We start from the raw sequence: 93,680 nt of genomic DNA on the forward strand, positions 1-93,680 counted from the left end.
TGGCTTCGTGAAGGGCGGTTCGGGGGGCAACGCCGGGCCTGAGAACAATGGGCCCAAGGATCAAAAGGAGAGCAAATGATGCATCGCTATCTACTTCCCTTATCCTTGCTTCTGGCCCCTCCGGCCTTGGCCCAAAGCGAAACTTGCAGCCTGTATAACCCCTCTGAACCCTGTGTCCGGGTCTTGGCCTGCGTCGGTGGTGACGGCCTTTGGTTCGATGGCCGCGCCTATGGCGCCCGCGAAGGCCGCATCGAAGGCCAGATGAGCGACGGCACCCTTTGCGGCGGGTCTTGGACCGTCCGCAATTTTATGGGCATCGGCCGTTCCGACCTGAACTGCGACGATGGGCGCGAGGCGCGGGTTTATTACACCTACCGCGACCGCCGCACCGGCACCGCCACGGGCAGCGGTCGCTCCAATCTGGGCGAATCGATCAAGGTCTGGGCGGGTGAGGAAGTCTTGGCCTTCCTGCAAGGCGAGGGTGAAACGCCCAGCCTCCCCTGCCGGGGCGGTGCTGTCCCGCTTAACTGACCTCGCCTAAACCTCCCGCTGCATCATCACCCGTCGCGATTCCGACAGGAACTCCCGCCGCACCAGCACGCCCGTTGTGATCACCGCCCCACCGATCAAGGCCAAAGGCCCCAGCAACCAAGCCAAGGCCCCCAAGGCGTAATAGATCGATCGCATCCCCCGGTTGAAACTTTTCGCCGCCGTGATGTTCACCTCGGCCGCCTGTCCCGCCCGGTGAAAGGCCTGCGGATCATTCGGGTCATTCGGCACAGCCGCCATCAGGATCGAACAATAGCCAAACAGCCGATGCGCCCAGACGAATTTCAGCAATGCATTGCCCAGAAACAGGATCACCAGCAGAATCTTCACCTCGATCACCAGTGCGGGCACCGGCAGTGTCAAATCCCGCGCCAACCCCTCCAACCGTTCCGAATTCCCGATCAGCGCTACCCCGCCCCCAATCGCAATCATCGAGGCCGAGACGAAAAACGCCGTCCCCTGCCGCAGGCTGTCGATGATATTGGCATCAAAAATGCGCGGCGTGCGGGTCACGAATTGCGCCATCCAGTCGCGCCGATACTGCGCCATCAGCCGCGACACCGAAGGATGCCCAGCGGGCGGATGCTCGATCATCCAGCCCAGACCATACCAAAGCCCGATCAGCAAGGCGACCGCCAGCATGTCCAGCGCGGTAAACAGCGAAAGGCGTGAAAAGATATCCATGATCCTTGCTAGCGCAGCGCCCTTTGCAAAGGAAGCCTTGGCAGCGCGCCCCGGCTTTGGCACCATACCCCCATGCAGATGCCCGATCCCAACGCCGCCATACTGGCCCGCCGCGCCGCCATTGTCGCAGGCCTGCGCGCCCTGTTGCCCGCCGATGCCGTTCTGGACGATCCCGCCGAAACCCGCGCCTATGAATGCGATGCGCTGACCGCCTATCGCTGCCTGCCGCTGGCCGTCACGCTGCCCCGCACGACCGAGGAAGTCGCCGCCATCTTACGCTTTTGCCATGCCCAAGGCGTGCCCGTCATTCCACGCGGCGCGGGCACCTCGCTGGCGGGCGGTTCCCTGCCCACGCCCGATGCCGTGATCCTGGGCGTCGCCCGCATGACCGGGGTGATCGAAACCAACTACCCCGACCGTTATATCCATGTCCAAACCGGCCGAACCAACCTGTCGGTGACGGGGGCGGTAGAGGCACAGGGCTGGTTCTACGCCCCTGACCCCTCCAGCCAACTGGCCTGTGCCATCGCGGGCAACATCGCCATGAACTCCGGCGGGGCGCATTGCCTGAAATACGGCGTCACCACCAACAACCTGCTGGGTGTGACCTTGGTGCAGATGGACGGCACCGTTGTTCATCTGGGCGGCCCGTTCAGCGAAAGCGAAGGGCTGGACTTGCTGGGCGTCGTCTGCGGCTCCGAGGGCCAGCTTGGCGTCGTGACCGAGGCTTACTTGCGCATCCTGCCGAAACCCGAAGGCGCGCGGCCCGTGCTGATGGGCTTTGACAGCAACGAAGGGGCAGGGGCCTGCGTCGCCGACATCATCAAGGCGGGTGTCCTGCCCGTCGCCATCGAATTCATGGACCGCCCCTGCATCGTGGCGACCGAGGCTTTCGCCCAAGCGGGCTATCCCGATTGTGAGGCCCTGCTGATTGTCGAGGTTGAAGGTTCCGAGGCCGAAATTGCCGAACAACTGGCCCTGATCCGCGCCATTGCCGCGCGCCACAGCCCGGTGGAATTCCGCGAAAGCCGTTCCGCCGAAGAAACCCGCCGCATCTGGCTGGGCCGCAAATCGGCCTTTGGCGCGATGGGGCAGATGGGCGATTACATCTGTCTCGACGGCACCATCCCCGTGTCGGAACTGCCCTTCGTCCTGCGCCGCATTTCCGAACTGACCGAGGCTGCTGGCCTCCGCGTGGCCAATGTCTTTCACGCAGGCGATGGCAACATGCATCCCCTGATCATCTTCAACGCCAACCAACCCGGCGATCTGGAAAAGGCCGAGGCTTTGGGGGCCGACATCCTGCGCCTTTGCGTGCAGGTCGGTGGCTGCCTGACCGGCGAACATGGCGTCGGCGTCGAAAAGCGCGACCTGATGGGGGTGCAGTTCAGCGATCAGGATATGGAGGCGCAGTTGCGGGTCAAGGATGTCTTCGACCCAAACTGGCTGCTGAACCCCGCCAAGGTCTTTCCGCTGTCGGTGACGGCCAGCAGGCGGGGCTAGCTATTCCGCAGGCCCCACCGCCCGCGCCTCGGCTTCGGCAATGGCCTCCGCCGGAATCGCCGCGGCGATGGCCGCCAGCACCGCATTCACCCGCGCCACATCGGCCTTGCGTGGGCTGGATGGCAGATCCACCACCCGGCCCTCCAACATCACCCGCCCACGGGTCAGCCCGCCCCCCACCATCACCTCTTCGGATTCCAGCGCGGGGCGGTCCGCCAAGCCCGAATCCCGCGCCGCCTGCAAAATCGCCTCAACCGTCGCGGCGTCCGCCGTGCCGCTGACACCCACGCAACCCGGCGCTGTTTCTTCATAACCCTTGCAATAGGTCAGATGCCACGCCCCATCCGGCAGAATTTCCGCCCGCCATTCCCAATGATATTCCGGCGGCACGCTGCCATTGTCGGTGGCATAAACCGCCAAGGGCTGCTGCGGGCTTTCCGCCCAAACCGGGCTGCTCCCCATCATCAAAAGCATCAAAAGAAAACGCATCACTGCCCCCGCAATTCCTTGCGAGGGCAGTTTATCAAACGCCGATCAGACTGCCAGAGCCTTGCCGCCTTCGCTCGCCGATTGCTCGGCCCGGTCCAGCAGTCGCTGCAATTCCGCCCCCCGCGCGAAATCGGGGATCGCCACCCCTTCGCCCCGGATCGCCGCGACGAAACGCTGATAGATGTTTGGCACATCCGGGCATTCCACATCCGCCCAGGTCGCCGTTTTCACATCCGCCCCAAGGCAGGCCCGCAACCGGCTGACAGCACCTTCAAAGCTGACCTCCAGCCCCCCCAGATCGCCATAGATCCGCAAGCGCAGGTCGTTGTGATGCCCGCTGGCAAAGCGCGTCGCCGCCACCGTGCCCAAGGCCCCACCGGCCAGCGACAGTTGCATTGTTGCACTGTCATTGGCATCGAGCTTGTATTCGCCGATTTGCCCGCCGGGGGCTTTGTCAAAGGTCTTCAGCAGACAAGACACACTCTCTGCTGCTTCGCCCGCGATAAAGGTGGTGAAGTCCAAGATATGGATCCCCACATCCCCCAGCACGCCTTTGGACCCATGCGATTGCGACAGCCGCCACAGCCATTGCGGCTCGGTCTTCCAGTCGCCCCAGGCGTCCTGCGTCAGCCAGCTTTGCAGATAAGACGCCTCAAAATGCCGCACCGGCCCAATCGCCCCCTCCCGCACCATCTGCGCCGCCTTTTGCAAGGCGGGCACGTTCCGGTAGGACAGGTTCACCATATTCACCACGCCCGCCCGTGCCGCGGCCGCCGCCATCTCTTCGGCATGGCCCGCATTGCTGGCCAAGGGCTTTTCGCACAGCACATGCTTGCCCGCCGCCAGAACCGGCATCGTCGTTGCATAATGCACCGCATCCGGCGTCACGTTCGTCACCGCGTCAAACTGTCCCCAGGCCAAAGCCTCGTCCAGCGTCGCAAAGCGCCCGGCAATCCCATGCTTGTCGCAAAAGGCGTTCAACTGCGCGGGCCGCGTATCGACGCCGCCGACCAGCGAAACGCCCGGAATGGACGCGAATTGTTCGGCATGGTTGTTCGCCATGCCCCCCGTGCCGATGATCAGAATCCGAACAGGTTGCATCACCGATACCCCTCTTCCCCGGCTTCATGCAGCTTCGGCCCACGTTCCGTGATCGGCTCCAAAGCCGTTTCCACCGGCGCATTCGGCGCTTCGGTCACTTTCGCAATCCGCGGCTGCGCGTTGTTCGCCCACAGCACCGCATTGTGAATCACCTTCTGCACATTTGCATCGTGATAGGTCGGATAGGTTTCATGCCCCGGACGGAAATAGAACACATTCCCCGCCCCCCGCTTGTAGGTCAGCCCCGAGCGGAACACTTCCCCCCCCTGGAACCAGCTGATGAACACCGTCTCAAGCGGTTCCGGCACCCCGAAAGGCTCGCCATACATCTCTTCGTTTTCCAGCTCGAAATGATCCGGCAGCCCCGCCGCAATCGGATGGTTCCGGCTCGTCACCCACAGACGCTCCCGCTCCCCCGCTTCCCGCCACGACAGGTTGCAAGGCGTCCCCATCAACCGCTTGAAGGGTTTCGAGAAATGCGCCGAATGCAGGAAGATGATCCCCATCCCCGACCAGACAGCCTCGGCCACCCGTTCCGTCACCGCATCCGACACATCCCCATGCGCCGCATGGCCCCACCAGATCAGCACATCGGTTTCCGCCAGACGTTCCGCCGTCAGCCCATGTTCCGGCTCTTGCAGCGTCGCCGTCGTCGCACTCACCCCGCCCGCCGCATTCAGCGTCTCGGCAATCGTGCCGTGCATGGTTTTCGGGTAAATCCCCGCCACCACCTTGTTCTTCTGTTCATGGACATTCTCGCCCCAGACCACCACGCGGACTGTCATCGAAGCCTCCTCTCCAAAGCGCTTTGGGGCAGAGTGATGCGCCTTTGATTGGGGGAAGGCAAGGGGCCACCCAAGGGCGTCACCGATATTTCATTCAAGGGAAAGTGGCGGACCCAGAGCGATTCGAACGCCCGACCCTCAGATTCGTAGTCTGATGCTCTATCCAGCTGAGCTATGGGTCCGTTAGGCGGCGATGTAGCGTCATGTTCGGGGTGATGCAAGGGGCATCACCGCAGAAAGCGCAAAATCAGGCCAGGGGTTCGGCGGGGGCGGATTTCGGCAGGCGGATCAGGAATTCGCTGCCCTCGCCGTCCGACCGCACCAGTTCCAACGTGCCGCCATGGCCGCGCACCAGTTCGGCGGCAATCGCCAGACCCAGCCCCGTGCCGCCCTTGCGCGCCCCGCCGGTAAAGGCGGTGAACAGATGTTCCCGCGCCTTGGGCGGCAGGCCCGGCCCCGTGTCGCCCAGTCGAATGCACCAATGGCTGTCATCCTCACCGCCCGACAATTCGATGGTGCCGGGTTTGCCCGTCGCCTCAATCGCCTGCCTTGCGTTGCGGATCAGGTTCGACAGCACGCGGAACAACTGGTCCTGATCGGCGCGGATCATCAGGCTGGGGGCCATGTCGATCAGACAGGCGGGCTCGGTCGTGGCCGAAAGCCCCTCGGCCTCCACCACGTCTTCCGCCAGACGGATCAGCGGAAAGCGCGCCAGAATGGGCGGATGTTCCTCGGCCTTGCCAAAGGCCAGCGTCGATTCGGTCAGGCTGACCGCCCGGCGGATCGAGGCGATCAGTTTCGGCGCCGACCGCGCCACCACCGGATCATCGCTGTTTTCCAGCCGATCCGCGAAAAGCTGGGCCGTGGTCAGGATGTTGCGCAGGTCATGGCTGATCTTGGCGACAGCGCCCCCCAATTGCGCCAGCCGCTCCTTTTGCCGCAAGGATCCGGTCAGTTGCGTTTGCAGGGTTTGCAGGCTTTCCTCGGCATCACGCAATTCGGCGACATTGGTCGTGGGGGCAATGATCCGCGTGCCATCCTCGGGCGCATCGGCATAGGCCTGCATATGCCGCACAACCCGGCGGATCGGCACGACCAGCAGGCGCTGCACGGCCAGAAACAGCAATCCCGCCGTAAAGATCGAAATGACCGCCGACAGGATCAGAATGCGGAAACCGTAGTCCAGCATCGCCTTGCGCAAACCATCGGTCTGCAAGGTGATCTCGATCAATTCCCCCGCATTGCGGGTGGGCTGACCGATCACACGGATGACGCGGGTTTCCGGGTCAATCAGCACATCCATCGCATCGCGGATCAACTCATAGGCCCCCGCCATGCGCAGATCATAGGTGCCATAGATCGGCTGGGGCAGGGGAGAGTTCAGCACCAACTGCCGCACCTCATCGCGCCGCAGCACCACGTTGAACACCTCGGCATTGGCCAAAAGTTCCGTGGTCAGTTCCGGGCCGATCATCTCATCTGGGGTGGCGAGCAGGGCGAGTGAGGCGATTTGCGACTTTTCCAGCCGCAGTTGCAGATAGTCTTGGCGAAAGCGGGCAATCGAGGGGACAAAGATCAGAACCTCGGCCAGCATGACAAAGGCAATGGTCAGCAGCAGAAAGCGGCCGGACAGCGTATTCAGGAAACGGCCGCTTCGCATCCTCGGGTCAATTCCTTCTGGCCGGATCAGGGCCACCAACGCTGGACAAGACGGACGACCCGCTTGATCCGGTCATTCTGAAACAGTCTGGGCGAGAAATAGGCCCCCGCCGCGCGTTTGGAAAGCTCTGACAGGGTGGGATATGGCAAGATCGTGCCGGTCAGGGCCGAAAGTTTAAGGTTTTGTTGCAAAAGGATGGCCCAAAGCGCGATCTGCTCGCCCGCTTGGGGGCCAAAGATCGAAACGCCCAAGGGTCGGCCCTTGCGGGCGATCAATTTCAGCAGGCCATGGGTTTCGCCCATCGTGACGGCGCGGTCGTTCTGGGCGAAGGTCAGGCGGATGACCTCGATGCTGTCGCCATGGCGGGCACGCGCTTCGGCTTCCGTCAGGCCGATATGGGCCAGTTCGGGGTCAATATAGGTGACGCGCGGAATGGCGCGGGGGGCAAAGCGGGCGGGCAGGGGGAACAGCGTCTGTTTCAGAATGGTCGCCGCATGGGCCCCCGCCACATGGGTATATTGCGGCCCACCCGCGACATCGCCCACCGCAAAGATGCGGCGGTTCGTCGTGCGCAGGTTCGGCCCCACCGTGATACCCTTGGCGGTGAACGCCACCCCCGCAACCTCCAGCCCCAGCCCGTCGACATTGGCCTTTCGCCCCGTCGCCACCAGCAGATGACTGCCCGCAATCTGCCGCCCATCGTCCAGCGACACAACCACGCTACCGGAAACCCCGGTCACCAAGGCCCCCTCCAGTACCTCCACCCCTTCACTCCGCAGCGCCGCCAAGGCCAGCGCCGCCAATTCCGGATCTTCCCCCGCCAAGGCCTGCGACCGCGCCAGAACCGTCACCCGGCAGCCCAACCGCCGATGCGCCTGCGCCAGCTCCAACCCCACCGGCCCTCCGCCCAGAATGATCAGATGCTCCGGCCTTTCCCGCAGCGCAAAGATTGTCTCGTTCGTCAGATAGGGCACCGCAGCCAGCCCCGGCACATCCGGCACCGCAGGCCGCGACCCCGTCGCAATCACAAACCGCCGCGCGTGGATCACCTGATCCCCCGCCTGAACCCTGTCCCGCCCAATGAACCGCGCCCGCGCCCGGATCACCCGGCAACCCAAGCCCTCAAACCGCGCCTGACTGTCATGCGGCGCAATCGCCGCAATTGCCCCCGCCACATGATCCTTCACCGCCCCGAAATCGACGACCGGCATCCCCCCCCCAATCCCCGCCCCGCCGCGCCCCATCCGATAGGCCTGTTCCCCCGCCGCAATCAGCGCCTTCGACGGCACGCAGCCATAGTTCAGGCAGTCCCCCCCCATCTCTCCCGCTTCGATCAGCACCACCCGCGCGCCCATCTGCACGGCCCCCGCCGCAATCGACAGCCCCCCCGATCCCCCCCCGATCACGCAAAGATCCGTCTCGATCACAGCACCCGCCCCCGCCACAGCCGCAACACCATCGGCAAAGCCGCCAGAACCGCCAACCCCACCAAGGGCAACACCACCCCCGGCGTCTTCAGCGACGCCAAGGTCGGCGCCTCCCCCCGTGCCAGCACCTCGGCCAGCCCCGCCCCGATCCCCGTATAGACCAAAGCCCCCGGCAGAATCCCCAAAGCCGTCGACACCGCAAACCGCCGCATCGACACCCCCATCACCGCCGGCAATAGATTCGCCAGAAAGAACGGCACCACCGGCAAAAGCCGCATCAGGAACAACACCGACCATTCGTTTTCCCGCAACGCCGCCTCCACCCGCGCCACCTTTCCCCCCTTGGCCCGCATCTTTTCCGCCAAGGCCCCCCCGAACCCCATCCGCGCCGCCCCAAAGATCAGCATCGACCCCAAAGTCGCCCCCAGCACATTGAACACCACCCCCGGAAAGACCCCGAACAGCACCCCCCCCGTCAAAGTCGCCACAATCGCCCCCGGAAGGCTAAAGGCCACCATCGCCACATAGGCCACAACGAAAAGCCCCGCCGCCCAGGCAAAATGGCTGTCCCGAAACGCCGTCACCGCCTGAAAATGTTCCGCCAACGTCCCCAGACTGATCTTCTCCCGCCCGAAAAACGCCAAAAGCCCCGCCATCAACAGCAGGGCCAACAGCGGCAAACGACGAAGCAACAGATTTTGCGGCATGGTTTTCCTTTTGCCCGAACATGGCCTGTCCCGGCCAAAGCCGATAGCCCCCTCACGCCGGATTGACCAACCACGCCCCCCTTGTAACAATCCCCGCCCCCCGCCCCCACGCCCCCCCGCGCATCGCCCCGAAAAACCCCCATTCCCCGCGTTGACTTATTCCTGTCCCCCCCTTAAAGGACGGGCTTCAAATTGGGGTGGGGCCGAATCCGGCCGGATTTGCCCTGCCTGTCAAATGGAGAGCCGCGATGAAGCGCACATTTCAACCCTCGAACCTGGTCCGCACCCGTCGGCACGGCTTCCGCGCCCGCATGGCGACCAAAGGCGGCCGTCTGGTTCTGAACGCCCGCCGCGCCCGTGGCCGCAAGAAGCTGTCGGCCTAAGCGCTGCACGGCTTCCCACGGTACGACCGGGGATCGACATGACACCGTCGGAACAGCCAGACCAAGGCACAACAGCCCCGGTCAGCGCTGATCCGGCGGTTTCGTCGTTTGTGCAACCTGTCACCCTGCTGAAACGCGCGGATTTTCTGAAAGCGGCCTCGTCCCGCCGCCAGCCCATGCCGGGTTTCCTTTTGCAGGCTCGCGCCCGCAACGACGATTCCCCTGCCGTCCGCATCGGATTCACCTGTTCCAAAAAGGTCGGCAATTCCGTCATGCGCAACCGCGCCCGTCGCCGCCTGCGCGAAATCGCCCGCGCTGTCTTGCCAAAGACCGCCCGGCCCGGCTGGGACTATGTCCTTGTCGGCCGCCCCGGTGCCACTGCCGAACGCGCCTTTGCCGATCTTCTGGCCGATCTGGCCCTGGCCATGAAGAAAGTCCACGGGGCCCCCAAATGACCCCCCTCGCGCAGGTTCTGGCCCTGCCGGTGCGCGCCTATCGCCTGATTCTGTCGCCTTGGGTCGGCCACGGCTGCCGCTTTCAACCCACCTGTTCCGCCTATGCGCTAGAGGCCCTCGACAAACATGGCGCATTCAAGGGCGGCTATCTGACCGCCCACCGCCTTTGTCGCTGTCATCCTTGGGGCGGTTCCGGCTATGACCCGGTGCCCGGCACCGACCCCGACCATGACGCAAAGGCCTAGCGTTTCTCGAACCAGATCGACACATCCCCCACCCGAACGCCATAACGCGACATATAGGCCCGGTTGAACGCCCGCCCGTCCTCCATCAGCCAGATCCAGTCGTCAAAGGTCACCCGCACCGGCGGCTGCGGCCCCTCGGCCGAAGGAACCGGCAGGTCAATCGTATAGCGCCAGTTGAACCGGTCCCCCTGCTCCACCCCCACCGCCTTGCCGATCACCCCCGGCGCTGTGCCCTCCCAAGTCTCGGGGCCGGTCTTTTTCAGCGTCCAAACGCGCTGTTCCTTGGACCCATCCTCATAGACGAAATCCTCGACCAGCCGCAGCCGCTCCCCGTCCCAATTCCCTCGGATGTCCACCACGAACTGTCGGCGCACCTTGCCGAACACATCCTGAAACTGCCCCTGCGCGACAAGATGACCATCAAAGAATTTCTCGATATCCAGATCGCGTTCGCTCAGCACCGGGTCGTTCTGCGACGGCGCGCCGCCGCAGGCCGAAAGGCTAAGCATCAGTGATAGAATCAGGCCAGACCGCTTGCGCATCGGCGCATTCCCCTTTGTTGTATCCTCGGTTATACGCAGGCATCCGCCGATTGGATTTTTGCCATGCTTGACGACGCTTCAGACGATATTCACCCGCTGTTCCACGGCGCGCCCTCGACGACCGAGTTCAAGAAGCTGCGCAAGCGCCTGGTGCGTGAAGTGCGCGAGGCGATGGATGCCTATGGCATGATCGAACGCGGGGCGCGCTGGCTGGTTTGTCTGTCCGGCGGCAAGGACAGCTATACCCTGCTCGCCGTGCTGCATGAACTGCAATGGCGCGGTCTGTTGCCTGTCGATATTCTGGCCTGCAATCTGGATCAGGGCCAACCCGGCTTTCCGGCGACGGTTCTGCCCGAGTTTCTGAACAAAATGGGCGTGCCGCATCGTATCGAATATGCCGATACCTATTCCATCGTGATGGACAAGGTTCCGGCCGGCCGCACCATGTGCGCCCTGTGTTCGCGGCTGCGGCGGGGCAATCTTTACCGGATTGCGCGGGAAGAGGGCTGTTCGGCGGTCGTGCTGGGCCATCACCGCGACGACATTCTGGAAACATTTTTCATGAATTTGTTCCACGGCGGGCGTCTGGCGACGATGCCCCCGAAACTGGTGAACGAAGACGGCGATCTGATGGTTTTGCGGCCGCTCGCCTTTGTGGCCGAGGCCGATTGCGAGGCTTTTGCCCGTGCGATGAACTATCCGATCATCCCCTGCGATCTTTGCGGTTCGCAGGACGGGCTGCAAAGGCAACAGGTCAAACAATTGCTGGACGGGTGGGAACAGCGCACGCCGGGGCGGCGTCAAGTGATGTTCCGGGCGCTGATGAACGCGCGGCCTAGCCATTTGCTGGATCCGAACCTGTTCGATTTCGCTGGGCTGACGGCGAACTTGATGTCGATGGAACAGAATAAGAACAATTCTAGCGAAATTCCCCGTCTGGATTAACCTCTCACTCACCTTGCCAGCCATAACCTTTCGGTTGTGGGCCTTGTGCCTGTTGGTTCTGGGGATTGTGTCATGGTGGACGGTGGGGAACAGCGGCTTTTGGTTCTGGGGCGGCGTGCGCTGCGCGGGCTTCGGGGGCCAGGCACGCTCATGATGGTTCCGGCTGTGGCGCTTGTGGCTTTCTGGCTGGGCGGCGAGACGGCCTTGCTTCTGGTGGCGCTGGGGGTGCCTTTGGTTTTGGCCCTCGGCTGGCGCGAAATGGCTCCGGCTGGGCTGGTGGAGCCGCCGTTGGGCACTGGCGGACAGGTGGCCATGCCCGCCGTTCTGGCCTTGCTTTCGCGCGCGATGGCAGAGAAAGGGCAAACGGGCCAAGGTTCCTGCTGCCTCGTGGTGCGGATTGACGGTTTCGACCGGCTGCTCGGCCTGCATGGCATGGGTGTTCTGACCGAAGTGTTGGAACAATCGGCGGAAAGATTGGTCGCGGTATTGCGCTTGGGCGACCGCGTGGCCATCCTGCCGGACGGTGGCTTTCTCATTGGCCTGCGGCCCGAACGGCGGATCGATCTGGAAAGCATGATCCAGCTTTCGGCGCGTTTGCAGGCCGCGCTCACCCCCGCGATCAACATAGGCACAGCGACGCATTATGTGACGGGTTCCGTCGGCTTTTGCCTGCTGGACCGCGCCCCCGCCTTGCAGGCGCAGGCCCTGCTTCAAGCGGCCCTTGATGCCGCGCAGGATGCCAGTCTGAACGGCCCCGGCGCGATCCGCGCCTTCACCCCAGACGTCAAGGCCCGCCAACAGGCCCGCAGCACCCTGCGCCAAGATCTAGAGACGGCGCTGGACCTGGGCCAGATCCGCCCGCATTTCCAACCCCAAGTCTCCACCGACACCGGCGAAGTCACGGGATTTGAGGCGTTGGCCCGCTGGTATCACCCCCAGCGCGGCATCCTGCCCCCGGCGCAGTTCCTGCCCATGATCGAACAGATGGGCCTGGCCGAGCGACTGGGCGAGGTGATGCTGTTCCACGCCCTTCAGGCCATTTCGCGCTGGGACCGCGCGGCGCGGCACATCACCTCGGTCGGCGTCAACTTTTCTGCCGAAGAGCTGCGCAATCCGCAACTGGCCGAAAAGGTGCGCTGGGAACTCGACCGTTTCGCCCTGACGCCCGACCGCCTGTCGGTCGAGGTGCTGGAAACCGTGGTCGCCGAACGCGAGAACGACATCATCATCCGCAATGTCCGCGCCCTGGCCGACATGGGTTGCCGCATTGATCTGGATGATTTTGGTACCGGTCATGCCGCCTTTTCCAGCGTCCGCCGCTTTCCCGTCCGCCGCATCAAGATTGACCGCAGCTTTGTCACCCGCGTCGACCGCGAAATGGAACAGCAGCGCATGGTCGCGGCCCTTGTGTCCATGGCCGAACAGCTGGGCCTTGAAACCCTCGCCGAAGGCGTCGAAACCGGGGCCGAACATGCCATGCTCGCGCAACTCGGCTGCGCCCATGTTCAGGGCTTTGGCATCGCCCGCCCCATGCCCTTTGACGAAACGCTCCCCTGGATGGACAGCCTCCGCGCCGCCCCTGTCATAGCCCCCCGCATCACCCGCAAGGTCGCCCGACGCTAGTGCTGCCCTCCCAAAAGGCCCTCCGCCCCAGCCCCCAGCCCCCCATTTCCCCGAAACCGCTTGACCTTTGCCGACCGCTTCTGTTGAAGCAGCGCCAATCAGGGCCTCGGGTGATGCAGAATCGCCCGGGCCTTTCATGTTGTTTGCAGTCAGCACGGGACCAACCCGCTGACCAGATCGACGGCAAGGGGCGCGCGAGACCGCATGGACGACCAAAGCAATACCAAGAACCTCATCCTCGCTGTGGCGCTTAGCTTCATGGTGATCCTCGCCTGGACGCTTATTGTCCCGCAACCCGAAGTCCCGGTGATGCCCACCACCCCCGCCACCACGGCGACGACCGAGGCCAGCACCCCCGCCACGACCGAAACCACCGCCGCGACCGAGGCTGCGGAACCCGTGGCCGAGGCCCCCCGCCTGACCATCGACACGCCCGAACTCGAAGGCTCCATTTCGCTGCGCGGTGGCCGCATCGACGATCTGGCCCTCAAATCCTACCGCGAAACGCTGGACCCCAATTCCCCCATCGTCCGCCTCTTGAACCCCGTGGGTGAGGCCGCCGCCTATTACGCCCTTTACGGCTGGGCCCCCGGCGGGGCGCTGGAATTCACCGATGTTCCCGGCGCCAACACTCTTTGGACCGCCCCCGCCGATGCCAAGCTGGCCCCCGGCCAGCCGCTGACCCTCACCTGGGACAATGGCAAGGGGCTGGCCTTCACCCGCACCATCAGTGTCGATGACAAATACATGTTCACCGTCACCGATGCCGTCCAGAACAACGGCACGGATGCCGCCACCTTGGCCCCCTACGGTGTCATTGCCCGCCACGGCCTGCCCTCTGATCTGCAAAACTTCTTCGTCCTGCACGAAGGCATCGTGGGCCGCACCGATGGCGAACTGGCCGAGATCGGCTATGATGACCTGCGCGAACTGCCCGTCATCCCGGCCGAAGGTGCCTTGGCCCAAGTCACCCCCGGCACCACCGACGGCTGGATCGGCTTTACCGACAAGAACTGGATGACCACGCTGGTTCCGCCGCAAGGCGCGCCCTTTACCAGTGTCATGAAATACACCCCCGCCTCTGACATCTATCAGGCCGAAATCCGCCAGCCCGCCCTGACCGTCGCGCCGGGGGCCAAGGCCGAAACCACCACCCGCCTGTTCGCCGGGGCCAAGGAATGGGCCACCATTCGCGGCTATCAGAACGACAGCGCCGCCCCCATTGCCGGTTTCATCGACAGCATTGACTGGGGTTGGTTCTTCTTCCTGACGAAACCCATCTTCGCCGTTCTGCACTGGCTGAACCAGATCATCGGCAACATGGGGCTGGCCATCATCGCCCTGACCTTCGTCTTGAAACTGCTCGTCCTGCCGCTGGCTTACAAATCCTATGTCTCGATGGCCCGGATGAAAGAACTTCAGCCAGAGATGGAGGCGCTCAAGGAGCGCACAGGCGACGACCGCCAGCGTTACCAGCGCGAAATGATGCAGCTTTACAAAGATAAAAAGGTGAACCCCGCGGCGGGCTGCCTGCCGATCCTTGTGCAGATCCCGATCTTCTTCTCGCTGTATAAGGTGATCTTCGTCACCATCGAATTGCGCCACGCGCCGTTCTTTGGCTGGATCCGCGACCTTTCCGCCCCCGACAGCTCGTCCCTGTTCAACCTGTTCGGCCTGCTGCCTTGGGCCCCGCCCGAAGCGGGCTCGATCCTCGCGCTGATTTTCATCGGTGTGCTGCCGATCCTTCTGGGCATTACCATGTGGTTGCAGCAAAAGCTGAACCCGACGCCGACCGATGCCACGCAGGCCGCTGTCTTTGCTTGGATGCCGTGGATCTTCATGTTCATGCTGGGCGGGTTCGCCAGCGGGCTGGTGGTTTACTGGATCACCAACAACATCATCACCTTTGCGCAGCAATATATCATCATGCGCAGCCACGGGCACAAACCTGATGTCTTTGGCAACATCCGCAAAAGCCTGTCGCGCAAGACGGCCCCGGCGGGCGTGCCCGAACCCGCGAACAAGCCCGGTGCGCCGAAAGGCAAAAAGTGATGCAACTGGCCGCCCTTATCCGCCATCCGATCAAATCGGTGGGCCATGAACGGATCGCGGCGGCCAGCCTGACAGTGGGCCAAGCCCTGCCCTTTGACCGCGAATGGGCCGTGGCGCATGAGGCGGCAAAATTTGGCCCGGATCTGGCCGAATGGGCCGCCAAGATGAACTTTCTGCGCGGCGTGGCCGGGCCGGAACTCATGGCGATCCGCGCCGAAAGCGATGTGGCCGGGCGGCGCGTGACGCTGACCCATCCGCGCGCCGGGGTGTTGACCCTTGCGCCCGACAGCGAGGGCCAAGCCCTGATCGACTGGCTGCGCCCGATCTGGCCCGCCGCACGGCCCGCCCCCGCCTTTGTGGTGCAGGTGCCGGGACAGGCCATGACCGATCTGCGGCAACCCTATCTGTCCATCCTCAATCTGGCGACCAACCGCGCCTTGGGTGAAAAGCTGGGGCAGGATCTGTCGATCCACCGCTGGCGGGGGAACCTCTGGCTCGACGGGATGGAACCCTTCGCCGAATTTGATCTGCTGGGGCGCAGCTTGCGGATTGGCGAGGCTGAACTGCGGGTCGAACAAAGAATCACCCGTTGCCGGGCAACCTGCGTGAACCCCGAAACCGGGGTGGATGATCTGGACACTTTGGCCGCGCTGAATGCGCATTGGGGCCATCAAGATTTTGGCGTCTATGCCTTGGTGACCCAAGCGGGCAGGATTGCCGAAGGCGATAAGGTGACGTTGCTATGAACATGCTGCCCTTTCCCGAAACACCTGCGCCCGAGGATGAGGCGCGCGAAAAAGGCCGCCTGCTGTTTGCTGGCCCCGTGACCTTTGTCAAAGGTGTGGTGGCCATGTCTGGCCTGCCCCCGGCGGATCGGGTCGAGGTTTGCTTTGCGGGCCGGTCGAACGTGGGCAAGTCCAGCCTGATCAATGCCTTGACGGGGCGGAAAACCTTGGCGCGGGCGTCGAACACGCCGGGGCGGACGCAAGAGATCAACTATTTCGCGCTGGGCGAAGAACGCTATATGGTTGACCTTCCGGGCTATGGCTATGCCGAGGCGCCGGTGGCGATCGTGGCGAAATGGCAGGCGCTGCTGAAATCCTATCTGGCGGGGCGGCAGACGCTGCGGCGGGCCTTTGTGCTGATCGACATGCGGCATGGGGTCAAAGCGGTGGATGCCGAGATCTTGGCGCTTCTGGATCGCTCGGCGGTGACCTTTCAGGTGGTGCTGACCAAGGCCGACAAGATCAACCGGGCAGAGCGCGAAGCAACCTTGGCCCAAGTGCGTGGGGCCTTGGCAAAACACCCGGCGGCCTATCCGGAACTGGTGGTGACCAGCTCGGAAAAGGGTGAGGGGATTGTGACGTTGCGGGCGATTATTGCAGGGCTGGAATAACGCATTCTTAAAATACGATGTGATCGTATTTTCAAAGGCTTGCTTGTGTTTTCACGCGTGAAAACCCCAAAGAAAAACCCCCGATCCTTGCGGACGGGGGTTGATTTGACAAAGGGCCTAGGCCCCCAACTTCCGTAAAGCGACGTCTTAAAGACCGCCCTCGCGTTGAAGCTTTTTCCGGGCAAGTTTCCTTGCACGACGTACGGCCTCAGCTTGCTCGCGCGCTTTTTTGACGGACGGTTTCTCGAAATGTTGCTTGAGCTTCATTTCACGGAAAACGCCTTCGCGCTGGAGCTTTTTCTTCAGGGCCCGAAGGGCCTGTTCGACGTTGTTATCGCGGACGCTGACCTGCATGTGGTTGTCACCACCTTCCTAAGCTAGAGTTGCACAATAAGTGCAGGCGCGGGCCTCATAACAAAGGCCGGGGCGTTTGTCTATGAGGGAGGCATTGGATGCGGTGGGGGGCGGTTTTGGCGATGGTTTTGGCAGGAACAGGGGCTTTCGCGGGGCCAGAGGTGGGCACCCTGTCCGGTCCGGTGGTGGGGCAGACCGTGGGGGCCGTCGATTCGTTTCTAGGCATTCCCTACGCCGCGCCCCCAGTCGGCGACCTGCGCTGGATGGCGCCCCAACCCGTAGCTGCGTGGGAAACACCCCGCGCCGCGGTCACCTACGGCCCCGACTGCGCCCAGCTTCCCGACCCCAGCGACGCCGCGCCGACGGGAACAACTCCGTCTGAGGATTGCCTTTACCTGAACATCTGGCGGCCTGTGGGAAACCCCGAAAACCTGCCCGTCCTGCTCTGGATCCACGGCGGCGGCTATGTGAACGGCGGGGCCTCACCCATGGTCTACGATGGGGCGGCGCTGGCCGAACAGGGGATCATCGTGGTCAGCCTGAATTACCGGCTGGGACGGTTCGGGTTCTTTCATCACCCCGAGCTTGCAGCCGAAACCGGGAACTTCGCGCTGCTCGACATGCTGGCCGGGCTGGGATGGGTTCACAGAAACATCGCGGCTTTCGGCGGCGATCCGCAAAGGCTGACGATCTGGGGCGAATCGGCGGGGGGCGATGCCGTCCTGAAACTGATGGCCATGCCGCAGGCGGAGGGGCTGTTCCAGCAAGCGGTGGTCATGTCCGGCGGCGGCCGTGCCCCGCTTTTGGGCGGGCTGACGATCGAACAGGCGCAGGCGGCGGGGGTTCGCTTTGCGGAAGGGCAGGGGATTAGCGGGTCGGATGCGATGGCGGCGGTGCGTGCCCTGCCGGCCGAGGCGCTGATCGGGCAGTTGAATATGTCTGGACTGATGAATGACGCCGAAAGAATGACCTATGCCTTGGGGCCGATCCGCGACGCGTTGGTTCCTGCGGCACCGGGCGATGCTGTCAAGACCATGCGGCCCATTCCGCTGATGATCGGCACGACCGGAGACGATTTGCCCGTGCATCTGCCGCCCCTCGACAACCCTTTTGCCTTGTTTGGCCCCGCGGCGGAAACGGCCAAGGCCGCCTATCTTGAGGACGGTTTCACCGACCCCAAAGCGCTGCTTTTCGCCATCGGCGCGGATCGCACCATGCAGGAACCAGCCCGCCACTTCGCTCGCGCCCTCGCCGCGCGGGGGGCGCCGGTCTGGCTTTATCGTTTCGATCATGTGCCGACGCCGATGGAGGGCACTTGGAACGGTGCGCCCCACGCCAGCGAACTCCCGTATTTCTTTGGCACGCTGGACCGCCGCTTTCCCATGGGCCTGCACCGCGACGATGAAACCGTCATGCGCCGCCAAATGCGCTTTCTGGTGAATTTTGTGCAAAAGGGCGATCCGGGCTGGGCCAAGGTTGACCCGGCCAAGGATGAGATCATGTTGATGGGCCGGCAAGGGACAGCCGAGATGGTCGCAGATCCGCTTGCCCTGCGGTTGAACCTGATCAAGACTGGCGAACATCCTGACGAGTGACCGGAGGTCATTATGGACGAACAAGACCCCAAGGACAGCATCCTGAGCGCCGCACTGGGCCATGTGCCGTTTGAGGGCTGGTCGGCGATCACCCTGAAAGCGGCAATTGCCGAAAGTGGCGTGGCAGAGGGGCTGGCCCATGCGTTGTTTCCGCGCGGGGCGGTCGATCTGGCCATGGCCTATCATCGGCGGGGAGATGCGCAGATGGTCGAGGAATTGGCCAAGGCCGACCTTTCGGCCATGCGCTTTCGGGACCGGATCGCCCATGCCGTGCGGCTGCGGCTGGAACTGGCGGGCGACAAAGAGCTGGTGCGGCGGGGCACGACCTTCTTTTCCCTGCCGACCCATGCCGTCGAGGGCACCAAGGCGATCTGGGGCACGGCGGATGCCATCTGGCGGGCCTTAGGTGACACATCGGATGATGTGAACTGGTATACCAAACGTGCCACCTTGTCGGGTGTGTATGGGGCGACCGTGCTGTTCTGGCTGGGGGATGACAGCCCCGGCCATGAAAACACCTGGGATTTTCTGGATCGGCGGATCGAGGACGTCATGCGGATCGAAACGGCCAAGGCCAAATTCCGCGACAACGCTTTTGTCAAAGCCGTTAACCCTTTGCGCATCTTTGCCGGGATAAGGTCGCCGCGAAAGCCCAGCGATCTGCCCGGCGGTTTCCATTCCCCCCAACCCCCCACCGACGGGATGTAGTGTCATGAGTCTGCCCATCTCTATGCTCGCCATCGAAATCATCGAGCCGGGGGGGCCGGATGTTCTGCACCCTGCCTCGGTCGCCGTGCCGGTGCCGGGGCACGGTCAGATCGTCATCAAACTGGCCCATGCTGGGGTGAACCGGCCCGATGCGCTGCAAAGGGCAGGGAAATACGCGCCGCCCGCCGGGGCCTCGCCCTTGCCGGGGCTGGAAGGGGCGGGGGAGGTGGCGGCGATTGGGCCGGGCGTGACACGGTGGAAGCTGGGTGATCAGGTTTGCGCGCTGCTACCGGGCGGCGGCTATGCCGAATATGCGAAAACGCATGAGGATCATGCCATGACAGTGCCTGCCGGGCTGACTTTGGCCCAAGCGGCGTCTTTGCCCGAGGCTTGCCTGACGGTCTGGTCGAATATGGTGGTGCGCGGCGGGCTGAAAGCGGGGCAGAAGGTGCTGATCCACGGCGGATCGTCGGGCATCGGCGTGACGGCTATCCAGATTGCCACGGCGATGGGGGCGCGGGTTTTCACGACCGCAGGCACCGAACGCAAGGCCGAGGCCTGCCGCGCCTTGGGGGCCGAGGCGTGCTGGAACTATCACGATCAGGATTTTTCCTCCGAAATGGTTAAGCTTGGCGGCGCGGATGTCATTCTTGACATGGTGGGTGGCGGCTATATCCCGCGCAATCTGGCGGCTTTGGCCGATGATGGGCGGCTGGTGCAGATCGCCTTTCTGCAAGGCGCCAAGGTCGAGGTGAATTTTGCCGAACTGATGACCCGCCGATTGACGATCACTGGGTCAACCCTGCGCCCGCAGTCTGATCTGGCCAAGGCCAGCTATGCCCGCGCGGTGGAAAAGCATCTTTGGCCGCTGATCGAAAAGGGCCGTTTCAAGCCGGTGATCGACAGCGAATACCCGTTGGATGAGGCGGCCAAGGCGCATTGGCGGCTGGAAAGCTCGGCCCATATTGGCAAGATCGTGCTGCGTGTTACCTGACCGCCTCCATCACCGCGTCTTTCAGGCGGCAATCGCGGATCACATCATCGCCACAGCGGCGCGGCGAAAGGTCGCGGTCCAGACAAAGGCGCACTTCGTCAATCCTGCCGTCTTCGCAGGTCACGGTGATCATCTCACGCGAAAGGGTGGGATTTACCTCAAGAAAAGCGTCTTCGACCACGCTGGCGGGCAATTCGATGTCTTTCGACAGGCCTTGCAGGATTTCTGGCAACGTCACCGCCCCATAGGCCTGCCGCGACAGGGCATAGTAGTCGGGGGCTGACAATCCGCTGCAACGCCCGTGTTTCTTCCATTCATGAAAGGCCAGCCCCGCCCCGCCCATGATATCGGCCATCGCCGCCGTCTCGCCCCGCGTCGGGTCGCGCTCGACGGTGCGGCAATAGGCGGGCCAGCCTGTTTCATACTGCGGCCAAAGCCCATGCAGCGTGAAACCGAATCCCCTGCCCGCATCACATTGCGGATCGCGCCGCCCGTCGCCCGTCAGCGCGCACCAGGTCGGCGACCAGCCCAGCGACAGCACGTAATAGTCGAATTCGCCGGGCTTTTCCCCATCGGCCCAGACGGGCGAGGCCAGCACGGTCAGCAAGGCAAACAAGCGCATTTTCTCTTTCCTCTGGCCCCGAACCGGACTATATAGCCGCCGACTTCCCGAAAACGAGAAGACGCGGACGACCGGTCCGCAGCCGTTTTCCCGGCTTGGGCAAGATTTGTAAAGGAGCGTCCGGATGACCTCGAAACCACTCATGGCCAAGGCCACCGCCGTCTGGCTGATCGACAACACCACCCTGACCTTTCGTCAGGTGGCCGATTTCTGTGGCCTGCACGAATTGGAAGTGCAGGGCATTGCCGATGGCGACGTGGCGACCGGGGTCAAGGGCTTTGATCCGGTGGCGAACAACCAGTTGGACCCGGTGGAGATTGAGCGGGGTGAGAAGAACCCGCTTCATGTGCTGAAGCTGAAGTTCAACCCGGCCTCTGTGGGTGAGGAAAAGCGTCGCGGGCCGCGCTATACGCCGCTGTCGAAACGCCAGGACCGTCCGGCCGCCATTCTGTGGCTGGTGAAATTCCACCCGGAACTGTCGGACGGGGCGATTGGCAAGCTGGTCGGCACGACCAAGCCGACCATTCAGGCGATCCGCGAACGGACGCATTGGAACATCCAGAATATCCAGCCGATTGACCCGGTGGCGCTGGGCCTTTGCCGTCAGTCGGAACTGGACACGATCGTTCAGGCCGCCGCCCGCAAGAAAGCCGCGGAAGGCAGCGTTATGAGCGATGATGAACGGCGCAAGCTGGTGTCAACGGAACAGTCGCTGGGCATGTCGACCGATCCGAAACTGCCGTCGTCGATGGCCGGTCTGGAACAGTTCACACTGAGCGAGAAAGAAGAAAAGCCCGCCGATTATTCGGATGCGGAAAGCTTTTTCAGCCTGCCGCAGGGTGATGATGATGAGGATGACGACGAGGAATGATCGTTGCGGTAGGGTGACACCCTACATCGGTAACATATCCTCACGCTGGCCGCTGAGCTCATCGGCCAGCCAAGCGCGGAAGGCGCGCAGCGGTGGGTGGTCGGCTGCGGTTTCGGGCCAGACCAGATAATAACTGCCTGACCCCGCCACAGGCTCTCCCCAGACGCTGATCAACCGGCCATCGGCCAGCTCTCCCTCGGCCAGAAATTCCGGCAGCAGGGCGACGCCCATCCCATAGATGGCCGCCTGAATCATCGGGCCGAACTGGTCGAACAACATCCCCTGCGGTGCGGGCCTTGTGACGCCATGCTGGCGGAACCAATCGACCCAGGCGCTGGGCCGGGTTTCCAGTTGCAGCAGGGGTTGACCCAGAAGATCAGCAGCCTCGCGCACCGGATGGCTGGCCGCCCAAGCGGGGGCACAGCAGGCCACGACCCGTTCATCGAACAGCTTTTGATAGCCCGCATTGGGCCAGGTCTGGGTGCCGAAATGGATAGCGGCATCAAAGCCTTCTTCGGCGAAATCAAATGGCCTTAGCCTTGTGCCCAGATTGATGGTGATCCCCGGATGGGCCGCCAGAAAGCGCGGCAGGCGGGGGGCCAGCCAGCGGGTGCCAAAGGTTGGCAGGATCGCCAGCGCCAAGGTGCCCCCGCCCGGTGGTGTCCGCAGCCGCATCGCGCCGCGGCTGATCAGGTCCATGGCGCGGGCCACATCGCGGGCATAGGCGCGGGCGGCCTCGGTCGGCACCAAGCGGCGGCCTTGGCGCAGGAATAGGGGGACACCCAATTGCTGTTCCAGCGATTGCACCAGACGGCTGACAGCCCCCTGCGACAGGGACAGGTCACGCGCGGCAGCAAGGGTGGAGCCCGTGCGACAGACCGCCTCGAACGCGGTCAGCAGGGAAAGCGAGGGGAGAAGGCGGCGGGGTGTCGGCATATATGTATAATACGCATATTAAATGGCCGATAAAGGGTTATTCAGCGGGTTTCATCGGCGCTATAGGCATAGCGAACAAAGGGGGCACCCATGACCAAACCCGCATTGAAAGCCAAAGACGCGCCCGATCTGGGCCGTTTTGATTGGGAAGACCCTTTCCGCCTGAACGATCAGCTTTCCGAAGACGAACGGATGCTGCGCGACGCCGCCCGCGCCTATGCGCAGGACAAGCTGCAGCCGCGTGTCACCGCCGCTTACCGCGACGAATCGACCGACCCCGCCATTTTCCGTGAGATGGGCGAAATGGGGCTGCTGGGCGTGACGGTGCCCGAGGAATACGGCGGGCTGGGGGCCAGCTATGTGGCCTATGGCCTGATCGCCCGCGAAGTGGAGCGGGTCGACAGCGGCTATCGCAGCATGATGTCGGTGCAATCCTCGCTGGTGATGTATCCGATCTATGCCTATGGCACCGAAGAACAGCGCCAGAAGTATCTGCCGAAACTGGCGACGGGCGAATGGATTGGCTGTTTCGGTCTGACCGAACCCGATGCCGGTTCCGACCCTGCCGGGATGAAAACGGTGGCCCGCAAAACCGCCAATGGCTATGTGCTGAACGGCGCGAAAATGTGGATCTCGAACGCGCCGATTGCCGATGTTTTCGTCGTCTGGGCGAAATCCGAAGCGCATGGCGGCAAGATCAAGGGTTTCGTGCTGGACAAGGGCGCCAAGGGGCTTTCCGCGCCCAAGATTGGCGGCAAACTCTCGCTGCGCGCCTCCATCACCGGGGAAATCGTGTTGCGGGATGTTGAGGTTGGGGAAGACGCGCTTTTGCCCAACGTCGAAGGCCTGAAAGGCCCTTTCGGCTGTCTGAACCGGGCGCGCTATGGCATTTCCTGGGGCGTGATGGGCGCGGCTGAGGCTTGTCTGCATGCAGCGCGGCAGTATGGACTGGACCGCAAGCAATTCGGCAAGCCCATCGCCCAGACCCAGCTTTTCCAGTTGAAGCTGGCGAATATGATGACGGAAATCGCCTTGGGCACGCAGGCCAGCCTGCAAGTCGGTCGCCTGATGGATCAGGCCCAAGCGGCCCCCGAAATGATCAGCCTGATCAAGCGGAACAACTGCGGCAAAGCGCTGGACGCCGCACGGATGGCGCGGGACATGCATGGCGGCAACGGCATTTCCGAAAGCTTCCCCGTGATGCGCCATATGGTGAACCTTGAAACGGTGAACACCTATGAAGGCACACATGACATCCACGCGCTGATCCTGGGGCGGGCGGTCACCGGGTTACAGGCGTTCTTCTGATGGACCGCGCCGAGATTGTGCATGACAATTTCCTGCGCCGCGTCCCGGCGCGGGATTTTCCCATGGGGGCCGCGCCCTCCGGGCCGATGACTTCGGAACAGGCCACGGCCTGCTTTCGCGCGGCCTGCCTATCTCGCGCCTTGGACCTGCAAGCACGGGCCATGCAGCGGGCGGGGCAGGGGTTCTACACCATCGGCTCGTCAGGCCATGAAGGCATGGCGGCGGTGGCCTTGGCGCTGCGGCCCGACGACATGGCCTTTCTGCACTACCGCGACGCCGCCTTTCAGATCGCCCGCGCGGGGCAAGTGCCGGGCCAGACGCCGCTTTGGGATATGCTTCTGTCTTTTGCCGCCAGCGCCGAAGACCCCATTTCCGGCGGGCGGCACAAGGTGCTGGGCTCTCGTGCGCTGATGATCCCACCGCAGACATCCACCATCGCCAGCCATTTGCCCAAAGCGGTCGGCGCGGCCTATTCCATCGGCATGCTGCGCCGCCATAGGCCGGAACATGCCATTCTGGCCGAGGATGGGTTGGTCGTCTGCTCCTTCGGCGATGCCTCTGCGAACCATTCGACGGCGCAGGGCGCGTTCAACACGGCGGGCTGGACCTCGGTGCAATCCGTGCCTTTGCCGTTGCTTTTCGTCTGCGAAGACAATGGCATAGGCATTTCGACGAAAACCCCGAACGGCTGGATCAAGGCCAGTTTTCAGCACCGTCCCGGCTTGCGGTATTTTGAGGCTGATGGGTTGGATATGTTCGAAACCTTTCGCGTCGCTTCCGAGGCGGCGGATTATGTCCGCACCCGCCGCAAGCCCGCCTTCCTGCACCTGCGCACCGTCCGCCTGTATGGCCACGCCGGGGCCGACCTGCCGACAACCTATCTGAGTCGCGAGGAGGTCGAGGCGGATGAGGCGAACGATCCCCTGCTGCACATGGCGCGGCAATTGCCCGATGTGGATGCGCTGGCGATCTATCAGGAAACCCGCGAACGTGTGGCCCGTGTGGCCGCGCAGGCGGTGACGCGCCCCCGGCTGAAAACGGCCTCGGATGTAATGGCCAGCCTGATCCCGCCCCGCCGCAAAAACCGCCCGACGAACGGCGGCCCGCGCGAGGCGGTTTTCGGGGCCGAGTTGAAAGCGATGGCCGAGCCCCAGCCGATGGGCAAGCTGATCAACTGGGCGCTGACCGATCTGATGCTGGCCCACCCCGAAATCGTGATGATGGGCGAAGATGTGGGCCGCAAAGGCGGCGTCTATGGCGTGACGCAAAAGCTGCAAGCGCGGTTCGGCGCGCATCGGATGATCGACACTTTGCTCGACGAACAGGCGATCCTTGGGCTGGCCTTGGGCATGGCGCAGAATGGGTTTCTGCCAATGCCGGAAATCCAGTTTCTGGCCTATCTGCACAACGCTGAAGACCAGTTGCGCGGTGAAGGCGCGACCCTGCCGTTCTTTTCCAACGGATCGTTCACGAATCCGATGGTGCTACGGATTGCGGGGCTGGGCTATCAAAAAGGCTTTGGCGGGCACTTCCACAACGACAACTCTCTGGCCGTTCTGCACGACATTCCGGGGCTCATTTTGGCCGTGCCCTCCGACGGCGCCGAGGCCGCGCTGATCCTGCGCGAAGCGGTGCGTCTGGCGCGGGAGGAACAGCGGTTGGTGGTGGTTGTGGAACCGATTGCTTTGTATCCGATGCGGGACTTGCATGGGGAAAAAGATGGCGGCTGGCTGCGTCGCTATCCGGGTCTGGATCAACGGGCGGAATTCGGGCAAGTGGGGGTGACGGGAACGGGGCAAGATCTGGCGATTGTGACCTTTGGGAACGGGGTTTATCTTTCCAATCAAGCCCTTCCGCAGATCACCAAGTCTGGCATCAAGGCCCGTATCGTCGATTTGCGCTGGCTATCGCCGCTGCCTGTTGAATCCCTGTTGCAGGCCGTTCAAGGTTGCAAAGACGTGTTGATCGTCGATGAAACCCGCCATTCCGGCGGCGTCGCCGAAGGGCTGATGGCGGCGCTGATGGAAGGCGGGCATCAGCCGCGCCGCTTGACGGCGCAGGACAGTTTCATCGCCACCGGCCCGGCCTATGCAGCCACGATGCCTTCGGCTGCGCAGATCGTGGAAAAGGCGTTGCAGCGATGAAAACAGCAGTCTTCATCTGTCCCGGCCGGGGCACATATAACGCGGCCGAACTGGGGTCTTTGGGGCGAACTTTCCCCGACGCCGGACTGCTGGCGCAATTTGAAAACGAACGTGCATTCGGAAATCAGGAAAGCCTGATGGCGTTGGACAGCGCCACCAGCTTTTCGATCAGCCGCCATGGCCGTGGCGACAATGCTAGTGCCCTGATCTATGCCTGCGGTTTGGGCGATTTTCTATCGCTCACCGATGTAAAGGTCGTCGCCGTCACCGGCAATTCGATGGGTTGGTATACGGCGCTGGCGTGCGCCGGCGCGCTGTCGCCGTTGAATGGGTTTCGCGTGGCGAACACCATGGGCCGCCTCATGCAAGAGGCGCTGATTGGTGGTCAACTGGTCTATCCGGTTGTCGGAGACGACTGGCGCGATGATCCGGCGCGTCGGGCAAAGCTGCTGGAGTTGGTTGCAGAAATTGCCGCCCGTCCGGGGCTCCAGCTGGCCCTGTCCATCGATCTGGGTGGGATGTTGGTACTGGCGGGAAACGAGCCGGGTCTGGCGGCCTTTGAAGCTGCCACCCCGCGCGAGGGTCGCTTTCCCCTACGCCTGACCAACCACGCAGCTTTTCACACCGCTCTGCAAGAACCCGTCGCTGCACGCGGGCGCGCAGCGCTTTCTGCGGATTTGTTCACGCAGCCCAAGATCCCGATGATCGATGGCAGGGGCCATATCTGGTGGCCAGGATCGACCGATGCCCAATCCCTATGGGACTACACCCTCGGCCATCAGGTCACCGAAGCGTATGATTTCACCCGCGCCGTGACCCATGCCGCCCGTGAATTCGCCCCCGATCTGTTCATCATCCCCGGCCCCGGCAACACACTGGGCGGCGCTGTTGCACAGGTGCTGATCCGCGCAAACTGGCGCGACATGACCTGCAAAGAAGACTTTCAAAAACTCCAATCCGAAACCCCGCTGCTGGTATCCATGGGCTTGGCCCCCCAGCGCGCGACCGTCACCGAAGGGACCAGAACATGAGCCATGCCGAGATTCTTGCCGCCTGCGGTCTGACCGCCGCCGACCTTTCGGGCGGCACTATGAACGTTCGTTCGCCCATTGATGGCACGACGCTCGCCCAGTTGAAAGAGACCCCTGTCAGCGACATGGCGGCGATCATCGCGCGGTCGCAGGCGGCGTTTAAAGCCTGGCGGAATGTCCCTGCCCCCCGTCGCGGGGAACTCGTCCGTCTCCTGGGCGAAGAACTGCGCGCGTCAAAAGACGCTTTGGGGGCCCTGGTCACGCTTGAAGCGGGCAAGATCACCAGCGAGGGCCTGGGCGAAGTGCAGGAAATGATCGACATCTGCGATTTCGCAGTCGGTCTTTCGCGGCAGATCTATGGTCTGACCATCGCCAGCGAACGCCCCGGCCATCGGATGATGGAAACCTGGCATCCGATGGGGCCGGTGGGCATCATTTCGGCCTTCAACTTCCCTGTCGCGGTCTGGTCTTGGAATGCGGCGCTCGCTCTGGTTTGTGGCGATCCGGTGCTCTGGAAACCTTCGGAAAAGACACCGCTGACGGCGCTGGCCTGCCAAAAGATTTTTGACCGTGCCCTTGCCCGTTTTGGCGATGCACCCGAAGGGCTGTCGCAAGTCGTCATCGGCGGCGCGGCTTTGGGTGAGGCACTGGTCGCGTCGCGTGATGTTCCGATCATTTCCGCCACGGGTTCCACCCGCATGGGTTCTATCGTCGGGCCAAAAGTCGCAGCGCGGTTTGGACGTTCGATTCTGGAGCTGGGCGGCAACAATGCGATGATCGTGGCCCCTTCGGCCGATCTGGATATGGCCGTCCGTGCGATTGCCTTTTCGGCGGTGGGCACGGCAGGGCAACGCTGCACCAGCCTTCGCCGCGTGATCGTTCATGAATCCATCCGCGCGGAACTGGTGGCGCGTCTTGCCAAGGTTTATGCCAGCTTGCCGGTCGGCGATCCGCGCGTCGCAGGCACGCTGGTGGGCCCTTTGGTGGACAATGCGGCGGTCGAAAAGATGCAATCCGCTTTGGCGCAGGCCAAGGCACAGGGCGGCAGGGTCCACGGGGGTGAAGTCGTGACCCAAGGGGTTCCGGGCGGGGCCTATGTGCGGCCCGCTTTGGTGGAAATGCCGGGCCAAACCGCGGTGGTGCGGGATGAGACCTTTGCCCCCATCCTGTATGTGCTGTCCTATACTGATCTGGCGCAAGCCATTGAAATTCAAAACGATGTGCCGCAGGGCCTGTCCTCTTGCATCTTTACGCTGAACCTGCGGGAAGCGGAAGCATTTCTGTCGGCGGCAGGCTCGGATTGCGGCATTGCCAATGTGAACATCGGGCCCTCTGGTGCTGAAATCGGCGGGGCTTTCGGCGGTGAAAAGGAAACTGGTGGCGGGCGCGAAAGCGGGTCCGATGCCTGGAAAGGCTATATGCGCCGTCAGACCAACACGGTGAACTACTCCACCGCTCTGCCGCTGGCGCAGGGCGTGAAATTTGATGTGTGAGGTGGGCCATGTTTGAACGCATCGCAGTTCTGGGGCTGGGCAAGGTGGGCCATCTGGCCGCCGAAATGCTGGCCGAGGCGGGTTTCAAGGTGACGGGGTTGGACGCCCGCAAGGTCAGCGCGCCTTTTCCAACGCAGGCCGTCGATGTCGGTGATCCGGTGGCACTGGCCGAGGCTCTTCAGGGCCAGCAGGCGGTCTTGTCCTGCCTGCCCTACCACCTGAACATCGGCGTTTCGACCGTGGCCCACGGCCTTGGCCTGCACTATTTTGACCTGACCGAAGACGTGCCGACCACCCGACACATCCGTAAATTGGCCGAAACCGCCAAGGGGTTGATGGCCCCGCAATGTGGGCTGGCACCGGGATTCATCGGCATCGTGGGCGCTGATCTGGCGGCACAATTTGACCATGTCCGCGCCCTGCGCCTGCGGGTCGGGGCCTTGCCGCAGAACCCGACCGGATTGCTCGGCTATGCTTTCAATTGGTCGCCCGAAGGGGTGGTGAACGAATATCTGAACGACTGTGAGGTTATTGAGGAAGGCGTGCTGAAATCGGTGTCGGCTATGGAATGGACCGAAACGATCCACATCGACGGAATGCCCTTGGAAGCCTTTACGACGAGCGGTGGTTTGGGGACGATGTGCGAGACCTATCTGGGGCGGATCGACAATCTGGATTACAAGACGATGCGCTATCCGGGCCATGTCCGGTTGATGAACTTTTTCTTCCATGAATTGCTGATGCGCGAAAACCGGGCCGAGGCGGGGCGGATCCTGACCAACGCGAAGCCTCCGGTGGAGGATGACGTGGTCTATGTCCATGCGGCGGCAGAAGGCATGACCGATCAGGGCCTGCGTCGGCGCGAATTCGTAAAGGCTTATTACCCCATTGAAATCGCAGGAAAGATGCGCACAGCGATTGCCTGGACGACCTCGGCCAGCGTTGTGGCGGTGATTGAAATGGTGCGCAAGGGCGACTTGCCGGGGCAGGGGTTCTTGAAACAGGAAGACATTCCGTTGGCCCCCTATTTGGCAACGCGAACCGGCAGCTATTATGCCAAGGGCGCGCGGTAAGGTTCGACCGAACCAATCAGCGCCGCTTGACCGTGGCGCTGACCGTCACGGTCGGTCACATTCCAAAGCACGGTCTGCGCGATGCGAAAGCGCTGACCATTGGCGGAAATGCGGATGCCAGAATAATCGCTCACAAAGCCTTGTTGCAGGGCCTTTTGCAACAGGGCTTGCCGATCACCCTGAATGTCAGGTTCGGCCTCGGCCGAAAGACGCGAGGGCAGGGCGGTGAAACTGGCCCAATCCATACCCCACAAATCCAAAGCGGCGCGGTTGGCATAGCGAAAGATCGGGTCGGCCTGCGTGCCATGCGACACAAGCGGCAGGGCGTATTCGAACAACTGTTCAGCATCCGCCGGAATGGCACGCCCGGTCAGCCGAAACAGGCTTTCTGACAGCAGCGCCGCATAGGCGCGTGCCGCGTCCGAAAACCATTCCATCAGAACTGCCGCCGCGCCCGCAGCGCGGCCCCGATGGTGCCGTCGTCCAGATAGTCCAGCTCGCCCCCCACCGGCACACCTTGGGCCAGGGTTGTGACCTGCACGCCGGAACCTTCCAGCGCCTCGGCAATATAATGCGCGGTGGTCTGGCCTTCGACTGTCGCATTCAGCGCCAAGATGACCTCACGCGCGCCGGCGGCTCGCCGCACCAAGGCGGGGATGCGCAGGTCATCCGGGCTGACGCCATCCAGCGCCGATAAGGTCCCGCCCAGCACATGATAGCGCCCTTTGAAGGCCCCGCCGCGTTCCATCGCCCAAAGGTCGGCCACGTCTTCGACCACGCAAATCTCACCCGTATCGCGGGCCGGGTTGGCGCAGATTGCACAAGTGTCAGCGGTGCCCACATTCCCGCAGGTCAGGCAATCGCGCGCCGTCAGCGCCACATGCGCCATCGCCTGCGCCAAGGGGGCCATCAGCGGCCCCCGCTTTTTCAAAAGCGCCAGCACCGCGCGACGGGCAGACCGTGGCCCAAGCCCCGGCAGGCGGGCCATCAGGTCGATCAGATCCTCGATGTCGCGCGCTTCTCCCATCAGAAGGGCAACTTGAACCCGGCGGGAAGGCCAAGGCTTTCCTGCATCTTTTCCAGCTCTTGCCGCGAACGGGCGGCGGCGCGGCTTTGCGCATCCTTGATCGCGGCCAGGATCAGATCCTCGACCACCGGCTTTTCACTGGCGACCAGAATAGACGGGTCGATCTCCAGCGCCGTCAATTCGCCCTTGGCCGTGGCCGTCACCCGCACCAGACCCGCGCCGCTTTCGCCTGTCACGGTGATGCGTTCCAGATCGGTCTGCATCTGGGCCATCTTGTCCTGCATTTCGGTGGCGGCCTTCATCATCTTGGCCATATCGCCCATGCCCTTGAACATGTCTTATCCTTCCTCAAACGGATCCCAGTCATCCGTCAGATCGTCAATCGCCTCAAGCGTTTCAAGGGGTTGCGGGTCGCGGATCGCACTGACCTTTGCCCCCGGAAAGACCGCCATCACAGCCTGCACCAGGGGGTTTGTCGCCTCAAGTTCGGCCTCGGCCTGCGCCTTTTCGGCCTCACGCGCAAAGGCAATCGTCGGCGCCCCGCCTTCGTTCACCACCGACACCGCCCAACGCCCACCCGTCCAGCCTTGCAGCCGCGCCGAAAGCCGGGCCGCCAGATCGCGGGGGGCGTCGGGCGTGGGTTCAAATTCGATCCGGCCGGGGGAATAGCGCGCCAGTTTCAGCGTCGTTTCCACCTCGACCAACAGCTTCATGTCGCGCTTTTCGCGGATCAGTTCTACCACACTGTCAAAGGTCGCATAAACCTGCGCCACCTGATCCAGCGCCGGGGCGGCCGCAGCCATCACGGGCCCCATCGAAGGCCCGCGCGGCACGGACATGACGGCCCCATGCACCGGCCCGCGCCCCGGCAACGGCCCGCCGCCTGGCTGCGGGGCAGGGGCGTTGCGCAGTTGGCGGATCAGGGTTTCCGGGTCGGGCAGGTCGGCCACATGCGTCATGCGGATGACGGCCATTTCGGCGGCCATCATCGCATTCGGCGCAAGGCCCACTTCTTCGACCGCTTTCAGCAGCATCTGCCACAGCCGCGACAGGGACCGCATCGGCAGCCGTGCCGCCATATCGCGGCCCCGCTCGCGTTCATCGGGGGGCGTTGTCGGGTCATCGGCGGCATCGGGTGTGATCTTGATCACCGAGACCCAATGCGTGATTTCCGCCAGATCGCGCAGAACGGCCATCGGGTCGGCTCCATCGGAATATTGCGCCGACAGTTCCGCCAAAGCCGCCGGCGTATCGCCCCGCATGACCATATCGAACAGATCGAGCGTCCGGCCCCTATCAGCCAGCCCCAGCATGGCGCGCACCTGATCGGCGGTGGTTTCCCCCGCCCCATGCGCAATCGCCTGATCCATCAGGCTCATCGCGTCGCGGACCGACCCTTCCGCCGCCCGCGTGATCAAGGCCATCGCGTCTTGGGCAAGGCTCGCGTTTTCCAAAGCGGCCACGCGGGACAGATGGGCCATCATCACCTCGGGTTCGATCCGTTTCAGGTCGAACCTTTGGCAACGCGACAGCACTGTCACGGGCACTTTGCGGATTTCGGTCGTGGCGAAGATGAATTTCACATGCGCCGGGGGTTCTTCCAGCGTCTTCAACAGCGCGTTGAAGGCGCTGGTTGAAAGCATATGCACTTCGTCGATGATATAGATTTTATACCGCGCCGAAGCCGCCCGATAATGCACCGAATCAATGATTTCGCGGATGTCGCCCACGCCCGTCCGGCTGGCGGCGTCCATTTCCAACACGTCCACATGCCGCCCTTCGGCAATGGCCTTGCACTGATCGCAAACGCCGCAAGGCTCCGTCGTTGGCCCCCCCTGACCATCGGGCCCCACGCAGTTCAGCCCCTTGGCAATGATCCGCGCGGTTGTCGTCTTGCCCACCCCCCGAACCCCCGTCATCACAAAGGCATGGGCAATCCGGTCGGCGGCAAAGGCGTTCTTCAGGGTGCGCACCATCGCCTCTTGCCCGATCAGATCGGCAAAGGTCTGGGGCCGGTATTTGCGGGCCAGAACCTGATAGGTCTTTTCTTCGGTCATCATCCACCCTTGTATCGCGGCCAGACTAGGGGTTTCGGCCCCCGCTTGCAATCAGGGGCCAAGGGGTTCAGCATGGGCTTGCAACAGGAGGTGGCGATGCTGGAAATCAGCCCCGAGAAAGTGGTGCATATCATCTTTCAATCGCGCGAAGGCGGCTGGGGCGATGAGGAGCTTCGGGCCTTTATCGGTGGTCTGAACGAAGACGAACAGGCGCATCTGGTGGCTTTGGCCTGGGTCGGACGCGGGGCGTTCGAGGCGGAAGAATTTGCCGAGGCTGTGCTGACCGCGCGGCGCGAAAAGACGACGCCGACCGAAGATTACCTGATGGGTATGCCGCATTTGCCCGAAAATCTTGAGGCCGGGCTAGACGCGATGGGCATTGATGTCAGCGACGTGGAAGAGGATTTTCTGGACGGTGATCACTAGGGGCTGATGGGTTCCCAAAGGTAAATCCCTGCATCGGCCTGCAAGGCCATCGCCAGTTTGCCATCGACCAGAACAAAAGACCGGATGAATTCTAGGTCGCGGGCAATCTGGCTGTCTAAGGCTCCTTCGCCACAAAACGCGCGGGACATGGGGCCGCCCGTCAGCGTCAGGCTGCTGCCATCGGCGGCCCAACCTGCTGAAAGCCGATTGCAATCCAATTGCAGGGCCAACTTGCCATCGGTCAAGAATTGCGCGGTGTAATTTTCGACACGCGGCGGAATGATGGTGCCAATGGCATCATCCATCGACTGGAAATGCACCAACCGCCAGGATGTGCCCTCAAGCGTCATGACAGGTGGTTGAATTTGCGGCTCCAGCATCGCCTGCGCCTCATCATTGCAATGATGTTCGACACCATTGATGTCGGTAAAGTTCGCTTCGGCACCCTTTCCGCGGAGGCTTATGATATCACCGCTGTATTGATATCCTGAGGCTGTCACCTGTTGAACCAGAACATGCGTCCCATGGTCTTGGGTAAGCCGAGCCGTTTTGTCGTGAAAGGTGACGGACAGTTCCAATCCATCCGAGCAAAGAAAACGGGTCACACTGTCCTTGGCGGCGACCGACATGGGGGCCAGCACAAACAGCAAGACGGCCAAAGCCTGCGGCATGGAATTCATCGACATCGCTCTTACGAAAGACCCAACACTATTCTTGCGCGAGTTTCGCCTTTTGGCAAGCCAAAGGGTTGTGGGGCATGAGCAATAATTCATAGGCGGTACAATGCTTTGACGGTCTGCACGATCCGAAAACGATAATGGAATAAAAATTCTTAATATTAACGATAATGGCATTATGATTCCATATTGAGCCATTTTGTCGACGCCGCTAGGGCTGGAACACCGTCGTGATTCCATGACGGGCAAGCCTTTCTGATGGTCCATTCAAACCTTGGGGTGTCTCATGCTGCTTCGTGCTAGTGCCGTGCTTTTCGTGACCGCGAACTTTGGTCAACCCGTCTTGGCCACCGAATTGGAAGTCACCCATTGGTGGACCTCGGGCGGCGAGGCGGCGGCGGTGGCCGAGTTCAAAAAGGCCTTTGATGCCACCGGCGATGTCTGGGTGGATGAAGAAATCTATGGCAACGGCGTGGTGGCCCGCCCGATCATCGTCAGCCGCATTCTGGGCGGCGATCCGATGGCGGCGACGCAGTTGAACCATGGGCGGCAGGCCGAAGAACTGATCAAGGCCGGTCTGATCATGGACCTGACTGATGTGGCCGAGGCGAACAACTGGCGGCAAGTGATCCGGCCCACCAGCCTTTTGGATGCTTGCACGGTGGATGGCCGCATCTATTGCGCGCCGGTGAACATCCATTCCTGGCAATGGCTCTGGCTGTCGAATGCGGCCTTTGCCAAGGCGGGGGTGCCGGTGCCCAAGGACTGGAACGAATTTGTGGCCGCGGGGCCTGCACTGCGAGCGGCGGGGCTGCAACCCTTGGCCTTGGGGCAAGAGGCGTGGCAATCGGCGGGGGCCTTTGCCGTGCTGAACCTGTCCATCGCAGGGCCGGAACTGTGGCTCAGGGTTCACAAGGACCGCGACATGGCGGCGGCGCAAAGCCCCGAGATGCTGAAAGCCTTCGAGGCGGCGGTGCAGGCGCGCGATATGTCACGCTGCAATACGGTCGAGGCTTGGAATCTGGCCACCGAAATGGTCATCGGGGGGCAGGCCGGGGGCCAGATCGTGGGCGACTGGGCGCAGGGCGAGTTTACCTTGGTGGGGCAGGTCTCGGGCAAGGACTTCACCTGCCTGCCGGGCCTCGGCGTGGCGGATGTGATCCAGACCGGCGGCGATGCCTTTTACTTCCCGATCATCGAAGACCCTGAAATCACCGCCGCCCAGAAACGGCTGGCAGCACTTTTGGTGACACCCGAGGTTCAGGTTCAGTTCAACCTAAAAAAGGGCTCGATGCCGATCCGCGACGACATCGACCTGAACGCCGCCAGCGAATGTATGCGCAAGGGGCTCGACATCCTGCAAACGGGCGCGATCCTGCCCACCATCGACCAGTTGCTGGCGCCGATCAGCGTCACCGAACTGGATGATCTGATCCAAGAATTCTGGAATTCCGACACCATGACCGCCACCGAATTCCAGACCCGCTATGCCGAGGTTCTCGCCCGCGCCGAATGATCCACCGAAACGGGGCGAATCCGAAAATCCGTCCCGTTTCCATACACCTCAGGCCGCAAAGTCAAACTCTTGCCCCAGCGGCAGGCTGCGGCCCCGCCTTCCCGTCAGATCGAACAGCGCATTGGCCAAGGCCGGGGCCGCCGGTGGCGTGCCGGGTTCGCCCACCCCGCCCATATGCCCGAATTTGCCGTTGTTTTGCAGGATCGCCACCTCAAAGCTGGGGGTATTTTGCATCCGCAGCGGTTCATAGTCGTAGAAATTCGTCTCGACCACCTGCTGGTCGGCGAAAGTGATGGCCCCCTGCACCGCCGCCGAAAGCCCGTAGACCATCGCCCCTGTCATCTGCGCCTCGATGATCGACGGGTCCAGCGCCAGACCCGGATCGCAAGCAATCCAGGCGCGCGTCATGCGGATACCGTCGGCTGTCTCCTGCACCTCCAGCACCTGTGCCGTCGGCGTGCCGAAGGAATAGCAAAAGGCCACCCCCCGCCCAAAACCGGGGCGTTTCAAGGCGTCCCAACCCGACATGTCCCGCACCTTGGCCAGAACCGCAGCCGAGGGCGCATGGGTCGCCTCCATCAACTCCAGCCGGAATGCCAAAGGGTCAGCCCCGGCAGCATGGGCCATTTCATCAATAAAGCTTTCCAGAAAGAACGCATTCATCGAATTTCCGACCGACCGCCAGAATCCCAAAGGCACCGACAGATCCGAGATATGCCCGTCATAGCGATAGTTCGGAATGCCATAGGGCTGGTCAAAACCCCCTTCGACCGAACCCCGGTCCGGGCCGGGCGGTGCAAAGCCCAGCATCCGGTTCAGCGCATTCCGCGCCGCCGATGGCACCGCCGTCTTGCCCCACAAAGCTGTCGCCTTTTGCCCATCCAACCGCCCTGTCAGCCGCGCGATGGCCGCAGGCCGGTAATAATCCTGCGTCATGTCCTCTTCCCGGCTCCATGTCACCTTGACCGGCGTGCCGCGCAGTTCCAGCGCCACCTTGGCCGCCAGAACCGCCGGGACCGTATCGGTCCGCCCGCCAAAGCCCCCACCCATCACCGGCGTGTGCAATGTCACCTTGTCCGCCTCCAGCCCCACCGCCGCCGCACAGGCATCGCGCGTCATGATCGGCGCCTGATTGCCGCACCAGATTTCCAGCGTGCCATCGGCTTTCAGCCAAGCCACCGCGTTCAGCGGCTCCATCGCGGCATGGGCCAGAAAGGGGATGCGATATTCCGCCTCGATCAGCCCGCCCTTGGCCAGTTCGGTCTGCACGTCACCATCATCCCGCAGGCGGGAATCGGCTTCCTCCAGAAACGCCCTTTCGATCCGCACCATCATCTTTTCGCTGTCGGTGGGATAGTCGGCATGGCCCCAGTCAATCTCGACCAAAGCCGCCGCCTGAATGGCCGACCAAGTGTTGCTGGCCACCACGGCAATGCCCGTGCCCAGATCAATGACCTTTTCCACGCCCGCAATGTCCATCGCTGGCGCCGGATCAAAGCCCTTCATGGCCCCACCGCGTTTCGGGTTCATCCGCACCGTGGCGAATTTCATCCCCGGCAACCATGTGTCGATCCCGAACTGTGCCGTTCCGGTGGATTTCGCCTCCATGTCCAGACGCGGCATCGGCTTGCCCAGATAGCGCCAGCTTGACGGATCGCGCAAAGGCACGTCCGACGGGACAAGCGCCACCGCCTCCTCTGCCAATTCGGCATAGGTAAAGGACTGGCTGCCGATCACCATACCCGCTTCGGTCTTCAACTGGTCCGCCGAAACACCCAGCCGCTGCGCTGCCGCCGCCTTCAGTGCCTCGCGCGCCGTGGCCCCAGCCAGCCGCATCTGTTCGAATCCGCCGATGGCCCCGGTCGACCCACCCGTCAACTGCATCGAGAAAATTTTCGGCACGGCCGCCATGATCGCATTATGCGACTTGGGTGCGCTGGCATTGATGAAATCCGGCACATTCGACATCCGGTCGACAAAGCCTGCGTTGAAATAGGCTTGCGCTGGTGGGCCGTGCAGAACCCGCACCTGTGCCCAATCCACGTCCAGCTCTTCGGCGACCAGCGCCGCCAGCGTCGTCGAAATGCCCTGACCCATTTCCGCGCGTGGCGCGATGACGGTGACGCCGTCAGCATTGATGATGACCCAAGGGTTCAGCGGAACGGCCCCCGCCGCGGCTTGCAGCGGATTGGGTGGCACTTCGGTCACCTTATAGACCCCAAACGCCGCCCCACCTGCGACAGCGGCCCCCAGCACCATAAAGGAACGGCGGGTGATCTTTTTCCAATTCGCCATCTTAGCCTGCCTTCATCATTTGGGCCGCTTCGTGAATTGCGGCGCGGATACGCGGATAGGTCCCGCAGCGACAAAGATTGCCCTGCATCGCCGCATCAATGTCGCTGTCAGAGGGGGCAGGGTTCTCCGCCAAAAGTGCTGTTGCCTGCATGATCTGGCCGGACTGGCAATAGCCGCATTGCGCCACCTGATGCTTGATCCAAGCCTGCTGGATCAGCGCCAGATTTCCCGGCTGTCCCAGACCTTCAATTGTCGTGATCTGGCCCGTGACCTCGCCGATCGGCATCTGGCAGGACCGCACCGCCGCACCGTCCACCAGCACAGTGCAGGCACCGCAGGCGGCCACGCCACAGCCGAATTTGGTGCCGGTCATCCCCAAGCCATCACGCAGCGCCCACAGCAACGGCACATCGCCCGGCAGATCGACCGTCAGTGCGGCCCCGTTCACGGTAAGCTGGATCGTCATCTCTGGCCTCCTTGTTTCTGACATTTTCGACTCATAGTGTCAATATGTCAATGGCCGGTTTGACGCTGTGCCGCAGGTCTGCAATATGGGCCTATGATGGCCGAGGATGAACCGCCCGAAGACCCCAAGGATGCAGCGATCCTGCGTTCCGCCTTTGTGGCCTTCGCCCGCTATGGGCTGCGGCGGACCTCGATGGCGGATATTGCCAAGGGCGCGGGCATGTCGCGTCCGGCGCTTTATCTGCGCTATGCGGGCAAGGACGATATCTTTACGGCACTGGTCCGGCATCATTTCACCCGCGCCGAAAGGACGGTGGCCCGTGTGCTGGCCAACCCCGGCGAGCCTGCCGCAACCTTGCTGGCGGTGTTTCACGCCATCGACGGCGATGCGGTCGAGGCGATGCTGAATTCGCCCCATGCCGACGAAATCCTCTCGGCGGATACCCCGTTCAGTCAGACCGAGGTTCAGCAGGCCTATGGGCGGATCGCAGGGCACATCGCCCGCTGGATTGCCGAGGGGGTGGCCGCTGGACGGCTGAATCTGGACGGGCTGGACGCTTCGCCCGAACAGGTCGTTTCAACGATTCTAGCCGCCAAGTTCGGCATCAAGTCGTTCAGCAAGGATTTCGCCGCCTATCGCGCCGCCGAGGCGCGGGTTGCAAGGATATTTGGCAAGGCGCTGGGCGGCGAGGGACCGGGGTCATAAGGCGCGCGCTGCGAGGGCCAAGCCGTCCACCACGGCGGTGAACGCGTCGGCGCTGCGGAGCTGGGCCCGCGGGAACTGTTGTTGAATCTCGTCGCGCACGAGGCGCATAAGGCTGGAACCACCCACAAGAATCACTTCACCCACTTCGTGAGGGGCGCGGTCTGCCAGCGCCAGCGTTTCGTGTGCGGCCTCACGCAATGCCGCTCGGTGACGCGCCAAAGCCGCATCCAGACTTTCGGCGGTCACCGCAACAAAGAGTTCACTTTCGATATTCGCCATGTCGATCCGGCCGACAGGCACCTCACCATTCGCCTCGATCTTGCCGCGTTCCACCGCAAAGGCCAGACTATGGCCCAGCTCGTGATCCAACACCTTGCAAAAGCGTCCGATAGCCCGTGGATCAATAGCCACTTTCAGCATATCGGCTGCCATGCGGCGGGTTTCCGGATTGTATAGAAAAGGGATCTTTGCCCAGGTCGCCAGTTCCAAATAGGGCGCGCGCGGCACGGGCAGAACTTCAGTCCCCAGTTGTCGCCGCAATTGTCCCTCCAGCCCCAGCAAAGGCATCGCATGGGTCATCGAGACTGCCTGATCAAAATCTGTTCCACCCAACCTTATGCCGTGGCTGGCCAATATTTCCGGGTGACCACCCTGGCTCTGAAACAGCGAAAAGTCAGATGTTCCGCCCCCGATATCGACGATCAGACCCAGGGTTCGGCCCGGCTGGTGACTGGCTAGGGCAGCGGCTTCCGGTTCGGCCAGAAAACGGACATCTTCGAACCCTGCGGCGTGATAGCAGGCCCGCAAATCTGCCTCGGCCTGCGCATCCTTGGCCGGATCGGCGGTATGAAAATGCACCGGGCGGCCCGAAAGCGCCTGCCGCAAGACAAGGCCAGTGTGCAGCTCGGCCCTTTCGCGCAATGCGGCCAGAAAGGCCGCAACGATATCAGCGAGGCTCTGTCGGCGTCCGCCGATAAACCGTTTTTCATGCAAGAGTGGCAGGCCAAGCACGCTTTTCAGCGCCCGCATATAGCGTCCCTCGTCCCCAGCAATCAGGGATGCCGTGGCGGCGGCACCGATCCGCATCGGGCCACCCTCAACAGGAAAGAACACCGCAGTGGGCAGTGTGTCGGCGTGACCCTCAATCGGGATGCGATAGATGCCCCCTTCATGGGCCAGGGCGGCAGCCGAATTCGAAGTGCCAAAATCGATCGCCAGCCGGTGCATGCCTATCCCCATTTTCGCGAAAGAGTGCCACTAATCGCGCGCATTGGCCAATGCAAGCGGCATCTGGAAGAGCGAGCTTCGGGAAAGGGTGAGAGGCTGGACAACGACCCAAGTGGGGCTCGTTACGGCTGCTTCCTTCCGGACCTGACCGGGTTGGCGAGGCACCTGCCCGCGCCAACCTCTCAACCGGTCATATAAGGCGACAAGGGCGCGGTTGCAAGCGGTCAGATCAGCCCGGCATGACGGGCACCTGATAGAAGATCGGGGGCGACGTGATGGGCAAACTGGCCGGTCGCCGGAACAAAGTCAGGCACCTGAATGACATACATGCCCGCCGCCATCGCGGCTTGTGATCCGATTTCGCTGTCCTCAAAGGCCAGGCAGCGGGACGGATCGACTCCTAGAAGTTCGGCGGCGTGCAGGAACGGATCGGGGGCGGGCTTGGGGCTGACGACATCGTCGCGCGACACGACATGCGGGAAATGGGGGGCAAGCCCCGCCCGCCCGATTTTATAGAGGGCTGATCTGCGGTCGGACGAGGTTGCCACGGCCTTTGGCAGGATCAGAGCGGGCAAAAGTTCGGCCACGCCGGGCTTCAGTTGCAGGTCGTTTTCGATACCGCGGTCGAAACCTTCGCGCCAGAATTTGTGCAGCCGCTCGAAATCCAGCGCCGGAAAGCGGGCCATGATGCGGGCGTTGGCGGTAGGATTGTCGACGCCGACAAGGCCGTGCATGAAGGATTCGTCAACCGGATTGCCGACACGTTCAAAGGCGGCCATGCCGGTGGCGAGCGCCAAGCTTTCAGTATCAATCAGCGTGCCGTCCAGATCGAAAATCACGGCTTCAAATTGCAGGTTCATGGGGCTTTCCGTCTTTTGCGCGACGGCTCTAGCAGATCAAAGCCGCAGGCGAAAGCGGGCAAAGCCCTGTGCCGTGGTTTGAACCAATTGCAGATCAAGACCATGTGCGTCGTCCAGACGCTGTCGCGCCGCACCGGAGGTTTCAAAGAGGGCCGAAGTTCCGGCCAGGGGTCGAAAGCGCCAACTGGGCGTTTTGATGCCCTTCACGATGCCAAGGTTCTGAACGTGGTCAATCAACAGGTCACGCACCGTCGCCTGACTTTGCCAAAGGGGTGGGCCACAGTTGGCGAGGCCGGGGAAATTTCCGCCGCCGCCCGCCCGGTAATTGTTGGTCGCCATGATCAAAGGCTGATCGCTGGCCAGGGGGCGACCGTTCAGACAAAGATCGCTAATCCGTCGCGACTGTGGATCAATACAGCGCCCATCGTCAGCAAAGCGTCGCGGTTGACTTAGGTCGATCTGATAGGTCAGCCCGATGATCGTATCGAAATTATAGCAGGGAAATTCGGGGCGGATCAGTTGCTGGTCTGGTTCGCCGGGTCGCAGTTGGCAAAACATGTTTGCGGCATGCTCCAGCCAATCGGCCACTTGGGCCCCAGTGATGCGAATGGCCTGCAAGCTGTTTGGATAGGGATAAAGGTCCGCCATATGCCGCAGCGCCAAGGCACCGGGCGGGATATCGGTGAAATATGACGGGCCGGACCGGCCGCCAGCCTTGAATGGTGCTGTGGCGGACAGGATCGGCAAGTCAGCCTCTGGCGTGCCGCGCATAGCCCGCGCAACAGCGGCGGCTTGGGCTTCGGCAACCAGTCGTGTGGCGGAGGTTTCGGTGACCAGCGCGAAATAGCTGTTCAAAGGCACGGCACTTAGGCCGATAGGCCGGCGGATTTCCAATAAGGTCGCGGCATGTTCAGCATAGGTGGCGTCCAGCACGGTGGACAGGCTGTGAACCAAGGGCCGGGTCGTTCGACCGCGTTCGGGGTGCAGGATTGGCCAGACGGCGCTGGCCTGATGTTGGAACCGCCAGCGACTTTCGTCATGCCACAAGTCAAGATCAACGACACCCAGATGGGAACCCCAAAGTCCCGCCATAACCGCAGGCTTTCCCGCCAGCTGACCGCGAATAGGGTCAACGCCCTCGGATGGGGGATAAGCTGGATCGGGAAAGACCAGATGGCTGTGACCTGCAATGATCACGTCAACCCCCGGCAGCGCCGCGATCGCGGTGGCCATATGCTCTGACCCGGTTCTGGGACAAAGCGCGCCGATGCCGCTGTGCGCCAAAACCACGATCAGATCGGCCCCCTCGGCCCGCAGATTTCCGACATTTCTTTGGGTTGCGGCAACCATATCCTGCAACTGCACATGCCCCGCGATCTGCGCCGGAGCCCATTGGTGAACTTGTGGCGGGACGGCCCCTGTGATGCCCACTCGCAGGGGATTTATTCTGCCATCGGGCATCTGGATGTTCCGCGACAAGATGACCCAACGGGGCACCCGTTGCGCCAGTCTTTGCCCGATCAAAGATTGCGGCATGGCGGAAAAATTGCCGCAAACCACTGGAAAGCGGGCTGCTTCGGCGGCATGGCAGATCAGGCCCAGCCCGTGATCAAAATCATGGTTGCCCAAAGTGCCCGCATCATAGCCCAAGACGTTCATCGCACGAACCATGGGGTGAGGCTTCTCGACGACTTTCAGATTCTGGGCGACGTGGTCGCCAAGCGGGTTGCCATTCAGAAAATCACCATTGTCGAGCAGAAGCCCCTGCGCGACCTCGGCCCGCGCCCGTGTGATCAGACTGGCGGTGCGGGCAAGGCCAACTTCGTCCGTTGGACGGTCCGCGTAATAGTCATAGGGAAAGAGATGTGCGTGCAAATCAGTCGTCGCCAGAATGCGGAATCGGGCCGGTTCCGGCAACTTGTCCCTCGGTTTCAGCGGCAAAGTCGGCTCCGCCCAGCTTTGCTTTGAACCTGTCGTGACGGCACTGCCTTTTCCCCTCTTGGGCCGTGGATCAGATGAGGTTAGGTGTAACTTTAAATTGCGTAAATGAATATGATGCAATCATTGCGCGAAGGTCGCAAATCTTGTCCCTAAATTTCCCCGGTTGCAGACGTCCCCCCACTGCGGCACCTAAGAAGGGAAACAAAGGATGCGCTTGATGCAGGAATTTGAAGGTTTGGCCTTTGCCGGGGGCGGATTGCTGCGCGCCGCTGAACATCGGGGTGATCCACAGACATTAAAAGCCCTGTCCGAAAAGGGGCGGGTTATGCCGATTTGGCGCGGCAAGCCTTTGTTCCGGAACCCAGATCATCTGGCCTTTGTCGCGATCAGCAGCCCGGTTCTGGCACAGGGCGGGCCGTTGATCTTTCTGGGCTTGGATCCGAACCTATCCGCGGACGCCGCCGCGGTATTTGCCTGCGACATCAGCGACTGGTCGCCCGAGGCTGGGGCCGAAGGGACCGAGGCGGGATTTCTGGACCCAATGGTGCAAGGCCATCCGGCCCTGCCGGAAGGGCAGGGATTTTCCGATCTGCGCAATGCTTTGCAAGGGTTGAGCCCGCTGGAATCAGAAATGGCCGCGACGGCCAAGGCTTTGGTCCATTGGCATCGCAGCCACAGGTTCTGCGCGACCTGCGGTGCCGAAAGTGCGCCCGCGATGGGCGGCTGGCAACGCAATTGCCCAGATTGTGGGGCGCAGCACTTTCCACGCACGGATCCCGTCGTGATCATGTTGGTCACCAGGGGCGACCGGCTTTTGATGGGCCGTTCCCCCGGCTGGCCGGAGGGAATGTATTCCTGTCTTGCCGGCTTTATGGAGCCCGGAGAGACGATCCAAAGCGCTGTGCGCCGCGAAGTGGCCGAGGAAACGGGTGTGCAGGTGGGCCGGGTGCGCGTGCTTGCCAATCAACCATGGCCGTTTCCGGCGTCCTTGATGCTGGGTTGTTTGGCCGAGGCCGAAAGCGAGGCAATCGCCATTGATCCTGCGGAAATCGAAGATGCCCTTTGGATCGACCGAGCGGCGATGGTTGAGGTGCTGGATGGTCGCCACCCTTGGATAAAGGCGCCGCGGCGCGGGGCCATTGCGCAAAGCCTGATCGAGTGCTGGGTTGCAGATCGATTGGAATAAGGCGAACCTTGGCCATCGAAGGGAATTGATCCGGCATGAAACTGAAGGCTCATCACGATCTGGATATCGGAAATCATGCGCTTTTTGCGGCCTTGACCGATGCCACACGCTGGGAACGGGCGGCGATGCGCAAAGGGGTGGAAGTGCTGCGCATTGACGGGGGGGACGAATTGGCCGCAGGGGCGGTTTGGCAAGTGACCGGCCTGGTGCGGGGCAAGCTCCGCTCCGGTCAACTCAAGTTGCGGATGGTCGAAGAGCCATCGCATTTGCTGTTCGATTTCGAATCGCCGATGTTTACGGGGGTTTTCGTCACGCGGTTGTTTGAAATGTCGGCGCGGCGGACCCGCGTCGCATTAGAGGTCGAGGTGCGGCCCCGCACTTTGGCGGCGCGGATCGTCTTGCAAGGGGCGCGCTTGGGGCGGCAAAAGCTGGAGGGGCGCTTTCACGCCCGCGCTGGCGTCGTGCTGCGCGATCTGGTGGGACAATTGCGCGGCGGCTAAGCTTTTTGGCTGCGCCGCAATTCATCCGCCGGATAAACGCCCATGATCTGGCAATGGCTGGTAAAGAAACGCAGTTCTTCCAGCGCGCGCGCGACGCCGGGGTCTTCGGGATGGCCTTCGATGTCGGCATAAAATTCGGTGGCCGTGAAACTGCCGCCAACCATATAGCTTTCCAGCTTGGTCATGTTCACACCATTGGTGGCAAAGCCGCCCATCGCCTTGTACAGCGCCGCTGGAATGTTCCGCACCCGGAAGATAAAGGTCGTCATCATCGGCCCCCCGCCCCGACGGCTGCGATCGGGCTCGCGTGACATCACCAGAAAGCGGGTTGTGTTGTTCGCCTGATCCTCGATATGCCGCGCCAGAACGTCCAAGCCATAGATGCTGGCTGCCAATTCGCTGGCCAAGGCGCCCCGGGTCTTGTCCCCCGCTTCGGCCACTTCGCGCGCTGCGCGGGCATTGTCGGAACTCACACGGCCCCGAATCTCATGTTGGCGCAAAAAGCCTGCACATTGCGGCAGGATCACGACATGGCCGTATGCTTCGGTCACGTCGGAGAGTTGGGCACCGCGAACCCCCAGCAAGTTCACATGCACGCGAACAAACGATTCATCGACGATGTGCAGGCCGGCTCTTGGTAACAGCGAATGCACATCGGCCACTCGGCCATAGGTCGAGTTTTCAACCGCCAGCATAGCCAGATCGGCAGCACCGCTCTGGCAGGCATCGATGACGTCCTGAAAGGTTGGGCAGGGCAGGGGCTCCATGTCTGGGCGGGCCTGTTGGCAGGCCTGATGGCCATAGGCCCCCAACTCTCCCTGAAACGCGATACGGCCTGCCATGATCAATTCCTGTCAATCTGCCCGTTTTCGGGCCTTTCGGGGCGCTACTACACCTTGCAGAGACCATGGGGAAGCGGGTAGATACCGGCGCAGCCACCGGCCACGATAGGACGCGACATGTTCGACACGATGACGATCACCAAAGCGCTTGGCGCCCTTTGTGGTGCGTTTCTGATCTTTCTGATGGGGTCTTGGGCCGCGTCTGCGCTCTATGACACCAAAGCAGGTGGTGGTCATGGCGCCGGGCATGGCGAAGAAGGTGCCGAACTGACCCAAGCCTACACGATCGAAGTGGCCGAGGCTGGGACTGGCGATGCCGCCGCCGCAGGCCCGACCTTTGAAGAAATCTTTGCAACGGCGGATGCCACCAAAGGCGAAAAAGTCTTTGGCAAATGCGCGGCCTGCCACAAACTGGATGGTAGCGATGGCGTCGGCCCGCACTTGAACGGTGTTGTGGATCGCGCGAAAGCCGCCAGTGCCGGCTTTGCCTACTCCGACGCGCTGAAAGCCATGGCATCCGACACTTGGACCCCGGCCAATCTGAACGCGTTCCTGACCAACCCGAAATCCTATGCGAAAGGCACCAAGATGTCCTTCGCCGGTCTGCCCAAGGCCGAAGACCGCGCCAACTTGATTGCTTGGCTCGCAACCCAGCAATAACGGTGCGAAACCGCGCAGGAACTTGTAAAAGGCCGCCCAAAGGGTGGCCTTTTTGCTGGCTCACGCCAATGTCACGCATTCGCGGCTTGAGAGTGCCCCGCCTTGCCGCGTAGCATGGCTTCGTCAACCGTCGGACAGGCGGAGCAAAGAAAGGTTGGGGGAATGATGCAGGATCACCGTTTTGGCGGCTTGGTGGCTGTGGCGCTGTTGGGTTGGGCCGGTTTGGCCCAAGCACAAGAGATCATCGTCAGCCACGGAATCTCGACCTTTGGCGATCTGAAGTACCCTGCCGATTTTGCGCATCTGGATTATGTGAACCCCAATGCCCCGAAGGGCGGAGAGGTCTCGCAATCCGCCCCTGGCGGGTTCGATTCGCTGAACCCCTATTCGATCAAAGGCGTTGGCGCGGCCCTGTCGACGGTCATGCACGAATCCATTCTGGCGGGTACCGCCGACGAAATCGGGGCGTCCTACTGCCTCATGTGCACGACCATCGAATATCCACAGGATCGGTCCTGGGTGATCTTTAACCTGCGGGACGATGTGAAATTCTCGGACGGAAGCGCCATGACCGCCGAGGATGTGATTTTTTCCTATGAGCTGCTCCGCGACAAGGGCCTGTCCGACTTTCGCACAATCCTGGGCCAACAGATCGAAAAGGCCGAGATTCTTGAACCTTTGAAGGTAAAATTCACCTTCAAAGCCGGGTTCCCAACCCGCGACCTGCCTGAACTGGCCGGTGGGCTGCCGATTTTTTCCAAAGCCCAGTACGAACGCGATGGCCTTGATCTCGAAGAGCAGACATTGAAGCCCTACATGGGCACCGGCCCCTATATGTTCGACAGCATGGATGTGGGTCGCACCGTGATCTATCGCCGCAATCCCGACTATTGGGGCAAAGATTTGCCAATCAACATTGGGCGGCACAATCTGGACAGGATCCGCATCGAATATTTTGCCGACAGCAATGCCGCATTCGAAGCATTCAAGGCGGGCGAATTCACTTTCCGGCAAGAGAACAGTTCAAAGTTCTGGGCCGAGGGCTATAAATTCCCTGCGGTCCAAAGCGGTGTTGTTCAGAAAAAACAACTGCGTTCTGGCGTCAAGGCCAGCAATCAAGGGTTTTTGTTCAATCTTCGCAAAGAGAAGTTTCAGGATCCCAAGGTTCGGCAGGCCATTGAACTGATGTTCAATTTTGAATGGACGAACCGAACATTGTTCTTTGGGCTTTACTCCCGCGTCAATTCATTTTGGGAAAACTCTTGGCTGGCCGCGACGGGCCTGCCTTCCGAGGCCGAGGTAGCGCTTTTGAAGCCCCTGGTCGATGAAGGTTTGCTGGATGCCACGATCCTGACAGAAGAGCCGGTGCTCCCCAATCTGGGTGGCGAGCGGCAATTGGATCGGGCCAGCCTGCGCAAGGCCAGCGCCTTGTTGGATGAGGCGGGCTGGGAAGTCGGGACGGACGGGTTGCGCCGCAATGCCAAGGGTGAAACCTTGGATGTCGAATTCCTGAACGACGACCCACAGTTTGATCGGATCATCAATCCTTTCGTCGAAAACCTAGCGGCGCTGGGCGTCAATGCCAAAGTGACAAAGGTCGATGATGCACAGATGGAACTGCGCACCCGTCCGCCACGGATGGATTTCGATATCGTCACCGGCCACACACCCACAGACTATTTTCCCGGGTCGGGCCTGATGCAGTATTTCGGTTCTGAAACGGCGGATGACTCGGCCTTCAACATCATGGGATTGAAAAACCCAGCAGTCGACCGGCTGATCCGGGTGGTGATGGAGGCAAAAACCAAAGACGAACTGACCACCGCGACGATGGCCTTGGATAGGGTGATGCGTCAGGCGCGCTTTGTGGTGCCGCAGTGGTACAACAATCAGTACTGGGTCGCCTACTACGACATGTATGAATACCCATCCGAGGACAAAATGCCACCCTATGCGCTGGGCGTCATGGATTTCTGGTGGGTCAATGCGGAAAAGGCGGCGGCGCTCAAAGCATCGGGCGCGCTGAAATAGCATGGCATCCTATATTCTGCGCCGCCTGCTTTTGGTGATCCCGACCCTGTTTGGGATCATGGTGGTCAATTTCACCCTGACCCAGTTTGTGCCCGGCGGCCCGATCCAGCAGGTTCTGGCCCGGATCGACGGGGGCGGCGATGCTTTTCAGGCGATTTCCGGTGGTGGTGATGCCGGCGTGACCGAGCCTGGCAGCGAAGGCACAGGTGGCAATGGCGGCTACATCGGCGCCAAAGGGCTGCCGCCAGAATTCATTGATCGGCTGGAGGTGCAGTTCGGCTTTGCCCGTTTTGTTTGCGCCAAAGATTTTGCTGGCGAACCTTCGGCAAAGGCAGCGGAATGCCAAAAAGAGATGATTCCGATGGTGGAGCGTTTCTTCATCATGATGGGCAAATATGTGACCTTTGATTTTGGCGAAAGCTATTTCCGATCTATCGGGGTGCTGGACCTGGTCTGGGAAAAGATGCCTGTTTCCATTTCGCTGGGGCTGTGGTCGACGCTGATCGCCTATCTGATCTCGATCCCGCTGGGTATTCGCAAGGCGCTGCGGGATGGCTCGCGGTTTGACACGTGGACAAGCGGCATCATCATCGCTGCCTATGCCATCCCCGGCCTGTTGTTCGCCATCATGCTGCTGGTTTTGTTCGCGGGTGGGTCGTATTTTCAATGGTTCCCGCTGCGTGGCCTCACCTCTTCCAACTGGGAAAGCCTAAGCCTTTTTGGCAAGATCACCGATTATTTTTGGCATATGACTCTGCCAATCATCGCCTCGACGATTTCCAGCTTTGCCACCATGACCCTGCTCACCAAGAACAGTTTTCTTGACGAAATCAAGAAACAGTATGTGTTGACCGCCCGTGCCAAGGGGCTGTCCGAGGCCCGGGTGCTTTATGGTCATGTCTTCCGCAATGCGATGCTGATTGTGATCGCGGGATTTCCCGGTCTGTTTTTGGGCGTGCTGTTCGGTGGTAGCCTGATCATTGAAACCATCTTCTCGCTCGATGGCTTGGGGCGGATGGGCTACGAGGCAACGGTGGCGCGTGACTATCCGATCATGTTCGGCAACCTTTTCTTTTTTGGGTTGATCGGCCTTGTGGTCGGTATCTTGTCAGACCTGACCTATGCGCTGGTTGATCCGCGCATCGATTTTGAAAAGCGGGGTTAGGTGATGGCGCTTTCTCCGCTGAACCAGCGCCGCTGGCGAAATTTCAAGGCCAATCGCCGGGCGTTCTGGTCGCTTTGGATTTTTGCCATTCTGTTCGGCCTGTCATTGATGGCCGAACTTCTGGCGAATGACCGACCGCTCCTGGTCAAGCATCAAGGGGAGTACTACACCCCCTTTCTAAATTTTTATCCCTCGACCGCCTTTGGCGACGATTTCAGGACCGAGGCCGAGTATCACGACCCGGTTCTGCAATGCCTGATCGTGACGGGGCGGAATGAACTGTGCTTTGACGCGCCAGAGGCGACCAAGGCCGAGGCCGAGGAAGCGGGGACTGTTGATGGCCAGCCCATCGACAGGGGTTGGATTCTTTGGGCATTGGTGCCTTACAGTTTCAACACGATCGTCGACAAGCCGGGCTTTGCCCCCGGTCCGCCCGATGCGCAAAACTGGCTGGGCACCGATGATACCTCGCGTGATGTGTTGGCCCGCGTGATCTATGGCTTCCGAATATCCGTGGTCTTTGCCCTGATTGTGACAGCCTGCACGTCGATCATTGGCATCGCGGCCGGTGCCGCACAGGGTTATTTTGGAGGGTTGGTGGACCTGATCTTTCAGCGAATTCTTGAAATCTGGTCCGGCGTGCCGACGCTGTATGTGATCATCATCATGGCGGCGATTGTCCCGATGAACTTTTGGCTGCTGACGGGCTTGATGGTGCTTTTTGGTTGGACCGCGCTTGTCGGCGTGGTTCGGGCCGAGTTCCTGCGGGCGCGCAATTTTGAATATGTCCGTGCGGCCAAAGCTTTGGGGGTGGGCGACAGCAAGATTATGTTCCGGCATGTTTTGCCAAATGCAATGGTGGCGACCCTGACCATGCTGCCCTTCATGATTACAGGGGCTATCGGCACTTTGGCCGTGCTGGACTTTCTGGGCTATGGCCTACCCTCGAGCCTGCCGTCGCTGGGCGAATTGACCCAGCAGGCCAAGCAGAACCTTCAGGCCCCGTGGCTTGCCTTCACGGCGTTTTTCACCTTTGCGATCATGCTGTCGCTTTTGGTGTTCATCTTTGAAGGCGTGCGCGATGCCTTTGATCCGCGAAAGACCTTTCGATGAATGATGTGATCCTTTCGGTGCAGGATCTCGCCGTTGATTTTCGGCAGGATGGGCGCCTTGTCCATGCCGTGCGCGGGGTCAGCTTTGATGTGGGGCGCGGCGAAACCGTGGCCTTGGTCGGCGAAAGCGGGTCAGGCAAATCGGTGACGGCCCTTTCGACGGTCAGCCTTTTGGCCGATAATGCGACAGTCTCCGGCCATGTGCGATGGAAGGGCGAAGAGCTGATCGCGGCCAGCGAAAAGGCGCTGCAAAAAATTCGGGGCAATGACATCAGTTTCATCTTTCAGGAACCGATGACCAGCCTGAACCCGCTGCACACCATCGAAAAGCAGCTGGCCGAAAGCCTGTCGCTGCATCAGGGCCTGCGCGGCAACGCCGCCCGTGCCCGCGTGATTGAACTTTTGCAAAAGGTTGGCATTGCCGAGGCTGAAAGCCGCCTTTCCGCCTATCCGCATGAATTGTCGGGCGGCCAGCGCCAGCGCGTGATGATCGCCATGGCCTTGGCCAATGGCCCGGAACTGCTGATCGCCGATGAACCGACCACGGCGCTGGATGTGACCATTCAGGCCCAGATCCTTGACCTGCTCGCCGATCTGAAAGCGCGCGAAGGGCTTTCCCTGCTGTTCATCACCCATGATCTCGGCATCGTCCGCCGCATCGCCGACCGTGTCTGCGTCATGCAGGGCGGCGAGATTGTCGAACAGGGCTGCACAGCCGAGATTTTTGCCAACCCACAGCACCCCTATACGCAAAAGCTGCTTGCCGCGGATCCCACCGGCAAGGCCGATTCGATCCCAGCCGATGCGCCGCAAATCATCCAGACCGACAATCTGCGCGTCTGGTTCCCCATCCAGAAGGGCCTCTTGCGCCGCACCGTCGATCACGTCCGCGCCGTCAATGCGGCCAGCCTGCGCATCCATGCCGGCGAAACCTTGGGCATCGTCGGTGAAAGCGGCTCGGGCAAGACCACGCTCGCCATGGCCATCATGCGCCTGACCCCATCGACCGGCCCGATCTTGTTCATGGGGCGCGACATTCAGGGCCTCAAGGGCAATGCCCTGCGCCCCCTGCGCCGCGACATGCAGATTGTCTTTCAGGATCCCTACGGCAGCCTCTCCCCCCGCCTTTCGGTCGAACAGATCATCGCCGAAGGCTTGGGTGTGCATTTCCCCGGCCTTTCACCCGCCGAGACCCGCGCCAAAGTCTCGGCCATCATGACCGAGGTGGGCTTGGACCCCGCCATGATGGAACGCTATCCCCACGAGTTTTCCGGTGGCCAGCGTCAGCGCATCGCCATTGCCCGCGCCATGGTGCTGGAGCCCAAACTGGTGGTGCTGGATGAACCCACCAGCGCCTTGGACAAGACAGTCCAGGTGCAGATCGTCGAACTTTTGCGCCGTTTGCAGCAAAAGTCGGGTCTGGCTTATCTCTTCATCAGCCATGACCTCCGCGTCGTCCGCGCCCTCTCGCACCGGATCGTCGTGATGAAGAATGGCGACATCGTCGAACAGGGCGATACGGAACAGGTTTTCAGCGCGCCGCAGACCGCCTATACCCAGCAGTTGATGGCAGCAGCATTCGGTTCGCCCGATCACAAAGGTTAAGACGTGAAGATTTTATTTGTTCATCAGAATTTTCCCGGTCAATTCCTGCATCTGGCCCCCGAAATGCAACGCCGTGGCCATGAATGTCTGGCGCTGACCGATTTTTCCAACAACCGGACGGGGCCGATCCCGATCCTGAAATACAAACATGAATCCCCGCAGCCCGATCCGGCGGCAACCCGGCTCGGACGGAACTATACGCTGATGTCCGACAGGGGCGTAACTGTGGCCCGCGCGGCGCTGCAATTGCGCGAAAAGCGCGGCTATGTGCCCGACGTGATTTTTGGCCATTCCGGCTGGGGCGAAACCCTCTTCCTGAAAGAGGTCTGGCCCGAGGCCAAGCTGATCGTCTATGCCGAGTTTTATTACAAAGGCCGCGGCGCCGATGTTGGCTTTGACCCCGAATTCGACAAGCCCAGCTTTGATCAGGTGATGATCGCCCAGGGCCGAACCACCCATCTGGGGCAGGCCATGCTCCATGCCGATGGCGGCCTGTCGCCCACAAAATGGCAGGCCAGCACCTATCCGGCGTTCCTGCGCGAAAAGATCAAGGTGATCTTTGACGGCGTCGATACCGAGGTGATGAAACCCGATGCCACCGCCTCGGTCGAATTGCCGGATGGCCGCGTGATCAAGGCGGGGGATGAGGTTCTGACCTTCATCAACCGCAACCTCGAACCCTATCGCGGCTACCACACCTTCATGCGTGCCCTGCCGCAGGTGATGGCCGCCCGGCCCGAGGCGCAGGTCGTGATCATCGGCGGCGATGATGTCAGCTATGGCCGCCCCGCCCCCCAAGGCACCACATGGAAAAAGCACTTCCTGGCCGAGGTTGAGGATCGGCTTGATATGAGCCGCGTGCATTTCATGGGCAAGGTGCCCTATCCGACCTTTGTCAAACTGATGCAGATCACACGCGCCCACGCCTATCTGACCTATCCCTTCGTCCTGTCCTGGTCGATGCTCGAGGCGATGTCGGCGGGCGCGCTGATCATCGGGTCGCGCACCCCCCCGGTGCAGGAATTGATCGAGGATGGGGTGAATGGCCGTCTCGTCGATTTCTTCGATGTCGAAGGCTGGGCTGCGATGCTGACCAAAGCCTTGGCCCATCCCAGCCGCTTTGACGACATGCGCCGTGCGGCCCGCCAGACGATTCTGGACGGCTACGACCTGAAACGCATCTGCCTGCCACAGATGGTGGATTTCGTCGAAAGTTTTGCACCCTCGGCGGCCTAGGGCGAGGCCAAAGCGATCCTTGCTTGATCCGCCCCGTCCCCGACGCTAAACCCCGCCTATGCAAAAAACGCTTCACATCATTGGCGGCGGCATGGCGGGGTCCGAGGCGGCCTGGCAGGCGGCCGAGGCAGGCCAGCCCGTTGTCATCCATGAAATGCGCCCCGCTGTGGGCACATTTGCCCATCGCACCGGCGATTTTGCGGAAATGGTCTGTTCCAACTCCTTTCGGTCAGACGACGACGAGCGCAATGCCGTGGGCCTGCTGCATTGGGAAATGGCGGCAGCCAAGGGCCTGATCATGGAAATGGCCCGCGCGCACCGCCTGCCCGCAGGGGGGGCTTTGGCGGTGGATCGTGATCCGTTCGCGGCGGCAGTCACGGCGCGGCTGAAGGCGCATCCCCTGATCAGCACCTCTTACGAGGAGATTACCGAACTGCCGGACCAAGGTCATTGGATCATTGCGACCGGTCCCTTGACGAGCGGTGCCTTGGCGAAATCCATCCAGACGGCAACCGGGGCCGATCATCTGGCCTTTTTCGACGCCATCGCCCCCATCGTCTATGCGGAATCGGTGGATATGTCGGTCGCTTGGATGCAGTCGCGCTATGACAAGGGCGAGACGGTCGAGGAACAGACCGCCTATATGAACTGCCCGATGACCAAAGACCAATACGAGGCTTTCATCGACGCCCTGCTGGCGGCGGAAAAGACTGAGTTTCACGAAGGCGAAACGGCGGGCTATTTCGATGGCTGCCTGCCGATTGAGGTGATGGCGGAACGCGGCCGCGAAACCCTGCGCTTTGGGCCAATGAAGCCGGTGGGGCTGACCAATGCGCACCAGTCGGATGTGAAGGCCCATGCCGTGGTCCAGTTGCGGCGGGACAATAAGCTGGGGACGCTTTACAACATCGTCGGTTTCCAGACGAAAATGAAATACGGTGCGCAGACCGAGGTTTTGCGGATGATTCCGGGTCTGGAAAACGCCAGTTTCGCGCGGTTGGGCGGCATTCACCGGAACACCTTTATCAACTCGCCCACGCTCCTGGACGATCAGATGCGGTTGAAATCGCACCCGCATATCCGCTTTGCCGGGCAGATCACCGGGGTTGAAGGCTATGTCGAAAGCGCCGCGATGGGGCTTTTGGCGGGGCGGATGGCGGCGGCTGAAATGCGGGGCGACGTGCTGCCCCCACCCCCGGCAGATACGGCGATGGGGGCCTTGATCACGCATATTACCGGGGGGGCTGAGGCGAAAACCTTCCAGCCGATGAACGTGAATTTCGGGCTGTTCCCGCCGATTGACGCGAAAGGCGGGCGTAAGGGCCGGAAGGATCGGTATAAGGCCTATACCGACCGGGCGAAGGAATCCTTCACCGCATGGCTGTCGTAACCCGCTTTGCCCCCAGCCCAACCGGCCCTTTGCATCTGGGCCATGCCTATGCCGCCTTTGTCGCCCATGATCTGGCCCGCGCCCATGGCGGCCAGTTCCTGCTGCGGATTGAAGATATTGACCGGGCCAGATCACGGCCCGAATGGGAAGCGGCGATCTTGGACGATCTGGCATGGTTGGGAATGCTGCCAGATGGCGTCATGCGGCAGTCGGATCGGCTGGCCGAATACGACCGGGCGCTGGACCATCTTTGGGCGCGGGGTTTGCTGTATCCCTGCCGTTGCACAAGACGCGACATCGAAGAAGCTTTGAATGCGCCACAGGAAGGCATCAACTACGGCCCAGATGGGCCAATATATCCGGGCACATGCAGGGACAAGGATTGGAACGGAATCCAGCATCATAGCTTCTCCAATTTCGCTCGACCTTGTGATGTGCCACTTCGGCTTGATATGGCCCATGCCGCTGCCATCGCATGCGAGCATCATATCAGAGAGACCGGAGGCGTTTGGGACACCGAATTTATGGAAACTGGGGGGGGGCGCTCGGGTCGTTTTGTTCAAACATCCCGTGATGTCTATAGCCACAGTATCGGCGACATCGTTCTGGCTCGCCGCGATATGGGCACATCCTATCATCTGTCGGTCGTCATCGACGACGCAGCCCAAGGCGTGACCCATGTCACGCGCGGCGAGGATTTGTTTGAAGCGACGCGTATTCACGTTTTGCTCCAACGCTTGCTGAACCTGCCCACGCCCGTCTACCACCACCACCGCCTGATCCGGGATGATCAGGGCAAGCGCCTGGCGAAGCGCGATGATGCGCGGGCTTTGGCGAAGTATCGGGCCGAGGGCGCGACCCCGGGGGATATTCGGCGGATGATCGGCCTATAGGGCAAAAAACACCCTCTTTCTGATTTCAACTATAAAACAATATGTTGCAGGAATTTCACGCGTGAAATCTCAATTTTCGGGTGCCATAATCTCCACCTCAACCCCATCCCGGATCGCCGTGTAAAAACACGACCGCCGGTTCGTGTGGCAGGCCGGACCGGTCTGTTTCGCCAGCACCAGCAGGCAATCGCGGTCGCAATCGACCCGCATCTCCACCAGTTCCTGCACATGGCCCGAGGTTTCGCCCTTGATCCAAAAGGCCTGCCGCGAGCGGGACCAGTAGGTCACGGCCCCGGTTTCCAAAGTCCGCGCCACGGCCTCGGCGTTCATCCAGGCGAACATCAGGATTTCGCCGGAAAGATGATCCTGCGTGATCACCGGGATCAGGCCGCGTTCGTCATAGGTCAGGGTTTTCGCATCAAAGACCATGGTCCGGCTTTCCTTGGGCGGGGTTCAAGCCTATCTAAGGGGCAACGCATGCAGGGGAAAGCCCGGATGTCCGACAGCGCGATGATTGCCCTTTATTCCCAGCGGATTTTGGCGCTGGCCGCCGATATTCCGCATTTGGGGCGGTTGAAGGAACCCACAGGCACCTCCCGCCGCCGCTCGCCGCTTTGTGGATCGACGGTGACGGTGGACGTGGTTGTGACGGACGGTCGGGTGACGGATTTCGCGCAGGATGTGAAGGCTTGCGCCTTGGGGCAGGCCTCGGCCTCGATCCTTGGAAGGGTGGCCGTGGGGCGGACACTGCCGGAAGTGACCAAAGCCCGCGATCAGTTGCTGGCCATGCTGCGCGAGGATGGTCCGGTGCCCGATGCGCCGTTTGAGGGTTACGAGGTGCTGATCCCCGCGCGGGAACATCGCAACCGCCATGCTTCTATTTTGCTCGCACTAGAGGCTTTGGCCGAGGCGATGGGGGGTTAGACCTTCCACCCTGGATTGGCCGCCGCTTGCCGGATCCAATCGGCCAGTTGATCCTGATCGATGCCCGCTTCGGTGATGTGGACATAGCGGGCGTTGGGGTCTTTTGATCCCACCGGGGGCAAGGGGGTCAGTTGCTGGCCGAAAAAGAAGTTGATTTTGAGGTAATTCTTGAACCCATGCAGGCCCATGAACCAGCCCTGCCCTTCGACGCCGTAAAGCGGCGAGTTCCATTTCACCGCCTTTTTCACCCCCGGTACCACCTGTTCGACCAGCCGGTCCAACTGGGCCGCGGCGGGGCTTTTCCAACCGGGAATGGCGGCGATCCAGGCCTGAACGGGGGCATCGCCATCGGCTTTGGCGATCTGGGGGTTGTCGCCGGAAAGGAGTTTTACCTGTGTCATAGGTCCATCTTAACCGAAGTGCGGAATAAAAAAAGCCGCCACTCTTTGGGAGAGCGGCGGCAGGGAGCGTGTCATGCGGGGGCGGGCGGGACAGCCCGGGGCATCAGAGGCAGACGCCGTTTGCACAAATGGGGAACCGTGCAACCCCGAATTCAGACCGCAGGCAGAAACCGTCAGATCAGACCGGGCAAGGACAGCCCGGCAAAGAGCAGAACAAACAGGCAGGCGGCACCCAAAGCATCCTCAATCATCGTGTCGCCCGAGCGGGTGATGACGGCTTTCACTTCGTTCAGCATGGTCGCCTCCTCTGTTCCGTGTTGCTATCTTGTTCTCATATCCTTAACGCTTCGTCAAGAACTTTATGAGAACATTTGTGAACATTCGTGAACCCACGGAAAGGGAACGCATCAAAGTTGACTTGGCTCCGCCAAGGCCCGAAAAGGCCGCCATGCGCACGCTTGAACATGCCCGGATTCCCGAATTGCCGAACCCCTATTTCGGCAAGGTGCGGGATTGCTATGATCTGCCCGACGGGCGGCGGATCCTGATTTCATCCGACCGGATCAGCGCTTTTGACCGGATTTTGGCGGCCATTCCCTATAAGGGTCAGGTTCTGACGCAGACAGCGCGCTATTGGTTTGACCAGACGGCGGATATCGCGGCGAACCATGTGCTGGCCTATCCGGACCCGAATGTCGTCATCGGCCAGCGTTTGACCATTCTGCCGGTGGAAATGATCGTGCGGGGCTATCTGGCCGGCACGACGGGGACGTCGATCTTGACGCTGTACAAGCAAGGCCAGCGTCAGATGTATGGCCATACCATGCCCGACGGGTTGCGCGACAACCAGCCGCTGGATCAGGCGATCCTGACGCCGACATCCAAGGCCTTTGACGGCGGGCATGATGAGCCGCTGACCGCCAAGGACATCGTGGCGCAGGGTCTGGTGACACAGGCGCAATGGGATGAGATGGCGGCCAAATCGCTGTCGCTGTTCGCGCGGGGGCAAAAGATTGCCGCCGAGCGGGGGTTGATTCTGGCGGATACGAAATACGAATTCGGGGTGGATGCAGCGGGGAACATTCTACTGGCCGATGAAATCCACACGCCGGACAGTTCACGCTATTGGCTGGTCGATGGCTATGAGGCCGCCTTGCGCGATGGCACGCGGCCACCGTCCTTCGACAAGGATGTGATCCGGGCTTGGGTGGCGGCTCGCTGCGATCCCTATCACGATCCGATCCCGGAAATTCCGGCGGAGATGATCGAACAAACCGCGCAGGTCTATATCAAGGCCTATGAGGCGATCACCGGGCAGGTCTTTGTGCCGGACCAGACAGGGGCGACGCCGCTGGACCGGATCCGGGCCAATCTGACACCGTTCTTTACCGCCTAAGCAAAGCCCATTGCGCGATGCGGGGTCAGGCCCTATTCCCTTGAAAAAGACCAAGGGGGATGGGATGATTTTAAGCTGTGGTGAAGCCCTGATCGACATGTTGCCGCGCCTGACGACGGCGAATGAACCGGCCTTTGCGCCCTATGCCGGGGGGGCCGTGTTCAACACCGCCATCGCTTTGGGCCGGTTGGGGGCACTTTCCAGCTTTTTCAGCGGGCTTTCGACCGATCTTATGGGCGAGATCCTGATCGAGACCTTGGCGGCATCGCGCGTGGACACCAAATTCGCGGCCCGTTCCGGCAGACCCACGACGCTGGCCTTTGTGAAACTGGTGAATGGTCAGGCGACTTATGCCTTTTACGATGAAAACACGGCGGGGCGTCTGCTGGCGGTGGGGGATCTGCCGGTGCTGCCGCCCTCGGTCAATGCGCTGTTCTTTGGGGGGATTTCGCTGGTGAACGATCCGGCGGCCAGCACCTATGAGGCGCTGCAAGAGCGGGAGTGCAAGACGCGGGTGACGATGATCGACCCGAATGTGCGCCCCGGCTTCATCACGGATCGTGAGGATTATGTGGCGCGGATCGACCGGATGATGAGCCGGGCCGACATCGTGAAAATGTCGGACGAAGACCTGCGCTGGCTGATGGAAAAGGGCGAGGTGGAAATCGAGGCGCTGGCTGCGCAGGTGCTGGAACTGGGGCCGAAGGTGGTTTTCATCACCGAAGGATCGAAAGGCGCGCGGGCCTTTACCAAGACGATGACGCGGGAATATGCGGCAACGCCGGTGAAGGTGGCCGATACCGTTGGGGCGGGTGATACCTTCAACGCGGGTGTGTTGGCGGCGCTGCATGAACGCGGAGCGCTGACGAAAAAGGGGCTTGAGACGCTGGATGCGGCGACGCTGGATGCGGCCCTTTCGCTGGGCACGCGGGCGGCGGCAGTGACGGTCAGCCGTCCGGGGGCCAACCCGCCTTGGGCGCATGAACTGTGAGGGCTTTGCTGCAACGGGTGACGGGGGCGCAGGTCCGTGTCGCGGGTGAGGTGGTGGGAAAGGTGGGCGCGGGCCTGCTGATCTTGGTCTGTGCTATGCCGGGGGATGATCTGGGCACGGTGGAAAAGCTGGCCGACAAGATCATCAAGCTGCGTATTTTCCGCGACGAAGCTGGCAAGATGAACCTGTCGCTGAAAGACAGTGGCGGGGGCGCTTTGGTTGTCAGCCAGTTCACCTTGGCGGCCGACACATCACGCGGCAATCGTCCCGGCTTTTCAGGGGCGGCCGGCCCTGCCGAGGGGGAGCGGCTGTATCTGGCCTTTGCGCAGGCCCTGCGCGACCGGGGGATTGCGGTGGAATGCGGGCGTTTCGGGGCCGATATGGATGTGGAACTGACCAATCAAGGGCCAGTGACAATCTGGCTGGACAGCAACGACTAGCGGATCACGACGCGGGCAGGTTCCAGCCCGTCAATCTGCACAACACAATCATCGCCTGCAACCAACGGTCCTACTCCGGCGGGGGTGCCCGTCATGATCAGATCGCCCGCCGCCAGCCGCACCAGCCGCGACAGATAGGACAACAGCGCAGGCACCGGCCAGATCATCTGCTCCAGTGCCGATTCCTGTTTCACCAAGCCATTGACTGTTAGCCGGATGGTCCCGCCCATATCCAGCGGCCCTGGACGGATCGGCCCGATCACCGCCGATTGGTCAAAGCCCTTGGCCATGTCCCAGGGCCTGCGCGCCGCCTTGGCCTCGGCCTGAACGTCCCGCCGCGTCAGATCATTTCCCGCCGCATAGCCCCAGATCAAGGCGCTGGCCTGCGCCTCATCCAGATCAAAGCCACCGGACCCCAAGGCCACCACCAGCTCCGCCTCGAAATGGAAATCCTGCGTCGCGGGCGGGTAGGGGATCACCGCCCCACTGTCCACCACCGCATCCGCAGGCTTGCTGAAAAAGAAGGGCGGTTCGGCATTCGGATCATGCCCCATCTCGCGGGCATGGTCGGCATAGTTGCGCCCAACGCAAAAGATCCGCCGCACCGGAAAACGTTGGGCGCTGCCCTGCACAGCTACGGACGGCAGCCCGGGCGCAGGGATTGCAAATTCAGTCATTTGTTACGGTCCAATCGTGAAACATTGCGTGCCACGGGCCTGCAACCGGCGGCAGGCCAGATCGGCCTGATCCTGCGTCAGTCCCATGAAATTGGCGTCATAGCCGCCGCTTTTTGACACGATCTTGCGCAGGCTTTCCGACAGCGTGCTGCTTTCCGACAGCATCGTTTTCATCAGCGCCCGTTCCGCCGTCGATTGGCTGTCAAACCGCCCGATGTTCACGCCCCAATGCCGCCCGCCCGAGGTGGAAATCCGGGTCACAACCTCGGTTTCCTGGGCTTGCGGTTCCATCGTGTTCGCCGCCATTAGCACCACGTCGCCCGTTACTTCCGGCTCGGCAGGGGTCACCGTATGGATGATCTGCGCCGGTTGCGGTTGCGCCGGGGCCTCGGCCACCACCACGGGGGCCACCTCTTCCAGCGTGTTCGGATCGACCAGCGCAAAGGGCAAGGCTTCGGCCGCCACAGGTTCCGCCATGACAGGCTCGGCCACCACAGGCTCTGCCGCCGCCACAACGGTTTCGGCCGGCACGGCCTCCACCACTTCCGGCGCTGCGGCCACTTCGACTTCGGCCACAGTCTCCACCGGCAGTGCCGCCACTTCGGTCACAGGGGCAGTCGCTTCGCCCACCCCCGCCTCGGCCAAGGCCCCGGCGATCCCGTCCTGCATCGCGTCCACCGCAGCCGCCGTCGCCTGCGGATCGGCCTCAATGGCCCCGCTCGCATCCGCCACCGCAAAGGGCAGGGGTTCCGTCACCTTGCCAGGCCGGCCCTTCGGGCGCTGCGAGGTGGCGGGCGCAATCGCCACCCGCAAAGTCTTGGCCGGCGCGCTCACATTCTCGCCCATCGCCTCAACCTCGGCAACCAAAGCCTCATCCGGCACCGGCTCATAATTCGGCGCGGCAGGCGGTTGTTCCGCCGCACGCGGATTCGCGCGCTTAAAGCCCAGATCCAGCAGTTCCGCCATCTTGGCATTGCGATTCGCGGTCGAGGTGCCGCCAAAGACCGTCCCGATCAGGCGCACACCATCGCGCTCTGCCGAAGCCGTCAGGTTGAAACCCGCCGCATTGGTGAAACCCGTCTTGATCCCATCCGCGCCCTTATAGGCGTCCAGGAAACGACGGTTGGTGTTCGCCACCTCGGCCAGACCGGCATCGGTCGAACGGCGCGAGAACAGGTTATAGTATTGTGGGAAATCATAGAACAGATGCCGCCCCAGAATCGTCATGTCGCGCGCCGTCGAAAGGTGCCCCTTCGCGGTCAGCCCATTGGCGTTCTTGAACGTCGAACCCGTCATCCCCAGCGCCTTCGCCGTCCGGTTCATCCGCGCCGCGAATTTCTCTTCCGAACCGCTGATTGCCTCACCAATCGCCGTTGCTGCGTCATTCGCCGATTTGATCGCCGCCGCCCGCAGCAGATAGCGCATCGCGATCTTCTGCCCCGACTTCAGCCCCAACCGCGATGGCGGCTGCGAGGCCGCGTGCGGTGTCACCGTCACCATCGTATCCAGCGAAATCTCGCCCCGCTCCAGCGCGTCGAACGCGATGTAAAGTGTCAGCATCTTGGTCAGCGAGGCGGGGTGCAGACGCGCCGTGGCATTGTCCTCATAAAGAACCTCACCCGACTTGGCGTCGATCACAAAGGCCGCGAACGGGGCAGCCCCTGCCGGTTCCGGCCTAGCCGCGCAGGCCGCCAGAACACCCATGAATCCCAAAATCGTGAAACTGCGGATGAACCGCGAAAACAGTGCGCGCACGTCGCCTGCCCCTTTTCCTGCCTCGGTTTTGCCCCGCGTTTGTTTGTGCGGGTGCTTTACTGCCAAGCTCAGGCTAACACGCGATCGCTTTCCCGAAAACCCATGTTTTTCCAAGGGCCTGCATCAAGTTCTTCACAATGCCTTTTCCGCAACAGCAGAATATCTAGCGTTCCGCGCTTGGCCAAACCCCAAGATGCTGGGGGTCAGGTCAGCGAATCAATCAGTGCGGGCAGGGCACCAAGGTCGGAAATCCGCCGAAAGCGGGGATGATCCTCGGGCGCATTGGCTCGCTCAAACGCCCATTCCAGCTCATGCGGCACAAAGACACCCCAGCCCCCGGCCTCCAGCATCGGCAGTACATCGGATTTCATCGAATTGCCGATCATCATCGCCTGATCCGCCTGCAAACCATGGCGCGCAAAGGCCCGCACATAGACCTCTGGCGTCTTGTCCGAGACGATTTCCACGCCGTGAAACAGCTCACCCAGGCCCGATTGCGCCAGTTTGCGTTCCTGATGCAGCAGGTCGCCTTTGGTGATCAGCAACACACGAAAGCCCGCCTCATGCGCATGGCGCACCGCTGATTCGGCATGCGGCAAAAGGTCCACCGAATGCGCCAGCATGTCGCGGCCCATACCCAGAATCTGCCCGATCACCCCCGCGGGCACCCGCCCCTCGGTCACTTCAATCGCGGTTTCGATCATCGACAGGGTGAACCCCTTCACCCCAAAACCATAGGCCCCGATATTGCGCCGCTCTGCCGCCACCAGCCTTGTTTCCAGATTCGCGGCATCCGCATGCGGGGCCAGCAATTCCAGAAAACGCGCCTGTGTCATGCGAAAAAACGCCTCATTTTGCCAAAGCGTGTCATCGGCATCAAAGGCAATGGCGGTCAGTTGCGACATGGCTTCCCCTTTGGGCGCAGTCCCCCTTTCGCGCCTAGCAGAATCGACTATATTGGAAAAGCGTTGACGGGCCGCGAATCCGGCCCGCCCCCATCCGGAGAATGTCGTGGATAGCCGTCCGCTTCACATGTCAGGCGATGATCCCGCGGGCAATGGCCCCGAGGATGACGCACGGGTGATGACCAAAACGCGGGTGCGCACCGAGCGCCCGCCGATGTATAAGGTCATGCTTTTGAACGATGATTACACGCCGATGGAATTCGTCGTGCATGTGCTGGAACGGTTCTTTGGGCTGAACCATGCGCAGGCGTTCGAAATCATGCTGGCGGTGCATAAAAAGGGGCTGGCCGTCGTGGGCGTGTTCAGCTTTGAGGTGGCAGAGACAAAGGTGGCGCAGGTGATGGATTTCGCCCGCCGTCACCAGCATCCGCTGCAATGCACCATGGAAAAGGAATAGGCCGCAGCGTCGGCCGCCCATGCGCAGCACCCGCCTGAACCTTGCCCTTGAAAGCGGCCTTGTCGCTGTGCCGGATGGCGTGATCGCCGTCTATGGCCCAGACGGCAGCGAAGACCTGCACGCCTTTCCGCGCGATCAGGTGGTGGCCGTCACCTCCGACTATCTGCTGACGCAAAGCCTGACGGCCCAAGGATTCAAAGTGGCCCGTTCCGCGCCCGATGCGGCGCTTGCCGTGGTCTGCCTGCCCCGCGCGAAGGCCCATGCCCATGCCATGCTGGCCGAGGCGGCAAAGGCTCCGATGGTTCTGGTCGATGGGGCCAAGACCGATGGCATCGAACCGCTCTACAAAGACCTGTCAAAGCGCGTGGATGTGACCGAAGCCCTGTCCAAAGCCCATGGTCGCGTCTTTGCCTTTCCCGGCACCGAGGCGCTGACCGAATGGGCTGCCCAAGACATCACGCTGCCCGATGGCTTCACCACCCGCCCCGGCGTCTTTTCGGCGGATGGGCCAGACCCCGCCTCGGTCCTTTTGGCCCAAGCCCTGCCTGAAAGGATGCCCGGCTACGGCGTCGATCTGGGCGCTGGCTGGGGCTATCTCGCCCGCGCCGTGCTTTCCCGCAAATCGGTGAAACGCCTCGATCTGGTGGAAACCGATGCCAATGCGCTGGACTGCGCCCGCCTCAACATCCAAGACGAACGTGCCCGTTTCATCTGGGGCGACGCCACAAAGCACCGCAGCGATGGCTATGCCGATTTCGTCGTCTGCAACCCGCCCTTCCACCGCGGCCGTCAGGCAGACCCTGCCCTCGGCATCGCCTTCATCGCCGCCGCCGCCGGGATGCTTGCCCGCGAAGGCGAGGCTTGGTTCGTCGCCAACCGCACCCTGCCTTACGGCGATGCCTTCCGCAGCCATTTCAGCACGGTGACGGAACTGCCCGGCACCAACGCCTATCGCCTGATCCGGGCGACCCATCCCCTTCGTGCCCGCAAGGCAGGAGCCTAAACCATGTCCTTTGCCCTGACCGGAAAAACCGCCATCGTCACCGGGGCCGCCAATGGCATCGGTCTGGCCGTCGCCCGCCATTTCGTCGACAAGGGCGCGAATGTCGTCTTTGCTGATATGGACGAAGACCGGCTTGAGGCCGAGGTGGGCGACGATTCGCGCAGCGAGGGTCGCATCCGCATGTTCGCGGGCGACCTGCGGCAAAAACTGAACATCGTGAACCTGCTGTCGGCCACCGTCGATGCCTTTGAACGGGTGGACATTCTGGTCAACGCCAGCCGTCAGATAGCCCTGTCCGAACCCCTGCACATTGAAAACGATGGGGTCGAGGCCCTGTTGCAGCAGAACCTGATCACCAGTCTGCGCATGTCGCAACTGACCGCCAAACGCATGATCGCCGAAGCGGCGCGTCTTGGCGAGGAAAAGGCCAATGGCACAATCATCAACCTGTCCTCCATCGCCGCTGTGCGGACTCAGGCCGAACTGATGGGCTATTCCATCGCCTGCGCGGCGGTGGATCAGATGACGCGTTCCCTGGCCGTGGCTTTGGCCCCCAAAGGCATCCGGGTGAATGCCTTGGCCTTTGGGTCGGTGATGAGCGCCAGCTTGCAGCACGGGCTGAAAGAAAACCCCGGCTATCGTGACATCATCACCGAATGCACGCCGCTTGGCCGCATCGCCTCGGCGCAGGAACTGGTGGAAACCTGCCAGTATCTGGCCTCCGATGCCTCCAGCTTCATGACGGGGCAAGTCTTGACCATCGACGGCGGCCGCAGCCTGATCGACCCCGTCGCCGCCCCGGCGCACTAAGAAGCCCCGCCCCGGCGCACTAAGAAGCCCCGCCCCGGCGCACTATTCCGGATATTGCGCCCGGCAGGCCTTCACCATTGCCTCGGCTTGCCCCGCCAGCTTCTGCCGCTGTTCCTGCAACCCGGCCAGCTTGCGCCGCTCGGCCCCCGGATCAATCGCCTCGGGTTTCGTCACGGTTGTCGTTTCATCCTCAAGGCACAGCGTTTCCACCACCACCGGCTTGCCCTTCTTGTTGGTCGTCTGGCGCAGGCAGCTTTCCCAACTGGGCCGCGTCACGGTCGTTTCCCGCAAGGCATAGCCCCGCGCCAGATTGCCCTGAACCTCGGCAATCAGCTTGTCCACCGTGCGCAGATCGCGGGTGTTCCGCGCAACGCACTGTTCTTGCGGTGTCCCACAGGCGGCCAGAAAGGCCAAGGCGACAAGCGGCAAAAGGCGCGGCGTGATCATGGCACGATCCCTTCTCTTCGGCTAAAGCCAAGTCTGAGACGCCGACGCAAACCGCGCAAGGGCAAAGACAGGGGCAGCTGCGATGGACCATGATTTCGACGACCGCAAAGCGCAGGCCAGCGCATGGTTCCGTGCCCTGCGCGACCAGATCGTCGCCGCCTTTGAAGGGTTAGAGGATACAACCGACAGCCCCCACCCCGCCGGACGGTTCGACGTGACCCCAACCACCCGCCCCGATGGCGGCGGCGGCTTGATGTCCGTCCTGCGTGGCGGGCGGCTCTTTGAAAAGGTCGGCGTCAATGTCTCCACCGTCCACGGTTCCTTGGGCGAACGCGCGCAAAAGGCCATGGCCGCGCGCGGTGTGCCGGGTATGGATCAGGATCCGCGTTTTTGGGCCAGCGGCATTTCCCTCGTCGCCCATATGCAAAACCCGCATTGCCCCGCCGTCCACATGAACACCCGCATGTTTTGGACCCCCCATGCCTGGTGGTTCGGCGGCGGAGCCGACCTTAACCCCTGTATCGAATATGCTCAGGATACCGCCCATTTCCACGCCGAAATGGCCAAGGCCTGCGCGGCAGAATCAGGGCTTTATGATCGGCTGAAAGCCTGGGCCGACGACTATTTCTTCATCCCCCACCGTGGCCGCGCCCGTGGCGTTGGCGGCATCTTTTATGACGACCGGAATACCGGCGACTGGCAGGCCGACTTTGCCTTCACCCAAAAGGTCGGCCAAGCCTTCCTTCCCGCCTTCGCCCCCTTGGTCGAACGCCGCCGCAGCATGGCTTGGGGCGATACGGAAAAAGACACACAGTTGATCCACCGCGGTCTCTATGCCGAATACAACCTCGTCTATGACCGGGGCACGAAATTCGGGCTGGAAACTGGTCATGACGCCAATGCGGTGCTGATGAGCCTGCCGCCGCTGGCAAAATGGGTATAATGCAACTAAATAGTTGCGTATCTTTGGGTGATGCGTAATATGCATCCATATGGTTGCATATGAGGGATGCCATGCAGAACAAGATCACCCGCTCGACCGACATCAGCGCCACGCCCGAACAGGTTTGGGCCGCTTTGACCGATCACCGCCGCTTTAGCCAATGGTTTGGGGTGCAGTTGCAGCAGCCGTTTGAGCCGGGTCAGCAGACCCAAGGCCCGATGCAGCTTGTGGCCTGTTTGGGGCTTATCCTGAAAATCGACGTTCTGGCCATGGACGCGCCGCACCGCTTCGCTTGGCGCTGGCCCGCCTTTGACGCCGAGGCCCATGCCTATAGCTATGATCAGCCTTGGACCGAAGTGGTTTTTGACCTTAACCCTATCGCCGGTGGCACGCGGTTGACGGTGACCGAGACCGGCTTCGCGGCTTTGGGTGGCGGGCTGGCGGCGCGGGCCTTGGCCGGGAATACAGACGGTTGGGCGTTTCAGTTCGACCGGCTGGAACGGTTCTGCACGGAAAGGCAGGCGGCCGAATGACGCCGGACCGCATCACCCAGCAAATCACGATCAAGGCCAGTGCGCGGCGGGTCTGGGCCGCCCTGACCGACAGCCAGCAATTCGGCCACTGGTTTGGCGCAAGAATCGACGGGGCCTTTGCGCCGGGCAAAACGGTGCAGGCGGAAATGACGATGGAAGGCGTCGAAGGGCTGGCCTTCGGCATACGCGTTTCAGTGATGGACGCGCCGCAGGACTTTGCCTTCTTCTGGCCCGCCTATGACTTTGCCGAAAAGCGTGACCGCAGCGATTTGCCTTGGACAAAGGTGGAATTTCATCTTGAAGCCACACCCACGGGCACGACCGTCACCGTCACCGAAAGCGGCTTTGACGCCTTGGGTGGTACCTTTGGCGCGCGGGTGCGGGCCGAGAACAATGACGGTTGGGCGGTGCAGTTGCAGCGACTGGCCGATTTCAGCGGGGCGCAGAATGCTTGATTTCAATCTAGATCACGCCGCCCGGGGCTTTGCTGCCTTGGGCGATGCCACCCGCCTGACCCTGTTCCTGCGGCTGGGGCAGGGGGAGGGAGCGACCATCACAGAACTCAGCGCGGGTTTGCCCGTCACCCGACAGGCGGTCACCAAACATCTGACCGTGCTGCACGAGGCGGGGTTGATTGACTGGCAGAAACAGGGTCGGGCGGCGCGTCTTCGGGCACGGCCAGAAAGTGTCGCCGAAATGCAGAAATGGCTCGATCAGATCGGTCGCGAATGGCAGGGCACCCTTGCGCGGTTCAAAGCGCATGTCGAAGCCGGGCTTCCCCCGACCAAGGACCAAGGCTAGGCTGCCGCAAAAAGGGGGCCCTATGTCCGCCGTTGCCAGCTTTGCCCTAACCGCCCTGATCGTCGAACTGACCCCCGGCCCCAACATGGCTTGGCTCGCACTGGTGTCCGCCAGCGAGGGGCGCAGGCCCGGCTATGCGGCGGTCGTGGGCGTGGCTTTGGGCTTGGCGGTGGTTGGCCTGCTGTCCGGCTTGGGGCTCGCGGCGCTGATCGCAGGCTATCCCCCGGCCTATCAGGCCCTGCGCTGGGGCGGCGTCGCCTATCTGCTTTACCTCGCATGGGACGGTTGGCGCGACGCAGGGGCCGATGACAATGGTCCCGCGCCGGGTTCGCCCCTTGGTGTCTGGTTCCGCCGGGGTTTGATCACCAATCTTCTGAATCCCAAGGCTGCGGTCTTCTACATCGCCGTCCTGCCCGAATTCCTGCCGCCCGAGGCCAGCACCCCCGATGTGCTGACCCTTTCCGCCCTCTATGTCGCCGTCGCCACCGCGATCCACGCCCTGATCGTCACCGCCGCCGGATCGGCCCATGCCCTGCTGGCCGACCCCGCGCGCGAAAGGCTGATCCGCCGCGTGCTCTCACTCGCCTTGGCGGCAGTCGCCTTCTGGCTATTTCTCAAGACGTGACCGCATCACCCGCCCCAATCGCGCCATGCCTTCGTCAATCTGTGAAGGGCTCGCGCAAGAAAACGACAGCCTCAGCGTGTTGCGGTTCGATCCATCCGCAAAGAACGCCCCACCCGGCACAAAGGCCACCTTTTCGGTGGCAATCGCCCGCGCCAGCAAGGCCGCCCCGTCCATCGCTTCGGGCAGCGTCAGCCAGATGAACATGCCCCCCTCCGGCCGCGTCCAGCTTACCCCTTCCGGCATCTCCCGCGCCAAGGCCGCCAGCAGCGCATCGCGCCGGGCGGAATAGGTCGCGTGCAGCCCCGCCACATGGCGATCAAACAGCTTTTCCGCCACCTGATGCGTCACGATCTGGTTCAGCGTCGCCGAATGCAAATCCGCTGCCTGTTTCATCAAGACCAGCCGCTGGATCACCGGCTTCGCCGCACAGACCCAGCCCACCCGCAACCCCGGTGCCAGCGTTTTGGAGAACGATCCGCAATAGATCGTCCGCGTGTTCTCAATCCCCCCCGACCGCGCCACGTCCAACGCTAGGATCGGCGGCACCGCCTCGCCGTCATAGCGCAGCGCCTGATAGGCACTGTCCTCGATCACTGCGATCCCCATCGCCTCGGCCCGGTCCAGCAGCGCGTGGCGCTGGGCCAAGGGCAGTGTCTCCCCCGTCGGATTGGCAAAATCCGGCGTCAGATAGGCAAACTTCACCGCGCCCGGTGCCGCCGCATCCACCAGTTCCCCCGCAGGCCGATTGTCCAACGGGTCCAGCCGTTCATAACGTGGCTCATAGGCGTTGAACGCCCCCAAGGCCCCCAAATAGGTCGGCCAACCCACCATCGCCGTATCCCCCGGCGACAGCAGCAGCTTGCCCAGATAATCCAAGGCCTGCTGCGACCCCGACGTAATCAGAATGTTCTCTGCCCCGCAGGGCACCCCCAAAGCCGCCATCCGCGCGGCCAGCCATTCCCGCAGCGGCAGATAGCCCTCACTTACCGAGTATTGCAGCGCACTATTCGCCAAAGGCCCCGCCATCACGCTGGCGAAGGTCTCGGCAAAAGCCTGCGCCGGAAAAAGTGTCGGATCCGGAATTCCGCCCGCAAAGGAAATGATGTCCGGCTGATCCAACAGCTTCAAAAGCTCGCGAATCTCGGACGCTTTCATCCGCGCCCCCCGGCTTGCCAGCAAAGTGTTCCAGTCCATTCCATCCTCCCCTTCGCCCGACGATGCTGGCGGGGTGAGGATGGAATGTCAATATTGCTGACCTATGATCACCCCATCAAAAGCAGCAAAGCCACCCCCGCCATCAGCACCGCAATCCCGGTCAACTGGCGCGGCGTTACGCTTTGCCCGAAATGCCAGCGCGCCACGATCAGCGCAAAGATCACCTCGGTCAGCGCCAGCGTCCGAACATGGGCCGCCGACGCCAAGGCAAAGGCCACGAACCAGCAGGCCGAGGCCGCCGCCCCCAGAAACCCCGCCGTCAGTGAGGGTCGCCAAGCCGCCAGACTGCCCAGCAGGGCAGGGCGGCTGAACAGCCCCATCCAGACCGCCAGCAGCCCGCTTTGCAGCACCAGCGCCAGAACCAGCACCGTCAGCGCCCGGATCAGAAAATCCCCGCTCTCCAGCCCCGTGATCGCGCCCCGAAAACCAATCGCCGAAAGCCCGAACAAAGCCCCCGCCAGCAGACCCAGCGCCGCAGGCTGCAACTCGGCCAGACGCGCCCCCGTCTCGGGCCGTAGCGACAGGATCAACACCCCCGCCACAGCGAGGCCAATCGCCCCCAGCATCGGCAGGGTTAACGGATCACCCAGAACCGCCCAGCCGATCAGCGCGACAATCACCGGCTCGCCCTTCAACCAAGCGGTCGAAATGCCAAAGCCATTCGTCTTCATCACAAACAGCATCAGCGCCGTCGCCCCGATCTGCGCCACCCCGCCCATCGCCGCAAAGCCCAGCACCTTGGGCGAAGGCCAAGGCACCGCTTGCCCCGTTACCCAAGCCCCCAGACCAAGGAAAGCCACGGCAAAGGGCAGGCCAAACAGGAACCGCACCTGCGTCGCGCCAATCGTCCCGATCCGCGCCGTCAAACCGCTCTGCATCGCATTGCGCAGCGTTTGCAAGGCGGCGGCGGTCAGGCTGACAAGGGCCCAGATCATGGGAAAACGGTCCTCAAACTCAAAGGAAATGCCGCGCCAGATAGTCTTCGAAAAGCGGGACGGTAAAGGCAATATCGCCATGCGCTGGGCTATAGATCATCCCCTTGCGGATGATGCTGGCGCGAATCGGGCCAAGGCTGGTGGGCTTGGCTTTCAACACCTCGGCCACTTCGGCCGACCGATAGGGGCCTTTGCCCAAACGCGCCATCGCGATGACATAGTCACGTTCCTTGGGCGTCAGCCGCTCGATACGCACCTTAAAGAAGCCTTCATCCAAACGCTGTAATGCGCGAAGGCTGGCCTTGTCGATATCCTTTGCCGTGATGGGTGAGGCTTCGGTCAGGTTCCACGCCTGAAAACCCCATTCCTGCAAATAATAGGGATAGCCGTTGGTCTCTGCCACGATCAAGGCAAGGGCCGCCTCGTCGATCTCTTCTCCTTCTTCCAAGATGGGTGCAAGAATGGCTTGGCGGGCCGCGTCGGGCGGCAGGGGGCCGATGTCAGGATACTGAAACAACCGTTCGGCATAGGATTTCGCATCCCCCGCCAAGGCCGCGGTTTGCGGCAGCCCCGCTCCGAAAAACAAGACCGGCAGTCCCTTTTGCGCCGACTTGTGCAGCGCCACGATCAGGGCGGCCAGTTCCACCTCATTCAGATACTGCACCTCGTCCAACAGCAGGGTCCAGCCGCGCCCGGCGGCTTGGGCCGCTTCACCGACCCTCAGAAAAAGATCGGTCAGATCGAATTCCAGATTGCCGCTGTCCGCCACGCCCGGCTCGGCATCGACCGCGATTTCCAATTCGGCAATCTTCAGTTTGAACGCCGCAGCAAAGGCGCGCAGCGCACGCAACGCGGCATGGGATTTGGCCTTTGCAGCTTCGATCAATGACAGGCGACGCAAGGTCTGATGGATTTTAGGAAAGATGAGCTCGGCAAGGCTGCGGTCTTCCGGCGCTTCGATGAAAGAGGTTTCATGGCCAAAGCCCTGCGCTTCCTGTTCAATCTTGTTCAAAAGCACGGTCTTGCCGACGCCGCGCAGGCCAAGCAACATTTGCGAACGTGCTGAGCGGCCAAGAATGGCCCTTTGCAGCGCAATCCTCGCGTCTTCGACAATCTGCCCCCGCCCGGCCAGTTCGGGCGGCTGGTTGCCGGCGCCGGGGGCAAAGGGGTTTCTGACGGGATCCATGGGCAATCTCTAGGTGATTTATAGATGTATAGCCATCATAAGCTATACATGTCTATAAATCCTTAAACTCACCCGCCCCTGACCACCTCGACCATCCGCGCCACATTGTCCGGGTTCGCGTCCGGCGTGATCCCATGGCCAAGGTTAAAGATATGCGGCCCCTGCGAAAACGCCTGCACCACCCGCCGCGTCTCGCGCACCAGATCCTCCCCGCCCGTCACCATATGCCCCGGCGCAAGGTTGCCCTGCACGCAGCCATCGACCTGCACATGGTTCGCCGCCCAGACCGGGCTGATCCCATCATCCAGCGCCACGCAATCGGCCCGGGTGGCCTTGGCAAAGCCGATGTAACCCTCACCCGCCTGACGCGGAAAGGCGATGATCGGTGTGGTCGGATGCCTTGCCTTCAGCGCCGCGATGATCGCCCGTGCCGGGGCCACCGCGAAATCCTCAAAATCCTGACCCTTCAGGCTGCCCGCCCAACTGTCAAACAACTTCACCACTTCGGCCCCTGCCGTGATCTGCGCCGAAAGATATTCCACCGTCGCCAGAACCAGCACATCGATCAGCGCCTGAAACGCTGCCCGGTCGGTGTTCTTCAACAGATGCGCAGGCCCCTGATCCGGCGTGCCGCGCCCTGCAATCATATAGGTCGCGACTGTCCAAGGGGCCCCCGCAAACCCGATCAGCGTCGTTTCGCGCGGCAAGGCCTGCGACAGGATCCGAACCGTTTCATAGACCGGGGCCAGCGTTTCGTGAATGTCCCCCACCGGCCGCAGCGCCGAAACCCCCGCCTTATCGCCAATCGTCGAAAGCCTTGGCCCCTCGCCGGTCTCAAACCAAAGATCCGCCCCCAAGGCCTGCGGCAACAGCAGAATATCCGCGAACAGGATCGCCGCATCGAACCCATAGCGCCGGATCGGCTGCAGGGTCACTTCCGCCGCCAGTTCCGAGTTATAGCACAAGGACAGGAAATCTCCCGCCTTGGCCCTTGTCGCCCGGTATTCCGGCAGATAGCGCCCCGCCTGCCGCATCATCCAGATCGGCGGCACCGGCTGCGTTTCGCCCTTCAGGGCACGAAGAATGGTTTTCTGGGTCATGGCCCGGATGGGCCATGCGCACCCCCCAATGTCAAGCCAAAGGTTGCCCTTCCGCCCGCCCCCGGTTAATCAGTTCCCATGCAATTGCCTGACTCCTTCAATCCGCTCAAGATCGGAACCCGAGGCTCTCCCCTTGCGCTAGCGCAGGCCCATGAGACCCGTGCCCGACTGATGGCGGCCTTTGATTTGATGGAGGATGCTTTCGAGATTGTGGTGATCAAGACCACAGGTGATCGCATTCAGGATCGTCCTCTTAGCCAGATTGGCGGCAAGGGGCTTTTTACCCGCGAGATCGAAGAGGCACTTCTAGACCGGTACATTGATATTGCCGTTCATTCGATGAAGGATATGCCGACCCGTCAGCCCAAGGGGCTGACCATTGGTTGCTATCTGCCACGCGAAGATGTCCGCGACGCCTTTGTCTCGCCCCATGCGCTGCGACTGGCTGACCTGCCCAACGGGGCGATTGTTGGCACCTCAAGCCTTCGCCGTCGGGCGCAGTTGGCAAACCGCCGACCCGACCTAAAAATCGTCGAATTCCGCGGCAATGTGCAAACTCGCATGGAAAAACTGGCCAACGGTGTGGCCCATGCCACCTTTCTGGCGATGGCAGGGTTGAATCGGCTGGGGCTGGCTGATGTCGCCAATACGATGATCGAACCCGAGATCATGCTTCCCGCAGTGGCCCAAGGGGCCATCGGTATCGAACGCCGTGTCGGTGACAAGCGTGTGGTCAAGATGCTGCAAGCCATCAACCACAAGCCCACCGCCCAACGCCTTGCCGCCGAACGCGCCTTCTTGAAAAAACTCGACGGCTCCTGCCAGACCCCCATTGCCGGCCTTGCCCTGATCGAAGGCAACCAACTTTGGCTGCGCGGCGAAATCCTGCGCCCGGATGGATCGGAGGTCATTCGCGGTGAAATCCGCGGCTCAATCAAAGATGGCGCCAGCCTAGGCCGTGACCTTGCCGAAGTCCTGCTCATGCAGGCCCCCAAAGACTTTTTCAGCTGGAAATGACCACCGGCCGCCCCCGGTCGGCCAGATGCAGCCCATAGGTGCCCCCCACGCTGACCACAGCGCCCAGCACCAAGGCCAGCCCATAGCCCGACAGCCCCGTCCCGACGGCAAAAACCGCCGCTGCCATCACGCTGGCCGCCAGCCATTGCAGGCTCATCAGCGCCGCAGCCGTTCCCGGTCGGCCTGACAGCAGATCCTGCAAATAGCCAATCGGCAAGGTCAGCGTGAAAGCCCCGCCCAAGGCCGCAGGCAGGGTCAAAAGCCACATCGCCGGGCTGTCGATCATCAAGGGCAACAGCAGCATGTGAATGGCATAAATCGCTGCCCCCGCCAGCATCTGCACCGTCCGCGCCACCTTCAGCCGCAGCATCGGCAGCGCCAGCATGAACGGCACCTCCAGCCCCGCCACGATCCCGATATACAGCGCCGCATCCGCCTCATCCCGCCCCGGCGTCTGTCCCATCAACAGCCCGATCACCGCGATATAAAGCGTGCTGCCCATAGACACCGACCCCAAGGCCAGCACCCGCAAAGCCACCGGCCCATGCGCCAGTTCCGCCAAAGCCGCCCGCAGCGACAGGCCCGAAGGCTTGTCTTCCCAAGCGGTCTTTCCATCCCTTGGCCAGAACGCCAGCGTCAGCAGATAGATCCCCAGACACAGGCCCAGCGACACCGGATAAATCGTCAGGACATCCGCCCCCGCCTGAAAGGCCACGGCCCAGATCGGCAGGATCACCACAAAGGGCAGGGCAAAGCCCGCCCGCAGCGTTGCCATGATCGCATCGCGTTCTTCGGCGGGATGCACGCTCGCCGCCAACCGCGCCAGCGCAAAGGTCTGTCCCATCAGGCTCCCGCCCAGCGGAAACAGCAGCACATGCGCCAGCAGAAAAGTCAGGCTGCCGGGGGCCACCGACATCATCAACTGCGCCAAAACCCAGACCAGCCCGCAGATCAGGGCAATGCCCCGCCGGTTCGCCGTCTGATCGGTCCGAATGCCAATGGCGATGGCAAAAGCGACCGATGCCACCGTCGAAAGCGCCAGCATCACCGCAAAGCCCGCATCCCCCAGCGCAAAAGTATGCACCGCCAGAACCGAGACATGCGGCGCAAAACTGGCGCCCACTGCGCCCACAAGAAAGGTCAGAAAGGCTGCCAGCCGCAGCACCGGATCGGTCAAATAGGGTTGGAAAGCGCGCATCATTGCATGATCGTTAATACGGTGTGATCGTGCCGACAAGTCTTGTCGTGCTAAATGGAAAGAGGGGTTGCCGATAATACAGACCATCAGGTATGTATGGCCTATGCCAAGACCCACCAAACAAGACCCCGAAAGGGGGGCTGCACGAACCCGGCTGCTCGAGGCTGCGCGGGATGTGATCCGGCGTCAGGGTTTTGCGGCGACCTCGGTCGACCAGCTTTGCGCGGCGGCGGGGGTGACGAAGGGGGCTTTCTTCCATCATTTCAAGGACAAGGCGGCGCTGGGCGTGGCGGCGGCGGATTTCTGGGGGGAAACGACGGGGGCCTTTTTTGAAGGGGCACCCTACCATCGGCCTGCCGACCCGTTAGAGCGGGTTCTGGCCTATATCGCCTTTCGTCGGTCGATCATCGGGGATGAGCTGTTCGAATTCACCTGTCTGGCGGGGACTTTGGCGCAGGAAACCTATGAGAGCGCGCCCGAGATCGGGGCGGCGGCGGGGCGGGCGATCTTTGGTCATGCCGCAACGCTGGAAGCCGACATTGCCGCCGCGATGGCGGCGCGGGGCATCAGCGGCGGCTGGACGGCGGCCAGCCTTGCCCGGCACACGCAAACCGTGTTGCAGGGGGGCTTTGTGCTGGCGAAGGCTGGGCAGGATCCGCAGATGGTGCATGAAAGCCTGGACCATCTGGAGCGGTATATTCGCTTGCTGTTTCAGGCGGCATAGACCGCGCCGCTGGCGGTGACTTTGCCGATGACCCACAGGGGGGACAGGTCGGACAGTTCCTCTAATGCGTCGGGCGGAATTGCGGCCAGCAGGCCGCCGCAGGTTTGCGGATCATGGCATAGATCGGCACGGGCGTTGGCGGGCAGATGGCAGCGGACAGCACTCGCGGCTTGGTTCGCAGGGGTGAGGGTCGATTGAACCCCAAGCGATGCCAAGGATTCCGCCCCCGGCAGCAGCGGCAGGGCGGCAAGGTCCAGCTCGGCCCCCTGATCATCGCCCAGCATTTCCAGCAGATGCCCCGCCAGACCAAAGCCGGTGACATCGGTCATCGCATGGGCAAAGCGGGCCAAGGCACGGGATTCCGCGCCCATCGGGCGGGTCATGCTGGCCAAAGCCTGTTCCACCGCCTCACCCAGCAGCAGACCTTGGGGCTGTGCCCCCGCCATCAGCGCCGCCATAATGACGCCCGACCCCAAGGGCTTGGTCAGCACCAGCAAATCCCCAACCCTTGCGCCGCGTTTGGGGGTCACGCGGTCGTAGGCAAGGCCCGTCACCGTAAAGCCGATGGTCAACTCGGCCCCGAAACTGGAATGGCCGCCGACCACATCGGCCCCCTCGGCGCGAAAGATTTGCCCGGCGGCCTGCATGATTTCGGCCAGTGAACGGCCTGCCAGCCGGGCATTGGCGCGGGGCAGGGTGATCTGGGCCAGCGCCGCCTGTGGCTCCGCCCCCATCGCCCAGACATCGCCCAAGGCATGAACAGCGGCGATGCGGGCCATCATTACCGGATCATCGACCATCGCCCGCAGATGGTCGGTGGTGATCACCTGAGTCTCGCCGCCGATCTGCAAGACGGCAGCATCATCGCCGGGGCCGGATCGCACATCGCCCCGCTGCGGGACCGGCAGGGCGGCCAGCGCCGCCGTCAGGGCCGCCCCGTCGATCTTGGCCCCGCAGCCGCCGCAGGCGGGTTTGGCGCCCAAGGCCTGCTCCAACCCCTCGGCCCCAACCTCGGGCGGTTTCAAGGTTGCCATGGTGGGCAAATCGCCCAATTGTTTCATAAAGGTCCGGTCGATCCGGTCTTTCCAGCGCCAAAGCGCGTGGCCAGAGAAAGCCAGCCCCCATTTCTCGGCCAAGGCCCGTTTTTCGCCCAACGAGATGAGTTTCAGGTAATCCCGTTGCGGTTTGTAGGGTTGCAGCGCCCAGAACCCGGCCAAGGCGGATTGCAGGTTGTGGTGCAGGATGGGCGCTTGCCGCACGGCAAAGACGCCGGCCTTGGGGCGCGGGTCGGGCAGGGCGGCGCAATCGCCTGCGGCAAAGACATGCGGCGCGCTGGTTTGCAACTGCGCGTTCACCTTTAGAAACCCATTTTCGCAGTCCAGCCCGCTTGTCGCCAGCCATGCAGGCGGTTCCGATCCGGCGGCGGACAGGGTAAAGTCGGAGCGGATCACCTCGCCCGAGCGCAGCCGCAGACTGTCGGGCAGGATTTCAGCGGGTTCGGCGTTCAGCATCACCGTCACCCCCGCCCGTGCCAGATGGCCTGCCAAGCCTCGCCGTGCGCGTGCGCCCAGCAAGGGCAGCAGAACCGCGCCCCTATCCAGCAGGATGACCCCAGCCTTAGGCCCCAGACGGTGCCGCGCGGCCAAGGCGAGTTCCAGCCCCGCCACGCCGCCGCCGATGACCACCACCTGCGCATGGGCCGGGGCATGGGCCGCGAAATAGGCCCATTGCACGGCAAATTCCCCCAAGGGTTTTGCCGCATGGCCATGGTCGGCAAAGCCCGGCAGGCCGGGTAAGTCCGAGGTGATGCCGACGTTGATCGAGGCGAGGTCAAAGCCGATCTGCCGTCCGCCTTCCAGCGTGACCTGCCGTGTCTGCGCATCCAGCATGGTGACACGCCCCGAAACAAACCGCGCCCCGGCGGCGCGCGCCAAGGGCCAAAGGTCAATCATGATCTGGTCGCGTGGATAATGGCCCGCGACAAAGCCGGGCAACATGCCCGAATAGGCGGCCAAGGGGCCGGGGTTGATCAGCGTCAGCCTTGCGCCTGGCAAAGGGTCCATCGCCCACATTTTCAGGATCAGCGCATGGGTGTGACCCCCGCCGATCAGGCACAGATCCTGCACATCGGGCATGTTTAGTTGCATGATCAGGCCTTTCCTGTCGTCTTGCCACCCTTTGCTGCCGCAATGGGGATGACCGGGCCCCAGCCTTTCGCTATCTGGAAGGCCAAGGCAAGGGGATCACATGAGCTATCTTCTGGGCGTCGATACCGGCGGAACCTATACCGATGCTGTCCTTTTGGACAGCGAGGCCACGCAGGTCATCGCCAAGGCCAAGGCGCTGACCACGCGCGACGATCTGTCGCGCGGCATCGGCGGGGCGGTTGATGCGGCCTTGGCCAAGGCCGGGGTTGCGGCTGGGGACATCCGCCTTGTCTCGCTTTCCACCACGCTGGCGACGAATGCTTTGGTCGAGGGGCAGGGCGGGCGCATTGCGCTGATCTTTATCGGCTTTGCCGAAGCGGATCTTGCCCGCGCCGGTCTGGCCGAGGCTTTGGGGGGCGATCCGGTGATTGCCTTGGCAGGGGGCCATAGCCATGCGGGGAATGAAGTCTCGCCCTTGGACCTTGCCGCTTTGGAACAGGCCGTGGCTCCTTTGGCGGGGCATGTCGCGGGCTTTGCCGTCGCGGCGCAGTTTGCGACGCGGAACCCGGCGCATGAGGTGGCGGCGCGCGATCTGATCCGGCGAGTGACGGGGCGGCCTGTGACATGTTCGCATGAACTCTCCTCGGGCCTGAACGGGCCGAAACGGGCGCTGACGGCGGTGCTGAATGCGCGGCTTATCGGGATGATCGACGGGCTGATTGCGGCCTGCACGGGGCATCTGGGCCGGGTGGGGATTACGGCGCCCTTGATGGTGGTGCGGGGGGACGGGGCGCTGATTTCGGCGGAAATGGCGCGGGAAAGGCCCATCGAGACGATCCTTTCCGGCCCCGCCGCCAGCATCGTGGGCGCGCGTTGGCTGACGGGGGAGGCTGAGGCCTTGGTCAGCGACATTGGCGGGACGACGACCGATGTGGCGATCCTGCGGGGCGGTCTGCCCGAGATTGACCCCGAGGGCGCACAGGTCGGCGGCTGGCGGACGATGGTGCAAGCCGTGGCGATGCGCACCACGGGGTTGGGCGGGGATAGCGAGTTGCATCTGTTGGAGGGTTTGGAGGGTGGTTTGCGTCTGGGGCCACGTCGTCTGGTGCCGGTGTCGCTGCTGGCGGTCGATCATGGGCCGATGGTTCATGCCGCCTTGGACCGGGCCCTGCAAAGCTTTGCGGTGGGGGAACATGACGGGCGGTTCGTGCTGCCCATGGGTTTGGGCCAGCCGGATGGTTTGGCGGCGCGCGAACGCGCTTTGCTGGAACGGATCACGGGGGCGATGCCTTTGGCGCAGGTGATCGGCACAAGGCTGGACTATGCCGCGCTGGACCGGCTGGTGGCGCGGGGGCTGGTGATGATTTCTGGCGTCACCCCTTCGGATGCGGCGCATGTTCTGGGCCTGCAATCGGGCTGGGATGGCTCGGCCGCCGAAAAGGCGCTGATGCTGTTCGCCCGCCGCCGCAACGGGCGGGGGGAACGCTTTGCGCCGGATGCGGCTGTTCTGGCGCAAAGGGTGGTGGATCAATTGACCCGCCAGACAGCGACCTGCCTGCTGGAAGCTGCTTTTGCGGAAGATGCGGGCTTTGTAGGGCAAGATGCGGCGGCCTTGGCGGGGCATGCGTTGACCTTGGCAGGGCTGTCGGGGGGGCATCGGGGGGTTCTGGCGATGGAAACGCGGCTGGCCCTGCCGGTGATCGGTCTGGGCGCTTCGGCCCGCGCCTATTACCCGCCGGTGGGGGATATGTTGGGCTGCAAGGTCATTTTGCCGGACCATGCCGACGTGGCCAATGCCGTGGGGGCGGTGGTGGGGCAGGTCAGCCAGCAGGTTACGGCCCATGTCAGCACACCGGGTGAAGGGCGATTCGTGGCGCATCTGGCGGATGGGGCGCAGGTCTTTCCGACAGCCGAGGCAGCCATGCAGGCGACAGAACAGGCGCTGGGATTGCTGGTGCAGGCGCGGGCCTTGGAGGCCGGGGCAGAAGAGGTGACCTTGCACACCGCCCGCGCTGTGAAACAGGCGCAGATCGAAGGGCAGATGATGTTCATCGAGGCGGAAGTGACCGTGACCGCCAGCGGCAGGCCGCGGGTCGCCCATCCTGCGTTTTCGGCTTGACGGCCCCCGCAACAGGCCATATTCCGCCCGGCAGTGGCTAGGTAGCTCAGCTGGTTAGAGCACGCGACTCATAATCGCGGGGTCGGGGGTTCGAGTCCCCCCCTCGCCACCACTTCTCCTAATTCCGCTTCTCGGCCAATCAGGCTTTGCAGTTTGTTTTGCACGTCGATGGCTTCGTCTTGGCCCGTGGCGGGGGCTGAACGACTTTGTTGCCAAGGCCTGTAGAGTTCGGCCCCATTTCCCCTGCCCGGCCTTGCTGTGTCATTGGCAATCTCGTTCAATCTTTTGTAGAATGCGCGATCCAAGGATGGATCATCATCGGAGGCCCATCCCCCAAGAATCTGGCCTTGCCACGGGTTAGTCCGCCGCTTGCCGTGCCGCCTTGTCTTGACCAGACATAAAGTCGCGGATGGTTCCGACAATCTCTGCGAATACGTCCCGCGCGCGTTGGCTGCCGTGACGCGCCCTTAGCCAGCCATGCACAAGCTGCGCTGAATTGTGTATTTCGGCGCGCACACCCGCCGCTTTCAGGGCCTGCGCGTAAAGCGGGCCATCGTCGCGCAAAGGATCGACGTCTGCCGTAAAGATCACCGCAGGGGGCATGCCTGACAGGTCGTGGGCGGAAAGTGGGCATTGTTCGGGGTCAAGCCGCGCTTCTGGCGAGGACAGCGACCGATAAAAGGCGACCTCTGCCGTTGAAAGCAGGGGGGCCTCGGCGTTTTCAACATAGGACAGGGCCCCGATATCGCCGCCCAGATCGGGATAGATCAGCACCTGACCCAAAGGCATAGTCCCGCCCAATCGCCGAATGCGGTGGCACAGCCCGGCGGCAAGATTGCCCCCGGCGCTGTCACCGACAACCACCGCCCTTTTGTCCAACGCCCGCCAGACCGCATAGGCATCTTCCAACTGGGCGGGGGCTGGATGTTCGGGGCGCAGGCGATAATCGACGGCCACCACCTGACAACCTGTCGCCACGGCGATTTCGGCACAGACATCGTCGTGACTGTCCAACCCCCCCAGCACAAAACCCCCGCCATGCAGGTAGAGAACAATTTCCGCGGCCGTGTCAGGCCCATAAAGACGACAGCGCACTCCGCCCAAAAACGCATCTGTCACCCGCAACCCCGCCGGGCGGGGCGCACGAAAGACGGCGCACATGGCATCGTAATAGGCGCGGTTTTGTTGGACCGAGGCATCGGCGGCATCCGCTGGATAAGAGGCCAGCGTTTTCTCGATAAAACGCAGGATTTCGGGGTCGGTGATCGGGCGGTGGCGGGTCATCCCCGCCCTCTTTGCGCCAAGGTTCGCGTCAGCCAGTCTGTGTCAGTCTCTGGCACGGAATCCAGCAGGCGGCGGGTATAGGGATGGGTCGATTGCTGAAAGATGTGATCGCGGCTGCCCTGATCCACCACAGCGCCTTTTTGCATCACCACAACGGAATCTGCGATGGCGCGCACTGTTGAAAGGTCGTGGGTGATGAACATATAGGTCACCCCCGTCTGTTCCTGCAAACGCATCAGCAGTTTCAGGATCCCCTCGGCCACCAGTTGATCGAGGGCCGAAGTCACCTCATCGCAGATGATGAATTCCGGGTCGGCGGCCAAAGCGCGGGCAATGCCCACCCGCTGTTTCTGGCCGCCCGATAGTTCACCGGGACGGCGGTCGATGAACTGCCCCGGTTCCAGCTCGATCGCTGCCAAAAGCTCGCGCACGCGCGCGTCAAGTGCAGCCCCACGCAGGCCGCCATAAAAGGCGGCTGGTCGGCCGATGATCTCGCGCAGGGTCTGGCGCGGGTTCAGGGCTGTGTCGGCCATCTGATAGATCATCTGAATGGATCGCAATTCCGCCTTGGTCCGATCCCGCAAGGCGGCGGGCAGCGCACGACCGCGCAATTCGATGTCGCCCGACAGGGGTTTCAACAAGCCGGTGATGGCCCTGGCCGTGGTTGATTTCCCTGAACCGGATTCACCGACCACCGCAATCGTCCGCCCTGCGGCAAAGTCGATGGACACATCCCGCAACACGGCCATCTTGCGACCGTAACTTGCCGTGACCCCTTTCAGCCGCAAGGCCGGATGATTAGTTTCCGCCGGTTTGGGCCGGGCCGGGCGCGTCAGGTTCCGCACCGCCCAAAGGGATCGCGTGTATTCTTTTTGGGGCGCGCTGATCAGCCGACCTGTCGGGGCCTCTTCGACCTCTTCCCCGTGGCGCAGAACCTTGATCCGGTCGGCCATCTGCGCGACCACAGCCAGATCATGGGTGATGTAAAGCGCTGCGGAATTCAGATCGCGCACCACCGACCGGATCGCCGCCAGAACCTCGATCTGCGTTGTCACATCCAGCGCCGTTGTGGGTTCGTCGAAAACGATGAGATCCGGGCGGCAGGCCATCGCCATGGCCGTCATCGCCCGCTGCAATTGCCCGCCCGAAACCTGATGGGGAAAGCGCAGGCCGAAATCGGCGGGGTCGGGCAGCCCCATACGGCCATAAAGATCATGCGCATCCGCCTCAGACTCCGCACGCCGGGCATGGCCATGCAACCGTGGCGCTTCGGTGAATTGGTCGATCAGACGCCAAGCGGGATTGAAACTGGCCGCCGCCGATTGGGCGACATAGGCAATACGCGCCCCGCGAAATAGGCGGCGCTGCTTTTCCGGCAGGGCCAGCAGATCCTGACCGTCGAAATGCACAGCACCGCCGTTGATCCGGCAGCCCTCTTGCACATAACCCATCGCGGCAAGGCCCAGCGTCGATTTTCCTGCACCGCTTTCGCCGATCAGACCCATCACCTCACCCCGATGCAGCGACAGGTCGATCCCCCGCAGAATGGGTGCGCCTAGGCGCGTTGCCACCTGAAGATTGCGGATGTCGAGCAGAAGATCGGTCATTCCTTCAACCCCGAGGCTAGATGCAACAGATGGTCAACCACGAAATTGACGGCCACTGTCAGCAGCGCGATGGCCAGCGCGGGTAGTAGCGGCGTGATGTCCCCAAAGGTGATCAGCGCAGCGTTTTCTTTGACCATCGCGCCCCAGTCTGCTGTTGGCGGCGGCAGCCCCAGCCCCAGAAAGGACAGCGCCGAAATCGTCAGGAAGACAAAGCAGAACCGCAATCCGAATTCGGCGATCAGCGGGGCCGAGATGTTCGGCAGCACCTCACGCCACAGGATGCTCACCATACCTTCACCCCGCAGACGCGCGGCCTCGACATAGTCCAGCACGATGACATTCATCGTCGTGGCCCGGGCGAGCCGATAGACCCGGGTTGAATCCAGCAGGGCGATGATCAGGATCAGATTCAGCACACCGGGCCCAAAGACCGAAAGCGCCAGCAGCGTTAGCAGCAGCGAGGGAACGGCCATCAGAACATCCACCAGACGCGACAGCACCTGATCGATCAGCCCGGTGTTCGCGGCGGCGGCCATCCCCAGAATGGCCCCCAGCGCAAAGGATAAAAGCGTCGTCGCCAAGGCGATGCCGATGGTGTTGCGCGCGCCCCAGATCAAGCGGGACAAAAGGTCGCGCCCCAGGTTGTCGGTGCCCAGCAGATGGTCGCCGCCCCAAAGCTCGAAGGCCCCCCCCAGAATTTCGGCCTCGCCATAAGGGGCGATCCACGGTGCGAAAATGGCCAGCAGCGCATAAAGCCCGATCACAACGGCCCCAAACCGCGCTGTCCAGGGCATAGGGTGCCAGAACCGCATCGTCTAGCCCGCCCTGTGCATCAGCCGCGGGTTGGTGGCAATCGCCAGTACATCCGCAAGCAGATTCAAAAGGATATAGACCGCCGCAAAGATCAGGCAGCAGGCTTGGACCACCGGAATATCCCGGTTCGAAACGGAATCGACCATCAACTGCCCCAGGCCGGGATAGACAAAGACCACCTCGACAATGACCACGCCGGAAACAAGCCAAGCGATGTTCACCGCCACCACGTTGATGATCGGGGCCAAGGCATTCGGCAGGGCATGAACAAGGATCACCCGCAGCGGCCCGATGCCCTTAAGCCGGGCCATGCCGATATAGGGCTGCGCCATCAGATTGATGATCGCGGCCCGTGTCATCCGCATCATATGCGCCGTCACAACCAGAACCAGCGCCATCGCGGGCAGGAAAGTCCGATGCAGCATTTCGATCAGCCCGGCATCACTGCCGTAATCGGCAATCGTCGGGAAAAACGGCAGGCGCACGGCCAGAAACAGCATCAAGACATAGGCGATGAAGAATTCGGGAAACGAGATCATGGTCAAAGTCAGACCCGTGACGGCCCGGTCAAACAGGCTGCCGCGCCGATAGGCCGACAAGATCCCCAGAAAAAGCGCCAGCGGAACGGCGATGGCCGCGGCATAGGCCGCCAGAAACAGGGTCTTGCCCATCCGCGCCGCCAAAAGATCGGCGACCGGGCGGCCATTCGACAGGCTGTTGCCAAAGTCCCCCGCCAGCAGCGTGCCCATCCAGTCGAGATAGCGTTGCAGCAAGGGTTGATCCAAACCCAGTTCCCGCCGCAGCGCTGCCACGGTTTCCGGGGTCGCACTTTGCCCCAGAATCTGCTGCGCAATATCCCCCGGCAACAGGCTGACCGCCAGAAAGATCAGGACCGAGATCAGCCAAAGCGTCAGCAGCCCCAGAACCAGACGGCCCAAGATCATCCGCAAAAGGCGCGCTTTGCCTGTCACGATGGGCCACCTTCCTTGCGGGGAACTTGGTTCATGCCGACACCACGTCGCGGATTCCGCGCCCGGCAAAGTTTGGCGGGCTGTCGGGCCGCATCTCGGCCAGACGCTGGGGCAGGGGGGCCTCCATCAGGCTGGCCTTGCCAAGCGCGGTATCGACATGCAGCAGCATATGTTCCGAGGTGGCCACCACTTTCCCGTCCCCATCGCGCATCTCATGCAGAAGGCGGATCCGCTTGGCATCATGCCCCAAAAGCATGGTCGTCACCGTCACCCTTGCGCCCACCGACAGGTCGCCCAGATGCCGCAGATGGCTTTCCACAGTATAGACCGACCGTCCGCCTGCCCGATAGGCCGCATCCATGCCAATGCGCACCAGAAAGGCATCGGTCGCATCGCCGAAAACCTGCGCATAGCGGTATTCGGTCATATGGCCATTATAGTCGGTCCATTCCGGCCGCACTTGCACCTGCCAGCCTTGGCCTGACACCCCATGCGCCTTGGCCAGAAACCGCGCTTCCATGGCGGACAGAACCTCGCCCGCGCCCCAGTTCCGATCCCGCAAAACCTGCATAAAGCCGATCAGATTGTCGTCTCTGATCTGTTCCAGCTCTCGGATGCCATACTGCCCAGACTGGGCATCGGACTGGGACGAGATTTGTTCCACCAGGCCCTCGTCCAAGTCGGGCACATCCATGAGCTTGGTCCAGGGCCATTTCAGGGCCGGGCCGAATTGTGCCAGAAAATGCCGCATCCCCGCCTCGCCGCCCGCAATCCGATAGGTCTCGAACAGCCCCATCTGTGCCCAACGCAGGCCAAAACCGAAACGGATCACATCGTCGATCTCGCCCGTTGTGGCGATTCCATCCTTGACCAGCCAAAGCGCCTCACGCCAGACGGCCTCTAACAGCCGATCCCCGATATGCGCATCAATCTCGCGCCGCAGCACGATGGGTTTCATCCCGATTTCTGTCAGCAGCTTTTCTATCTGTGACAGGGCCAAAGGGTCTGCCCCCTCTTGCCCCACAATCTCGACCAGCGGCAGCAGGTAGACCGGATTGAACGGATGGGCGACAAAGATACGCCCCGGATGTTTTGCCCCCTCACGCAGTTCCGTCGCCCGAAAGCCCGAGGTGGATGAGCCGATCAACGCATCCGGCCGCGCCGCCGCTTCGATCTCGGCCAGCACCCGATGTTTCAGGTCCAGCCGTTCCGGCACGCTTTCCTGAATGTAATCCGCTTCCCGAACCGCCTCGGCCACCGACCCCGCCCAGATCACTTTGCCGATCTCGCCCAAAGGGGCCGACAGCATCTTTTGATAGGCCCGCGTCGCGTTGCTGATCACTGCATCCAGAATGCGCGCCGCCTCGGGATGAGGGTCGAACACCGCCACATCGTGCCCATGCAGGATGAACCTTGCGATCCAGCCTCCACCGATCACGCCACCGCCGATTGCCGCAATTCGTGCCATTCGGGTCTTCCGTCCTGTTTGGATATTCGTTTGTTCTGGCAGGCGGCCCGCGCCGCCTGCCAAGGGCTGCGCGATCAGGCAGCACTCCACCAGCGTTCGACGATCTTCCAGCCGTCAAAGAAGCGGTTCGACGCGACGGTCCATGCGCCACCTTTTCGTTCCGCACGTCGATGTAGTTCACGAAACACGGAATGATCGTGCCGCCATCATCCGACACAAGCTGCTGCATTTCCCGGTACATTTCCCGGCGCAGATCGTCGTTCAATTCGGCCCGCGCCTGCATCAGCAAGGCGTTGAAACGTTCATTGCCCCAATGGCTTTCGTTCCATTCCGCGCCCTTGGCATAGACCAGACCAAACATGTCGTCTTCTGTCGGTCGGCCATTCCAATAGCTTAGGCAGAAGGGCTTTTTCAGCCAGACATTCGACCAATAGCCATCATCCGCCTCGCGCAGGATGTTGATGTCGATGCCGCCCGCCGCCGCACTTTGCTGGAACAGGGTCGCCATGTTGATGGCCCCCGAAAAAGCGGCATCGGCGGCGGACAGATCAATGGCCAACCGATCCAGCCCCGCTTTCTTCAGGTGGAATTTGGACCGTTCGGGATCATAGCTGCGCTGTTCCAGATCGCCCGCATAGAAACGGTTTGCTGGCGCAATCGGAGAGTCGTTGGCCACAGCCCCATGCCCAAACAGGATCTTTTCGACGATCTCGTCCCGGTTCACCGCATATTTCATCGCCAGTCGCACATCGACATTGTCGAAAGGGGCCACATCCGTGAACATCGGCATGGTGTAATGCGCCGTGCCCGGCACCTCGACCAGATGCAGGCCCGGCTGGCGCTGCAACAGATGCAGGGTCGAAAGGTCCGGCCCGTTGATCACATCCACCTCGCCGGTGATCAAGGCATTCTGCCGCGCCGTCGCATCATTGATGGTGCGCAGTTCCACCGTATCAAACCAGGCGCGGCCCTGTTTCCAATAATCGTCCCGCCGCGTCAGCGTGATCCGCACGCCCGGCTCGTGTTCGGTCAGGACATAGCCCCCTGTCCCCAGACCGCTTTCCCAGTCCAGCGTGCCATCAGCACGCCCCGGCATGATGACAAAGTGATAATCCGTCAGCAGCATCGCAAAGTCGGCATTGCCGCTTTCCAGATCAAAGATGACGGCATTCGTCCCATCGGCCTTGATGTCCACAACCTGCGCCAGCGACCCCTTGGCCCCCGAGGTGGTGTTTTCGCCCCGATGATGGTTGAAGGAGGCGATCACATCTGCCGCGGTGCAGGCCCGTCCATCCGAAAAGCGCGCATCGCCCCGCAGGCGGAAGGTCCAGCTTTTGGCGTCCGACGTGGTTTCCCAGCTTTCCGCCAGTTCCGGCTGGGGGTTCCCAGCCGCGTCAATCTCGACCAGATTGTTGCAGACCGCCAGCATCGCCGTCACCACCGGCCCCGCCGCATAAGTCGCGGGATCGATGGAATCCGAGGTGGCACCGCCAAGATGCCCGATCCGCATCGTGCCCCCGCGCTTGGGTTCTGCTGCCTGCGCCCAGACAGGCCCCGCCCCAAGCATCAGCCCCGACGCGGCCGTCGTGGCAAGGAATTGTCGTCTGTTCAGACCATTCATTCGCATGTCTTCCTCATCTGTTGGGACGCAGCCGCTTCTATGGCGATCTTGCGCAGGTTGGTTGGATCGTCGGCCCTTTGGCCTTTTGCAAAATCAGCCTCTTTTCGTCAGTTTCAGTTTCTGGCGCACTTCGTCCGGCCCCAAAATCCGGCCACCCATCGCCGTCAGGATCGTCACCGCCCGTTCGACCAAATCGCCATTGCTGGCCAACTGCCCCCGCGACAGCCAGATGTTGTCTTCCAGCCCGACACGGACATTCCCCCCCGCAAGCGCCGCCTGCGCCACATAGGGCAGTTGCATCCGCCCGATGGAGAACATCGAATAGACCCAGCCCGCCGGGATATGGTTCACCAGCGCCATCAACGAGGTCGGATCCGCCGGAATGCCATAGGGAATGCCCATGCAAAGCTGCACCAGCACCGGATCGTCAATCAGCCCTTCCTCCACCAGCGTCTTGGCCAGCCAAAGATGGCCTGTGTCGAAAATCTCGATCTCGGGGCGCACGCCTGCCGCCTGTATCCGCCGCGCCATCGCCCGCAAGGTGCCGGGCGTGTTCGTCATCACATAATCCGCCTCGGCAAAGTTCATCGTGCCGCAGTCCAGCGTGCAGATCTCGGGCAACAACTCCTCGACATGCACCAACCGCGCGCTGGCCCCCACCAGATCGGTGCCCGGCCCTAGGGGCAGCGGATCTTCGGCGGAACCCAGAACAATGTCCCCGCCCATCCCCGCCGTCAGGTTCAGCACCACATCCGTATCGGCGCTGCGCACCCGGTCGACCACCTCCCGATACAGCGCCGGATCGCGCGAGGGGGCCCCCGTCGCCGGATCGCGCACATGCACATGCGCAATGGCGGCCCCCGCCTTGGCCGCCTCGATACAGGCCGCCGCGATTTCCGCAGGCGTCACCGGCACCTTGTTGCTTTTCAGATGGCTTTGCCCGGAACCCGTCACGGCACATGTGATGAAGATGTCAAAGTTCATGCTGTCTCCATTCTTCTTCGTTCAAGGTGAACAGAAACGAGGTGACAAGATTTGCACTTTTCGCCAATCTCTTTTCTTATGTCGCCAGTTTTTCCCTTTCGCCTCTGCTTCCTTCTGTTCGATGGCTATTCGAACATGGTTCTAGCCAGCGCCATTGAACCGCTCCGCGCGGCCAACAACCTTTCCGGCAAAGCCCAGTTCAGTTGGCGACTGGTCACGATGGATGCCGCCCCCGCTGTTTCCTCCAGCGGCCTTTCCCTTTTGCCGGATGGCACACTGGCCAAGATCGACGATTTCGATGCCTTGGTTGTCGTGGCAGGCTACCGCGTGCGCGAATACGCCAACCGGCGCGTGCTGGGAGCGATCCGCCGCGCCACGCGCGGCGTCACGCTTTTGGCGGGTCACGATACAGGGGCCTGGATACTGGCCGAGGCGGGCCTTTTGGACGGCTATCAGGCAACTCTTCACTGGATGGAGCAGACTAGCTTTCAAGAGGAATTTCCGCAGGTCGAAATGATGCCCCGGCTTTATGTTCAGGACGGCAATCGCGTCACAACCGGAACCGCCGAGGGCACGATGGCCTTTTCGCTGGATCTTATCAGCCAACGCGGTGGCGAGGCCTTGAGTCTGGATGTCCGCAACATGTTTGACGATGTCATGCGCGGCGATATGGTCGAACCGGCCGAGACGCGCCCCGGCACATTTGCGGGCCCCTTGGGGCGCGCTGTCCTGTTGATGCATCAGAACATGGAAAATCCCCTGAGCATTCCGCAGGTTGCCCGGCAATCGGCCATGTCGCAGCGCACTCTGGAACGCATGTTCCAGCACCTTCTTGGCACTTCTGCTGGGGATTACTATCGCAACCTGCGTCTGGCGCGGGCCCAGTTTCTTGCCTCGACAGGCGCATTGCGATTGGCCGAAATCGCCATTCGCACAGGTTTCTCATCCGCCGCCACATTGGCCCGGGCCTTTCAAAGGCAATATGGCATGTCGCTGGGAGAAGCGCGAAAGCTAACCAATCGTCCAAAGGCGCCTTCGCAGGGCGGTCGAACGGGCCGCGATGTCATGGCACCGCCCATCTTCAGGCCCGAGGTTTAGTTTCAAGCCGGTATCCATACAGAATACCGGCTTGAATCAGGTTCATTGCCGCATCGGAATGTGGGTTGTCAGGAAACCCTTACAACCCGCGCCAACTATTGCGTCATGTTGTTGTATTCGGCCAAGCCGGTCGCCACGACATCATACCATTCGCCCGACTCCCGCATCTCGATCAGGCCCTTGTTTAGCATCGCAATATAAATACGGCCGCGAGGATTTTTCTTAGATGCGATGAAATGATAGGTCAGGAAGTGGATCAAAGAAGGATTTGTTACCACTTTGTCCGCAGCGCCCAATTCGGCAAAAACATCGGTCGCCGTTTCCAATTCGATGGCCATGACGTCCACTTCGCCATTCAACACGGCTTCGGCGCAGTCTTTCGGTGTGGCCAGACGAACATGGGTCACAAGCGGCTCGACAAGGCCAACCTCCTCCAAGGGAAAGCTGCTCCAATCGGCAGGCTTACAGATTTTTGCGCCGGCCAGATCTTCAAACTTGGTGACGTTGACGTATTTGCTGTCCAACAAGGTCGTGAACGTCTCGGCCACCTCGTAAACGGGCAAAGTTGCATCAAGATCGGTGCAGCGTTTGACACCGTCCTCGCCAAGAAGATCAATCTTAGTGCAGTCGGGCATGCCCCAAGCGATGGAAATGTCAAATGCCCCAGTCGGCAGAAGCACTTCGGTGTGCGAACCCCAATCGTTCACCCAGCTTACACTACCCTCGCGGTCGTTGCCGCCACGCTGCAATGCCGTCGTGGCAAGGCGCACCAGAATGCCACCGCCAGCAAGGCTTTCATCGGTAAAGGGTTTCCAGCCATTGCCGGTCACGAACTTCAGCGGTGGTTCATAGATGTTGCTGGTGGAGCGGGTGGTTTCCTGCTTTTCCTCTTCGGCCGCGATGACGCCGCTCAACTCAGAGTCTGCCGTCAGACGTCCGTCCTCGCAGGGCAGGATCAATTCCATGCCCACCGGCAGGTCATTGATGTTCGAGGCCAGCTGGTCGCGGTTGGCGTTAAAGATCATCTGGAAGTCATAGGTGCCGTAGGCCGCCTGAGAGATGTTGCCAAGCGTATCCCCTTCTTTCACGACATAGGTCGTGCAGGCTTCTTGGGCTGAAACCGCAAGAGGAGCGGCAATTGCAAACGCCGAAAGCGCCAGCAATCGAAAGGTGGCGGATTTGAGCTTCATATTGTTCGTGTCCTTCTGCTTTTTGGGTGTGGTGTCCAAGGCATACATTCCTGAGTAAATCGTAAGGCCAGTGCAGGGCGTTTGGGCCCCCGTGGCGATTAAAACCGGGTTCGCTATTTTTCCATGTTTGACGCCAAGGCTGTCGAAACGATGTCATACCATTCCCCGGATTCGTACATCTCGACGACACCGCCATCCAGCTTGGCAATCAATTCAACGGCCTCTGGGTTCGATTTGTGTGCGATGACATGCAGGCTTTGCAGCGTCGTCAGGTAAGGGTTGCTGTCCACATCGGCGGCGATGCCCAGATTTGCAATCGCCGTATCCCCCACCTCGGCGTCGATGGACACAAGATCAACTTTCCCGGCCATCAAAGCTTCAAAGCAATCTTCGGTGTCTGCCGGGCGCATCAGTTCGATCTTTGGCACGCTGAGGCCAACCGCATCCAGAACGCCGGTGGTATAGCCCTCGGGTCGGCAAATCCGTTTGCCTTCCAGATCGGCATAGTTGGTAGCAAGGGCAAGACCGCTTCCCCTCGTGGCAAAGAAGCCATCGACAATCTCGTAAAGCGGGGCCGAGAAGACAAAGTTGTCGCAGCGGGCCTGATCCCCCGCCGACAGCATCGCGCCCGCCTCGCAATCCGGGCGGACCCACGGAAAGCTCAGATCATAGGCGCCGGACGGAAGCAGGGCGTCGATATGGGCCTGCCAGTCGTTGATGAAGGTCAGGTTGTAGGGAATAGCCGGGTCGGCACGGAAGATTCCCATTTCAACCAACTGCGTCACCATCCCCCCTCCGGGCAGCGTCTCGTCGGTAAAGGGCGCATAGCCGTTGCCTGTCACGATGCCGAAAGTTTTCACTTCCGCAGGTATGGCTGCGGCCGATGGTTCGGATTCGGCGTCCTTTGGGGGCTCGGCCTTAACCTCGGCTGCGGCGGTCGTGATCATCACGGGTTCGGTGACCGGCTCTTTCGCCGGATCAATGACCTCGGCAGCCACAGCGCTCGGGTCGCAGGGGATGCTTAGAACGGTCCCAATCTCGATAAGGTCGGCCTTTTTGCCGATCGCCAAGATATTGGCTTCGAAGATCGCGCGATACATGTCGGCGTCGCCATAGGCGCTGCGAGCGATCAAACGCAGGTTGTCCCCGGCCGCCACGACATAAGTGCCGCAGGCTTCTTGGGCGAGGGCGGAAACCCCCGAAAGCAGCAGTGCTGCACAGCCGATGCCAAAGGTCTTGGCAGATTGCGTCATGAATGAACTCCTTTGGTCAATCGACCGTCTGGCGCCTGTCGGCATGCTGATCGTCAATAACAATGGGTAAACCCCGCAAGATTCAGGTGGCGAAACAGGGGCATCGATTGCCATCGCGAAGAAGATGACTCATGATCATATCCCGACCTCACTCCCCAGCCGTGGTTGCAAGCTGCATTCCGGCGGTCTCAACCTTGCTGGCGCGGATGATCGAGAATTCGGTGACCGAAACCGCGGCGTCCACCAGACCCGTCAGGATGCTTTCAAGCGAATCTGCGCCATCCAAGGCTGTGCCTGACGTCTTGTCGCGGAACAGGACATCCCCCACCTGAAGGCCCGAGACATCGGGATCGGCAATGGCCGTGACCACGGTTTTCCAACCATCGTCCCCCAGAGTGATCTCGACGCTGATCCCATTGCTTAGGCTGACCAGACGGTGCGCCTTGACGGTCATAAGGCCCGTTTCGTGCGCGGCATCGGCCCCGTCGGCATATTCCACGACGACGCGCGCCTTGCCATCCGGGTCCACCTTCATCGCATTCAAAACCGCACTGGCCGACCCGGCGCCCTGCTGAAGCGGCACACCGTTGACCGCAAAGATAAAGATACCCGGCGCAATCCAACGGCCTGCTTCCGACAGGTCGCTGCCGGGCAGGACGCGAGTGACGACTGCCACTGGGGTGGTGCCCACGATTCGCTTGTCATCCATGAACGGCATCTCGACATCCCAGGCCGCAAAGCTGATCTGGTTCGTCAGCAACGCCCCGTCCGGGGCCGCTATAGCGGCAGTTTCTTCTGCAACAGGCTCAACAGCTTCGCTCTCAACCTCTGTTGCCGCAACCGCCGCAGTTTCCACCTGCGCGGCCTCTGCGGCAGAAGGATCCTTCAGAGCCGTTTCGACAACCGGCGTTTCTGCCGTCGCCTCTGGGGCTGGACCCGCCGGTGCTGCATCCGTGGCGGTTTCGACGGGCACCTCTGCTGTTTCGGTCACTTGCGGCTCGGCAGCTGGTTCTTCGGGAGCGGAGGCCTCGGTTTCGACGGTTTCCGCCGCAGCCACTTCGGCCGTCGGTTCTTGGGCCGCCGCCGTTTCTGTGGCCGCCTCGGCAGGGGCTGGCGTTTCTTCGCTGCCGCCCATGAACATCACCCCGGC

Annotated in this window: 92 protein-coding genes, 2 tRNA genes, 1 other RNA gene and 2 pseudogenes (1 of these 97 cut by a window edge); 50 read left to right on the forward strand and 47 right to left on the reverse strand. The window is 62.1% G+C overall.

All coding sequences use genetic code 11. The annotated features are described in order from the left end of the window. Together IE095_RS14920 and IE095_RS14925 are read left to right on the forward strand one after the other, a co-directional pair. Window positions 1-42 carry the final stretch of a glutamine amidotransferase gene (locus IE095_RS14920; protein ID WP_229804833.1) on the forward strand. 2,040 nt of this gene lie to the left of the window's left edge, so the window shows 42 of its 2,082 coding nt (coding positions 2,041-2,082); the start codon falls outside the window, past its left edge; the stop codon is at window positions 40-42. Window positions 43-75: 33 nt separating this feature from the next. Then, window positions 76-531, forward strand: coding sequence for a hypothetical protein (locus IE095_RS14925; protein ID WP_189412511.1), 456 nt, complete (start codon window positions 76-78; stop codon window positions 529-531). Window positions 532-537: 6 nt separating this feature from the next. On the opposite strand, the gene IE095_RS14930 is transcribed toward IE095_RS14925, so the two are convergent. Continuing rightward, the gene (locus tag IE095_RS14930; protein WP_189412513.1) at window positions 538-1,233 is read right to left on the reverse strand and encodes a DUF599 domain-containing protein; all 696 of its coding nucleotides are present in this window, start codon (window positions 1,231-1,233) and stop codon (window positions 538-540) included. A 72-nt stretch (window positions 1,234-1,305) separates the two neighbouring features. Between IE095_RS14930 and IE095_RS14935 the strand changes: the two genes are divergently transcribed. After that, window positions 1,306-2,736 carry an FAD-linked oxidase C-terminal domain-containing protein gene (locus tag IE095_RS14935; RefSeq protein ID WP_189412514.1) on the forward strand — a complete coding sequence of 477 codons (1,431 nt, stop codon included), beginning with the start codon at window positions 1,306-1,308 and terminating at the stop codon, window positions 2,734-2,736. Here IE095_RS14935 and IE095_RS14940 read toward each other — a convergent pair whose 3' ends face one another. The 7 genes from IE095_RS14940 to IE095_RS18440 form a co-directional block, all read right to left on the reverse strand. After that, a complete protein-coding gene (locus IE095_RS14940; protein WP_189412515.1) occupies window positions 2,737-3,225 on the reverse strand; it encodes a hypothetical protein in 489 nt (162 codons plus the stop codon). Between the two features lie 45 nt (window positions 3,226-3,270). Beyond that, complete coding sequence (locus tag IE095_RS14945) at window positions 3,271-4,326, reverse strand: Gfo/Idh/MocA family protein (RefSeq protein ID WP_189412658.1); 1,056 nt, start codon at window positions 4,324-4,326, stop codon at window positions 3,271-3,273. Next, a complete protein-coding gene (locus IE095_RS14950; protein ID WP_189412516.1) occupies window positions 4,326-5,111 on the reverse strand; it encodes a ThuA domain-containing protein in 786 nt (261 codons plus the stop codon). The genes IE095_RS14945 and IE095_RS14950 overlap by 1 nt, the downstream gene beginning before the upstream one ends. Window positions 5,112-5,216: 105 nt before the next feature. Further along, window positions 5,217-5,293, reverse strand: a tRNA-Arg gene (locus IE095_RS14955). Window positions 5,294-5,358: 65 nt separating this feature from the next. After that, window positions 5,359-6,771 carry a sensor histidine kinase gene (locus tag IE095_RS14960; RefSeq protein WP_189412517.1) on the reverse strand — a complete coding sequence of 471 codons (1,413 nt, stop codon included), beginning with the start codon at window positions 6,769-6,771 and terminating at the stop codon, window positions 5,359-5,361. Window positions 6,772-6,797: 26 nt separating this feature from the next. Continuing rightward, window positions 6,798-8,198: a dihydrolipoyl dehydrogenase family protein gene (locus tag IE095_RS14965; protein WP_229804834.1), complete on the reverse strand. Its 1,401-nt coding sequence runs from the start codon at window positions 8,196-8,198 to the stop codon at window positions 6,798-6,800. After that, on the reverse strand, window positions 8,195-8,905 hold the full coding sequence (locus IE095_RS18440) for a TVP38/TMEM64 family protein (RefSeq protein WP_229804835.1): 711 nt from the start codon (window positions 8,903-8,905) through the stop codon (window positions 8,195-8,197). The genes IE095_RS14965 and IE095_RS18440 overlap by 4 nt, the downstream gene beginning before the upstream one ends. A 248-nt stretch (window positions 8,906-9,153) precedes the next feature. On the opposite strand from IE095_RS18440, the gene rpmH reads away from it, so the two are divergent. From rpmH to yidD, 3 genes are read left to right on the forward strand one after another with little or no spacing between them, the layout of a single operon-like run. After that, complete coding sequence (gene rpmH, locus IE095_RS14970) at window positions 9,154-9,288, forward strand: 50S ribosomal protein L34 (RefSeq protein WP_189412519.1); 135 nt, start codon at window positions 9,154-9,156, stop codon at window positions 9,286-9,288. Between the two features lie 38 nt (window positions 9,289-9,326). Next, window positions 9,327-9,743 carry a ribonuclease P protein component gene (gene rnpA, locus IE095_RS14975; protein ID WP_189412520.1) on the forward strand — a complete coding sequence of 139 codons (417 nt, stop codon included), beginning with the start codon at window positions 9,327-9,329 and terminating at the stop codon, window positions 9,741-9,743. Continuing rightward, window positions 9,740-9,988, forward strand: a complete 249-nt coding sequence (yidD, locus tag IE095_RS14980) for a membrane protein insertion efficiency factor YidD (protein WP_189412521.1) — start codon at window positions 9,740-9,742, stop codon at window positions 9,986-9,988. Before rnpA ends, yidD begins: the two co-directional genes overlap by 4 nt. On the opposite strand, the gene IE095_RS14985 is transcribed toward yidD, so the two are convergent. Further along, the gene (locus IE095_RS14985; RefSeq protein WP_189412523.1) at window positions 9,985-10,530 is read right to left on the reverse strand and encodes a DUF3833 domain-containing protein; all 546 of its coding nucleotides are present in this window, start codon (window positions 10,528-10,530) and stop codon (window positions 9,985-9,987) included. The two genes, yidD and IE095_RS14985, sit on opposite strands and share 4 nt — an antisense overlap. Before the next feature lie 63 nt (window positions 10,531-10,593). Here IE095_RS14985 and ttcA point away from each other — a divergent pair, with 63 nt between their 5' ends. From ttcA to yihA, 5 genes are all read left to right on the forward strand, one after another. After that, a complete protein-coding gene (gene ttcA / locus IE095_RS14990; RefSeq protein WP_189412525.1) occupies window positions 10,594-11,475 on the forward strand; it encodes a tRNA 2-thiocytidine(32) synthetase TtcA in 882 nt (293 codons plus the stop codon). A gap of 72 nt (window positions 11,476-11,547) precedes the next feature. Beyond that, complete coding sequence (locus IE095_RS14995) at window positions 11,548-13,098, forward strand: GGDEF domain-containing phosphodiesterase (RefSeq protein WP_189412527.1); 1,551 nt, start codon at window positions 11,548-11,550, stop codon at window positions 13,096-13,098. 204 nt (window positions 13,099-13,302) lie between these two features. Next, the gene (yidC, locus tag IE095_RS15000) at window positions 13,303-15,150 is read left to right on the forward strand and encodes a membrane protein insertase YidC (protein ID WP_189412529.1); all 1,848 of its coding nucleotides are present in this window, start codon (window positions 13,303-13,305) and stop codon (window positions 15,148-15,150) included. Then, window positions 15,150-15,896, forward strand: a complete 747-nt coding sequence (locus tag IE095_RS15005) for an MOSC domain-containing protein (protein ID WP_189412531.1) — start codon at window positions 15,150-15,152, stop codon at window positions 15,894-15,896. Before yidC ends, IE095_RS15005 begins: the two co-directional genes overlap by 1 nt. Next, window positions 15,893-16,546 (forward strand): ribosome biogenesis GTP-binding protein YihA/YsxC, encoded by a 654-nt coding sequence (gene yihA / locus IE095_RS15010; protein WP_189412534.1) that lies wholly within the window; start codon window positions 15,893-15,895, stop codon window positions 16,544-16,546. Before IE095_RS15005 ends, yihA begins: the two co-directional genes overlap by 4 nt. A 147-nt stretch (window positions 16,547-16,693) precedes the next feature. Here yihA and rpsU read toward each other — a convergent pair whose 3' ends face one another. Continuing rightward, window positions 16,694-16,900, reverse strand: a complete 207-nt coding sequence (gene rpsU / locus IE095_RS15015; RefSeq protein WP_008027119.1) for a 30S ribosomal protein S21 — start codon at window positions 16,898-16,900, stop codon at window positions 16,694-16,696. A 98-nt stretch (window positions 16,901-16,998) separates the two neighbouring features. Here rpsU and IE095_RS15020 point away from each other — a divergent pair, with 98 nt between their 5' ends. Genes IE095_RS15020 through IE095_RS15030 form a run of 3 tightly spaced genes read left to right on the forward strand, consistent with a single transcriptional unit; the run spans window position 16,999 to window position 20,197 of the window. After that, the gene (locus IE095_RS15020; RefSeq protein WP_189412536.1) at window positions 16,999-18,495 is read left to right on the forward strand and encodes a carboxylesterase/lipase family protein; all 1,497 of its coding nucleotides are present in this window, start codon (window positions 16,999-17,001) and stop codon (window positions 18,493-18,495) included. 12 nt (window positions 18,496-18,507) lie between these two features. Continuing rightward, entirely contained in the window at window positions 18,508-19,203 is a 696-nt protein-coding gene (locus tag IE095_RS15025) for a COQ9 family protein (protein ID WP_189412538.1), read from the forward strand. Between the two features lie 4 nt (window positions 19,204-19,207). Beyond that, the gene (locus IE095_RS15030) at window positions 19,208-20,197 is read left to right on the forward strand and encodes an NAD(P)H-quinone oxidoreductase (RefSeq protein WP_189412540.1); all 990 of its coding nucleotides are present in this window, start codon (window positions 19,208-19,210) and stop codon (window positions 20,195-20,197) included. Here the strand turns inward: IE095_RS15030 and IE095_RS15035 are convergent. Then, window positions 20,190-20,819, reverse strand: coding sequence for a ribonuclease T2 family protein (locus IE095_RS15035; protein ID WP_189412542.1), 630 nt, complete (start codon window positions 20,817-20,819; stop codon window positions 20,190-20,192). The two genes, IE095_RS15030 and IE095_RS15035, sit on opposite strands and share 8 nt — an antisense overlap. 124 nt (window positions 20,820-20,943) lie before the next feature. Between IE095_RS15035 and IE095_RS15040 the strand changes: the two genes are divergently transcribed. Then, entirely contained in the window at window positions 20,944-21,690 is a 747-nt protein-coding gene (locus tag IE095_RS15040; protein ID WP_189412545.1) for a DUF1013 domain-containing protein, read from the forward strand. 21 nt (window positions 21,691-21,711) lie between these two features. Here the strand turns inward: IE095_RS15040 and IE095_RS15045 are convergent, their stop codons facing one another. After that, window positions 21,712-22,626 (reverse strand): LysR family transcriptional regulator, encoded by a 915-nt coding sequence (locus IE095_RS15045; protein ID WP_189412547.1) that lies wholly within the window; start codon window positions 22,624-22,626, stop codon window positions 21,712-21,714. Window positions 22,627-22,716: 90 nt separating this feature from the next. Between IE095_RS15045 and IE095_RS15050 the strand changes: the two genes are divergently transcribed. Genes IE095_RS15050 through IE095_RS15070 form a run of 5 tightly spaced genes read left to right on the forward strand, consistent with a single transcriptional unit; the run spans window position 22,717 to window position 29,675 of the window. Further along, on the forward strand, window positions 22,717-23,934 hold the full coding sequence (locus IE095_RS15050) for an acyl-CoA dehydrogenase (protein ID WP_189412549.1): 1,218 nt from the start codon (window positions 22,717-22,719) through the stop codon (window positions 23,932-23,934). Next, entirely contained in the window at window positions 23,934-26,078 is a 2,145-nt protein-coding gene (locus IE095_RS15055) for a dehydrogenase E1 component subunit alpha/beta (RefSeq protein ID WP_189412551.1), read from the forward strand. The genes IE095_RS15050 and IE095_RS15055 overlap by 1 nt, the downstream gene beginning before the upstream one ends. After that, a complete protein-coding gene (locus IE095_RS15060) occupies window positions 26,075-27,109 on the forward strand; it encodes an ACP S-malonyltransferase (protein WP_189412553.1) in 1,035 nt (344 codons plus the stop codon). Before IE095_RS15055 ends, IE095_RS15060 begins: the two co-directional genes overlap by 4 nt. Next, entirely contained in the window at window positions 27,106-28,602 is a 1,497-nt protein-coding gene (amaB, locus tag IE095_RS15065; protein WP_189412555.1) for an L-piperidine-6-carboxylate dehydrogenase, read from the forward strand. The genes IE095_RS15060 and amaB overlap by 4 nt, the downstream gene beginning before the upstream one ends. A gap of 8 nt (window positions 28,603-28,610) precedes the next feature. Continuing rightward, on the forward strand, window positions 28,611-29,675 hold the full coding sequence (locus IE095_RS15070) for a saccharopine dehydrogenase C-terminal domain-containing protein (protein WP_189412557.1): 1,065 nt from the start codon (window positions 28,611-28,613) through the stop codon (window positions 29,673-29,675). Here the strand turns inward: IE095_RS15070 and IE095_RS15075 are convergent. From IE095_RS15075 to IE095_RS15090, 4 genes are read right to left on the reverse strand one after another with little or no spacing between them, the layout of a single operon-like run. Continuing rightward, on the reverse strand, window positions 29,654-30,112 hold the full coding sequence (locus IE095_RS15075; protein WP_189412559.1) for an MEKHLA domain-containing protein: 459 nt from the start codon (window positions 30,110-30,112) through the stop codon (window positions 29,654-29,656). The genes IE095_RS15070 and IE095_RS15075 overlap by 22 nt on opposite strands. After that, the gene (recR, locus tag IE095_RS15080) at window positions 30,112-30,702 is read right to left on the reverse strand and encodes a recombination mediator RecR (protein ID WP_189412561.1); all 591 of its coding nucleotides are present in this window, start codon (window positions 30,700-30,702) and stop codon (window positions 30,112-30,114) included. The genes IE095_RS15075 and recR overlap by 1 nt, the downstream gene beginning before the upstream one ends. After that, on the reverse strand, window positions 30,702-31,037 hold the full coding sequence (locus IE095_RS15085; protein ID WP_189412563.1) for a YbaB/EbfC family nucleoid-associated protein: 336 nt from the start codon (window positions 31,035-31,037) through the stop codon (window positions 30,702-30,704). The genes recR and IE095_RS15085 overlap by 1 nt, the downstream gene beginning before the upstream one ends. A gap of 3 nt (window positions 31,038-31,040) precedes the next feature. Beyond that, on the reverse strand, window positions 31,041-32,759 hold the full coding sequence (locus IE095_RS15090) for a DNA polymerase III subunit gamma/tau (RefSeq protein WP_189412566.1): 1,719 nt from the start codon (window positions 32,757-32,759) through the stop codon (window positions 31,041-31,043). A gap of 96 nt (window positions 32,760-32,855) precedes the next feature. Between IE095_RS15090 and IE095_RS15095 the strand changes: the two genes are divergently transcribed. Next, window positions 32,856-33,185 (forward strand): DUF3775 domain-containing protein, encoded by a 330-nt coding sequence (locus tag IE095_RS15095; protein WP_189412660.1) that lies wholly within the window; start codon window positions 32,856-32,858, stop codon window positions 33,183-33,185. Here the strand turns inward: IE095_RS15095 and IE095_RS15100 are convergent. Next, window positions 33,182-33,871, reverse strand: coding sequence for an MliC family protein (locus IE095_RS15100; protein ID WP_189412568.1), 690 nt, complete (start codon window positions 33,869-33,871; stop codon window positions 33,182-33,184). The genes IE095_RS15095 and IE095_RS15100 overlap by 4 nt on opposite strands. 277 nt (window positions 33,872-34,148) lie before the next feature. On the opposite strand from IE095_RS15100, the gene IE095_RS15105 reads away from it, so the two are divergent. Continuing rightward, window positions 34,149-35,378 (forward strand): ABC transporter substrate-binding protein, encoded by a 1,230-nt coding sequence (locus tag IE095_RS15105; RefSeq protein ID WP_189412571.1) that lies wholly within the window; start codon window positions 34,149-34,151, stop codon window positions 35,376-35,378. 48 nt (window positions 35,379-35,426) lie between these two features. Here IE095_RS15105 and IE095_RS15110 read toward each other — a convergent pair whose 3' ends face one another. Both IE095_RS15110 and IE095_RS15115 read right to left on the reverse strand, forming a co-directional pair. Then, a complete protein-coding gene (locus IE095_RS15110) occupies window positions 35,427-37,673 on the reverse strand; it encodes a xanthine dehydrogenase family protein molybdopterin-binding subunit (RefSeq protein ID WP_189412573.1) in 2,247 nt (748 codons plus the stop codon). A 1-nt stretch (window position 37,674) separates the two neighbouring features. Further along, the gene (locus IE095_RS15115; protein WP_189412575.1) at window positions 37,675-38,139 is read right to left on the reverse strand and encodes a (2Fe-2S)-binding protein; all 465 of its coding nucleotides are present in this window, start codon (window positions 38,137-38,139) and stop codon (window positions 37,675-37,677) included. A gap of 96 nt (window positions 38,140-38,235) precedes the next feature. Between IE095_RS15115 and IE095_RS15120 the strand changes: the two genes are divergently transcribed. Next, window positions 38,236-38,844: a TetR family transcriptional regulator gene (locus IE095_RS15120; RefSeq protein WP_189412577.1), complete on the forward strand. Its 609-nt coding sequence runs from the start codon at window positions 38,236-38,238 to the stop codon at window positions 38,842-38,844. Here the strand turns inward: IE095_RS15120 and IE095_RS15125 are convergent. The 4 genes from IE095_RS15125 to IE095_RS15140 all read right to left on the reverse strand — a co-directional run bounded on the left by IE095_RS15125 (window position 38,839) and on the right by IE095_RS15140 (window position 42,872). Continuing rightward, window positions 38,839-40,071 (reverse strand): Hsp70 family protein, encoded by a 1,233-nt coding sequence (locus IE095_RS15125; RefSeq protein ID WP_189412579.1) that lies wholly within the window; start codon window positions 40,069-40,071, stop codon window positions 38,839-38,841. The two genes, IE095_RS15120 and IE095_RS15125, sit on opposite strands and share 6 nt — an antisense overlap. An 87-nt stretch (window positions 40,072-40,158) precedes the next feature. Then, an RNA gene (ffs, locus tag IE095_RS15130) (signal recognition particle sRNA small type) lies at window positions 40,159-40,255 on the reverse strand. A 40-nt stretch (window positions 40,256-40,295) separates the two neighbouring features. Next, on the reverse strand, window positions 40,296-40,931 hold the full coding sequence (locus IE095_RS15135) for an HAD family hydrolase (protein WP_189412581.1): 636 nt from the start codon (window positions 40,929-40,931) through the stop codon (window positions 40,296-40,298). A gap of 36 nt (window positions 40,932-40,967) precedes the next feature. Further along, window positions 40,968-42,872: a bifunctional 2',3'-cyclic-nucleotide 2'-phosphodiesterase/3'-nucleotidase gene (locus IE095_RS15140; protein ID WP_189412583.1), complete on the reverse strand. Its 1,905-nt coding sequence runs from the start codon at window positions 42,870-42,872 to the stop codon at window positions 40,968-40,970. Between the two features lie 217 nt (window positions 42,873-43,089). On the opposite strand from IE095_RS15140, the gene nudC reads away from it, so the two are divergent. Both nudC and IE095_RS15150 read left to right on the forward strand, forming a co-directional pair. Beyond that, the gene (gene nudC / locus IE095_RS15145) at window positions 43,090-44,058 is read left to right on the forward strand and encodes an NAD(+) diphosphatase (RefSeq protein WP_189412585.1); all 969 of its coding nucleotides are present in this window, start codon (window positions 43,090-43,092) and stop codon (window positions 44,056-44,058) included. A 35-nt stretch (window positions 44,059-44,093) separates the two neighbouring features. Further along, window positions 44,094-44,558 (forward strand): hypothetical protein, encoded by a 465-nt coding sequence (locus IE095_RS15150; protein WP_189412587.1) that lies wholly within the window; start codon window positions 44,094-44,096, stop codon window positions 44,556-44,558. On the opposite strand, the gene IE095_RS15155 is transcribed toward IE095_RS15150, so the two are convergent. Continuing rightward, complete coding sequence (locus tag IE095_RS15155) at window positions 44,555-45,400, reverse strand: prephenate dehydratase (RefSeq protein ID WP_189412588.1); 846 nt, start codon at window positions 45,398-45,400, stop codon at window positions 44,555-44,557. The two genes, IE095_RS15150 and IE095_RS15155, sit on opposite strands and share 4 nt — an antisense overlap. 117 nt (window positions 45,401-45,517) lie before the next feature. Here IE095_RS15155 and IE095_RS15160 point away from each other — a divergent pair, with 117 nt between their 5' ends. From IE095_RS15160 to gluQRS, 8 genes are all read left to right on the forward strand, one after another. Next, the gene (locus IE095_RS15160; RefSeq protein WP_189412589.1) at window positions 45,518-46,060 is read left to right on the forward strand and encodes a c-type cytochrome; all 543 of its coding nucleotides are present in this window, start codon (window positions 45,518-45,520) and stop codon (window positions 46,058-46,060) included. Window positions 46,061-46,174: 114 nt separating this feature from the next. After that, window positions 46,175-48,091: an extracellular solute-binding protein gene (locus tag IE095_RS15165; RefSeq protein ID WP_189412590.1), complete on the forward strand. Its 1,917-nt coding sequence runs from the start codon at window positions 46,175-46,177 to the stop codon at window positions 48,089-48,091. Between the two features lies 1 nt (window position 48,092). After that, complete coding sequence (locus tag IE095_RS15170; RefSeq protein ID WP_189412591.1) at window positions 48,093-49,256, forward strand: microcin C ABC transporter permease YejB; 1,164 nt, start codon at window positions 48,093-48,095, stop codon at window positions 49,254-49,256. 3 nt (window positions 49,257-49,259) lie between these two features. After that, window positions 49,260-50,369, forward strand: coding sequence for an ABC transporter permease (locus IE095_RS15175; protein ID WP_189412662.1), 1,110 nt, complete (start codon window positions 49,260-49,262; stop codon window positions 50,367-50,369). After that, the gene (locus IE095_RS15180; protein WP_189412592.1) at window positions 50,366-51,973 is read left to right on the forward strand and encodes an ABC transporter ATP-binding protein; all 1,608 of its coding nucleotides are present in this window, start codon (window positions 50,366-50,368) and stop codon (window positions 51,971-51,973) included. The genes IE095_RS15175 and IE095_RS15180 overlap by 4 nt, the downstream gene beginning before the upstream one ends. Before the next feature lie 3 nt (window positions 51,974-51,976). Continuing rightward, window positions 51,977-53,209, forward strand: coding sequence for a glycosyltransferase family 4 protein (locus IE095_RS15185; RefSeq protein ID WP_189412593.1), 1,233 nt, complete (start codon window positions 51,977-51,979; stop codon window positions 53,207-53,209). A gap of 58 nt (window positions 53,210-53,267) precedes the next feature. Next, on the forward strand, window positions 53,268-54,599 hold the full coding sequence (gene trmFO / locus IE095_RS15190; RefSeq protein WP_189412594.1) for a methylenetetrahydrofolate--tRNA-(uracil(54)-C(5))-methyltransferase (FADH(2)-oxidizing) TrmFO: 1,332 nt from the start codon (window positions 53,268-53,270) through the stop codon (window positions 54,597-54,599). Next, window positions 54,587-55,492, forward strand: a complete 906-nt coding sequence (gene gluQRS, locus IE095_RS15195) for a tRNA glutamyl-Q(34) synthetase GluQRS (protein ID WP_189412595.1) — start codon at window positions 54,587-54,589, stop codon at window positions 55,490-55,492. The genes trmFO and gluQRS overlap by 13 nt, the downstream gene beginning before the upstream one ends. Window positions 55,493-55,561: 69 nt before the next feature. On the opposite strand, the gene hisI is transcribed toward gluQRS, so the two are convergent. Continuing rightward, a complete protein-coding gene (gene hisI / locus IE095_RS15200; protein ID WP_189412597.1) occupies window positions 55,562-55,921 on the reverse strand; it encodes a phosphoribosyl-AMP cyclohydrolase in 360 nt (119 codons plus the stop codon). Between the two features lie 66 nt (window positions 55,922-55,987). Between hisI and IE095_RS15205 the strand changes: the two genes are divergently transcribed. Continuing rightward, window positions 55,988-56,416, forward strand: a complete 429-nt coding sequence (locus IE095_RS15205; RefSeq protein WP_189412664.1) for an iron-sulfur cluster assembly scaffold protein — start codon at window positions 55,988-55,990, stop codon at window positions 56,414-56,416. Here the strand turns inward: IE095_RS15205 and IE095_RS15210 are convergent. Both IE095_RS15210 and IE095_RS18645 read right to left on the reverse strand, forming a co-directional pair. Continuing rightward, window positions 56,413-56,817, reverse strand: coding sequence for a DUF1801 domain-containing protein (locus tag IE095_RS15210; protein WP_189412599.1), 405 nt, complete (start codon window positions 56,815-56,817; stop codon window positions 56,413-56,415). The genes IE095_RS15205 and IE095_RS15210 overlap by 4 nt on opposite strands. Before the next feature lie 173 nt (window positions 56,818-56,990). Beyond that, window positions 56,991-57,113 carry a hypothetical protein gene (locus IE095_RS18645; protein ID WP_268247726.1) on the reverse strand — a complete coding sequence of 41 codons (123 nt, stop codon included), beginning with the start codon at window positions 57,111-57,113 and terminating at the stop codon, window positions 56,991-56,993. 152 nt (window positions 57,114-57,265) lie between these two features. Here IE095_RS18645 and IE095_RS15215 point away from each other — a divergent pair, with 152 nt between their 5' ends. From IE095_RS15215 to dtd, 3 genes are all read left to right on the forward strand, one after another. Further along, entirely contained in the window at window positions 57,266-58,213 is a 948-nt protein-coding gene (locus tag IE095_RS15215; protein WP_189412601.1) for a phosphoribosylaminoimidazolesuccinocarboxamide synthase, read from the forward strand. Between the two features lie 64 nt (window positions 58,214-58,277). Further along, window positions 58,278-59,204 (forward strand): carbohydrate kinase family protein, encoded by a 927-nt coding sequence (locus IE095_RS15220; RefSeq protein WP_189412603.1) that lies wholly within the window; start codon window positions 58,278-58,280, stop codon window positions 59,202-59,204. Then, window positions 59,201-59,644, forward strand: coding sequence for a D-aminoacyl-tRNA deacylase (gene dtd, locus IE095_RS15225; protein WP_189412605.1), 444 nt, complete (start codon window positions 59,201-59,203; stop codon window positions 59,642-59,644). Before IE095_RS15220 ends, dtd begins: the two co-directional genes overlap by 4 nt. Here dtd and IE095_RS15230 read toward each other — a convergent pair. The 3 genes from IE095_RS15230 to IE095_RS15240 form a co-directional block, all read right to left on the reverse strand. After that, entirely contained in the window at window positions 59,641-60,321 is a 681-nt protein-coding gene (locus IE095_RS15230) for a fumarylacetoacetate hydrolase family protein (RefSeq protein ID WP_189412607.1), read from the reverse strand. The two genes, dtd and IE095_RS15230, sit on opposite strands and share 4 nt — an antisense overlap. 3 nt (window positions 60,322-60,324) lie before the next feature. Then, on the reverse strand, window positions 60,325-62,025 hold the full coding sequence (locus IE095_RS15235) for a D-alanyl-D-alanine carboxypeptidase family protein (RefSeq protein WP_189412666.1): 1,701 nt from the start codon (window positions 62,023-62,025) through the stop codon (window positions 60,325-60,327). A 254-nt stretch (window positions 62,026-62,279) separates the two neighbouring features. Next, entirely contained in the window at window positions 62,280-62,981 is a 702-nt protein-coding gene (locus IE095_RS15240; protein WP_189412609.1) for an HAD family hydrolase, read from the reverse strand. 127 nt (window positions 62,982-63,108) lie between these two features. On the opposite strand from IE095_RS15240, the gene clpS reads away from it, so the two are divergent. The 3 genes from clpS to IE095_RS15255 are packed head-to-tail and all read left to right on the forward strand — an operon-like array spanning window position 63,109 to window position 65,251. Continuing rightward, window positions 63,109-63,438 (forward strand): ATP-dependent Clp protease adapter ClpS, encoded by a 330-nt coding sequence (gene clpS, locus IE095_RS15245; protein WP_189412668.1) that lies wholly within the window; start codon window positions 63,109-63,111, stop codon window positions 63,436-63,438. A gap of 19 nt (window positions 63,439-63,457) precedes the next feature. Beyond that, entirely contained in the window at window positions 63,458-64,441 is a 984-nt protein-coding gene (locus IE095_RS15250) for a class I SAM-dependent methyltransferase (RefSeq protein ID WP_189412611.1), read from the forward strand. Between the two features lie 3 nt (window positions 64,442-64,444). Then, window positions 64,445-65,251 (forward strand): SDR family NAD(P)-dependent oxidoreductase, encoded by an 807-nt coding sequence (locus IE095_RS15255; protein WP_189412613.1) that lies wholly within the window; start codon window positions 64,445-64,447, stop codon window positions 65,249-65,251. 42 nt (window positions 65,252-65,293) lie between these two features. Here the strand turns inward: IE095_RS15255 and IE095_RS15260 are convergent, their stop codons facing one another. Continuing rightward, window positions 65,294-65,698, reverse strand: a complete 405-nt coding sequence (locus tag IE095_RS15260; RefSeq protein WP_189412614.1) for a hypothetical protein — start codon at window positions 65,696-65,698, stop codon at window positions 65,294-65,296. A gap of 82 nt (window positions 65,699-65,780) precedes the next feature. Here IE095_RS15260 and hemF point away from each other — a divergent pair, with 82 nt between their 5' ends. The 5 genes from hemF (at window position 65,781) to IE095_RS15285 (ending at window position 68,600) form a co-directional block, all read left to right on the forward strand. Further along, window positions 65,781-66,641: an oxygen-dependent coproporphyrinogen oxidase gene (gene hemF, locus IE095_RS15265; protein ID WP_189412617.1), complete on the forward strand. Its 861-nt coding sequence runs from the start codon at window positions 65,781-65,783 to the stop codon at window positions 66,639-66,641. A gap of 71 nt (window positions 66,642-66,712) precedes the next feature. Continuing rightward, window positions 66,713-67,174: an SRPBCC family protein gene (locus IE095_RS15270; protein ID WP_189412619.1), complete on the forward strand. Its 462-nt coding sequence runs from the start codon at window positions 66,713-66,715 to the stop codon at window positions 67,172-67,174. Next, window positions 67,171-67,629: an SRPBCC domain-containing protein gene (locus IE095_RS15275; protein WP_189412621.1), complete on the forward strand. Its 459-nt coding sequence runs from the start codon at window positions 67,171-67,173 to the stop codon at window positions 67,627-67,629. The genes IE095_RS15270 and IE095_RS15275 overlap by 4 nt, the downstream gene beginning before the upstream one ends. After that, window positions 67,622-67,975 carry an ArsR/SmtB family transcription factor gene (locus tag IE095_RS15280; protein WP_189412623.1) on the forward strand — a complete coding sequence of 118 codons (354 nt, stop codon included), beginning with the start codon at window positions 67,622-67,624 and terminating at the stop codon, window positions 67,973-67,975. The genes IE095_RS15275 and IE095_RS15280 overlap by 8 nt, the downstream gene beginning before the upstream one ends. A 22-nt stretch (window positions 67,976-67,997) precedes the next feature. Further along, a complete protein-coding gene (locus tag IE095_RS15285) occupies window positions 67,998-68,600 on the forward strand; it encodes a LysE family translocator (protein WP_189412625.1) in 603 nt (200 codons plus the stop codon). Here IE095_RS15285 and IE095_RS15290 read toward each other — a convergent pair. The 4 genes from IE095_RS15290 to hemE all read right to left on the reverse strand — a co-directional run bounded on the left by IE095_RS15290 (window position 68,583) and on the right by hemE (window position 73,036). Beyond that, a complete protein-coding gene (locus IE095_RS15290; RefSeq protein WP_189412626.1) occupies window positions 68,583-69,794 on the reverse strand; it encodes an aminotransferase-like domain-containing protein in 1,212 nt (403 codons plus the stop codon). The genes IE095_RS15285 and IE095_RS15290 overlap by 18 nt on opposite strands. 68 nt (window positions 69,795-69,862) lie before the next feature. After that, a complete protein-coding gene (locus IE095_RS15295; RefSeq protein WP_189412627.1) occupies window positions 69,863-70,750 on the reverse strand; it encodes an EamA family transporter in 888 nt (295 codons plus the stop codon). A 19-nt stretch (window positions 70,751-70,769) separates the two neighbouring features. Continuing rightward, window positions 70,770-71,936 (reverse strand): DUF8462 domain-containing protein, encoded by a 1,167-nt coding sequence (locus IE095_RS15300; RefSeq protein WP_189412628.1) that lies wholly within the window; start codon window positions 71,934-71,936, stop codon window positions 70,770-70,772. A 68-nt stretch (window positions 71,937-72,004) separates the two neighbouring features. Further along, the gene (hemE, locus tag IE095_RS15305; protein ID WP_189412629.1) at window positions 72,005-73,036 is read right to left on the reverse strand and encodes a uroporphyrinogen decarboxylase; all 1,032 of its coding nucleotides are present in this window, start codon (window positions 73,034-73,036) and stop codon (window positions 72,005-72,007) included. A gap of 78 nt (window positions 73,037-73,114) precedes the next feature. Here hemE and hemC point away from each other — a divergent pair, with 78 nt between their 5' ends. Then, window positions 73,115-74,053 carry a hydroxymethylbilane synthase gene (gene hemC, locus IE095_RS15310; protein WP_189412630.1) on the forward strand — a complete coding sequence of 313 codons (939 nt, stop codon included), beginning with the start codon at window positions 73,115-73,117 and terminating at the stop codon, window positions 74,051-74,053. Here hemC and IE095_RS15315 read toward each other — a convergent pair. Then, a complete protein-coding gene (locus tag IE095_RS15315) occupies window positions 74,040-75,254 on the reverse strand; it encodes an MFS transporter (RefSeq protein ID WP_189412631.1) in 1,215 nt (404 codons plus the stop codon). The two genes, hemC and IE095_RS15315, sit on opposite strands and share 14 nt — an antisense overlap. A 100-nt stretch (window positions 75,255-75,354) precedes the next feature. Here IE095_RS15315 and IE095_RS15320 point away from each other — a divergent pair, with 100 nt between their 5' ends. Then, window positions 75,355-75,975, forward strand: a complete 621-nt coding sequence (locus IE095_RS15320) for a TetR/AcrR family transcriptional regulator (RefSeq protein WP_189412633.1) — start codon at window positions 75,355-75,357, stop codon at window positions 75,973-75,975. Here IE095_RS15320 and IE095_RS15325 read toward each other — a convergent pair. Then, window positions 75,963-78,122, reverse strand: a complete 2,160-nt coding sequence (locus IE095_RS15325) for a selenide, water dikinase SelD (protein WP_189412634.1) — start codon at window positions 78,120-78,122, stop codon at window positions 75,963-75,965. The genes IE095_RS15320 and IE095_RS15325 overlap by 13 nt on opposite strands. 100 nt (window positions 78,123-78,222) lie before the next feature. Here IE095_RS15325 and IE095_RS15330 point away from each other — a divergent pair, with 100 nt between their 5' ends. After that, window positions 78,223-80,241: a hydantoinase/oxoprolinase N-terminal domain-containing protein gene (locus IE095_RS15330; protein ID WP_189412635.1), complete on the forward strand. Its 2,019-nt coding sequence runs from the start codon at window positions 78,223-78,225 to the stop codon at window positions 80,239-80,241. Between the two features lie 35 nt (window positions 80,242-80,276). Then, window positions 80,277-80,353, forward strand: a tRNA-Met gene (locus IE095_RS15335). A 245-nt stretch (window positions 80,354-80,598) separates the two neighbouring features. Here IE095_RS15335 and IE095_RS15340 read toward each other — a convergent pair. The 7 genes and pseudogenes from IE095_RS15340 to IE095_RS15370 all read right to left on the reverse strand — a co-directional run bounded on the left by IE095_RS15340 (window position 80,599) and on the right by IE095_RS15370 (window position 88,989). Then, window positions 80,599-81,525 carry an alpha/beta hydrolase gene (locus tag IE095_RS15340; protein ID WP_189412636.1) on the reverse strand — a complete coding sequence of 309 codons (927 nt, stop codon included), beginning with the start codon at window positions 81,523-81,525 and terminating at the stop codon, window positions 80,599-80,601. Then, window positions 81,522-83,132 (reverse strand): ABC transporter ATP-binding protein, encoded by a 1,611-nt coding sequence (locus IE095_RS15345; protein ID WP_189412637.1) that lies wholly within the window; start codon window positions 83,130-83,132, stop codon window positions 81,522-81,524. The genes IE095_RS15340 and IE095_RS15345 overlap by 4 nt, the downstream gene beginning before the upstream one ends. After that, window positions 83,129-83,926 carry an ABC transporter permease gene (locus IE095_RS15350; RefSeq protein WP_189412669.1) on the reverse strand — a complete coding sequence of 266 codons (798 nt, stop codon included), beginning with the start codon at window positions 83,924-83,926 and terminating at the stop codon, window positions 83,129-83,131. Before IE095_RS15350 ends, IE095_RS15345 begins: the two co-directional genes overlap by 4 nt. A gap of 21 nt (window positions 83,927-83,947) precedes the next feature. Then, complete coding sequence (locus IE095_RS15355; RefSeq protein WP_189412670.1) at window positions 83,948-84,889, reverse strand: ABC transporter permease; 942 nt, start codon at window positions 84,887-84,889, stop codon at window positions 83,948-83,950. 58 nt (window positions 84,890-84,947) lie between these two features. Then, window positions 84,948-86,384, reverse strand: a complete 1,437-nt coding sequence (locus tag IE095_RS15360; protein ID WP_189412638.1) for a carnitine 3-dehydrogenase — start codon at window positions 86,382-86,384, stop codon at window positions 84,948-84,950. Window positions 86,385-86,775: 391 nt separating this feature from the next. Further along, a pseudogene (locus tag IE095_RS15365) lies at window positions 86,776-88,011 on the reverse strand (ABC transporter substrate-binding protein); the annotation flags it as partial. A gap of 87 nt (window positions 88,012-88,098) precedes the next feature. Beyond that, window positions 88,099-88,989 carry a beta-keto acid cleavage family enzyme gene (locus tag IE095_RS15370; protein WP_189412639.1) on the reverse strand — a complete coding sequence of 297 codons (891 nt, stop codon included), beginning with the start codon at window positions 88,987-88,989 and terminating at the stop codon, window positions 88,099-88,101. Window positions 88,990-89,067: 78 nt separating this feature from the next. Here IE095_RS15370 and IE095_RS15375 point away from each other — a divergent pair, with 78 nt between their 5' ends. Further along, complete coding sequence (locus IE095_RS15375; protein WP_189412641.1) at window positions 89,068-90,087, forward strand: GlxA family transcriptional regulator; 1,020 nt, start codon at window positions 89,068-89,070, stop codon at window positions 90,085-90,087. A gap of 95 nt (window positions 90,088-90,182) precedes the next feature. On the opposite strand, the gene IE095_RS15380 is transcribed toward IE095_RS15375, so the two are convergent. The 3 genes and pseudogenes from IE095_RS15380 to IE095_RS15390 form a co-directional block, all read right to left on the reverse strand. Further along, a complete protein-coding gene (locus IE095_RS15380) occupies window positions 90,183-91,316 on the reverse strand; it encodes a LysM peptidoglycan-binding domain-containing protein (RefSeq protein WP_229804837.1) in 1,134 nt (377 codons plus the stop codon). Between the two features lie 74 nt (window positions 91,317-91,390). Next, window positions 91,391-92,530 carry a transporter substrate-binding domain-containing protein gene (locus tag IE095_RS15385; RefSeq protein ID WP_189412643.1) on the reverse strand — a complete coding sequence of 380 codons (1,140 nt, stop codon included), beginning with the start codon at window positions 92,528-92,530 and terminating at the stop codon, window positions 91,391-91,393. Window positions 92,531-92,678: 148 nt separating this feature from the next. After that, window positions 92,679-93,680: pseudogene (locus IE095_RS15390) on the reverse strand (hypothetical protein); the annotation flags it as partial.

The organism is Neogemmobacter tilapiae, assembly GCF_014652215.1.
GTDB lineage: Bacteria > Pseudomonadota > Alphaproteobacteria > Rhodobacterales > Rhodobacteraceae > Neogemmobacter > Neogemmobacter tilapiae.

What these genes read in the sequence shown, in the direction of transcription:
- IE095_RS15285 (WP_189412625.1), top strand. Translation starts at nt 67,998, where the DNA reads ATGTCCGCCGTTGCCAGCTTTGCCCTAACCGCCCTGATCGTCGAACTG.
- IE095_RS15060 (WP_189412553.1), top strand. Translation starts at nt 26,075, where the DNA reads ATGAAAACAGCAGTCTTCATCTGTCCCGGCCGGGGCACATATAACGCG.
- IE095_RS15345 (WP_189412637.1), bottom strand. Translation starts at nt 83,132, where the DNA reads ATGACCGATCTTCTGCTCGACATCCGCAATCTTCAGGTGGCAACGCGC.
- IE095_RS15360 (WP_189412638.1), bottom strand. Translation starts at nt 86,384, where the DNA reads ATGGCACGAATTGCGGCAATCGGCGGTGGCGTGATCGGTGGAGGCTGG.
- IE095_RS14940 (WP_189412515.1), bottom strand. Translation starts at nt 3,225, where the DNA reads ATGCGTTTTCTTTTGATGCTTTTGATGATGGGGAGCAGCCCGGTTTGG.
- IE095_RS15005 (WP_189412531.1), top strand. Translation starts at nt 15,150, where the DNA reads ATGCAACTGGCCGCCCTTATCCGCCATCCGATCAAATCGGTGGGCCAT.
- nudC (WP_189412585.1), top strand. Translation starts at nt 43,090, where the DNA reads ATGCAGGAATTTGAAGGTTTGGCCTTTGCCGGGGGCGGATTGCTGCGC.
- IE095_RS18440 (WP_229804835.1), bottom strand. Translation starts at nt 8,905, where the DNA reads ATGCCGCAAAATCTGTTGCTTCGTCGTTTGCCGCTGTTGGCCCTGCTG.
- IE095_RS15350 (WP_189412669.1), bottom strand. Translation starts at nt 83,926, where the DNA reads ATGCCCTGGACAGCGCGGTTTGGGGCCGTTGTGATCGGGCTTTATGCG.
- IE095_RS15035 (WP_189412542.1), bottom strand. Translation starts at nt 20,819, where the DNA reads ATGCGCTTGTTTGCCTTGCTGACCGTGCTGGCCTCGCCCGTCTGGGCC.
- IE095_RS15110 (WP_189412573.1), bottom strand. Translation starts at nt 37,673, where the DNA reads ATGGCGAATTGGAAAAAGATCACCCGCCGTTCCTTTATGGTGCTGGGG.
- IE095_RS15170 (WP_189412591.1), top strand. Translation starts at nt 48,093, where the DNA reads ATGGCATCCTATATTCTGCGCCGCCTGCTTTTGGTGATCCCGACCCTG.
- rpsU (WP_008027119.1), bottom strand. Translation starts at nt 16,900, where the DNA reads ATGCAGGTCAGCGTCCGCGATAACAACGTCGAACAGGCCCTTCGGGCC.
- IE095_RS15205 (WP_189412664.1), top strand. Translation starts at nt 55,988, where the DNA reads ATGTCCGACAGCGCGATGATTGCCCTTTATTCCCAGCGGATTTTGGCG.
- IE095_RS15045 (WP_189412547.1), bottom strand. Translation starts at nt 22,626, where the DNA reads ATGCCGACACCCCGCCGCCTTCTCCCCTCGCTTTCCCTGCTGACCGCG.
- IE095_RS15300 (WP_189412628.1), bottom strand. Translation starts at nt 71,936, where the DNA reads ATGGATCCCGTCAGAAACCCCTTTGCCCCCGGCGCCGGCAACCAGCCG.
- IE095_RS15240 (WP_189412609.1), bottom strand. Translation starts at nt 62,981, where the DNA reads ATGTCGCAACTGACCGCCATTGCCTTTGATGCCGATGACACGCTTTGG.
- IE095_RS14925 (WP_189412511.1), top strand. Translation starts at nt 76, where the DNA reads ATGATGCATCGCTATCTACTTCCCTTATCCTTGCTTCTGGCCCCTCCG.
- IE095_RS15085 (WP_189412563.1), bottom strand. Translation starts at nt 31,037, where the DNA reads ATGTTCAAGGGCATGGGCGATATGGCCAAGATGATGAAGGCCGCCACC.
- hemE (WP_189412629.1), bottom strand. Translation starts at nt 73,036, where the DNA reads ATGACCCAGAAAACCATTCTTCGTGCCCTGAAGGGCGAAACGCAGCCG.
- IE095_RS15330 (WP_189412635.1), top strand. Translation starts at nt 78,223, where the DNA reads ATGAGCTATCTTCTGGGCGTCGATACCGGCGGAACCTATACCGATGCT.
- IE095_RS18645 (WP_268247726.1), bottom strand. Translation starts at nt 57,113, where the DNA reads ATGCTGAACGAAGTGAAAGCCGTCATCACCCGCTCGGGCGACACGATG.
- IE095_RS15260 (WP_189412614.1), bottom strand. Translation starts at nt 65,698, where the DNA reads ATGATCACGCCGCGCCTTTTGCCGCTTGTCGCCTTGGCCTTTCTGGCC.
- yihA (WP_189412534.1), top strand. Translation starts at nt 15,893, where the DNA reads ATGAACATGCTGCCCTTTCCCGAAACACCTGCGCCCGAGGATGAGGCG.
- IE095_RS15100 (WP_189412568.1), bottom strand. Translation starts at nt 33,871, where the DNA reads ATGTCGATGAATTCCATGCCGCAGGCTTTGGCCGTCTTGCTGTTTGTG.
- IE095_RS15105 (WP_189412571.1), top strand. Translation starts at nt 34,149, where the DNA reads ATGCTGCTTCGTGCTAGTGCCGTGCTTTTCGTGACCGCGAACTTTGGT.
- IE095_RS15315 (WP_189412631.1), bottom strand. Translation starts at nt 75,254, where the DNA reads ATGATGCGCGCTTTCCAACCCTATTTGACCGATCCGGTGCTGCGGCTG.
- IE095_RS15025 (WP_189412538.1), top strand. Translation starts at nt 18,508, where the DNA reads ATGGACGAACAAGACCCCAAGGACAGCATCCTGAGCGCCGCACTGGGC.
- IE095_RS15325 (WP_189412634.1), bottom strand. Translation starts at nt 78,122, where the DNA reads ATGCAACTAAACATGCCCGATGTGCAGGATCTGTGCCTGATCGGCGGG.
- IE095_RS15120 (WP_189412577.1), top strand. Translation starts at nt 38,236, where the DNA reads ATGGCCGAGGATGAACCGCCCGAAGACCCCAAGGATGCAGCGATCCTG.
- hemC (WP_189412630.1), top strand. Translation starts at nt 73,115, where the DNA reads ATGCAATTGCCTGACTCCTTCAATCCGCTCAAGATCGGAACCCGAGGC.
- IE095_RS14935 (WP_189412514.1), top strand. Translation starts at nt 1,306, where the DNA reads ATGCAGATGCCCGATCCCAACGCCGCCATACTGGCCCGCCGCGCCGCC.
- IE095_RS15220 (WP_189412603.1), top strand. Translation starts at nt 58,278, where the DNA reads ATGATTTTAAGCTGTGGTGAAGCCCTGATCGACATGTTGCCGCGCCTG.
- IE095_RS15040 (WP_189412545.1), top strand. Translation starts at nt 20,944, where the DNA reads ATGACCTCGAAACCACTCATGGCCAAGGCCACCGCCGTCTGGCTGATC.
- IE095_RS15090 (WP_189412566.1), bottom strand. Translation starts at nt 32,759, where the DNA reads ATGACCGAAGAAAAGACCTATCAGGTTCTGGCCCGCAAATACCGGCCC.
- IE095_RS15125 (WP_189412579.1), bottom strand. Translation starts at nt 40,071, where the DNA reads ATGCACCGGCTGGCGATCGATTTTGGCACTTCGAATTCGGCTGCCGCC.
- IE095_RS15275 (WP_189412621.1), top strand. Translation starts at nt 67,171, where the DNA reads ATGACGCCGGACCGCATCACCCAGCAAATCACGATCAAGGCCAGTGCG.
- yidD (WP_189412521.1), top strand. Translation starts at nt 9,740, where the DNA reads ATGACCCCCCTCGCGCAGGTTCTGGCCCTGCCGGTGCGCGCCTATCGC.
- amaB (WP_189412555.1), top strand. Translation starts at nt 27,106, where the DNA reads ATGAGCCATGCCGAGATTCTTGCCGCCTGCGGTCTGACCGCCGCCGAC.
- IE095_RS15155 (WP_189412588.1), bottom strand. Translation starts at nt 45,400, where the DNA reads ATGGCAGGCCGTATCGCGTTTCAGGGAGAGTTGGGGGCCTATGGCCAT.
- yidC (WP_189412529.1), top strand. Translation starts at nt 13,303, where the DNA reads ATGGACGACCAAAGCAATACCAAGAACCTCATCCTCGCTGTGGCGCTT.
- IE095_RS15290 (WP_189412626.1), bottom strand. Translation starts at nt 69,794, where the DNA reads ATGGACTGGAACACTTTGCTGGCAAGCCGGGGGGCGCGGATGAAAGCG.
- IE095_RS15250 (WP_189412611.1), top strand. Translation starts at nt 63,458, where the DNA reads ATGCGCAGCACCCGCCTGAACCTTGCCCTTGAAAGCGGCCTTGTCGCT.
- rpmH (WP_189412519.1), top strand. Translation starts at nt 9,154, where the DNA reads ATGAAGCGCACATTTCAACCCTCGAACCTGGTCCGCACCCGTCGGCAC.
- IE095_RS15270 (WP_189412619.1), top strand. Translation starts at nt 66,713, where the DNA reads ATGCAGAACAAGATCACCCGCTCGACCGACATCAGCGCCACGCCCGAA.
- IE095_RS15235 (WP_189412666.1), bottom strand. Translation starts at nt 62,025, where the DNA reads ATGGGTGTTCTGGCGGCCTGCGCGGCTAGGCCGGAACCGGCAGGGGCT.
- IE095_RS15385 (WP_189412643.1), bottom strand. Translation starts at nt 92,530, where the DNA reads ATGACGCAATCTGCCAAGACCTTTGGCATCGGCTGTGCAGCACTGCTG.
- IE095_RS15160 (WP_189412589.1), top strand. Translation starts at nt 45,518, where the DNA reads ATGTTCGACACGATGACGATCACCAAAGCGCTTGGCGCCCTTTGTGGT.
- IE095_RS15115 (WP_189412575.1), bottom strand. Translation starts at nt 38,139, where the DNA reads ATGACGATCCAGCTTACCGTGAACGGGGCCGCACTGACGGTCGATCTG.
- IE095_RS15370 (WP_189412639.1), bottom strand. Translation starts at nt 88,989, where the DNA reads ATGAACTTTGACATCTTCATCACATGTGCCGTGACGGGTTCCGGGCAA.
- IE095_RS14950 (WP_189412516.1), bottom strand. Translation starts at nt 5,111, where the DNA reads ATGACAGTCCGCGTGGTGGTCTGGGGCGAGAATGTCCATGAACAGAAG.
- IE095_RS15295 (WP_189412627.1), bottom strand. Translation starts at nt 70,750, where the DNA reads ATGATCTGGGCCCTTGTCAGCCTGACCGCCGCCGCCTTGCAAACGCTG.
- IE095_RS15255 (WP_189412613.1), top strand. Translation starts at nt 64,445, where the DNA reads ATGTCCTTTGCCCTGACCGGAAAAACCGCCATCGTCACCGGGGCCGCC.
- IE095_RS15215 (WP_189412601.1), top strand. Translation starts at nt 57,266, where the DNA reads ATGCGCACGCTTGAACATGCCCGGATTCCCGAATTGCCGAACCCCTAT.
- IE095_RS15150 (WP_189412587.1), top strand. Translation starts at nt 44,094, where the DNA reads ATGAAACTGAAGGCTCATCACGATCTGGATATCGGAAATCATGCGCTT.
- IE095_RS15050 (WP_189412549.1), top strand. Translation starts at nt 22,717, where the DNA reads ATGACCAAACCCGCATTGAAAGCCAAAGACGCGCCCGATCTGGGCCGT.
- IE095_RS14995 (WP_189412527.1), top strand. Translation starts at nt 11,548, where the DNA reads ATGGTGGACGGTGGGGAACAGCGGCTTTTGGTTCTGGGGCGGCGTGCG.
- IE095_RS15055 (WP_189412551.1), top strand. Translation starts at nt 23,934, where the DNA reads ATGGACCGCGCCGAGATTGTGCATGACAATTTCCTGCGCCGCGTCCCG.
- hemF (WP_189412617.1), top strand. Translation starts at nt 65,781, where the DNA reads ATGGACCATGATTTCGACGACCGCAAAGCGCAGGCCAGCGCATGGTTC.
- IE095_RS15175 (WP_189412662.1), top strand. Translation starts at nt 49,260, where the DNA reads ATGGCGCTTTCTCCGCTGAACCAGCGCCGCTGGCGAAATTTCAAGGCC.
- hisI (WP_189412597.1), bottom strand. Translation starts at nt 55,921, where the DNA reads ATGGTCTTTGATGCGAAAACCCTGACCTATGACGAACGCGGCCTGATC.
- IE095_RS15075 (WP_189412559.1), bottom strand. Translation starts at nt 30,112, where the DNA reads ATGGAATGGTTTTCGGACGCGGCACGCGCCTATGCGGCGCTGCTGTCA.
- clpS (WP_189412668.1), top strand. Translation starts at nt 63,109, where the DNA reads ATGTCAGGCGATGATCCCGCGGGCAATGGCCCCGAGGATGACGCACGG.
- IE095_RS14930 (WP_189412513.1), bottom strand. Translation starts at nt 1,233, where the DNA reads ATGGATATCTTTTCACGCCTTTCGCTGTTTACCGCGCTGGACATGCTG.
- IE095_RS15230 (WP_189412607.1), bottom strand. Translation starts at nt 60,321, where the DNA reads ATGACTGAATTTGCAATCCCTGCGCCCGGGCTGCCGTCCGTAGCTGTG.
- IE095_RS14960 (WP_189412517.1), bottom strand. Translation starts at nt 6,771, where the DNA reads ATGCGAAGCGGCCGTTTCCTGAATACGCTGTCCGGCCGCTTTCTGCTG.
- IE095_RS15030 (WP_189412540.1), top strand. Translation starts at nt 19,208, where the DNA reads ATGAGTCTGCCCATCTCTATGCTCGCCATCGAAATCATCGAGCCGGGG.
- IE095_RS15020 (WP_189412536.1), top strand. Translation starts at nt 16,999, where the DNA reads ATGCGGTGGGGGGCGGTTTTGGCGATGGTTTTGGCAGGAACAGGGGCT.
- IE095_RS15355 (WP_189412670.1), bottom strand. Translation starts at nt 84,889, where the DNA reads ATGATCTTGGGCCGTCTGGTTCTGGGGCTGCTGACGCTTTGGCTGATC.
- IE095_RS15320 (WP_189412633.1), top strand. Translation starts at nt 75,355, where the DNA reads ATGCCAAGACCCACCAAACAAGACCCCGAAAGGGGGGCTGCACGAACC.
- IE095_RS15070 (WP_189412557.1), top strand. Translation starts at nt 28,611, where the DNA reads ATGTTTGAACGCATCGCAGTTCTGGGGCTGGGCAAGGTGGGCCATCTG.
- ttcA (WP_189412525.1), top strand. Translation starts at nt 10,594, where the DNA reads ATGCTTGACGACGCTTCAGACGATATTCACCCGCTGTTCCACGGCGCG.
- rnpA (WP_189412520.1), top strand. Translation starts at nt 9,327, where the DNA reads ATGACACCGTCGGAACAGCCAGACCAAGGCACAACAGCCCCGGTCAGC.
- recR (WP_189412561.1), bottom strand. Translation starts at nt 30,702, where the DNA reads ATGGGAGAAGCGCGCGACATCGAGGATCTGATCGACCTGATGGCCCGC.
- IE095_RS15165 (WP_189412590.1), top strand. Translation starts at nt 46,175, where the DNA reads ATGGCTTCGTCAACCGTCGGACAGGCGGAGCAAAGAAAGGTTGGGGGA.
- IE095_RS15375 (WP_189412641.1), top strand. Translation starts at nt 89,068, where the DNA reads ATGTCGCCAGTTTTTCCCTTTCGCCTCTGCTTCCTTCTGTTCGATGGC.
- IE095_RS14985 (WP_189412523.1), bottom strand. Translation starts at nt 10,530, where the DNA reads ATGCGCAAGCGGTCTGGCCTGATTCTATCACTGATGCTTAGCCTTTCG.
- IE095_RS15280 (WP_189412623.1), top strand. Translation starts at nt 67,622, where the DNA reads ATGCTTGATTTCAATCTAGATCACGCCGCCCGGGGCTTTGCTGCCTTG.
- IE095_RS15180 (WP_189412592.1), top strand. Translation starts at nt 50,366, where the DNA reads ATGAATGATGTGATCCTTTCGGTGCAGGATCTCGCCGTTGATTTTCGG.
- IE095_RS14945 (WP_189412658.1), bottom strand. Translation starts at nt 4,326, where the DNA reads ATGCAACCTGTTCGGATTCTGATCATCGGCACGGGGGGCATGGCGAAC.
- IE095_RS15210 (WP_189412599.1), bottom strand. Translation starts at nt 56,817, where the DNA reads ATGACACAGGTAAAACTCCTTTCCGGCGACAACCCCCAGATCGCCAAA.
- IE095_RS15095 (WP_189412660.1), top strand. Translation starts at nt 32,856, where the DNA reads ATGCTGGAAATCAGCCCCGAGAAAGTGGTGCATATCATCTTTCAATCG.
- trmFO (WP_189412594.1), top strand. Translation starts at nt 53,268, where the DNA reads ATGCAAAAAACGCTTCACATCATTGGCGGCGGCATGGCGGGGTCCGAG.
- IE095_RS15135 (WP_189412581.1), bottom strand. Translation starts at nt 40,931, where the DNA reads ATGAACCTGCAATTTGAAGCCGTGATTTTCGATCTGGACGGCACGCTG.
- gluQRS (WP_189412595.1), top strand. Translation starts at nt 54,587, where the DNA reads ATGGCTGTCGTAACCCGCTTTGCCCCCAGCCCAACCGGCCCTTTGCAT.
- IE095_RS15340 (WP_189412636.1), bottom strand. Translation starts at nt 81,525, where the DNA reads ATGACCCGCCACCGCCCGATCACCGACCCCGAAATCCTGCGTTTTATC.